104 protein-coding genes, 1 tRNA gene and 2 pseudogenes (2 of these 107 only partly in view) are annotated in these 115,343 nt (G+C 65.8%); 52 read left to right on the top strand and 55 right to left on the bottom strand.

Translation table 11 applies throughout. The features are described 5' to 3' along the window. A protein-coding gene (locus ACQP0C_RS22055) for a serine/threonine-protein kinase (RefSeq protein ID WP_433722619.1) crosses the window boundary here: on the bottom strand, positions 1-401 show its 5' portion. The gene continues 1,858 nt to the left of window position 1, outside the view; 401 of the gene's 2,259 nt are visible here — the first part of the coding sequence; the start codon lies at positions 399-401; the stop codon falls past the left edge of the window. Positions 402-561: 160 nt separating this feature from the next. Between ACQP0C_RS22055 and ACQP0C_RS22050 the strand changes: the two genes are divergently transcribed. After that, positions 562-1,116, top strand: a complete 555-nt coding sequence (locus ACQP0C_RS22050; RefSeq protein WP_433722617.1) for a cysteine hydrolase family protein — start codon at positions 562-564, stop codon at positions 1,114-1,116. A gap of 53 nt (positions 1,117-1,169) precedes the next feature. Here the strand turns inward: ACQP0C_RS22050 and katG are convergent, their stop codons facing one another. After that, on the bottom strand, positions 1,170-3,404 hold the full coding sequence (gene katG, locus ACQP0C_RS22045; protein WP_433722615.1) for a catalase/peroxidase HPI: 2,235 nt from the start codon (positions 3,402-3,404) through the stop codon (positions 1,170-1,172). A 39-nt stretch (positions 3,405-3,443) separates the two neighbouring features. Continuing rightward, the gene (locus tag ACQP0C_RS22040) at positions 3,444-3,866 is read right to left on the bottom strand and encodes a Fur family transcriptional regulator (RefSeq protein ID WP_433734618.1); all 423 of its coding nucleotides are present in this window, start codon (positions 3,864-3,866) and stop codon (positions 3,444-3,446) included. A gap of 1,021 nt (positions 3,867-4,887) precedes the next feature. Here ACQP0C_RS22040 and ACQP0C_RS22035 point away from each other — a divergent pair. From ACQP0C_RS22035 to ACQP0C_RS22015, 5 genes are all read left to right on the top strand, one after another. Next, positions 4,888-7,239 (top strand): arylsulfatase, encoded by a 2,352-nt coding sequence (locus tag ACQP0C_RS22035; RefSeq protein WP_433734617.1) that lies wholly within the window; start codon positions 4,888-4,890, stop codon positions 7,237-7,239. 12 nt (positions 7,240-7,251) lie between these two features. Continuing rightward, entirely contained in the window at positions 7,252-8,193 is a 942-nt protein-coding gene (locus tag ACQP0C_RS22030; RefSeq protein WP_433722613.1) for a formylglycine-generating enzyme family protein, read from the top strand. Between the two features lie 245 nt (positions 8,194-8,438). Continuing rightward, positions 8,439-9,071, top strand: coding sequence for a YczE/YyaS/YitT family protein (locus ACQP0C_RS22025; RefSeq protein WP_433722612.1), 633 nt, complete (start codon positions 8,439-8,441; stop codon positions 9,069-9,071). A 188-nt stretch (positions 9,072-9,259) separates the two neighbouring features. Then, positions 9,260-10,735, top strand: coding sequence for a flavin-containing monooxygenase (locus ACQP0C_RS22020; RefSeq protein WP_433722610.1), 1,476 nt, complete (start codon positions 9,260-9,262; stop codon positions 10,733-10,735). Positions 10,736-10,740: 5 nt separating this feature from the next. Continuing rightward, positions 10,741-12,435: an FAD-dependent oxidoreductase gene (locus ACQP0C_RS22015; protein ID WP_433722608.1), complete on the top strand. Its 1,695-nt coding sequence runs from the start codon at positions 10,741-10,743 to the stop codon at positions 12,433-12,435. A gap of 283 nt (positions 12,436-12,718) precedes the next feature. Here the strand turns inward: ACQP0C_RS22015 and ACQP0C_RS22010 are convergent, their stop codons facing one another. From ACQP0C_RS22010 to ACQP0C_RS22000, 3 genes are all read right to left on the bottom strand, one after another. Beyond that, positions 12,719-14,014 (bottom strand): acyl-CoA dehydrogenase family protein, encoded by a 1,296-nt coding sequence (locus ACQP0C_RS22010; protein ID WP_433722606.1) that lies wholly within the window; start codon positions 14,012-14,014, stop codon positions 12,719-12,721. 71 nt (positions 14,015-14,085) lie between these two features. Continuing rightward, positions 14,086-15,084: a phosphotransferase family protein gene (locus tag ACQP0C_RS22005; protein WP_433722604.1), complete on the bottom strand. Its 999-nt coding sequence runs from the start codon at positions 15,082-15,084 to the stop codon at positions 14,086-14,088. Beyond that, on the bottom strand, positions 15,081-15,377 hold the full coding sequence (locus ACQP0C_RS22000) for a DUF6285 domain-containing protein (RefSeq protein WP_433722602.1): 297 nt from the start codon (positions 15,375-15,377) through the stop codon (positions 15,081-15,083). Before ACQP0C_RS22000 ends, ACQP0C_RS22005 begins: the two co-directional genes overlap by 4 nt. Before the next feature lie 518 nt (positions 15,378-15,895). Here ACQP0C_RS22000 and ACQP0C_RS21995 point away from each other — a divergent pair. Together ACQP0C_RS21995 and ACQP0C_RS21990 are read left to right on the top strand one after the other, a co-directional pair. Continuing rightward, on the top strand, positions 15,896-19,141 hold the full coding sequence (locus ACQP0C_RS21995) for a protein kinase domain-containing protein (RefSeq protein WP_433722600.1): 3,246 nt from the start codon (positions 15,896-15,898) through the stop codon (positions 19,139-19,141). 500 nt (positions 19,142-19,641) lie between these two features. Then, entirely contained in the window at positions 19,642-21,828 is a 2,187-nt protein-coding gene (locus tag ACQP0C_RS21990; protein WP_433722598.1) for a molybdopterin-dependent oxidoreductase, read from the top strand. A 456-nt stretch (positions 21,829-22,284) separates the two neighbouring features. Here the strand turns inward: ACQP0C_RS21990 and ACQP0C_RS21985 are convergent, their stop codons facing one another. The 10 genes from ACQP0C_RS21985 to ACQP0C_RS21940 all read right to left on the bottom strand — a co-directional run bounded on the left by ACQP0C_RS21985 (position 22,285) and on the right by ACQP0C_RS21940 (position 36,340). After that, positions 22,285-23,583 carry a cytochrome P450 gene (locus ACQP0C_RS21985; protein WP_433722596.1) on the bottom strand — a complete coding sequence of 433 codons (1,299 nt, stop codon included), beginning with the start codon at positions 23,581-23,583 and terminating at the stop codon, positions 22,285-22,287. 760 nt (positions 23,584-24,343) lie between these two features. After that, complete coding sequence (locus ACQP0C_RS21980) at positions 24,344-25,759, bottom strand: cation:proton antiporter (protein WP_433722594.1); 1,416 nt, start codon at positions 25,757-25,759, stop codon at positions 24,344-24,346. A gap of 102 nt (positions 25,760-25,861) precedes the next feature. Beyond that, positions 25,862-26,458: a hypothetical protein gene (locus ACQP0C_RS21975; protein ID WP_433722592.1), complete on the bottom strand. Its 597-nt coding sequence runs from the start codon at positions 26,456-26,458 to the stop codon at positions 25,862-25,864. 48 nt (positions 26,459-26,506) lie between these two features. After that, positions 26,507-28,003, bottom strand: a complete 1,497-nt coding sequence (locus ACQP0C_RS21970; RefSeq protein ID WP_433722590.1) for an NAD(P)/FAD-dependent oxidoreductase — start codon at positions 28,001-28,003, stop codon at positions 26,507-26,509. 1,034 nt (positions 28,004-29,037) lie between these two features. After that, a complete protein-coding gene (locus ACQP0C_RS21965) occupies positions 29,038-30,147 on the bottom strand; it encodes a hypothetical protein (protein WP_433722588.1) in 1,110 nt (369 codons plus the stop codon). Positions 30,148-30,462: 315 nt separating this feature from the next. Continuing rightward, a complete protein-coding gene (locus ACQP0C_RS21960) occupies positions 30,463-30,849 on the bottom strand; it encodes a hypothetical protein (RefSeq protein WP_433722586.1) in 387 nt (128 codons plus the stop codon). A 227-nt stretch (positions 30,850-31,076) separates the two neighbouring features. Further along, complete coding sequence (locus ACQP0C_RS21955; protein WP_433722585.1) at positions 31,077-33,395, bottom strand: molybdopterin-dependent oxidoreductase; 2,319 nt, start codon at positions 33,393-33,395, stop codon at positions 31,077-31,079. 42 nt (positions 33,396-33,437) lie between these two features. After that, positions 33,438-34,409: an enoyl-CoA hydratase/isomerase family protein gene (locus ACQP0C_RS21950; protein WP_433722583.1), complete on the bottom strand. Its 972-nt coding sequence runs from the start codon at positions 34,407-34,409 to the stop codon at positions 33,438-33,440. A 146-nt stretch (positions 34,410-34,555) separates the two neighbouring features. Next, on the bottom strand, positions 34,556-35,182 hold the full coding sequence (locus ACQP0C_RS21945) for a TetR/AcrR family transcriptional regulator (RefSeq protein WP_433722581.1): 627 nt from the start codon (positions 35,180-35,182) through the stop codon (positions 34,556-34,558). Between the two features lie 267 nt (positions 35,183-35,449). Continuing rightward, on the bottom strand, positions 35,450-36,340 hold the full coding sequence (locus ACQP0C_RS21940) for an alpha/beta fold hydrolase (protein WP_433722579.1): 891 nt from the start codon (positions 36,338-36,340) through the stop codon (positions 35,450-35,452). Between the two features lie 136 nt (positions 36,341-36,476). Between ACQP0C_RS21940 and ACQP0C_RS21935 the strand changes: the two genes are divergently transcribed. Then, positions 36,477-38,336: a Na+/H+ antiporter gene (locus ACQP0C_RS21935; protein ID WP_433722577.1), complete on the top strand. Its 1,860-nt coding sequence runs from the start codon at positions 36,477-36,479 to the stop codon at positions 38,334-38,336. Positions 38,337-38,351: 15 nt separating this feature from the next. Here ACQP0C_RS21935 and ACQP0C_RS21930 read toward each other — a convergent pair whose 3' ends face one another. Further along, complete coding sequence (locus tag ACQP0C_RS21930; RefSeq protein WP_433722576.1) at positions 38,352-38,900, bottom strand: TetR/AcrR family transcriptional regulator; 549 nt, start codon at positions 38,898-38,900, stop codon at positions 38,352-38,354. A gap of 228 nt (positions 38,901-39,128) precedes the next feature. On the opposite strand from ACQP0C_RS21930, the gene ACQP0C_RS21925 reads away from it, so the two are divergent. From ACQP0C_RS21925 to ACQP0C_RS21915, 3 genes are read left to right on the top strand one after another with little or no spacing between them, the layout of a single operon-like run. Continuing rightward, complete coding sequence (locus tag ACQP0C_RS21925; RefSeq protein ID WP_433722574.1) at positions 39,129-39,818, top strand: TetR/AcrR family transcriptional regulator; 690 nt, start codon at positions 39,129-39,131, stop codon at positions 39,816-39,818. Further along, positions 39,815-40,492, top strand: a complete 678-nt coding sequence (locus ACQP0C_RS21920; RefSeq protein WP_433722572.1) for an enoyl-CoA hydratase-related protein — start codon at positions 39,815-39,817, stop codon at positions 40,490-40,492. Before ACQP0C_RS21925 ends, ACQP0C_RS21920 begins: the two co-directional genes overlap by 4 nt. Before the next feature lie 30 nt (positions 40,493-40,522). Beyond that, positions 40,523-41,305 carry a crotonase/enoyl-CoA hydratase family protein gene (locus ACQP0C_RS21915; RefSeq protein WP_433722570.1) on the top strand — a complete coding sequence of 261 codons (783 nt, stop codon included), beginning with the start codon at positions 40,523-40,525 and terminating at the stop codon, positions 41,303-41,305. 12 nt (positions 41,306-41,317) lie between these two features. Here the strand turns inward: ACQP0C_RS21915 and ACQP0C_RS21910 are convergent, their stop codons facing one another. Continuing rightward, a complete protein-coding gene (locus ACQP0C_RS21910; protein ID WP_433722568.1) occupies positions 41,318-42,031 on the bottom strand; it encodes a dienelactone hydrolase family protein in 714 nt (237 codons plus the stop codon). A 166-nt stretch (positions 42,032-42,197) separates the two neighbouring features. On the opposite strand from ACQP0C_RS21910, the gene ACQP0C_RS21905 reads away from it, so the two are divergent. Continuing rightward, on the top strand, positions 42,198-43,370 hold the full coding sequence (locus tag ACQP0C_RS21905) for a lipase family protein (protein WP_433722566.1): 1,173 nt from the start codon (positions 42,198-42,200) through the stop codon (positions 43,368-43,370). A 15-nt stretch (positions 43,371-43,385) separates the two neighbouring features. Here ACQP0C_RS21905 and ACQP0C_RS21900 read toward each other — a convergent pair whose 3' ends face one another. Further along, positions 43,386-44,015, bottom strand: coding sequence for a TetR/AcrR family transcriptional regulator (locus ACQP0C_RS21900; protein ID WP_433722564.1), 630 nt, complete (start codon positions 44,013-44,015; stop codon positions 43,386-43,388). A 551-nt stretch (positions 44,016-44,566) separates the two neighbouring features. Here ACQP0C_RS21900 and ACQP0C_RS21895 point away from each other — a divergent pair. Both ACQP0C_RS21895 and fadD11 read left to right on the top strand, forming a co-directional pair. Next, positions 44,567-45,679, top strand: a complete 1,113-nt coding sequence (locus ACQP0C_RS21895; protein WP_433722562.1) for a methyltransferase — start codon at positions 44,567-44,569, stop codon at positions 45,677-45,679. A gap of 121 nt (positions 45,680-45,800) precedes the next feature. Then, positions 45,801-47,624, top strand: a complete 1,824-nt coding sequence (gene fadD11, locus ACQP0C_RS21890) for a fatty acid--CoA ligase FadD11 (RefSeq protein WP_433722560.1) — start codon at positions 45,801-45,803, stop codon at positions 47,622-47,624. Positions 47,625-47,702: 78 nt separating this feature from the next. Here the strand turns inward: fadD11 and ACQP0C_RS21885 are convergent, their stop codons facing one another. Then, complete coding sequence (locus tag ACQP0C_RS21885) at positions 47,703-47,897, bottom strand: ferredoxin (RefSeq protein WP_433722558.1); 195 nt, start codon at positions 47,895-47,897, stop codon at positions 47,703-47,705. Continuing rightward, entirely contained in the window at positions 47,894-49,324 is a 1,431-nt protein-coding gene (locus tag ACQP0C_RS21880; RefSeq protein WP_433722556.1) for a cytochrome P450, read from the bottom strand. Before ACQP0C_RS21880 ends, ACQP0C_RS21885 begins: the two co-directional genes overlap by 4 nt. A 109-nt stretch (positions 49,325-49,433) precedes the next feature. On the opposite strand from ACQP0C_RS21880, the gene ACQP0C_RS21875 reads away from it, so the two are divergent. Continuing rightward, the gene (locus ACQP0C_RS21875) at positions 49,434-50,096 is read left to right on the top strand and encodes a TetR/AcrR family transcriptional regulator (protein WP_433722554.1); all 663 of its coding nucleotides are present in this window, start codon (positions 49,434-49,436) and stop codon (positions 50,094-50,096) included. 6 nt (positions 50,097-50,102) lie between these two features. Here the strand turns inward: ACQP0C_RS21875 and ACQP0C_RS21870 are convergent, their stop codons facing one another. Then, entirely contained in the window at positions 50,103-51,149 is a 1,047-nt protein-coding gene (locus ACQP0C_RS21870; RefSeq protein ID WP_433722552.1) for an MBL fold metallo-hydrolase, read from the bottom strand. 196 nt (positions 51,150-51,345) lie between these two features. Here ACQP0C_RS21870 and ACQP0C_RS21865 point away from each other — a divergent pair, with 196 nt between their 5' ends. After that, complete coding sequence (locus ACQP0C_RS21865) at positions 51,346-51,636, top strand: hypothetical protein (RefSeq protein WP_433722550.1); 291 nt, start codon at positions 51,346-51,348, stop codon at positions 51,634-51,636. 230 nt (positions 51,637-51,866) lie between these two features. On the opposite strand, the gene mshC is transcribed toward ACQP0C_RS21865, so the two are convergent. After that, positions 51,867-53,105: a cysteine--1-D-myo-inosityl 2-amino-2-deoxy-alpha-D-glucopyranoside ligase gene (gene mshC / locus ACQP0C_RS21860; RefSeq protein ID WP_433722548.1), complete on the bottom strand. Its 1,239-nt coding sequence runs from the start codon at positions 53,103-53,105 to the stop codon at positions 51,867-51,869. Between the two features lie 330 nt (positions 53,106-53,435). On the opposite strand from mshC, the gene ACQP0C_RS21855 reads away from it, so the two are divergent. Further along, positions 53,436-53,627 (top strand): hypothetical protein, encoded by a 192-nt coding sequence (locus ACQP0C_RS21855; protein ID WP_433722546.1) that lies wholly within the window; start codon positions 53,436-53,438, stop codon positions 53,625-53,627. A 148-nt stretch (positions 53,628-53,775) separates the two neighbouring features. Then, the gene (locus ACQP0C_RS21850) at positions 53,776-54,648 is read left to right on the top strand and encodes an LLM class flavin-dependent oxidoreductase (protein WP_433722544.1); all 873 of its coding nucleotides are present in this window, start codon (positions 53,776-53,778) and stop codon (positions 54,646-54,648) included. 56 nt (positions 54,649-54,704) lie between these two features. Here ACQP0C_RS21850 and ACQP0C_RS21845 read toward each other — a convergent pair whose 3' ends face one another. The 4 genes from ACQP0C_RS21845 to ACQP0C_RS21830 form a co-directional block, all read right to left on the bottom strand. After that, positions 54,705-55,502 carry an SCO1664 family protein gene (locus tag ACQP0C_RS21845; RefSeq protein ID WP_433722542.1) on the bottom strand — a complete coding sequence of 266 codons (798 nt, stop codon included), beginning with the start codon at positions 55,500-55,502 and terminating at the stop codon, positions 54,705-54,707. Positions 55,503-55,505: 3 nt separating this feature from the next. Continuing rightward, the gene (locus ACQP0C_RS21840) at positions 55,506-56,090 is read right to left on the bottom strand and encodes a DUF3090 domain-containing protein (RefSeq protein WP_062993133.1); all 585 of its coding nucleotides are present in this window, start codon (positions 56,088-56,090) and stop codon (positions 55,506-55,508) included. Between the two features lie 83 nt (positions 56,091-56,173). Beyond that, positions 56,174-56,932: a histidine phosphatase family protein gene (locus ACQP0C_RS21835; protein WP_433722540.1), complete on the bottom strand. Its 759-nt coding sequence runs from the start codon at positions 56,930-56,932 to the stop codon at positions 56,174-56,176. 16 nt (positions 56,933-56,948) lie between these two features. Beyond that, complete coding sequence (locus ACQP0C_RS21830; RefSeq protein WP_433734616.1) at positions 56,949-57,878, bottom strand: undecaprenyl-diphosphate phosphatase; 930 nt, start codon at positions 57,876-57,878, stop codon at positions 56,949-56,951. Positions 57,879-58,216: 338 nt separating this feature from the next. Here ACQP0C_RS21830 and ACQP0C_RS21825 point away from each other — a divergent pair, with 338 nt between their 5' ends. The 5 genes from ACQP0C_RS21825 (at position 58,217) to ACQP0C_RS21805 (ending at position 62,594) form a co-directional block, all read left to right on the top strand. After that, positions 58,217-59,191 (top strand): aldo/keto reductase, encoded by a 975-nt coding sequence (locus tag ACQP0C_RS21825; protein ID WP_433722538.1) that lies wholly within the window; start codon positions 58,217-58,219, stop codon positions 59,189-59,191. A gap of 20 nt (positions 59,192-59,211) precedes the next feature. After that, the gene (locus ACQP0C_RS21820; protein ID WP_433722536.1) at positions 59,212-60,252 is read left to right on the top strand and encodes a heme/hemin ABC transporter substrate-binding protein; all 1,041 of its coding nucleotides are present in this window, start codon (positions 59,212-59,214) and stop codon (positions 60,250-60,252) included. Next, positions 60,249-60,530 carry a hypothetical protein gene (locus tag ACQP0C_RS21815; RefSeq protein ID WP_433722534.1) on the top strand — a complete coding sequence of 94 codons (282 nt, stop codon included), beginning with the start codon at positions 60,249-60,251 and terminating at the stop codon, positions 60,528-60,530. The genes ACQP0C_RS21820 and ACQP0C_RS21815 overlap by 4 nt, the downstream gene beginning before the upstream one ends. 38 nt (positions 60,531-60,568) lie before the next feature. Next, a complete protein-coding gene (locus tag ACQP0C_RS21810) occupies positions 60,569-61,642 on the top strand; it encodes a FecCD family ABC transporter permease (protein ID WP_433734615.1) in 1,074 nt (357 codons plus the stop codon). Between the two features lie 88 nt (positions 61,643-61,730). Then, a complete protein-coding gene (locus tag ACQP0C_RS21805; RefSeq protein ID WP_433722532.1) occupies positions 61,731-62,594 on the top strand; it encodes a heme ABC transporter ATP-binding protein in 864 nt (287 codons plus the stop codon). Between the two features lie 61 nt (positions 62,595-62,655). Here ACQP0C_RS21805 and ACQP0C_RS21800 read toward each other — a convergent pair whose 3' ends face one another. Genes ACQP0C_RS21800 through ACQP0C_RS21790 form a run of 3 tightly spaced genes read right to left on the bottom strand, consistent with a single transcriptional unit; the run spans position 62,656 to position 65,640 of the window. Next, entirely contained in the window at positions 62,656-64,749 is a 2,094-nt protein-coding gene (locus ACQP0C_RS21800) for an MMPL family transporter (protein WP_433722530.1), read from the bottom strand. Next, positions 64,750-65,277 carry a hypothetical protein gene (locus ACQP0C_RS21795; protein ID WP_433722528.1) on the bottom strand — a complete coding sequence of 176 codons (528 nt, stop codon included), beginning with the start codon at positions 65,275-65,277 and terminating at the stop codon, positions 64,750-64,752. It lies immediately after the preceding gene. 6 nt (positions 65,278-65,283) lie between these two features. Then, entirely contained in the window at positions 65,284-65,640 is a 357-nt protein-coding gene (locus tag ACQP0C_RS21790) for a hypothetical protein (protein ID WP_433722526.1), read from the bottom strand. Between the two features lie 155 nt (positions 65,641-65,795). Here ACQP0C_RS21790 and ACQP0C_RS21785 point away from each other — a divergent pair, with 155 nt between their 5' ends. The 4 genes from ACQP0C_RS21785 (at position 65,796) to ACQP0C_RS21770 (ending at position 69,385) form a co-directional block, all read left to right on the top strand. Continuing rightward, entirely contained in the window at positions 65,796-66,854 is a 1,059-nt protein-coding gene (locus tag ACQP0C_RS21785) for a YncE family protein (RefSeq protein ID WP_433722524.1), read from the top strand. Further along, positions 66,854-67,174: a DUF5703 family protein gene (locus ACQP0C_RS21780; RefSeq protein ID WP_433722522.1), complete on the top strand. Its 321-nt coding sequence runs from the start codon at positions 66,854-66,856 to the stop codon at positions 67,172-67,174. The genes ACQP0C_RS21785 and ACQP0C_RS21780 overlap by 1 nt, the downstream gene beginning before the upstream one ends. Before the next feature lie 4 nt (positions 67,175-67,178). Continuing rightward, a complete protein-coding gene (locus ACQP0C_RS21775) occupies positions 67,179-68,255 on the top strand; it encodes a quinone-dependent dihydroorotate dehydrogenase (RefSeq protein WP_433722520.1) in 1,077 nt (358 codons plus the stop codon). A 110-nt stretch (positions 68,256-68,365) separates the two neighbouring features. Then, positions 68,366-69,385 carry a PfkB family carbohydrate kinase gene (locus ACQP0C_RS21770; RefSeq protein ID WP_433722518.1) on the top strand — a complete coding sequence of 340 codons (1,020 nt, stop codon included), beginning with the start codon at positions 68,366-68,368 and terminating at the stop codon, positions 69,383-69,385. An 82-nt stretch (positions 69,386-69,467) separates the two neighbouring features. On the opposite strand, the gene ACQP0C_RS21765 is transcribed toward ACQP0C_RS21770, so the two are convergent. Genes ACQP0C_RS21765 through ACQP0C_RS21755 form a run of 3 tightly spaced genes read right to left on the bottom strand, consistent with a single transcriptional unit; the run spans position 69,468 to position 70,422 of the window. Next, entirely contained in the window at positions 69,468-69,881 is a 414-nt protein-coding gene (locus tag ACQP0C_RS21765) for a hypothetical protein (RefSeq protein WP_433722516.1), read from the bottom strand. Beyond that, positions 69,878-70,162: a hypothetical protein gene (locus ACQP0C_RS21760; RefSeq protein WP_433677720.1), complete on the bottom strand. Its 285-nt coding sequence runs from the start codon at positions 70,160-70,162 to the stop codon at positions 69,878-69,880. Before ACQP0C_RS21760 ends, ACQP0C_RS21765 begins: the two co-directional genes overlap by 4 nt. Further along, positions 70,159-70,422, bottom strand: coding sequence for a hypothetical protein (locus ACQP0C_RS21755; RefSeq protein ID WP_433722515.1), 264 nt, complete (start codon positions 70,420-70,422; stop codon positions 70,159-70,161). The genes ACQP0C_RS21760 and ACQP0C_RS21755 overlap by 4 nt, the downstream gene beginning before the upstream one ends. Positions 70,423-70,908: 486 nt before the next feature. On the opposite strand from ACQP0C_RS21755, the gene ACQP0C_RS21750 reads away from it, so the two are divergent. From ACQP0C_RS21750 to ACQP0C_RS21740, 3 genes and pseudogenes are all read left to right on the top strand, one after another. After that, positions 70,909-72,411, top strand: a complete 1,503-nt coding sequence (locus ACQP0C_RS21750) for a PfkB family carbohydrate kinase (protein WP_433722513.1) — start codon at positions 70,909-70,911, stop codon at positions 72,409-72,411. 144 nt (positions 72,412-72,555) lie between these two features. Further along, positions 72,556-73,281: a GTP cyclohydrolase II gene (locus ACQP0C_RS21745; RefSeq protein WP_433722511.1), complete on the top strand. Its 726-nt coding sequence runs from the start codon at positions 72,556-72,558 to the stop codon at positions 73,279-73,281. A 153-nt stretch (positions 73,282-73,434) separates the two neighbouring features. Further along, positions 73,435-73,659: pseudogene (locus ACQP0C_RS21740) on the top strand (long-chain fatty acid--CoA ligase); the annotation flags it as partial. Between the two features lie 89 nt (positions 73,660-73,748). Here the strand turns inward: ACQP0C_RS21740 and ACQP0C_RS21735 are convergent. The 3 genes from ACQP0C_RS21735 to ACQP0C_RS21725 form a co-directional block, all read right to left on the bottom strand. Further along, the gene (locus ACQP0C_RS21735) at positions 73,749-74,285 is read right to left on the bottom strand and encodes a YbhB/YbcL family Raf kinase inhibitor-like protein (RefSeq protein WP_433722510.1); all 537 of its coding nucleotides are present in this window, start codon (positions 74,283-74,285) and stop codon (positions 73,749-73,751) included. Positions 74,286-74,302: 17 nt separating this feature from the next. After that, positions 74,303-75,664, bottom strand: a complete 1,362-nt coding sequence (locus tag ACQP0C_RS21730; RefSeq protein WP_433722508.1) for a M20/M25/M40 family metallo-hydrolase — start codon at positions 75,662-75,664, stop codon at positions 74,303-74,305. Positions 75,665-75,896: 232 nt separating this feature from the next. Continuing rightward, a complete protein-coding gene (locus ACQP0C_RS21725; protein ID WP_433722506.1) occupies positions 75,897-76,253 on the bottom strand; it encodes a winged helix-turn-helix transcriptional regulator in 357 nt (118 codons plus the stop codon). Positions 76,254-76,398: 145 nt separating this feature from the next. On the opposite strand from ACQP0C_RS21725, the gene ACQP0C_RS21720 reads away from it, so the two are divergent. Further along, complete coding sequence (locus ACQP0C_RS21720; protein ID WP_433722504.1) at positions 76,399-77,268, top strand: NAD(P)-dependent oxidoreductase; 870 nt, start codon at positions 76,399-76,401, stop codon at positions 77,266-77,268. 108 nt (positions 77,269-77,376) lie between these two features. Beyond that, positions 77,377-77,464 (top strand) — tRNA-Leu (locus tag ACQP0C_RS21715). On the opposite strand, the gene ACQP0C_RS21710 is transcribed toward ACQP0C_RS21715, so the two are convergent. Beyond that, positions 77,443-78,012 (bottom strand): hypothetical protein, encoded by a 570-nt coding sequence (locus tag ACQP0C_RS21710; protein ID WP_433722502.1) that lies wholly within the window; start codon positions 78,010-78,012, stop codon positions 77,443-77,445. The two genes, ACQP0C_RS21715 and ACQP0C_RS21710, sit on opposite strands and share 22 nt — an antisense overlap. Between ACQP0C_RS21710 and ACQP0C_RS21705 the strand changes: the two genes are divergently transcribed. Beyond that, entirely contained in the window at positions 78,002-78,673 is a 672-nt protein-coding gene (locus ACQP0C_RS21705; protein WP_433722500.1) for a hypothetical protein, read from the top strand. The two genes, ACQP0C_RS21710 and ACQP0C_RS21705, sit on opposite strands and share 11 nt — an antisense overlap. 1,540 nt (positions 78,674-80,213) lie before the next feature. Here ACQP0C_RS21705 and ACQP0C_RS21700 read toward each other — a convergent pair. After that, positions 80,214-80,786 carry a dihydrofolate reductase family protein gene (locus ACQP0C_RS21700; protein ID WP_433722498.1) on the bottom strand — a complete coding sequence of 191 codons (573 nt, stop codon included), beginning with the start codon at positions 80,784-80,786 and terminating at the stop codon, positions 80,214-80,216. A 134-nt stretch (positions 80,787-80,920) separates the two neighbouring features. On the opposite strand from ACQP0C_RS21700, the gene ACQP0C_RS21695 reads away from it, so the two are divergent. Further along, on the top strand, positions 80,921-81,568 hold the full coding sequence (locus tag ACQP0C_RS21695; RefSeq protein WP_433722496.1) for a TetR/AcrR family transcriptional regulator: 648 nt from the start codon (positions 80,921-80,923) through the stop codon (positions 81,566-81,568). 788 nt (positions 81,569-82,356) lie between these two features. On the opposite strand, the gene ACQP0C_RS21690 is transcribed toward ACQP0C_RS21695, so the two are convergent. Together ACQP0C_RS21690 and ACQP0C_RS21685 are read right to left on the bottom strand one after the other, a co-directional pair. After that, positions 82,357-84,444: a caspase, EACC1-associated type gene (locus ACQP0C_RS21690; RefSeq protein WP_433722494.1), complete on the bottom strand. Its 2,088-nt coding sequence runs from the start codon at positions 84,442-84,444 to the stop codon at positions 82,357-82,359. Continuing rightward, on the bottom strand, positions 84,441-84,842 hold the full coding sequence (locus tag ACQP0C_RS21685; protein ID WP_433722492.1) for an effector-associated constant component EACC1: 402 nt from the start codon (positions 84,840-84,842) through the stop codon (positions 84,441-84,443). Before ACQP0C_RS21685 ends, ACQP0C_RS21690 begins: the two co-directional genes overlap by 4 nt. A gap of 638 nt (positions 84,843-85,480) precedes the next feature. Here ACQP0C_RS21685 and ACQP0C_RS21680 point away from each other — a divergent pair. Together ACQP0C_RS21680 and ACQP0C_RS21675 are read left to right on the top strand one after the other, a co-directional pair. Continuing rightward, positions 85,481-86,530: a polyprenyl synthetase family protein gene (locus ACQP0C_RS21680; RefSeq protein ID WP_433722490.1), complete on the top strand. Its 1,050-nt coding sequence runs from the start codon at positions 85,481-85,483 to the stop codon at positions 86,528-86,530. A 54-nt stretch (positions 86,531-86,584) separates the two neighbouring features. Further along, complete coding sequence (locus ACQP0C_RS21675) at positions 86,585-87,652, top strand: patatin-like phospholipase family protein (RefSeq protein ID WP_433722488.1); 1,068 nt, start codon at positions 86,585-86,587, stop codon at positions 87,650-87,652. Here ACQP0C_RS21675 and ACQP0C_RS21670 read toward each other — a convergent pair. The 4 genes from ACQP0C_RS21670 to ACQP0C_RS21655 are packed head-to-tail and all read right to left on the bottom strand — an operon-like array spanning position 87,549 to position 90,882. Further along, entirely contained in the window at positions 87,549-88,700 is a 1,152-nt protein-coding gene (locus tag ACQP0C_RS21670; RefSeq protein ID WP_433722486.1) for a UbiA family prenyltransferase, read from the bottom strand. The genes ACQP0C_RS21675 and ACQP0C_RS21670 overlap by 104 nt on opposite strands. Then, positions 88,693-89,307, bottom strand: coding sequence for a CDP-alcohol phosphatidyltransferase family protein (locus ACQP0C_RS21665; protein ID WP_433722485.1), 615 nt, complete (start codon positions 89,305-89,307; stop codon positions 88,693-88,695). Before ACQP0C_RS21665 ends, ACQP0C_RS21670 begins: the two co-directional genes overlap by 8 nt. Continuing rightward, the gene (locus ACQP0C_RS21660) at positions 89,288-90,070 is read right to left on the bottom strand and encodes a DedA family protein (protein ID WP_433722483.1); all 783 of its coding nucleotides are present in this window, start codon (positions 90,068-90,070) and stop codon (positions 89,288-89,290) included. Before ACQP0C_RS21660 ends, ACQP0C_RS21665 begins: the two co-directional genes overlap by 20 nt. Positions 90,071-90,081: 11 nt before the next feature. Then, positions 90,082-90,882 (bottom strand): hypothetical protein, encoded by an 801-nt coding sequence (locus ACQP0C_RS21655; RefSeq protein WP_433722481.1) that lies wholly within the window; start codon positions 90,880-90,882, stop codon positions 90,082-90,084. Positions 90,883-91,105: 223 nt separating this feature from the next. Between ACQP0C_RS21655 and ACQP0C_RS21650 the strand changes: the two genes are divergently transcribed. From ACQP0C_RS21650 to ACQP0C_RS21600, 11 genes and pseudogenes are all read left to right on the top strand, one after another. Continuing rightward, positions 91,106-92,065: a geranylgeranylglycerol-phosphate geranylgeranyltransferase gene (locus ACQP0C_RS21650; protein WP_433722479.1), complete on the top strand. Its 960-nt coding sequence runs from the start codon at positions 91,106-91,108 to the stop codon at positions 92,063-92,065. A 3-nt stretch (positions 92,066-92,068) separates the two neighbouring features. Continuing rightward, positions 92,069-92,947 (top strand): oxygenase MpaB family protein, encoded by an 879-nt coding sequence (locus ACQP0C_RS21645; protein WP_433722477.1) that lies wholly within the window; start codon positions 92,069-92,071, stop codon positions 92,945-92,947. Continuing rightward, complete coding sequence (locus tag ACQP0C_RS21640; RefSeq protein WP_433722475.1) at positions 92,934-93,860, top strand: phosphatidate cytidylyltransferase; 927 nt, start codon at positions 92,934-92,936, stop codon at positions 93,858-93,860. Before ACQP0C_RS21645 ends, ACQP0C_RS21640 begins: the two co-directional genes overlap by 14 nt. A gap of 3 nt (positions 93,861-93,863) precedes the next feature. Beyond that, positions 93,864-94,877, top strand: a complete 1,014-nt coding sequence (locus ACQP0C_RS21635; protein ID WP_433722473.1) for a diacylglycerol/lipid kinase family protein — start codon at positions 93,864-93,866, stop codon at positions 94,875-94,877. A 162-nt stretch (positions 94,878-95,039) separates the two neighbouring features. After that, complete coding sequence (locus ACQP0C_RS21630; RefSeq protein WP_433722471.1) at positions 95,040-97,133, top strand: hypothetical protein; 2,094 nt, start codon at positions 95,040-95,042, stop codon at positions 97,131-97,133. 380 nt (positions 97,134-97,513) lie between these two features. Next, positions 97,514-97,624: pseudogene (locus ACQP0C_RS21625) on the top strand (class I tRNA ligase family protein); the annotation flags it as partial. Positions 97,625-98,049: 425 nt separating this feature from the next. Next, positions 98,050-98,361 carry a hypothetical protein gene (locus ACQP0C_RS21620; RefSeq protein ID WP_433722469.1) on the top strand — a complete coding sequence of 104 codons (312 nt, stop codon included), beginning with the start codon at positions 98,050-98,052 and terminating at the stop codon, positions 98,359-98,361. After that, positions 98,354-98,527: a hypothetical protein gene (locus ACQP0C_RS21615; protein WP_433722467.1), complete on the top strand. Its 174-nt coding sequence runs from the start codon at positions 98,354-98,356 to the stop codon at positions 98,525-98,527. Before ACQP0C_RS21620 ends, ACQP0C_RS21615 begins: the two co-directional genes overlap by 8 nt. Further along, positions 98,517-98,894 (top strand): hypothetical protein, encoded by a 378-nt coding sequence (locus ACQP0C_RS21610; RefSeq protein ID WP_433722465.1) that lies wholly within the window; start codon positions 98,517-98,519, stop codon positions 98,892-98,894. The genes ACQP0C_RS21615 and ACQP0C_RS21610 overlap by 11 nt, the downstream gene beginning before the upstream one ends. 730 nt (positions 98,895-99,624) lie before the next feature. Then, a complete protein-coding gene (locus ACQP0C_RS21605) occupies positions 99,625-100,230 on the top strand; it encodes a phospholipid scramblase-related protein (RefSeq protein ID WP_433722464.1) in 606 nt (201 codons plus the stop codon). A gap of 233 nt (positions 100,231-100,463) precedes the next feature. Then, a complete protein-coding gene (locus ACQP0C_RS21600; protein WP_433722462.1) occupies positions 100,464-100,802 on the top strand; it encodes a transposase in 339 nt (112 codons plus the stop codon). Positions 100,803-100,836: 34 nt separating this feature from the next. Here the strand turns inward: ACQP0C_RS21600 and ACQP0C_RS21595 are convergent, their stop codons facing one another. Next, complete coding sequence (locus ACQP0C_RS21595) at positions 100,837-101,154, bottom strand: hypothetical protein (RefSeq protein WP_433722460.1); 318 nt, start codon at positions 101,152-101,154, stop codon at positions 100,837-100,839. 203 nt (positions 101,155-101,357) lie between these two features. Next, positions 101,358-102,335, bottom strand: coding sequence for an SDR family NAD(P)-dependent oxidoreductase (locus ACQP0C_RS21590; protein WP_433722458.1), 978 nt, complete (start codon positions 102,333-102,335; stop codon positions 101,358-101,360). A gap of 88 nt (positions 102,336-102,423) precedes the next feature. Between ACQP0C_RS21590 and ACQP0C_RS21585 the strand changes: the two genes are divergently transcribed. After that, positions 102,424-103,773 (top strand): TIGR01777 family oxidoreductase, encoded by a 1,350-nt coding sequence (locus tag ACQP0C_RS21585; protein WP_433722456.1) that lies wholly within the window; start codon positions 102,424-102,426, stop codon positions 103,771-103,773. Positions 103,774-103,782: 9 nt separating this feature from the next. On the opposite strand, the gene ACQP0C_RS21580 is transcribed toward ACQP0C_RS21585, so the two are convergent. The 5 genes from ACQP0C_RS21580 to ACQP0C_RS21560 form a co-directional block, all read right to left on the bottom strand. Further along, positions 103,783-105,066 carry a class I SAM-dependent methyltransferase gene (locus ACQP0C_RS21580; RefSeq protein WP_433722455.1) on the bottom strand — a complete coding sequence of 428 codons (1,284 nt, stop codon included), beginning with the start codon at positions 105,064-105,066 and terminating at the stop codon, positions 103,783-103,785. Next, on the bottom strand, positions 105,063-105,785 hold the full coding sequence (locus ACQP0C_RS21575; RefSeq protein WP_433722454.1) for a DUF1365 domain-containing protein: 723 nt from the start codon (positions 105,783-105,785) through the stop codon (positions 105,063-105,065). The genes ACQP0C_RS21580 and ACQP0C_RS21575 overlap by 4 nt, the downstream gene beginning before the upstream one ends. Next, positions 105,782-107,107 (bottom strand): NAD(P)/FAD-dependent oxidoreductase, encoded by a 1,326-nt coding sequence (locus ACQP0C_RS21570; RefSeq protein WP_433722452.1) that lies wholly within the window; start codon positions 107,105-107,107, stop codon positions 105,782-105,784. The genes ACQP0C_RS21575 and ACQP0C_RS21570 overlap by 4 nt, the downstream gene beginning before the upstream one ends. Positions 107,108-107,301: 194 nt before the next feature. Beyond that, positions 107,302-108,147 carry a MerR family transcriptional regulator gene (locus tag ACQP0C_RS21565; protein ID WP_433722450.1) on the bottom strand — a complete coding sequence of 282 codons (846 nt, stop codon included), beginning with the start codon at positions 108,145-108,147 and terminating at the stop codon, positions 107,302-107,304. A 90-nt stretch (positions 108,148-108,237) separates the two neighbouring features. Then, the gene (locus ACQP0C_RS21560) at positions 108,238-108,594 is read right to left on the bottom strand and encodes a hypothetical protein (protein WP_433722448.1); all 357 of its coding nucleotides are present in this window, start codon (positions 108,592-108,594) and stop codon (positions 108,238-108,240) included. A 54-nt stretch (positions 108,595-108,648) separates the two neighbouring features. Between ACQP0C_RS21560 and ACQP0C_RS21555 the strand changes: the two genes are divergently transcribed. Together ACQP0C_RS21555 and ACQP0C_RS21550 are read left to right on the top strand one after the other, a co-directional pair. Next, entirely contained in the window at positions 108,649-109,278 is a 630-nt protein-coding gene (locus ACQP0C_RS21555; protein ID WP_433722447.1) for a hypothetical protein, read from the top strand. Between the two features lie 45 nt (positions 109,279-109,323). After that, positions 109,324-109,713: an MOSC domain-containing protein gene (locus ACQP0C_RS21550; RefSeq protein WP_433722445.1), complete on the top strand. Its 390-nt coding sequence runs from the start codon at positions 109,324-109,326 to the stop codon at positions 109,711-109,713. 49 nt (positions 109,714-109,762) lie between these two features. Here the strand turns inward: ACQP0C_RS21550 and ppgK are convergent, their stop codons facing one another. Then, complete coding sequence (gene ppgK, locus ACQP0C_RS21545) at positions 109,763-110,611, bottom strand: polyphosphate--glucose phosphotransferase (protein ID WP_433722443.1); 849 nt, start codon at positions 110,609-110,611, stop codon at positions 109,763-109,765. A gap of 1,133 nt (positions 110,612-111,744) precedes the next feature. On the opposite strand from ppgK, the gene ACQP0C_RS21540 reads away from it, so the two are divergent. After that, positions 111,745-112,614: a reverse transcriptase domain-containing protein gene (locus tag ACQP0C_RS21540; protein WP_433722441.1), complete on the top strand. Its 870-nt coding sequence runs from the start codon at positions 111,745-111,747 to the stop codon at positions 112,612-112,614. 63 nt (positions 112,615-112,677) lie between these two features. On the opposite strand, the gene ACQP0C_RS21535 is transcribed toward ACQP0C_RS21540, so the two are convergent. The 3 genes in view from ACQP0C_RS21535 to ACQP0C_RS21525 are tightly spaced (each overlapping or abutting the next) and all read right to left on the bottom strand, a layout consistent with a single transcriptional unit that may run on beyond the window. Continuing rightward, complete coding sequence (locus tag ACQP0C_RS21535) at positions 112,678-113,667, bottom strand: tyrosine-type recombinase/integrase (RefSeq protein ID WP_433722439.1); 990 nt, start codon at positions 113,665-113,667, stop codon at positions 112,678-112,680. Next, positions 113,667-114,596: a tyrosine-type recombinase/integrase gene (locus ACQP0C_RS21530; RefSeq protein WP_433722437.1), complete on the bottom strand. Its 930-nt coding sequence runs from the start codon at positions 114,594-114,596 to the stop codon at positions 113,667-113,669. Before ACQP0C_RS21530 ends, ACQP0C_RS21535 begins: the two co-directional genes overlap by 1 nt. Continuing rightward, positions 114,593-115,343, bottom strand: the 3' portion of a protein-coding gene (locus tag ACQP0C_RS21525; protein ID WP_433722436.1) for a site-specific integrase. The gene runs 155 nt beyond the window's last position; only the last 751 of its 906 coding nucleotides appear in the window; its start codon lies off the right edge, out of view; it ends in the stop codon at positions 114,593-114,595. The genes ACQP0C_RS21530 and ACQP0C_RS21525 overlap by 4 nt, the downstream gene beginning before the upstream one ends.

Genomic DNA, 115,343 nt, shown 5'->3' with positions numbered 1-115,343 from the left:
AGCCGATCGGCGATCTGCGCCATCTGTTGGGTATATCGCTGCTCGTACTCGGCGAGGTCGAGATCTTGGTCGAGTTGGCGGCGCGCGGTGATCTCCTCGTAGATCAGATCCGGCGGCAGTGGCGCAATGTCGAGTTCGGGGAATTCGGCTCGGTACTCGTCGAGGCGTTTGCCCGCCTGCCTGCGTATCGAGCGGTGGTGCAGATCCACCTTGATCAATTCGATCAATGTCGAGCGCCGCAACGCGTCCTCGGCCGGTAGGTGAGCAGCCAGTTCAGGCGGTTCTGGCGCGGACTCCCACGCGCCCGCGAACTCGGCCACCGCTTGTGCCAGCACGGTCTGTGTCGCCTTCGCGCGGTCCCCGCCGCTTTCCGGCGGTACCGCGCCGAGCTGCGTATCCATCGTCGGCTCACTCGATCAGCTGGGTGTCCTCGGAAGAACCGAAAATATGCGGTTCTCGACGCCCGTCACTGATCCTAGTCGCTGGGCTGGCTCCGCCGGTCGATTCGTAGTTGAGTTATCGCGGCGGTGAGCGCCGCTCGACCAGCAGGAGGAGATCTTCATGAGCACACTGGCGGATCGACCGAACACCGCGTTGCTGGTGATCGACGTGCAGAACGGTGTCGTGGGCGAGGCGTATCAGCGGGATGCGGTCGTCGCGAATATCGGCGAGCTCGTAGAGCGGGCACGCGAACAGGGTGTTCCGGTCGTCTGGATTCAGCACTCGAGTGCGGAGTTGGTGCCGGGCAGTGCAGGGTGGGAGTACGTCCCGGAGCTGGTGCGTGCGGAGTCGGAGCCGTTGGTGCACAAGAAGTTCGGCGACTCGTTCGAGGATACCGAGCTGGCGCAGGTACTGGCCGAGGCCGGTGTCGGACGTCTGGTGGTGACCGGCGCGGAGACCGATGCGTGCATCCGGTCCACGATTCATGGCGCCTTCGCACGGGGATATGACGTGACGCTCGTCAGTGATGGACATACGAGCTTCGACAAGAGCCAATGGGGTGCGCCGGCTCCGGAGCAGGTCATCGCGCACACGAACCTGTACTGGCGCTACCAGACTGCGCCCGGGCGTACGGCTGCGGTCGCGGAGACCAAGGAAGTCACCTTCCTGGGGTGAAACGCACCGCGCCCCGCGAACCGTGGCAGTTCGCGGGGCGCGGCACTTCCGGATCAGACCAGGTCGAACCGGTCCAGGTTGGATACCTTGACCCATGCGGCGATGAAGTCCTTGACGAACTTCTCCTTCGCGTCGTCGGTCGCATAGACCTCCGCGAGCGCGCGCAGCTGCGAATTCGACCCGAAGACCAGGTCGACGCGGCTGCCGGTCCACTTGACCGCACCGGTGGCGCGATCCTTGCCTTCGTAGGTCTCGTCGTCGGACGAGGTCGGCTCCCACTTCGTGCTCATGTCGAGCAGGTTCACGAAGAAGTCGTTGGTCAGCGACCCGGGAGTCGAGGTGAACACGCCCAGCGGCGACTGGTTGTGGTTCGCGCCGAGCACGCGCAGGCCGCCGATGAGGACCGTCAGCTCCGGAGCGCTGAGGGTCAGCAGGTTCGCGCGGTCGATGAGCAGGTATTCGGCGGGGATGCGGGTGCCCTTGCCGAGGTAGTTGCGGAAACCATCGGCCGTCGGCTCGAGTGCGGAGAAGGACTCCACATCGGTCTGCTCCTGGATGGCATCGGTACGTCCCGGTGTGAACGGCACCTCGACGTCGTATCCGGCGTCCTTGGCGGCCTGTTCGACGGCTGCGGCACCGCCGAGCACCACGAGATCGGCGAACGATACCCGGGTGTTGCCGGTCTGCGCGGAGTTGAAGGACTCCTGGATGCCCTCCAGGGTGCGCACCACCTGTGCGAGCTCGTCGGGGCTGTTGGCCTGCCACCCGCTCTGCGGCTGCAGGCGGATGCGTCCGCCGTTGGCGCCGCCGCGCTTATCGCTGCCGCGGAACGACGCGGCCGCCGCCCATGTGGTGGAAACGAGCTGGGCGACAGTCAGACCCGAGGCCAGGATCTGGCTCTTCAGTGCGGCGATATCGGCTGCCCCGATGAGGTCGTAGTCAGCGGCGGGGACGGGGTCCTGCCACAGCAGGGTCTCCTCCGGAACCTCCGGTCCGAGGTAGCGGACCTTGGGCCCCATGTCCCGGTGGGTCAGCTTATACCACGCCTTGGCGAATGCTTCGGTGAGCTCTTCGGGGTGGTCGAGCCAGCGACGGGTGATCTGCTCGTAGACGGGATCGACGCGCAGTGAGAGGTCCGTCGTCAGCATCACCGGGGTGTGCGACTTGGACGGGTCGTGGGCGTCGGCGACGGTGCCCGCTCCCGCGCCATCCTTCGGGATGTACTGCCACGCACCGGCGGGGGACTTGGTCTTCTCCCACTCGTATCCGTAGAGGGTCTCGAGGAAGCTGTTGTCCCACTTGGTCGGGGTGGGCGTCCAGGTGCCCTCGAGGCCACTGGTGATCGCGTCCTTGCCGACGCCGGTGCCGAAGGCGCTCCTCCAGCCGAGGCCCTGCTCCTCGAGCGGGGCGGCCTCGGGCTCGGGGCCGACAAGGTCGGCGTCGCCCGCGCCGTGGGTCTTGCCGAAGGTGTGGCCGCCGACGATGAGCGCCGCGGTCTCGACATCGTTCATGGCCATACGGCGGAACGTCTCACGGACGTCGATGGCCGCCAGTTGGGGATCCGGATTGCCGTTGGGGCCTTCCGGGTTCACGTAGATCAGACCCATCTGGACCGCGGCCAGCGGGTTCTCGAGATCCCTTGTGCCGGTGTAGCGTTCGTCGCCGAGCCAGGTGTGCTCAGGACCCCAGTAGACGTCTTCCTCGGGCTCCCACTGGTCGACGCGGCCGCCGCCGAAGCCGAAGGTTTCGAAGCCCATGTCCTCGAGCGCCACATTGCCGGCGTAGACGATCAGGTCGGCCCAGGAGAGCTTCTTGCCGTACTTCTGCTTGACCGGCCACAGCAGGCGACGAGCCTTGTCCAGGCTGGCGTTATCGGGCCAGCTGTTCAGCGGCGCGAACCGCTGCATACCGGCGCCGGCTCCGCCGCGGCCGTCGTTGATGCGGTAGGTGCCCGCGGCATGCCAGGCCATCCGGATGAACAACGGTCCGTAGTGGCCGTAGTCGGCGGGCCACCAGTCCTGCGAGGTGGTCATCACCTCCACGATGTCGGCCTTGACAGCAGCCAGATCGAGGGTTTTGAATTCCGCGGCGTAGTCGTAGTCCGCGCCCATGGGGTTGGCTACGGCGGGGTTCTTCTGCAGGATTTTGAGGTTGACCTGGTTCGGCCACCATTCACGGTTGCTGCTTCCGCCCTCGGCCGGGGACTTGAGCCGACCGGATATCACGGGGCAACCACCGGCGGTGGGTTCCGTACTAGCTTCTCCGATGGGCGGATGTTCCTCAGGCACGGCAATTCCTTTCGGGGGAGTGAGTGAAACGGGCTGTGATCACGGCTGTGATCCGGACAGTGGTGATGTCTTGGTCCTGCAGTCGGGGCACAGACCCCAGTAGATGACCTCGGCCTCATCGAGGACGAAACCGTTGTCGTGCGAGGCGGTCAGGCATGGCGCCTCGCCGACAGCGCAGTCGACATCGGCGATGACGCCGCACGACCGGCAAACGACATGGTGGTGGTTATCGCCGACCCGGGTCTCGTAACGCGCAACCGAACCCATCGGCTGGATGCGCCGGATCAGACCCGCGGCGGTCAGTGCGCGCAGCACGTCGTAAACGGCCTGATGGGACACCGCGCCGAGCGTGTCGCGCACGCGACCGAGGATCGAGTCCGTATCGGAGTGCGGATGTTCGTGCACAGCGGTGAGCACGGCAACCCGCGGCGCCGTCACGCGTAGCGCGGCTCCACGTAGCATCCGCTCGAATTCCGAAGTCGTGGACACGTTCAGAAGTATGACTCATTCAAGTCTCCGTCGGGAGGGTTTCGCGAAACCTCGAGACGATCCCACAACCGTCCACCCCCGTCAGCCACCCCGACTCTGCAGAACGAACAAATCCACCGATCACCCACCAACCAACCACCTCATTAACACCAGCCAACCACTCCCACCAGCCTCCCGATCGGTCGAGAATGCGCCTGACGCAGGGGAGCTCTCGGCGCTTGCCTGCATCAGCGCACGGTGATCGGTTGTCCAGGAGTTGGTCACGCACCGGCGGAAGGCTACTTGACATAATGTTGATTATCGGCGTTACAACGGAGGTGCTGGAAGTGGGGGGCTTTGGTTGTATGTCGTTGGTATGTGCCAGGTTTCGGGCTTCGGCGGCCAGGCGCCGGGCTGGCTACCGACGTTCTGTCTGCGAAAATGTATGTTTCGTTGGCCGCAGTCATCCTCTTTGGGCATGTTTACCCCGATGAAAATATTCCGGTGAACCTTGAATTTTGACGGAGAAATATTGGAGCGGCTCGATGTGTGGCCTCCGGGCGACTCGGCTGCGACTCCCCCTGTTTCGGTCGACACCCTTTAAAACGTCACTGTGACGTTTTAAAGGGTGTCCGAGGGTTGGGTGGATTGCGTCGGATTCGGTTGGTTTCTGGTTATCGGGCGAATGTTCGACACCCCGGCGATCCGAGGTCGATCGACGTGCCCGTGAGGCGGGGCCCTCTCGTGCGACTCCTTCTGGGAATCCCTTCCGGTCGGTACTCTTTATGGGTACAAAAGTGCTGATCAGCGGTTTCTGGACAAGGTCAAGTAGTGGTGTGGCCATCGCGCGTCGGCTCGAACACCTGAACCCCCGTTCCGCGGTATCGCCGCAGGCGGGAGTGTCCATTTCGGCCGGACAGTCGCAATTGTCGGCGTGCGCAGGGCATGAGGTCCGCGATCCCGGACGACAGGATGACAACGGTGAACGAACAGCTCTCGTAGCTGGAGGTGGATGATGGCCAAGAAATTCGACGGACATATCGCGCTCGATATTCGTGATTCGGTGCCCGACTGGGGGCCTTATGCGGAGCCGACGGCACCGCAGGGCGCGCCGAATGTGCTGTATCTGGTATGGGACGACATCGGCATCGGTACCTGGGACTGCTACGGCGGTCTGGTCGATATGCCGAATATGAAGCGCATCGCCGATCGTGGTGTCCGATTCACCCAGTTCCACACCACCGCGCTGTGTTCACCGAGCCGTGCCTCCTTGCTGACCGGTCGGAATGCGACCTCGGTCGGTATGGCGACCATCGAGGAATTCACCGATGGATTTCCGGGCATGTGCGGGCGCATACCGGCCGAAACCGCGCTGTGCTCAGAGGTTCTCGCCGAGCGCGGATGGAATACGTACGCGGTCGGCAAATGGCATATGACGCCGCTGGAGGAGGAGAATCTGGCGGCCTCGAAACGGCATTGGCCGCTGGGACGTGGGTTCGACCGGTTCTACGGTTTCCTCGGCGGCGAGGCCGACCAGTGGTATCCGAATCTGGTGTACGACAACCACCCGATCTCCCAGCCGTACGCGCCGGAAGACGGATATCACCTGTCGAAGGATCTGGCCGACAAGTCGATCGAGTTCATTCGCGACGCGAAGGTGATCGCGCCCAATAAGCCGTGGTTCATGTACCTGTGCCCGGGGTGCGGGCATGCCCCGCATCACGTCGCTCAGGAATGGGCCGACAAGTATCGCGGCCGGTTCGATATGGGCTACGAGAAGTATCGCGAGATCGTGCTGGAGAACCAGAAGCGCATGGGGCTGGTGCCGGAGAACACCGAATTGTCGCCGATGAACCCGTATTCGACGGCCACCAGTGCGGACGGCAAGCCGTGGCCGGCCCAGGACACGGTGCGCGCGTGGGATTCGCTGTCGGAGGACGAGAAGCGGCTGTTTCGGCGGCAGGCGGAGGTGTTCGCCGGATTCCTGTCCTACACCGACGCGCAGATCGGCCGAGTGCTGGATTACCTCGAGGACAGCGGCCAGCTGGACAACACCATCATCGTCACCTTCTCCGACAATGGTGCCAGCGGCGAGGGCGGTCCGAATGGTTCGGTGAACGAGATGAAGTTCTTCAACGGCTACATCGACACCATCGAGGACAGTCTGGTGAAGCTGGACGCGCTGGGTTCACCGACCACCTACAACCACTACAGCATCGGCTGGGCGATGGCGTTCAACACTCCGTACAAGCTGTACAAGCGGTATGCCTCGCACGAGGGCGGGATCGCCGATCCGTGCATCATGTCGTGGCCGACCGGGATGGCGGCGCGCGGGGAGGTGCGCCATCAGTACCTCAATGTCTGCGATATCACCCCGACTGTCTATGAACTGCTCGGCATTACTCCCCCGGACACCGTCAAGCATGTGGCACAGCGTCCCTTGGAGGGCGTGAGTTTCCGGGCGCTGCTCGATGATGCGAATGCCGATACCGGCAAGCACACGCAGTTCTATTCGATGCTGGGCACGCGCGGCATCTGGCATCGCGGTTGGTTCGCCGATACCGTGCACGCGGCCTGCCCGTCCGGTTGGGGGCATTTCGACAAGGACCGCTGGGAGCTGTTCCATATCGAACAGGACCGTAGCCAGATGCACGATGTGGCCGCCGCGCATCCCGAGAAGTTGGCGGAGATGAAGGCGCTGTGGTTCGCCGAGGCTGCGAAGTACAACGGGATGCCACTCAATGACCTCGACATCATCTCCGCCTTGACCCGCTACCGTCCGACATACGCCACTGACAGGGATAACTTCGTCTACTACCCCGGCAGTGCTGAAGTGGGACCGGGTGCGGCGCTGGAGATTCATGGGCGTTCGTTCGCGCTGCTCGCCGAAACGACGATCACCAGCCCGGATGCGCAGGGAGTGCTCTTCGCCCACGGCGGACGTCTCGGTGGGCACACGCTGTTCGTGCAGGACGGGCGCTTGTACTACATCTATAACTTCCTCGGCGACGAAGAACAGATCATCGCCTCCGACCGCCCGGTTCCGCTCGGCGATCACATTCTCGGTGTCCGGTACGAGCGGCACGGCACCCGGTCCGATAATTTCACGCCCACCGGTGAGGCCATTTTGTATATCGACGACAAGGCGGTGGGCTCACTCGATGACATGCGGACCCAGCCCATCACTTTCTCCGGTGTGGGGGAAGGTGTCTGTGTGGGTCGCGATAGTGGTCAGTCCGTTTCCACGCGCTACCGCTCGCCGTTCCCGTTCACCGGGGGGACCATGCACCAGGTCGTCGCCGATGTGTCCGGAAAGCCCTACGAGGATCTGGAAATGGCGGCGGCCGCGGCCTTTTCGCGCGATTGAGGTGAGGTGTCGATGGCTGTGGTGAGCCGCGCCGATGTGCGGCGTGGCATGGTCCGGATATCCGGTGGCGACTTTGCGATGGGGTCGGCGGAGTTCTTCCCCGAGGAGCGGCCGGTGCGTCGGGTGGGGGTCGATTCGTTCTGGATCGATCCGCACCCGGTGACCAATGCCGCGTTCCGGCTTTTCGTGAAGCAGACCGGGTACGTCACGGTCGCCGAACGTCCGCTGGCGGCCGAGGACTATCCGGATGCCGACCCGCAGAGCCTGGTACCCGGTGGGTTGGTGTTCCGGCCCACCGGGCACCCGGTGCCGTTGGACGATTGGCGGCGCTGGTGGTGGTATGCGCCGGGGGCGAATTGGTGTCACCCGCGCGGGCCCGCGGGGACGCTCGATGGACTCGACCGCCATCCGGTCACCCAGATCGCCTACGAGGATGCCGCGGCCTACGCGTCGTGGGCGGGCAAACAGCTACCGACCGAGGCCGAATGGGAGTATGCCGCCCGCGGCGGGCTGGACGGGGCCACCTATGCCTGGGGTGACGAGTTCGAACCCACGGGCAGGCGCATGGCCAATATCTGGGTCGGCGCCTTCCCCTGGCAGTTCTTTCCCGGCCGAGGACAGGCGCCGAGACCGGGCACCACGGTGGTCGGTACCTACTCGCCCAACGGTCACGGTCTCTATGACATGACCGGCAACGTGTGGGAGTGGACCGTCGACTACTTCTGCCAACAGCATCCGGGACCGTCGTGCTGCGCCCCGCGCAACCCGCGCGTGGATACCCCGGAATCCGAAGCGGCGGAACGCTTTGCGCGTCGCGTCATCAAGGGTGGTTCCTTTCTGTGCGCGGCCAACTACTGCCTGCGCTACCGACCCGCCGCCCGGCAAGGTCAGGCCGAGGACACCTCCACCTGCCATCTCGGGTTCCGCTGCGTGGTGCGCGACGGGGATTCGTGAGAGGGCCGATACTCCCGCGCTGGCGGGAGCTGCCCGCACCACGATGACACCGAACAGGTGCACGAGCCGATTAATTGCTTCGAGTTCCGTTGTGCGACGGCTCATATCGCTGTGCAACAGGTGCTGCGACTGCGGGCCGCCGTGCCGCTGGATTCAGAATTGGCTCTCGAGCGTGAGCCGGTGACGAGGCCAGTAATCGGCAATTGGCTCTGTTTCGAGGGGCCAGTTCTCGGCATGCTGGGCTGATGTTGGTTCGGCGGTTGGTGGCGCTCTATGTCGGGTTGTGGCTGTACGGGTTTTCGATGGCGGTGATGATTCGGGCTGGGCTCGGGCTGGATCCGTGGGATGTGTTCCACCAAGGGGTGGCCGGGCACGTGCCGATCAGCTTCGGTGCGGTGACCGCGATCACTGGAGTCGCGGTGCTGGTGGCGTGGATTCCGTTGCGGCAGCGGCCCGGTTTGGGGACGGTCAGCAATGTCGTGGTCATCGGGGTGTCGGTCGATATCGGGCTGTGGCTGCTGCCGGTGTGGGATGCGCTGCCGGTGCGGGTCGGCGCCATGGCGGCCGCGGTGGTTTTGAATGCGGTGGCCACGGTGCTCTATATCGGTGCGGGCATGGGGCCGGGGCCGCGTGATGGACTGATGACTGGACTGGTTCGGCGGACCGGGTGGTCGGTCCGGTTGGTGCGGACCGGGATCGAGGTTTCGGTATTGGCGACCGGTTGGCTATTGGGCGGCAGTGTCGGTGTGGGCACCGTGGTGTACGCGTTCGGGATCGGGCCGTTGATCCAGGTGCTGATTCCGTTCGCCGATCGATACCTTCCGGGATTCCGTACCGATCGAGAGGCCGAGCCCGATGTTGTTCCGGTCGCGCCGTAGCCGCGGCTGGTCTGGTCATTCCTGATCGCCGCGCGGCCATCCGAGGTCGATGGGCCGCTCCCGCATGATTGCGATCGAGCCGCGCTCTGTCTGGTGCGGTCGACGCGGGACGTCAATGGCCGAAAATGTCGATTTTGTGGCCGCGGTGCTCTCTCGCCAACTGTGTCGGCGTTCATACAGTTATCGACATGACTAGCACTCCGTCTGTGCTCATCGTCGGCGCTGGCTTCGGCGGACTCGCGGCCGCGCTGGAGCTCAGGCGCCACGGTTACGACACGTTCACCATTATCGATAAGGCCGACGGACTCGGCGGAGTCTGGCGGGACAATACCTATCCGGGCGCGGCGTGTGACGCGCCGTCGGATCTGTATTCGTTCTCCTTCGCACCGAATGCGCACTGGCCCAAGCGGTTCGCCGAACAGCCCGACATTCTCGCGTATATGCGCGATGTCGCGCGGCGCTACGACCTGGACAGGCATATGCGCTTCGGTGTGGAGATCGCCTCGGCCGACTTCGACGCCGATCGTGGCGTGTGGCAGGTGCGCACCAGCACCGGTGAGGTGCTCGAGGCGGATGTGTTCGTGCCCGCGGTCGGTCAGTTGTCGCGTCCGGTGTGGCCGAGCATCGCGGGCATGGATTCCTTCGGTGGGGATGGGTTCCACTCCGCGCGGTGGGATCACGATGTCGAGCTGACCGGCAAGCGGGTCGCGATCATCGGCACCGGCGCCAGCGCGATTCAGATCATTCCGGCCATTCAGCCCGAGGTCGCGCAGTTGACGGTGTTCCAGCGGTCGGCGCCGTGGATCATCCCGAAAATCGAAAGCTACTACGCGCCACCGAAGCTCAACGCACTGGACAAGCTGTCGATCGCCAAGAAGTTCCCGGTGATCCAGCGCGCCGAGCGGTTGGGCTGGTATGCGTTCTACGAGTTGGTGACCTCCGGGTTGGAAGGCAACGGGCGCATCGCGCAGGTGATCTCCGGATGGGCGAACCGGCATCGCGCGGCGCAGATCTCCGATCCCGAACTGCTGGCCAAGATGACACCCGATTATGAGGCCGGGTGCAAGCGCGGCCTGATGGCGAGCAACTACTACCCGGCGGTGGCGCAGCCGAATGTGCATGTGGAGACCTCACGCATCGCCGAGATCACCCCGACCGGTGTGCGCACCGAGGACGGCGTGCTCCACGAGGTCGATGTCATCGTCTACTGCACCGGCTTCAATGCCACACAGTTCTTGGCGCCCATGGCGATTCGCGGAATCGGCGGCAAGGAGCTGAGCGAGGTGTGGTCGGGTGGTGCGCGCGCCTACAAGGGACTGACCGTGCCGCACTTCCCGAATATGTTCATCATGTACGGGCCCAATACCAATCTCGGTGCGGGCTCGATCATCTATATGCACGAGCGCCAAGCGCGTTATGTGCGCCAGGCGGTCGAGCATCTGCGCGCCGCGCGCGGTTATCTGTCGGTGCGGCCGGAGGTGGCGGCCCGCTTCGACGAGGAGATCCAGGGGCGGCTCGAACACACGGTGTGGACCAAGTGCACCAGCTGGTATCGCGAGGCGAGCGGACGGGTGACGACGAACTGGCCCGGCCGGATGAGCGAGTACGACAAGCGGACCCATTTCGACGTCGGTGACTACGAGCTGGTTCGCACCGGAAGGTAAGGCATATGACGCACTATGACGTGCTGGTGATCGGCTCGGGCTTCGGCGGCAGCGTCACCGCGCTGCGGTTGACCGAGAAAGGGTATCGCGTCGGTGTCCTGGAGACCGGTCGCCGCTTCGCCGATGATGAATTCGCCGAGAACTCCTGGCACCTGCGCGAATACCTGTGGGCGCCGAAGTTGGGGTGCTTCGGCATTCAGCGGATGACACTGCTCAACGACACCTTCATCATGAGCGGCTCCGGTGTCGGCGGTGGTTCGCTGGTGTACGCGAACACCCTCTACGAGGCGCCCGACACCTTCTACGGCGATAAGCAGTGGGCCCACATCACCGATTGGAAGGCCGAGCTCGCACCGCATTACGACCAGGCCAAGCGCATGCTGGGGGTGACGACCAATCCGGCGACCACGCCATCGGATCGGGTGCTGCAAGAGGTGGCCGAGGATATGGGCATCGGCGAGACCTACCGTCACACACCCGTCGGAGTGCTGTTCGCGGATAAGGAGACGCGGCCGGGGTCCGCGGTCGCCGATCCGTACTTCGGCGGTGTCGGGCCGCAGCGACGCTCTTGCACGCACTGTGGTGAGTGCATGACCGGATGTCGGCACGGAGCGAAGAACACCCTGGTCAAGAACTACCTGTATCTGGCCGAGCAAGCGGGTGCGACCGTCCATCCGCTGACCACCGCGGTGTCGGTACGGCCGCGGTCCGACGGTGGGTACGCCGTCGATACGGTGCGCACCGGGCGTTGGGTTCGCAAGGCGAAGCAGACCTTCACCGCCGACCAAGTGGTGTTCTCCGCAGCCGCGCTCGGCACCCAGCAGTTGCTGCATAATCTGCGAGATCGCGGCATGCTGCCGAATATTTCGCCGCGACTCGGGCATCTGGCGCGCACGAATTCCGAGGCGGTGCTGGCGGCCCGAAGCCGTGATAAGAATTCTGATTTCACCAAGGGGGTCGCGATCACCTCCTCGATCCATCCCAACGTGCACACCCATGTGGAGCCCGTGCGCTACGGCAAGGGCAGTAACTTTATGGGTCTGCTGACGACCGTGCTCGTCGATGGGCAGGAGGGTAAGCGCCGCTGGGTGCTCGGCCTGCGCGAAATGGTGCGGTACCGGCGCGATCTGGTGCGGATGCACAATCCGGCGCACTGGTCCGAGCGGATGATCGGGCTGCTGGTCATGCAGAACGTCGACAATTCGATCATCACCTACAACAAGCGCGGTCTGTTCGGTAAGCGGATGACCACCAAACCCGGTGCGGGCCAAGCGCCTCCGGTGTGGATTCCGGAAGGCAACGAGGTCGCCCGCCGGGTCGCGGAGAAGATCAACGGCATACCGCAGGGCAGCTGGACCGAAATGGCCAACGTTCCGATCACCGGCCACTTCATCGGCGGCTGCGCGATCGGAGACTCCCCCGACACCGGCGTGGTCGACCCGTATCAGCGGCTCTATGGCTACGAGGGTCTGCACATCGTGGACGGTTCGACCATCTCGGCGAACCTCGGGGTGAACCCGTCGCTGACCATTACCGCCCAGGCCGAGCGCGCGATGTCGTTGTGGCCCAATAAGGGACAACAGGATCAACGCCCACCGCTCGGTGCGCCCTATCAGCGACTCGACGTCATCGCCCCGAAGAACCCGGTCGTCCCCGCGGCCGCCCCCGCCGCACTCCGATTGCCGATCACACCGGTGTAGCCCGGGCTGATCGTTGCCGCATAACCAGTAGCCACCTCGCAGGGGATATAGAGCCTGTTGCCGAATACGCCGAACATGCGATTGTGCCGTCACAGCGACAGACCAAATCACCTAGCGGCAGGCATGATTGCGCCTCAGCCGTCCACATAGGCACGTGATCTGCGTCACGGCCAAAACCCGCGCCAATTCGGCAACAGGCTCTATATCTCATGCGAGATGGCCACTGGTTATGCGGCACCTCCCCGCGAGCGCGACGGGCTCGCGGTGGGTCGGACACGCCGGTCTAGCGGGTAGTGGCGGGGCGATCTCCTTCGCGGGCAACGCCTTTGGGTTCGCGTTGGCTCATGAATCCCAACAGGTAGCCCGCTATGCGGCGCATCTGGATTTCTTCGGTGCCCTCGGTGATGCGGTAGCGGCGGTGGTGGCGGTAGATGTGTTCGAACGGGGTGTGGCGGGAGTAGCCGAGGCCGCCGTGGATCTGCATGGCGCGGTCGGCGGCCTCGCAGCACAGGCGGTTGGCCCAGTAGTTGCACATGGAGACCTGTTCGGAGGCTGCGAAGGTGCCGTAATGATCCATGGACCACGCGGTTCGGTGAATGAGGGCGCGCAGCATCGCGCATTGGGTGTGCAATTCGACCAGCGGGAACTGAATGCCCTGATGGGTGGCCAACGGTGTGCCGAAGGGGCTGCGCTGCTTGGCGTATTCGACGGATCGGTCGATGCAGTATTGGGCGGCGCCGAGGCTGGAGGCGGCTTGGCGGATGCGGTTCTCGTTGAAGAAGTGCTGCACTACGCCGAGCCCGCGGCCCACACCGCCGAAGACCGCGCTATCGGGTACACGGACATTCGTCAGCGTGACGTGCGCGTGGTCGGTGGGCATATTGAAGGTCCACAGGTATTCCTCGACGCGGAACCCCGGGGTGTCGGTTGGCACCAGGAAGGCGGTAATGCCCGCCGCCTCGCCCGGATCGCCCGCGGTGCGGGCGAAGATGAGGTCGGCGTCGGCGATGTGTACGCCGGTGTTCCAGGTCTTTTCGCCATTGATCACCCAGTCGGTGCCGTCGCGGACGGCGGTGGTCGCCATATGGGTGGCGTCGGAGCCGTGCTCGGGTTCGGTGATGCCGAAGGCGAACAAGCGGGTGCCCGCGGCGAGGCCGTCCACCCAGTCGGACTGTTGTGCGGGCGAGCCGTATTCGAGCATCAGCAGCAGGCCGACATTATTGGCGACGATGGCATGCTCGTTCTGCAGATCGCAATGCAGGCCCAGGCCGCGGCGGGCCAGGTGTTCGCGGATGACCGCCATGGCGAGGTTGGTGCCGTCGCGGCCGCCGTACGCGGCGGGGAAGGCGTAGCGCAGATGTCCGGCGGCGTCGGCGCGGCGACGGACCTCGGCCAGCAGTGCCTCCCATTCGGTGCGCGGCAGTCCGCCGCGCTCCCAGTCGGTGCGTGCGTGTTCGCGACGGTGATCGAAGAAGCGGATATTGTCGTCGGCTTGTTCCAGGGGAACGATCTCGCGCTCGATGAAGGCGTCGAGTTCTACGAGATAGTCGGCGAGTTCGGTCGGTAGCTCGAAATCCATTGCGGCTCCTGTCCTGTCGCGCGAATGCGGGATGTGGCCGTCGTCTGTTCGGGTGCTCTTGTCACAGGTGCCTACGTCGCCGGGCGGATCTGCATCAACAGGTCCCATTCGATCTCGGAGATGCGGCGGCCGCTGGCGGCCATCACGATATTGCGCACGGTCCCGTCGAGGTGGGCGGCGGCTTGGCTGGCCAGGCCGATGCCCCACCAGAGCGTGCTGGCCACTTTCCACCAGCGGAACCGGTCGGTGTCGAAGACACCGCCCGCGCGTTCATAGCCCGCGATGAAGGCGGGGCGGGCGGCGAATCCGCCGATTTCCCGGGTGTCTTCGTGGAAGCGCCACATGCGCAGGGCGGGCCAGGCGGCATCGCGCATGGGATCGCCGAAGCGCTGGGCGCCTTCCCAGTCGAGGACCGCGCGCAGGCCGTCGGGGCCGATGATGAGATTGCCGTTGCGCAGGTCGGTGTGCAGCAGGGTGCGGTGCTCGGGGGTGTGCGGGAGGTGGTTGACCAGCCAGCGCAGGGCGAGGGTGAAGACCGGGCGGTCGCGCAGCAGGGCGCGCACGCCGGTGATGAGTTCGGTGAGCATGATTTCGGCCGGATCGCCGGTCGGTGTGCCGGGTAGTTGCGACGGCGCCAGGTGCGGGTCGATGGTGTGCAGGGCGGCCATGGCCGCACCGACCTGTTCGGCGACCTGGTCGCCGATGCCTTGCGCGTGCACCAGGCGTAATACCTTGCGTGGCACGGTCTCTCCGTCGATGCGCTCCGAGACCAGAAACGGCGCACCGGTGTAGGCGGCGTCGGTGCAGACCGCGACGACCGGTGGGACCGGCACACCGTGGGCGCGGGCCAACTCACGCACCCCGGCTTCGACGCCGACCGCGGCGAGTTCGATCGAGCTCGGCACAAAGGTGGCTACCAGACGCAGCGTCGCGGTGGTCGTTTCCGCGTCGAAGGCGACATTGGTTCGGCGCGCACCGCTGGATAACCCGCTGAAATTCGAAATCTGGACCGGTTGGCCGAATTCCGTGCGCAGAAAGCGTGCGAGTCCCGCCGCCGCATCCGCTGTCACTCGCCCTCCCACGCGTCGTAGCCGGGTTTGGCGATCCGCAGATCCGCGCGCACCACCTCGACCATGGCCTGCCAGAGCGCCCGGTCGTCGCCCTCGGGCACCGCGGCCAGCAGGTCACGCTCCTGGTGCGCGGCTTCATCACCGAGTTCGAGTTCGCGTTGCACGATGCGAGCGATATTCGCGCCGACTCGCGCTTGGTGCCGCAATGCGGGATCCAGCGCGGGCAGCAGGGTGTCCTCGAGGAGTTCGGCGAGTGCCGCGAGCAGTTCGGCGGCCGTGGGACGGTATTGCATCGCTCACGAAATCCGTTCGCACATAACGTGATACGTGGTCGATACGGGCGCGGTCGCCGTTCGTCGCATATATCGTCGAATCCGCCGGTTCACAGGGCTCGACGGTACTTGAACAACTACCGCCCCGAATGCCGAATGCGCGCGATCGCGCTGGGCGTCGGCGTGAACCCGCGTACCGACCGACGGTGTCGCGCTGCGCTGAGACGGTAACTGTCTCCATGTCCCTTTGGCGTAACCGGTCGGCGATTCCTACAGATGTGGATGAGGCGCTGCGGCCGCGACGGACCGATTGCGTCGCGGTGCGCGGGTTGAAGTGTCATGTGAAGGATTCGCTGGTGCAGGCGTGGCGGGCAATCCCACCGCGCCTGCGGCCAGAGGCGCACTCAACCAGAGACCGAGAACTTGCGTCACGGGACTGGCGGCCGTGCACAGTCGCTGGCTATACGCTGGGCATTGTCGAAAGGTGAGTGCCTGTTGCCTGGTGTCTGCGCATAGGCCGAGGGGATTGCACACCGCTGATGGTCGATGATGATCCGCTTCGGACCCGCCGTGACGTGAGCATGCCGATCACGGCTGACTTGAGCGCGTCCGGGTTCGAGGACGCCGAAGAGATCGGACGCGGTGGTTTCGGTGTGGTGTATCGCTGCACCCAAGTCGCGCTGGACCAGGCGGTGGCGGTGAAGGTGCTGACCGCTGAATTGGACCAGGACAACCAGGCATGGTTTTTTCGCGAGCAGCGGGCGATCGGCCAGCTGACCGGGCATCCGAACATCGTCACAGTGCTGCGGTCGGGTGTCACCGCAAGCGGGCGGCCCTATCTGGTGATGCCGTACCACCCATCGGGTTCGCTGGATGCATGGATCCGCCGGCAGGGTCGGTTGCCGGTGGAGGCCGTGTTAGGGGTCGGGGTGAAGATCGCTGGTGCGCTCGACAGCGCGCACCGCCTCGATATCGTGCACGGGGGCGTGACGCCTGGGAATATTCTGCTGACCGATTCTGGCGAACCGGCGTTGACTGATGTCGGAATCGCGCGCATTACCAACGGGTTCCAGATGGCGGGTACCTCGACCGGGTCACCGGCGTTCACCGCGCCCGAAGTGCTCAATGGCGACACCCCGACACCGGCCGCCGACGTCTACGGGCTTGGTGCCACCCTTTTTTGCGCGCTCACCGGGCATGCCGCATTCGAACCCCACAGCGGCGAGCAGGTGGTAGCACAGTTGTTGCGGATCACTGCCCAGCCGGTGGCGGATCTGCGGGAGAGTGGCATTCTCGATGACTTGTCGGCGGTGGTGGAATCGGCGATGAGCCGGGATCCGCGGGGGCGGCCCTCGGCGGTCGAGGTAGGCCAGGCCCTCCAGCAGCTACAGCGGCGCCACGGATACCCGCTCGTAGAGATGGCGCTGCCCGGGACAGAGCCCAACGAGGGGTGGGATGATCACACGACGGGAGACCTGGGCAGTGATGGCAATCTGCCGCTCGAGTTGACCAGTTTCGTCGATCGCCGCGCCGAGACGTCGGAGATCAAGAACCTCCTGTCCATGTCTCGGCTGGTGACATTGACCGGTATCGGCGGCGTTGGGAAGACGCGGCTTGCGCTACGGGTCGCGTCGAATGCCCGATCAGGTTTCGTAGACGGGGTGTGGCTGGTCGAGTTGAGCGAAGTACGCGACTCGTCGCTGCTGACCGAGGTAGTGGCGGCCGCCGTTGGCTTGCGCGACGATTCGTCCCATTCGATGCGCGATGTGCTGGTCGAGTTCCTGCGCTCACGGGAAATACTGCTCGTCCTCGACAATTGCGAGCAAGTGGTGGACGCTGCGGCAAGGCTGGTCGAGACGTTGCTTCGGGTGTGCCCGAATCTGCGCATTCTGCTTACCAGCCGCGAGCCGCTGGACATCGCCGGGGAAACGGTGCTGCGGGTGTCACCGCTGACGGTCCCGGATCCGAACCAAGAGCCGACCCTGCGCGGTCTACCCCGATATGACGCTGTCACGCTGTTCTGCGAACGCGCCGCGGCGGTGATGGCGGGCTTCGAACTTTCCGAGGACAACAAGACTGCTGTGGCCGGGATCTGCGCCCGGCTGGACGGGTTGCCGCTGGCGATCGAGCTCGCGGCAGCACGGATCCGCGTGATGTCGCCTGCGCAGGTTCTGCAGCGGCTGAGCCGTAGATTCCAGCTACTCACGCGAAGCACTCGGAACGCACCGACACGGCAGCAAACGCTGCGGTGGTGCATCGATTGGAGTTACGAGTTGTGCGCCCCGACCGAAAAACTGCTCTGGGCGCGGCTATCGGTATTCGCCGGCGGCTTCGAACTCGATGCCGCCGAGCAGGTGTGTGGCACTGATGGGATATCGGAGAATCTGCTGGACGCACTGTCGGCCCTGGTGGACAAATCGATCCTGATCCGGGAGGAATTGGGTGGCATCGTGCGCTTCAGGATGCTGGAGACGGTGCGGGCCTACGGTCGAGAAAAGTTGGGTGAGTCCGGTGAATACCGGGATCTTCGTCGACGGCACCGCGACTGGTGCCAGCGATTGGCTGTGGACGCTGACGCCGGGTGGATCAGCGACCAGCAACTCGACTGGCTCGCTCGGCTCGAGCGTGAGCAACCGAATTTCCGAGATGCGTTCGAGTTCTGCCTGTCCGAGGACAGCGCGGGGGCGGCCGAAGCCGGGCTGCGCATCGTCGGCGCAATATTTCCGTTCTGGATTTTCCAGGGTTTCTACAGCGAAGGACGACGTTGGGCCGATCGCATTCTCGCCCACCCCGGCGCGCAGTCCATACCCGATCGTTTCAGAGCGCTTTATGCCAGCGCGCTCATGGCGACGGTGCAGGCAGACTTTCAGTCCGCGACCGCACTCCTAGAGCAAGCGCGCTTACTGGCCGAACAGGATCCCGAGCCCGGAATCCGGGCAATGCTCGCCTACGCCGAAGGCTGGGTGGCGATGCACCGGGGTGAACTCGATCGTGCAGTGTCGTCCCTCGAAGCCAGCCAGGTGGCGTTCGAATCGTCGAACAGGCGCGGGTATGTGTATGTCGCGGCATTGAACACCCTTGGTTGGGTGCACGCACTGCGCGGCGATACAAGCCAGGCGATCGAGTATCAGAAGCAGGTACTTTCCATCACCGAAGCAAGCGGCGAATCGGTCTTTCGGTCGACCGCGCTGTGGGGAATGGGCCTTGCCGCATGGCAGCAAGGCCAGCGACAGCGGGCACAAGAGCTTCTCGAAGAAGCACTGCGGGTCATCCGGCGGGTCAGCGCCCCTCTCATCGCCGCCTCCTGTCTCGAGGCACTGGCCTGGACCATTGTCGACACCTTCGCAGAACGTGCATCCGTTCTGATGGGAGCTGCGGACAAGCAGTGGCAGTCCGTCGGTGCACGGATGCTCGTGAACCTATCGCACAGTCACGACGACTGCGTGCGGATTGCGCGTCGCGCACTCGGGGAACGAGGATTCGACACAGCGTTCCGGCGCGGCCAAGCGTGGGGGATGGCCGCTGCCATCGCCTTCGCACTGGGCGAGCAGCCGCCCGACACGACCCCGACCTCGGGTCCGGCAGCCGAGCTGACCAAACGCGAGCGGCAGGTCGCCGACCTCGTCGCCCAAGGACTCACCAACAAGCAAATCGCCGCAAAACTGGTGATCTCACAACGCACCGCTGAAGGCCACATCGAACATATCCTGAGCAAACTCGGCTTCACCTCACGCGCACAGATCGCTGCCTGGACAGTAGGCGAGGCCAAACACGAGAATCCTTGACCCGCAGGCCCGGCTGGCACAGGCAACGGAGCTGGCCGAGTTGGAAGCCACCGCCGAGACCGCACAGATCCAGCTGGTGGCCACCGACGAGAAAGCTACAGCGCTTGCCGATCTCGAAGCAGCTCGCCGTGCACGCGAGGAACTGACACCCGCGCGTTTGCTGGAGCGCTACATCGCAGAAATGGCCGCCAGCGCGGAGTACACCGAGCACCTCGGCGTCGTCGGCATGGCTCACCAGCACGCTCGCACCCCCGGGTGCCGCCAGCGCACATCGGTGCGGCGCGCAATTCCAAACCGGTGGAAGGGAATTCGGCGGAGAGGTTTCGGGGGCGTCAGCCGTGAAACCGCAACGGGAACCAGACCACGGCCTGCCCCTGCACACTGGATCCTGCAGCGCCCGAGTCGGACACCCGGGTGTGTTATTGGCGTTCGGCCGATAAGCTCGACACGAGGCTGGAGCCGGACTCCGGCAGTGTTGGACCAATGTGGAGTGAAGACTCATGAGCGCGACCACGATTGCCCGCCAGTGCACTCTGTGTGAAGCCCATTGCGGAATCTTGGTAACCGTCGAGGACGAACGGGTAACCCGGATCGAAGGCAATCCCGACGATGTACTCTCCGCCGGGTACATCTGCCCGAAGGCGACGGCGATGGGTGGCCTGCATCACGACCCGGACCGGCTGCGTACTCCGTTGCGCCGGGTGGGTGACCGGTTCGAACCGGTCGGCTGGGATGAGGCGTTCCAGGAGATCGGGCAGCGGCTGCGCCGGATCCGCCGCGAGCACGGCGCCAGCGCTATCGGGATGTATCTGGGTAATCCGGCCGCGCACAGCTCCTCGGTGATCTATGGCGCGCTGCTTCGAGTGGCGCTGATGACTCGCAACTTCTACTCCGCGTCCTCGATCGACCAATTCCCGCAGGAATTCGTGGCGTGGCGGATGTTCGGCGCGAACCTGCTGATGCCGGTGGTCGACATCGACCGCACACACCGGTTGGTGATCATGGGCGCCAATCCGGCGGTGTCGAACGGGTCGGTGAGCACCATGCCGGGCGCGAAGCTGCGCATCCAGAAGGTGCGTCGCCGCGGCGGCAAGGTGGTGGTGATCGACCCGCGGCGCACCGAGACCGCGCGGCTGGCCGATGAGCATGTCGCGGTGGCGCCCGGCGGCGACCCATATCTGCTACTGGGAATGCTGCATGTGCTGGTGACCGAAAAACTGTGTGACGAAGACCGGATTCGTGCGCAGTGCACCGGATGGGGCGAATTGTGCGCGCTGGTCGCCGATTTCACGCCCGAGCGGGCGGCAGTACCTGCCGGGGTGGACGCGCAGACGATTCGGCAGCTGGCGCGCGAGCATGTGGCCGCACCCTCGGCGGTGCTCTATGCCCGGATCGGGGTGTGCCAGCAGGTAACGGGGACGTTGACGCACTGGCTGGTGAACACCATCAATGCGGTCACCGGGAACCTGGACCGGCCGGGCGGGCAGATGTTCGCCGAACCAGCAGTGGATGGGGCTTCGTTCGGTCGCTTCGTGCCGATGGCGCACGGTGCGTGGACCGATAGCTCGGGCCGGTTCAAGTCTTTCCGGTCGGAGCTGCCGGTGGCGGTGCTCGCCGATGAAATGGAGCAGGGCCACATCAAGGCGATGATCACCTATGCGGGCAACCCGGTCCTGTCCACGCCACAGCGCGGCCGGCTCGGTGCTGCGCTGGACGGGCTGGAGTGCATGGTGGCGGTGGATCTCTATCTGACCGAGACCGCGAGACACGCCGATTTCGTGCTGCCACCGGTCTCGCCGCTCGAGCACGCCGATCTGGATTTGGTGCTGGCGGCCTTCAGCGTGCGCAACAACGTCCGCTTCAGCGAGCGGGTCTTCGAGCCACCCAAGGGTGCGCTGGAGGACTGGGAGATCCTGGCCCGCCTGATCACCGAGGTGCTGCCGCTGCCAGCGCGGTCGATCACCAGCCGGGTGCTCAACGGTGTGTTCGATCAACTGAGCCCGCTGCGGATGGCGATGGCCGGGATCGCCGCCGGCCCGTACGGAGTGCTGCGGCGCGGCTGGAACGGTTTGACCTTCGGCAAGGTGAAGGCGGCGCCGGGCGGTATCGACCTGGGCCCGCTGCGACCGCGGTTGCGTTCGCTGATCGCAACCAAGGATCGCAAGGTGCAGCTGGCGCCGCAGGATTTCCTCATCGGCGCACGGACTTTGATCGACGACACCTCCAATGGGGTGGTACCGACAAAGGCACCCGAGGGCTTCGATCTTCGGCTGATCGGCCGACGGCACCTGCGCAGCAACAACTCCTGGCTGCACAACCTCCCGCCCATGGTGAAAGGCCGCGACCGATGCACCGCGCTGATGCATCCAGCCGATGCCGCCGAACGCGGACTGTCCGACGGTGAACCGGTGACCGTGACTTCACCGATGGGTTCGATCGTGGTGACCCTCGAGGTGAGCGACGACATCCGCACCGGTGCGATCGCGATCCCACACGGCTGGGGACATCAGGACCCCGGTGTCGGCTGGCAGGTGGCGGCGCAGCTGCCAGGCGCCAATGTGAACCTGCTGCACGATCCCTCGCTCACCGACACCTTCACCGGCTGTTCCGCGGTCAACAACACGTGGGTGTCGGTAACCCCAGCGCCCACCGATCCCGCGCTAGTGGGCGCAGATTCGACCGGGTGATGGGACAAGTGCGCGGAACTGTTCGGCGTGCGCGAATCGCGGGAAAGATGTGCGCGCGATCGGTAGAGCCGGACCGGCACCGTCATGTGACCGTGGTGATCGCAACCATATGGATGCACACGATGTAAGGAGAGGCGCTCTTCCGAGCGGGGCAGCGGCAACGGCGTCCCGGCCTGTTCCGCGAGGGACGCTGAGCGATCCTCGGACATCTCCCCCGGCTTTGGCGTCGACGAGCCCGGGGTGAGGGCATGGACTGACCCAGCACCGATCAAAGATGTATGCAGACAACGAGATTCACGAGATCGTCGCGAGGAAGGCTCAGGCCGCGCCGGTGATGGCGGATCCGATGTGAACCTCCGGGCCACTGCCGTGCTGCGGCCGTCGACGAATACGCCGCGATGGCACCTGGCAGAACGGCCCGGCTGTTCCTGATGCTGGGCACCAACCAGAGGAGATCTACACGATATTCATCGGCGGAGACGGTGAGAAAGTGACCGGAAGTGCTGTCATAGCCCGGTGGAACGGGCCCGGCCGCCAGATCAGCTCGTCCACACGGCCGTTCAGTTCGATGTCGGGCAGGGCATCGAACAGCAGATCGATGGCGAACTGGACCGTAAGGTAGGCCACGTCTTTGGCGGGGCATGCGTGTGGCCCTGCGCTCCATGCCAGATGTGAGCGATTGCCGAGACTGCTCTCCTCCGAGTCGTTGGTTCTGCGGATCTTGGGGTCGTTATTGCAGGCGGTAAGGCTGATGACGACCGGCTGATCGGCGGGCAACCAGATATCGTCGACCATTACCGGCTGCCGCGGGTAGGTTGTGCAGAAGTTCGCCATGGGCGGGTCGTTGAACAGAATCTCGTCAAGAGCGTTGATCGTCGACAGGTTCCTGCCGAGCACATTGCCGAATGCGAATCGGTCGTCGGTGATCATCAGCAGCAGTGCATTCGTGATCAGATTGCGCTGTGCTTCGAAACCGGCGCCATAGAACGACATCAGCTGGGCGAATATCTCTTCGTCGTTGAGCCCGGCGGCATGGTTCGCCATCCGCGAGGTGACGTCGTCGCCGGGCTGTTCGCGCTTGAGCCGAATCAGCTCCATCAGTGCCTGTTTGAGCATGATCATGCCTTCGCGGCTCTTGACCGTGTCGAATCTCGCGGCCATTCCGGCCGCGACCCGCTGCCCGATTTCGGCCGGGCAGCCGACCATCTGGTTCAGCACTTCCAGGACAAGCGGAAAGGCGTACTGTCGCACCAGGTCGGCGTTGCCTGCCCGGCAGAAGGTGTTGATCACCGGGACGGCGGCCTTCTCGACGAGGGAAGGCAAAGTGTCCGTGGCGATCCCGTCGATGCCCGCGACGGAGGCATCCCGGAAGCGTTTGTGTTCCAAGCCGTCGTTGTTCCGCGCGGCCGGCAGCCACGCCATCATCGGCCGGACCGGGCAGTCCTCAGGAATGCTCTTCTGCCATGTTCGTGGATCGGCCGGAAAGTGGTTGGGGTCGTTCAGGATTCTGACCGCGGTGGAGTGGCCGATCACGAGGGTCGCTTTTACACCGGGTGCCAACAGGACCGGAACAATCGTTCCGTATTTGCGTCGCATCTCGCTGTAGGTGTGATGTGGGTCAGCCACGAAATCCGGGGTGTACAACGGTACTCGGATGTCGGTGTCGCCCAACGATTCGTGCTGGACGGGGCAGACTCCGGGCGCAGTGACGGTGCCGGGCGCGGACGTTGGGGACTGTGGTGTGGTCAAAGACATGACTCCAGACGAGGGCAGGAATTGGACAAGCAAGACTTCATCGGTGAGCGCGTGCACATCCCTCGTTCAGGTGCCTCGAGCGAGGGCAGCGGTGTGTCGGGTCGTTGAGCGTTCGCAACGACAGCCTTCCAGACCTGTTCTGAACCCGGCGACTCGCCCACGCTAGCAACATAGCAACGAGTGGCCGGTAGTGCTTGCGAACGTTGTAGCGTCAACCTCGTTCCGCTCGCCCTTCGCGATCGTCTATTCGACGGCCAGCGTCCGGGTCGGCGGTGGGCAGGTGGAGTGCTGAATCCGGTGCGGTGCTGTCGGATTCGGCGATCGGGCACCCGGCCGCAGCACGGTCGGCACTGACCAGTTCGATATGTCGGCACATGGATGTGACTGCGCACCAACATGATCTGCAGAAGTCGGGTGAGGTGTTCCGGTGGCGTAGAGAAGCTGGATTCGCCGGTTGGCCGAGTTGGCGCAGCGCCCTGCGGGCGTGATCGGTCAGATCACTGTGGGGCCTGCGAAGACAACGAGATCGCGTTGTCGGCACCGCTTTTCGAATGCCGCGACAATGCAGAGGCGGCCGATGCACTCCGCCGCCACGGTGGCCCACCTGAGTCCTTGTCGACCGCAAGGGGGCTCAACGAGTCCGGCGCGTCGCTGAACCGGATCGCGTCGCTGTGATCGATCCCAATCGGTCCAGAGGCACAGGAACGGACTTGTCGCAGTAGGGCATAAGGTATGCCGACAAATTTCGGTGCCTCGCGGGCTAGGTGGCCTCACCGCTGCGCTCGTGTTCGTCGCTGCGCTCGGTCGTTGTCCCAGTCCCACGATCCCGCAGCAGAGTCGATGCGACGGTTTCCTTGCGCTGCTCGCCATTCGGCCCGAAGACCATTCCGTTCTTCCATGCGCTGCGCTCGAACATCCGCTGCAGCGGGGTCGCGACGAAGGTGGTCACCAATGTCATGAGGGCAAGGATCGTGTAGAGCTCGGCGGTGATGAGCCCGGACGACAGTCCGATGTTCAACAGCACCAGTTCCATCAACCCGCGAGCGTTGGCCAGCGCACCCATCGCACCCGCCTCCCGCCATCCCATCCCCTGCGTCCGGGCGACCAAGCCGATAGCACCGAACTTGCTGACGAACGACACCACCAACACCAGCGCGGTCACCGCGAGCACCGCCGGATCGAAGACCAGACTCAGCGTGGTGTTGAGTCCGGTATAGATGAAATACGCCGGCAACAACAGATAGCTGACCAGCGGTTCCAGCCGTTCACGGATACGGTCCAGCAACTGCCCGCGCGGCATACACAGACCGGCAACGAATGCGCCCAGCACCGAATGGATGCCGACATAGTCGGTGAAACTCGCCGCCAGCAACACCACAACCAGCACCACCACCAACGGCCCGACCGGCAGACCACCCGTGCGTTCGCGATCACCCGGGCGCGGGGTCCACGTGCTGAGACGGGCCAGCATTCGCCGTCCGATCACCGCCATGAACAGCACATACGCCAAACCCCCACCGGCCGCGAGGAACGCGCCACCCAGGCTGTCCTTCGCGGTGGCGACCACAACGGCCAGCAGGATCCACGCACACGCGTCATCGACAGCCGCACACGCCAGCGACATCGTGCCCAACCGCGTCTTCAGCAGTCCAGAATCGTAGATGATCCAGGCCAGAATCGGGAACGCGGTCACCGCGACCGCGGCCGCAAGAAACAGCGCCCCTTGCCAATTCGCCATCCTGTCGGTGAAATACCGCCCCTGCCCCACCAGCCACCAACCGACCACCGCCCCCAGCACCATCGGCACCGCGACACCCACCGCCGATGTCGCCCCGGCCTGCCGCACATGCGAGCCCAGGATATCGAGATCGAACGACGACCCCACCAGGAACATGTAGAGAATCAGCCCCAACTGCCCGACCACATAGATCGCGGTCAGATTCGGGTGGACGATGCTGGTGTCGCCGATGTGGAGTCTGATCGGAAACAGCCACTGCTGAGCGGCGGGCCACACCGACCCGAGAACCGAGGGACCGAGTAGGAATCCGGCGACCATGACGACCACCACCTGCACCTGCCCCAACCGCCGCAGCAGGGGCCACAGCAGCCGATAGGTCACCAGGATGACCGCGAGTTGCAGGAACAGGCGGGTGGTGATCTCCAGTAGCGATGGCATCGCAGCTCCCTACCTCGACGTGACCGGAATGAATGAAATGGCTCGCGGCCCACTACAAGCGTGGCGATCGGTGGAAGATTCGTCGATCTGCCGCCCGCTGCTCTAGCGCGGTCGGAGATCATCGCCGGATAGTTGGCTGTGGTCCGGTGGGATGACATCGGGGTTGAAGGCCTCGCGGATGTAGCAGACGGGCCGGTCTTCGAGCTCCATGACATAGGCCCTCATCGCGCATGGTCGACCATCCGGCCAACTCATGAGTCCCGCTCGCAGCATGCGGCGGCGTTGGGATACACCACGAGAGATCAGCCCCGTCCCGATCGGAATGTGCAGAGCGTCGATTCCGGACGCGGCCGCCAGTTCGCGCACCGCGACGACATCGTTGACCGATGCGGTCACCATGTCGGCAGTGATCAAACAGGACCGGCGCACGAGGACACGATCGATGCCGGACACCTCCAACGGCACGGTGGCAGTGGCCGGTACCGCGCTGGCCGCGACATCGCCTTGGCACACCACTTGGACGTGGAGCTCCGCGCCGACGATCGCCTCGAGTGCGGGCATGGTGAAACCTGTACTGCCCAACAGCATCCGGGTGACCGGGTGTCCGAATCGCCCGATCGCGTCCGAGATCATCCGGACATCCGAGCTATCGGGCGAGGAATCGCCCGGTAGCTCGGGGCCGGAATGCATGACCGTCACAGCCGGCTCCGCACAGCGGTTCTCACGAGAATCTGTCAGCGCCGCTGCTCAATGCACAGGCTCGCCGACAGGCTTCGGCGGACGGACCGGCCGCGTCCATCGCTGAATTTCTTCAGTGGTGAGTGGCTGTTTGGTCAGTCCCAGAGGCGCGTCGGTGACGCGCAATTCACCGTCGGCCATTCCGGAGAACGGGCGACGCCAGACATCCCAGACAGGCGACATATCCAGACCGGTGTTGTGCTTGCTGTCGCCGCCCATGTAGTTGAGGTTGGCTGATTCATCGTAGAGGTGACCGACCTCGGACATGAGGGTGTCGGATCCGGTGAGCTGCTGTTCACCCGATGACTCGCGCATGTCGGTCAGCCCGGACATGATCTTGGTGAACGACGTCTCCGGAGTGTCGCCTTCTTGCGCCTCGGTAAGTCTGCTGGCGTGTCCGAAGTACTCATCGGCACCGATGTATTGCTCATACATTCGCGAGACCAACACAAAGAATCGCGTGTATGCGCGCCGGAGGGTGTGCTGGTAGAAGCCGAGGGCCTCGGCCTCATCCAGATCGCATCGCAGGATGCTCGCGATCGACGCCGCAGCGACCAGCCCACCGTAGGTACCTAGGTGTACTCCGGTGGATAGCAACGGATCCAGGAATGCCGCCGCGTCACCGACGACGGCCCACCCTGGTCCGCAGAACTTGTCGGAGGTGTAGGAGTAGTCGGTCTCGGCCTTAACCTCCGCGACCCGGGTTGCGCCGGTGAGCATTTCACCCATGGGTGCGCTCTCGCCGATTGTGTCGAGGTAGTACTGCTCGAGTCCGCGCTCCCGAATCTTGTCCATGGCCTTTCTGGTGGCGACGACATAGCCGACACTGTTGCGGCCGCCCGCCAGCGGAATGTGCCAGAACCAACCGCCTTCGGGGGTGGAGACCACGTTGATCGCGCCTTCTGGACTATCCGGATGAAGGTGTGAGCCCTCCCAGTACGACCAGACCGCGACATTGCGGAATCCCGGAAGTTGTTCGCGCTGAAGGAGTCCCTTTTTGGCCAGCACACCTGCCCGGCCGGAGGCGTCGACAAGGAAGTCGAACTCGGTTGTGTGAATCGTGTCGTCACCGCGGACGGTCCACTCGACGGCCGTGGGACGCTCACCGTCGGTGATCACATTCGTGACGGTGGCTCGCTCGATCACCTCCGCGCCCTGTTCGCGGGCGTTTTTCAGCAGGATGTGGTCGAAGTCGGCACGATCGACCTGCCACGACCACGCGTCCTCGTCGACCAACCGAGACCAGTCCAACAGCCAGTGGTCGGTCTGCCACTGGAAATAGCCGCCCCGCTTGACCTGGAAGCCGTGTGCGGCAACCGCGTCGTAGGCGCCGGACACGCGCAACGTCGACAAACACGACGCCAGCAGCGACTCTCCGATGTGATACCGCGGATGTTCGTCGTGTTCCAGGACTGTTACTCGGAAACCTCCTGCCCGAGCCAGCGTGGCTGCGGTGGTCGAACCGGCTGGGCCGCCACCGATGACCAGAACGTGCGGAATGTTCATGCGAACTCCCTGGATCTGCCGACAAGGATCGTGCGTCGGCACCGGTGACCGAACCAACTCCGGGCCGTCCACGGTCGTAGACACACCCGAGCTAAGCATTGCCATTGGTTAGCCACGGTAACGACGCACGTCATTGATTGTAGCAATCGATGACGAGTTCTCAACTAGGAGAATGCAATTCAGCGGGATGCTGGTGTCGAACTCGCGGTGACTGAGGGGTCGCTGAAATCCCCGAACGAGACTTTCACGCTTAACCGTCGTCACTCGAGGTGACGGGCGACGCTCCGAACAAGATAGTGGGGTCGACGCAGAAACCGTTGCGGGGGAAGGCTATTTAGCCAGCTAGGCGGTATCGCAGCTGGGAATGTAATGGCTCGGCCAGGCGGTGATCATCGAAGTCGTAGGTCATCACCTCACTCTCCCTATGGCATTTAGACTACGGCCGCCCCACCCGGCACACGACTGGTTCCATCCAGAATCATTGCGGCGGTGAACTTCACCTCAGCACTCGGCCGGCTCTGGGTGAGGGTCCTTCGCGCGCGGATAGCCATGCGGCGGAGCCCATTACCGGGCGGTAGTCCAGCTACGTGAGGGTGACCGCTTGCGCGTGCGTCGGATCACCCAGCGCGACAACTGGATTGGCCCGCGCGCTGCCCGTGGCTCGGCTGGATCGGATGTCAATCCTGTTGTCCGAGAGCGCAGCATCGGGTGCATGGGTGCGACGAGAGATCGACACATCGCCGAGCCCCGATCCGTGTGCATTGCCAGTGCGCGTTGTGGCGGCTGTGGTCACCGCTGTCTGTTCTGCGGCCTCGACTTGCACCCGTCGATCCCATACGCGGACGCGACGCTGTAAGCGGTTCGGTCCGACTCCTCTGCGAAGCTTCCGAGGGTCCCGGCATTGCCACCGGCGTCCGGTGACACGACACCGACGGTCACCCGCCGTCCCTACGAAGGGTGTGCTCGATCGCGCCGCCCGGGCTCGCGCACAGCGCCTGCTCCCGGACCGCGCGATCCGTGCTCAGCCGACGGCCCTAGCCGTGCGTTTCGTCGGCGAGCGCTACGGCGATCATGTTCGCGGCCGCGAGCGCCGCGTCCTCGGCACTGCATCGGCCGAGCCCGCATGCGGTGCCGACCCCGTAAGCGGTTCGGCCGGAGGCCTGTTCGAAATGCGTCAGCGCGCGGGCGCTGTCTTCGGCGGAGTCCGGAGAAACGACACCCGCGATCAGCCGCCAGCCCGGATCGAGTCTGCGCAACGGAGCATAGAAGGCGCGATCCTGCGGTGCCGGCTCGGCACCGTACGCACAGGGAATGTGCACTGGCGGCAGCGCGACGTCGCGCCTGTTCAGCTGTCGCGCAGTCGAGTTGAGAAGGTTCACCGCAGGGGCGAGATCGCGCGGTGACAGCAAGCTTTTGTGCTTGTAGTCGCCGTAACACAGGTGCACCACAATGTCGGCGGCGATCTCGTGCATCCGCTCGATCACGCCCGCGAGCTGCCGCGCGACCAGCGGGGCGATCGCCCACTGCGCGTGCAACTGCTGCGCTTTCACCATGCTCAGCAGCGCCAGAGGGGATTCGAGTTGGAACACGACACGGTCACCGTGCTGTGCGATGACCGTCCTCATCTCCTCGAGCACCGCGTCAGCGAACACGGGCAGATGCCGAAGCGCCGCGATGAACAGACCCGAGCGGCGTAGCGCTCGTCCGAGAGGAAACCCGTTCGAGACCGCCGCGCCTGCGAATACGAACATGGCCAGATCCAGCGGATTGGGTTGGCTGATCTGTACTTTCGTGGCACCCAGCTCCGCACGGTCGCCCTGCAACGTGTTGAATGCGGCGACGACCTCACCGATCCGGTCGATCCGATCCATACTCACGTGCTGGCGCTCCAGCCTATGGCCCGAGCGCAGACCATAGGACGGGAAGTCGCTGTAATCGGCGTACTCCCCCTGCCGCCTGACCTCGAACACATCCTGGTCCTTGCGTGCCAGCAGGTACTCCATGATCCAGTCCGGATCCAGATCTCGGGGGACCGCCGTCACCGCGTGACCCTCGCTATGGTCGATGACCCACTGCATGACAACGCGATCACTGGTCACCAACTCCGCGGGCAGCGTTCCGACGTAGTGCAATTTTCTAGTCATACCGAGCTCCCCTACTGTCCACACACGTACAAAAGGTTGATCGATCCCATTGTGTCCCACTGGTATCGACCCCCTGTCCCCATGAGCGATTGCCTCAGCAGCGCATCCAGCATCAGCACGGCTCCCGGGAGCGGTTTTCGCTAGGTCGGCTCGCGAGCCTGCGGTTTCGGGCTCGCTCGCGAGTGCTGGCCGGATCGACAGGCGAGATCGGCGGCGCGGTCCGGCCTCGAGAACCGATACGGCCTCAGGTGATGTCGTTCTGCACTTGGGTGGACGACTGACCGGGCCGATGCGAATGGGCACCGATATGGCGGGCTACGGCAATTGGACGGTGATGCGGTAGCCGAGGCGGACCTCGCGGGCCGGGTGGGCGGCGGCGGTCAGATGCAGCCAGCGGTGCAGGGCGTGGCGGGGGTCGGGGACGTAGGCCGCGTGTGCGTGGGCGACGCCGAAGGGAAAGTTTCCGGACGCGGAGGGGGCGGTGGCGGTCATCAGATGCATCTCGGCCCAGAGTCGTGGTTCGGGTGCGTCCTCGGGCAGGGGGTGGGTGTTGGGAAGGAAGAAGCCGAACCGCTCGGCGGGTGCGCCGGAGGTGTGGATGAGCGTCCCGGTCTCGAATAGTCGCACGGTTCCGGTGTGCACCACGCATTGCGGCGTCAGGTGCAGGGGTGGGGCAGGTTGCAGCTCGAGCTGAAAAACCATGCGCCGACTCTACGGTGTCGCCATAGGCACGAAAGCACTGGAGCATGACGAGCGCCCAACCCGGCGCCGCTCGGCGTGAGCCACACACGGGCCGCGCCCGGTGGACCCGCAGGGATGGCCCCGCACGCCGAGCGTGATCCGGTGCAGAACCGGCACCGCGGGGTTGCTTTTCGCGCCGTTTCCACCGGGACCCCGACGCGTGCGGACCGACGCGCACGGACTGGCGGCTACGTGGCTTGCAGCGGTTCGATGCGCGCGGGAACGTGTTTGTGCCACGGCGTTGCGGCAATCGCGTCGCGCCAGGCGGCATCGGTGAGTTCGTTGGCGGCCACTCCGGTGCGGGTGCCGTCGGGCAGGTCGAGGCCGAGGCCGTTGGGCAGTGACGCGTGACCGGGCTGCATGCGGTCGTTGATCTCGACGGCGGCGACGGCGCTGCCGCGGCGGGTGGTGATGCGGGCGTGGTCGCCGGTGGCGAGGCCGAGGGCGTCGGCGTCGGCGGGGTTGAGACGCAGTGCGCCTTCGGGATCGCGGCGGCGCCAGCTGTTGTCGCGGAAGATGGTGTTGGCGGTGAAGGAACGACGTTCACCCGCGGCCAGGACGAACGGGAATTCGGCGGTGGTGTGCGTGGCCGGGGTGCTGGGAAGTTCGCGCAGGGCGTGCAGCAATTCCGGAATTGCCAAGGGGATTCGGGGCTGCGGCAGGTAATCCCAGGCGTCCGGATAGTCGTCGACGGTGAAGGTGACCCCGGAGCGGCCAGCGAGGATGGCGTCGAAGAGGGCGTCGGCATCGGCGTGGCCAGCGCGCCGCATGGCGGCCGGATGCACCCGGGCGACCCGCTGCGCGAGCGCCCACAGCACCGCGGCCGAGCGTGCCCCATCGGGCAGGGTCGGGCCGAGCGTTTCGTAGAGCAGATACGGGGCGAGCCCGCCGATCTTCTTGTCCAGGGCGAGTAATGCGGCAAAGGCCAGGGCATAGGGGCGGCGGCCGAGTTTGGCGGCGGTGCGCAGCACGGCCAGCTGGGTGCGCCCGACGGTGCCCAGTTCCCGGATCAGGCGGGCATAGATCTCGGGTTCGGGCAGGGTGCCGGGCAGCGGGTCGAGCACCGGCGCGCGCAGATGAAAAGTGTTGTGCGGGAACTCCAGATTGAAGAAGGTGGCCTCCCACTTCTCGAACTGGCTGGCCGCGGGTAGCACATAATCGGCGTGACGTGCGGTTTCGGTGAGCGCGACATCGATGACCACGACCAGATCCAGTGCATCGAGCGCGGCGCGGAAGCTGGCCGAATCAGCCAGCGAATGTGCGGGATTGGCGGATTCGATGATCATCGCCCGGAACCGGTCGGGGTGGTCGGTGAGGATCTCCTCGGCGATCGAGTTGCACGCGACCATGCCCCCGAGGATGGGCGCGGCGCTGACCGGGCTGTGTTTGATGTCGCGGCTGTAGCCCGCCAATGGGGCCATCCATGAATGTGGTTGCATGGCACCGGGTTTGGCGAAATTTCCGGTGAGCAGCCAAGATAGCTTGTTCAGATAGGAGATCAGGGTGCTGTTGGGGCTCTGCTGGACGCCGAGGTCCTCATAGGTGGCCACGCTGCCCGCGGTACCGATCCGGTGTGCGGCGGTGCGCAGGAGTTCGACCGGGACACCGCAGGTTTCGGCGTAGGCGGCGATGTCGATATCGCGCAGCACGGCGGTGACCGCGTCGACCTGGTCGAGGTGTTCGGCGATGAAGGTGTGGTCGAGCAGATCGTCCTGGACCAGGATCGCCAGCAGCGCGGCCAGACACCACGCGTCGGTACCGGGGCGGACCTGCAGGTGGATATCGGCCAGATCGGCGGTTTCGGTGCGTACCGGATCGAGCACGATCATGGTGCGGGCCGGATCCTTGGCGATCTGCTGCAATATCGTGCGCGCGCGTGGCACACCGTGGGACTGCCAGGGGTTCTTGCCCAGGAATACCGACACCTCGGCATGTTCGAAGTCGCCGGTGGTGTGGCCGCCGGTCAGATGGGCGTCGACCCAGCCCTCACCGGTCTTCTCCTGAGCGAGCGCGGTGGAGCGGTAGCGGCTGCCCAGTGCCCGACGCAGGGCGCCGCTGTAGGCGCCGCCGAGGTGGTTACCCTGTCCCCCGCCGCCGTAGAAGAAGATCTTCTCGCCGCCGTGTGTCTCCTTGACCGCCGACAGCCGCGCGGCGACCTCGGAAATCGCGGTATCCCAATCGATTTCGGTGAAACTGCCGTCGGCCTCGCGGCGCAGCGGAGCGGTCAGGCGGGTGCCGCCGTTCTGATAGTGATCCAAGCGCAGCGCCTTGTTGCAGGTGTATCCGGCGGAGGCGACGTGGTCCTTGTCGCCACGGATCTTGGCGAAGCTGCGACCGTCGAGTTGGATCAACAGCCCACAGTTGTTCTCGCACAGGATGCAGGCGCTCTTGTGCCACTTGCCTTGTGTGGCAGCGGCATTGGCGTGCTGCTCGCGCTGCGACTGCTCGACATCGCCGACGGGATCGGCTGGTTGGACTCGGCTGCCTTGTGGCGCGGCGGTGCTCATACTGCTCCTGTGGGTCGGTGTGGGTCGGCGCCGTAGGGCTGGTCAACTGGTCTGGTCGACGCGCGTGCCGTCGATCCATGCCTTGGGATCGGCGAGGAACGGGGTATCGCCGAGGCGGGCGAAATCGTCGAAGAAGGCGTCCTGGGTGCGGGTGGCGGCTTTGCTGCTGCCGGTGGACAGGAAGGCGGCGAGTTCGTGGTCGAGGCTGCGTGACAGCGACTTTTCGGTGCCGAAGTAGATCGCGCGTTTGAGTTCCTTGATGACGACCGGGTTGCGGCCGGCCAGGCGGGCGGCGGTGGCCCTGGTTTCGGCGAGCAGATCGTCCTCGGTGGTCAGGCGGTGCACCAGCCCCAGGCGCAGGCCCTCCTGCGCGCTGAGCGGTGCGCCTTCCAGGGTCAGTTCGATCGCTTTGGCCGCACCGATCAGCCGCGGCAGGCGCTGGGTGCCACCGCCGCCGGGAATCAGATCGGCGATGGACTCGATCTGGCCGAGTTTGACGTGGTCGGCGTCGGCGGCATAGCGGATATCGCAGGCCAGGGCGATCTCATGGCCACCGCCGAGGGCCGGACCGTTGATGGCGGCGAGGTAGACCACGCGAGACCGGTTCATGCGCATGGTCGTTCGCTTCCAGCGATGGCCCCACACCATGCCGGTGCCGAGGCCGCCGCCGAAGCGCTCCAGCATCCGCGCCGCGCCCGGCACCCGCAGACCGGTATTGAGCACCGGAATCAGCGGCGCGAGCGCGCGGGCCGGCAGGAACGGATGCGGCATCGCGAGCATGCCGGTCAGCGCGGTCGGATCCGCATGGGTGAGGAAGCGTCCCGGCAGCCCGCCGGTGAGCACGATCGCGCCGACCGTGTCATCGGTGTCGGCGGCCGTGGTGAGCAGATCCAGATCACGCACGACGGTGGGGGTGACGAAGTTCAGCGGCGGCGCGACGATGGTCGCGGTGAGCACTCTCCCGTTGCGGGCCAGGTCGATCGTCTCCAGGTCGAGCTCGGTTGCTCGCGACATCGGCGTCTCCTCGGGTCGGCGCATCGGCGACGGGCGCGGTGAACCCTTCTCGCTACCTACCCGGCACCGACTATGGTCTCCACCATAATCGGGATGTCAAGACACGCTGCCGATCGATCGGCGCGCTGGGGCGCCGCGACCTGCGGCTATTCGCCGGGAGTGCCGATGGCGGCGGCGAGGTGTGCCTGGAGTTCGCCGACGGTGTCCTCGAGCGGGGCCGTATCGCGTTCGACTCGACACAGGGCGATCGCACCCTCGACGGCGGCGACCGTCAGGGTGGCCAGGCGGCGCGAGCGCGCCGGGTCCAAGCCGTGGCGGACCAACAGGTCGGTCAGGGCGGTATTCCAGCGGGCGAAGATCGCCGCGGCGGCCGTGGCGAATCCCGGTGCGTCGTCATTGGTTTCGACGGCGACGGCGAAGATCGGGCAACCCGCGCGGTAATCGCTGTCGATGAGGGTTCGCCGCCACAGCGCGACGAACATGTCCAGGGCGAGCATCGGGTCGTTATCGCGGGTGATCGCCTCGATGAATTCCGACATCGAGGCGCCGGCCGCGGTCAGGGCATCGGAGATCAGCTGGGTGCGACCGCCGGGAAAGTGGTGATAGACCGAACCGCGCGGCGCGCCGGTACTGGCCAACACCCGGTCCACACTGGTAGCGCTCGCGCCGTGGATACGCAGGGATTCGATCGTGCCCTCGATCATCCGCCGCCGCGCGTCCCGTACCCGTGGGCGCGCCGGAGCATCCTTATTCGATCGGCGTGTCGCTGCCATGTAGTCATGGTATGGGACACGCCATAATCGCGTGGTCATGCCTGGTCGAGCGCGCAGACGACGCACCGGCGCACGCCGACGATGGCGTGCGGCTGGATGCGATCGGCCCGCGGACAAAACGGCATGCTCCGGCCATCGTTGGATACGCAAGCGGGCGGGAGCGACCGCGCCGCAGGTCACCTGGCCGGTGCTGTCATTCGTCGCCTGGCTGGGGCTGTTCTGCCTCACCCGGCTGGTGGTGTCCTCGGTTACGTGGCTGGTGACGTCCTATTGCACGTGGCTGGCGTGGAACTCCAGCACCGCCGCCAGGGTTTCCTCGGGGGCCTCGAGCTGCGGATAATGACCGACCTTCGGCAACTCCACGACATCCGGATTCGGAATCAGCTCGCGATAGCGGCGAACCATATGCGCACCGGAGACCGGGTCGATCAGCCCGTCGATCAGCCGGACCGGAACCGGAGTATCGCGCAGCGCGCCCACCCAGCGTTCCCGGTTCGCCTTGCGCTCACCCATATACCTGATCAGCTTGTGCCCATTGCTCTTCCCGTGCTTGCTGCACCACAGGATCCAGAACTGGTCCAGTTCGGTGGTGCTGGGGCGGGTGTCGGGTCCGAAGACCGCGGCGAGGTTGCTGCGAAAGACCCGTTCGGTGCCGAAAACCCCGATCAGCGGTCCGAGCGGACTGGCCAGCAGCTTCTGCACCACCCGAGCCCGGTGGGTCTCGGGGAACAGCCCGCCGTTGAGCAGGCATACCGATTCGATCACCAGCGAGTCGTCGTGGTCGGCGCGGCGTTGTGCATCGCGGGCCAGCAACTCCTGGGCGACGGTATCGCCATAGTCGTGGGCCAGGATGTGCACGCGCGAGATCCCCTGCTCGCGCAGCAGGTTCTCGTGGAGATCGGCCTGATCGGCGATCCGGTAGTCGTAGTTGCGGGGTTTGGCCGACCAGCCGAAGCCGATCATGTCCGGTGCGATCACCCGGGCGAAGCGCTCGCGCAGACCCGGCCACAGCGCATGCCAATCCCAGGACGCGGTGGGAAATCCGTGGATGCAGAGCAGATTTCCGTCGCCGCTCCCGCTGCTGTCCTGCCAGAAGATCTGGTGGCCGCGGTGGGTGTGGCGTCGCCCGCTCGCCCGCCAGGACGCAAACTCTTCCATGTCTACCTCCTTCGTGCCGACAACTATTGCGCGCGAACGCTACCGCCACAGCCGTTCCGGGGAACCGACCTGACTGTCCGTGTCACGTACCATGCGGTCTTTTTGAGCCGGGTATTTGCTCTGCGAGAATGCCAACGTGCATGTCGCGATCGGCCTGGTTGTTCTAGTCGCCTCGGCGGCGTCGCTTGCGGCGCTCGCGCGACGGTTCGGGATATCCGAACCGCTGGTATTGACGCTGGCCGGGGTGGTCGCGTCGTATCTGCCGCACGTGCCCGAGGTGCATCCGGATCCGGAGGTGATTCTGCTCGGATTCCTGCCGCCGCTGCTCTACACCTCCGCGATCCGCACCTCGCTGGTCGATTTCCGGGCCAATGCGCGCACCATCGCGCTGTTATCGGTGGGACTGGTGCTGTTCAGCACGTTCGCGGTCGCGGCGGTGGTGTGGTGGCTGCTGCCGGTGCCATTGGCGGTCGCGGTCGCATTGGGCGCGGTGGTCGCCCCGACGGACGCGGTGGCCGCGACCGGGATCGCGCGCCGCATCGGCATGCCGCGCCGGATCGTCACCATTCTCGAGGACGAGTCGATGTTCAACGACGCGACCGCGCTGGTGACGGTGCGCACCGCGATCGCGGCGGCCGCCGGGACGGTGTCGGTGTGGAAGGCCGGTGGTGACTTCCTGCTCGCCGCCGGCGGCGGTGCCGCGGTCGGCATCGTGGTCGCCTATCTGCTCGCGATGCTGCGGCGGCGCATCACCGATCCGGTGCTGGATACCACGCTGTCGTTTCTGGCGCCCTTCGTCGCCTACCTGCCCGCCGAAGGCATCCAGGCCTCCGGTGTGATCGCGGTGGTGACCTGCGGCATGGTCCTCGGCCACGGTGCGCCGGTATGGCAGAGCGCCGCCTCCCGGATCGCCGAGCGCACCAACTGGCGCACCATCCAGTTCATTCTGGAGAGCGTCGTCTTCCTGATCATCGGATTGCAGATGCGCGCGATCATCGAGGGCGCCTGGGGCAGCGGACTCGATCACCGCAGCCTGATCGTTGCGGCAGTGGCGGTCATGCTGGCGGCAATGCTGTCGCGGCCACTGTGGGTGTTTCCGGTGACGGTGCTCTCGCGCAAACTCGGCTTGTCGAATGCCGATGTGCCGCTGAGCCATCCGCTGGTGGTGTCGTGGGCGGGGATGCGCGGGGTGGTCACCCTGGCAGCGGTGTTGCTGCTGCCTGCCGATACCCCGCAGCTGCCGGTACTGAAGCTGCTCGCGCTCGTCGTGGTCGCGGGAACGCTACTGCTGCAAGGGACTTCGCTGTCGTGGGTGGTGCGACGGCTGCACGTGCGCGGACCCAGTCGCGCGGAAAATGCTCTGCAGAAGGCGAATCTGTTGCAACAGGCCACCGCGGCCGGACTCGCCGAACTGGAAAAACACATCACCCCGGATACGCCGCCGGCGGTCGTCGAGAGCCTGCGTGATCGAGTCACCGGGCGGACCAATGCGGCCTGGGAGCGGCTCGGCCGCTCGGAATCGGAATTGGCGACACCGACCGCGGAATATCGGCGGCTGCGACTCGAGATGTTGCGCGCGGAACGGGAAACCGTACTGCGCGTGCGGGATTCCGGCGGTGCGGACTACGAGATCCTGCAATATGTGCTGTCTCGGCTCGACCTCGAGGAATCGATGATCGACCGCTTCGACGAAACCGAGGAGGAGCGTGTCGAACCACTGGCCGCGCCCGCGGCGGCCGACTCGTGCGAACATCTGCAGGCCGCGCCGCTGCTGCTCGAGCCGAACGAACCCGATGAATGCAAGGAATGCCTGGCCGAGGGACTGACCTGGGTGCATTTGCGAATGTGCGTGTCCTGCGGGCACATTGCCTGCTGCGACTCCTCGGTGGGCAATCACGCGACCAAGCACTACGGCAGCACCGGGCATCCGGTCATGCGCAGCGTCGAGCCGGGTGAGGCGTGGCGGTGGTGCTACGTGGACGAACTGCTCGGTTAGCGTCGAAGCGCTGGCTCACCGCCGGGCGTGCGAATAGATCAACCGCGCGTACTCGGCCAGCAACTGGTCCAGCGAAATGTCCTCACCGCCCGCGGCGATCTGCTGGTAGCCGATCAGCATCGACATCCCGAGCGCGGTGACCACCGCAGTGGTACTGTCGTCGCCCACAACGCCTTTGATCGCCTTGTGCACAGTGCGGCGGCGCGATTCGTCGACCCGCTTGAGTGCGAGGTTCACCGATTCGTCATTGGCGGCCCAGGCGCGGATCGCGGCTTCGGCGGCGTGATGCAGACCCGAGGCCAGGTCGGACATGGCGCGGATATCGTCATCGGGGTTGCCCTGGTTGAAGTTCAGCGTGCGCAGGATGAGGACCTGGCGGTTTTCCCAGTGCTCGAGCAGTGCGTCCACGAAGCCCTGCCAGCTGCCGAAGTGATGGTAGAACGAGCCGCTGGTGACCCCGAGACGGCGGCACAGCACGCCGATATTGAGGCCTTTGAAGCCGAGTTCGGCGAGGACCTCCAGAGCGGTGTCGAAATACTGCTCCTTGGTGACCACTCGTGACATTCGCAGGCGCCGTTTCTGTTCGTGCGGGCAGGGCGGGAGGACCAGACAGTACCTCATCGTATTGCCGTCGCGCTGGAACGTAGCGAAGTCCACGAAATGGCGTCGCCACGCCACCAAGATACCCGTGACCGGGCGAAACATGCAGTGGCGGAGTCGAACAGAGTTCGCCAGCACGATGCGGATCCCCGCGATTTCATTACAGAGCAAACGCTCTGTTATAGTCGTGACATGCCCCGCCCCCGGATCCACGATCCCGACACCGTGCTCGATGCCGCGGAGTCGCTGGCCGTGCGCTCGGGTCCGGCGGCGGTCACCATCCGCGCCGTCGCCGCCATGACCGGAGTGTCCAACGGCGCGATCTATCACACCTTCGGCTCACGCGCGGAACTGTTGGGCCGCAGCTGGTTACGGGCCGCGCGGCGCTATCTGACCATGCAGATGGACCTGGTCGAGGCCCACCTCGGGGCATCCGCGGTGATTGCGCCGAGTTCATCGAACGGCCGGGGCGCCACGGATTCGCCAGACGTCGTCGCCGCGGTACTCGCCGCGGCCGAGACCCCGGTCGAATTCGCGCGACAGTTTCCGGATTCGTCGAAATTGCTGCTGACCGTCTCGCGCGACGAACTGCTCGGCGACGAACTGCCCGACCAGGTCGCGGCCGAACTCGCCGGAACCGATGACGCGCTGGTGAGACTGATCATTCGCCTGTCGCGCGCGCTGTGGGGCCGGGGCGACGGCGCCGCGGTCGATGTGATCACCACCTGCATCGTCGATCTGCCGACCGCCATCCTGCTGCGCCGGAACCGGATCGCCGAACCCATTGCCCGCGAACATCTGCGAGCCGCCGTTCGCGCGGTGCTCGACGTGGGCCCACCAGGCCGAACCTCGAAACCCGACCCCGACGAAGGAACATCATGACCACGCTGAGCTACCACGAGAAGATCGCCGTCCTGGACCTGGGTGTGGACGAAAACCGTTTCACCCCAGCCTTTCTCGAATCGGTCAACGCCGACCTCGACGCCGTGCTCGCCGAGGGCGCCGACGCGCTGGTGACCACCGCGAGCGGCAAGTTCTACTCCAACGGCCTCGACCTGGACTGGCTGGTCGCCAACGGTGAGCGCACCCAGTGGTACATCGGCCAGGTGCAGGCACTGTTCGCCCGGGTACTCACCCTGCCCATCCCCACCGCGGCCGCACTGCCCGGCCACGCCTTCGGTGCGGGCGCCATGCTCGCCCTGGCCCACGACTACCGCGTGATGCGCGGCGACCGGGGCTACTTCTGCCTGCCCGAGGTCGATATCCGCATTCCGTTCACCCCGGGCATGGCCGCGCTGATCCAGTCCAAGCTGACGCCCAAGGCCGCGGTGGCCTCGATGACCACCGGTCGCCGCTTCGGCGGCGTCGACGCCAGGGCGCTCGATATCGTCGACGCCACCGCGGGCGAAGGCGCGGTCACCACCGAGGCCCTCGCGCTGCTCGCCCCACTGGGCGCCAAGGATCCCGGGACGCTCGGCGCGATCAAGAACACCATGTTCGGCCCGGTCGTCACCAAGCTGACCGAGACCGCCCCGTCTACCGTTGCGCCCCGATAGGTTGGCCAGCAGCCGAGCGAGGAGCCCGCTATGACCGACGCCGCCACCCTGCACCGCGAGGGCCACATCGCGATCATCACCCTGAACCGGCCCGAGGCGATGAACGCGGTGAACGCCGCGCTCTCGATCGCCGTCGGCGCGGCACTCGAGGAGTTGGCGGCCGATCGGGAGCTGCGGGCCGGGGTGATCACCGGGGCCGGTCGCGCGTTCTGCGCGGGCGCCGACCTCGAGGAATTGGCGCGCGGCAACGGCATTCACGATCCGCAGCATCCGGAGTACGGATTCGCCGGTCTGGTCCAGCATTTCGTCGACAAACCGCTCATCGCCGCCGTCAACGGATTCGCCCTCGGTGGCGGCACCGAGATCGTGCTGGCCTGCGATCTCGCGGTAATGAGCGCCGAGGCCCACCTCGGACTGCCCGAGGTGACCCGCGGCCTGTTCGCCGCCGCGGGCGGGGTACTGCGGCTGCCGCGCCAGATCCCGCCCAAGATCGCCCATGAGATGGTGCTCACCGGAACCCCGATCGATGCCGCCGCGGCCGCGCACTGGGGGCTGGTCAACCGGGTCGTCCCGGCCGACCGGGTACTGCCCGCCGCAGTGGAACTCGCCGAGACGATCGCCGCCAACGCGCCGCTGTCGGTGCGAGCCTCCAAGCGAATCATGCACCGCGTCAACGAGTTCGGCTCCGAATGGGACACCCCGATCTGGCAGATGAGTTTCCGGGAGGCGGCCCCGATCTTCACCAGCGAGGACGCGCTCGAAGGTCCGCGCGCCTTCGCCGAGAAGCGTGCGCCGCAATGGCGTGGGGAATGACCGATCGCCCGCTCACTGCGAGCCGCCCGCGGCGCCGTCGGTGAGGTGCCTGTCGAAGAAGGCGAAGATGCGATGCCAGGCATCACGGGTGGCGTCCTCGTCGTAGCCGAGGCCGGTGACCCGCAGGACCGGATCGATGGCGAAGACATTCGCGAAACCGTGCATGGTGCCCGGATAGGTCTTGATGTCGTGTTCGACACCGAGTTCGGTGAGCGCGCGGTCGAGTTTGCGGCCCGCGCCGATGAGTGAGGGATCGAGCTGGGCGTAGCTGGCCACCACCGGACACGCGCCCTCGAGCTGGGTGCGGTAGTCGCCGTAGAGACCCGGATAGAACGGCGCGGCCGCGTCGAAACCCATGGGCGCGGTGAGCAATGCGAAACCGCCGCCCATGCAGAAGCCGATGACCGCGGTCTTACCCGTGCAGTCGGGATCGGCGACGAGCCGGTTGCGGGCGGCCAGGACCTCCCGGATCGCCGGACTCGCACCGGTACGGATCAGCGAGCGCATCACCGCGCGGATGCAGCGCACCCGGCCGTTGGCGAACAGGTTCGGGGCGATGGTGAGATAGCCGTAGTCGGCAAGCATTTCGACATTGGCGCGGATATCGGGGCCGAAGCCGACGCCGTCGTGGATCACCACGACACCGGGCCACGGCCCGTTCCCGGTCGGGCGGGCCAGGATCGCCTCGACAGCGCCGTCCGGTGCGTCCAGCTCGATGGTGTTCATGACCAGAATGTATGCCACTGTCTCAGACGTGTACACCTACGCGGTTGCTGTCGCGTGGCGCGCTCGAACGTGCGGCGTGAATTCTCGGAGTTGATGGTGAAATACCGGTCCCTGGGGCGTCGGGTTGGTTTACCCTCAGCGCGTCGTTCGATCGAAAGGTGACCTGTTGTTGTCTCGGCCACCGTGGCGCGCGCTATCGGTCGCGATCGCCTTCGTACTCACCGTATTCGCGGCCTCCACCTTCGTCGCGGCCGATGCCGGCGACTATTCCAGTTTCGATCCCGACCCCACCGGCGATGCCTATCTCGATCAGCATTTCCCGACCGACGGGCTGGCCAACGGCGCCATCCTGTCGTCGCGATCGGTGCGGATTCTGCCGCCGCTGGCCGCGACCTCGGACTTCGATGCCTGGCAGGTGTGGTTCAAAACCACTGCCGCCGACGGCACTTCGATCGCCGCGATCACCACCGTCATGAAACCGAAGGCGTTCAACGGGCGGGTCGTCAGCAACAACTACGCCATCGACAGCGTCGGGCTGAAGTGTAATCCGTCCTACCAACTGACCCATGAGGTCTCCATCGAGGCGCCCGATATCACCCGCCAATTGCTGGCGCACGGTTACGCGGTCGTCATGACCGACTATCAGGGACCGAAGATGGCCTACGCGCACGGGCCGACCCAGGCACGTGAGGTACTCGACGGAATCCGTGCGGCACTGCAGTTTCCGGCGGCGGCGCTGGCGGGCAGCCCCACCACGATGATCGGCTACAGCGGCGGCGCGATCGCCACCGTATGGGCGGCGCAACTGCAGCCGAGCTATGCCCCCGAGTTGCGGATTCTCGGTGCCGCCGCCGGTGGCACACCCGCCGATCTGAGTCTGTTGCGCGCGACCATGGACGGGAAACCGCCCGCCTCGGCGCTGTATCTGATGGCGGCGCTCGGTGTTGCCCGGGTGACGCCCGGCGCATTGGATCTGCTCAACGCGACCGGGGTGCAAACCGCGCGCGAGAGCAAGAACCTGTGCTCCAGTGCCGCGCTGCTCGGTGCCGCACCGATACCGCTGCGCTCATTGACCAGGGTCGACCCGTATCAGGCCGAGGTCACCCAGCGGATCTACCGCGAGACCAAGGCCGGTGGGCTGACGCCGACGATGCCGATCTATCTGTGGCAGGGCGTATTCGACGAATGGATTCCGGTCGCGGGCGCGCAGGCGCTCCAGCAGCGGTGGCAGAGCGCGGGAGTGAACGTGTCCCTCACGCTGCTGCCCTGCGACCATCTCAGCTGTGCGTTCACACCCGGGGCGATCGATCGGATCGACCAGTGGATGGGCGTTGCCTGAGCCTATCGAGCCGGGTCAGCGTGGTTGTGACGCGAACAGGCCGAGTACCGTGCGCGCGAACCGCTGATAGCGCTCGGTCGTGAACTGTTCAGGGCGGGTGAGGATCAAGTGGGCGGCGCGTTCGCCGATGGCGAGCAATGAGATCGCGGTCAGCTCGATATCGAGGTCGCTGAGACCGGGTCGGCGGTCGCGGCCCCACTCGATCAGCGCCTGTACTCGGGTGAGCGCGAATGCTCTTGCGGCGGTGGCGCGTTCGCGGACCTGTCCGGGTGCGTCACCGGCCGGAAGCAGCAGCAGCCGCCAGGATTCCGGGCTGGCCGCGACCGCCTGGAGCAGGTTCGTCATCGCGGTGAGCAGAATGTCGTCGAAGTCGGCGTCGGCGGTCAATTCCGGCATCGCGTCGGCCAAGGTCGCCAGCGCGCGCTTGCCCGCCCGCTCGAACAGTGCGAGCAGTAGCGGCTCGACACCCGGATAGGCCACATACACACGAGGTTTGGCGAGGTCGGCGGCGCGCGAGACCGCCTCCATGGTGACCGCGCCGTACCCGTCCTGGTGCACCAGCCGTAGCGCTGCGTCCAGGACCTGCTCACGCCGGACCTCGAGCAGCATCCGCGGCTGGCGGGGACGTCTGGTGGGCGGATTCATCGAAATCACCTTATGGGAAAAGATTTCGACCATCGACCCGTGCCATTGGTCGGTAAAACGCGCGCGGATGCGACACGCGCGCTGGGCGTGGACCGCTGGCCAGCCACGCATCCGCGCGCCTCGAGCGTCGCACCGGACTCGAAGTCGATCGTGACCCCATCCGGCGCCGCTGTCGAGCCGGAACCCTTGTGTTCCATCGTAATTCGACACCACTGGCGACGCGGGCCGTGAACCGCATCCGCTCGGTCTCCCGCTGCGGCAAACTGCTCGCCCGCCGCGTCAGCAGCGGGATCCGCGCATGATGCCGCCAGCCGATGCGGACCCCGGGGCGATACCGGCCGCGCCGAGTGTGCGAGGCTCGAACGGACATTCTGGTGAAAGGGCTGCTCATGTCGCTCGGCATGGTCCTCGGCGACGGCTGCGTTCGCGCTTCGACGCGGGACCGCTAGCCCGTCCTCTTCCGGCCCACCCGAGGGCCTCAGGTCGATCTCTGGCTCCTCGTCGAAGTGCTCTCCGTGCCAACGCACGTCCGATCACGAGGAGCACCCCCTTTGTCGACCATTCAGTGGACCGAAGCAGATACCGGCCACAGCGCCCAATGGCATTCCGAGAGCGCCGCGCCGACCCCCAACAAGGTCGCGGTTATCGATGACCGCATGCGCGCCCCTATCGCCTACCGGCTGGCCTGCGAAGGGACGGCGCTGCTGTGGCGCGGCGACTTTCACAACGCACGCCAACTATTGCGTGCATTGCGCCGCCGCATCGATCGCAAACCCGTGCCCGCAGGTGCGGGTTCGGCCGAAACCTTCCACCTGTACCGCCGCGCCCGCGGTCATCGTGCCCGGGTGCTCGGCAGACTGCTCGTGCAGCTAGAGCGGGATCATTCGCTGGCATTGCGGCGGGCACCCGATGTGCGGCAGGCGTGTACCGAGGCATATGGGTCGTCTCGCGAGCCGATGGTGGTCGCGTTCACCGAACTGCTCGGCGCGATCGGAGCACACCGATGGCGCGAAAACGGTGTTCCGATACCGGCTCTCGGCGCACGGATCCACCCGCACTACGGAGTGTTCTCCCCCGTGCGCGGTGAGTACGTCGATCTGGTCGCCCGTGCCCCGCTGTCGGTCGGGTATCGCACCGCCTTCGATCTCGGCACCGGAACCGGGGTGCTCGCGGCGGTGCTGGCGCGCCGGGGCGTCGACCACATCGTCGCCACCGATATCAATCCGCGCGCGCTCGACTGTGCCCGCGACAATCTCGACCGGCTCGCGCTCACCGGTCGCGTCGATGTGCAAGGCCCCGGCCTATTTCCCGACGGCCGCGCGCATCTGGTCGTCTGCAATCCGCCATGGCTTCCGGCCCGTCCGACCTCCGCCGTGGAACAGGGCGTCTACGACCCGGACGCCACCATGCTGCGCGCCTTCCTCGCCGGTCTCCCCGACCACCTCGAACCGGGCGGCGAGGGCTGGCTGATCCTGTCGGATCTCGCCGAACGCCTGCAACTGCGCACCCGTACGGAACTGCTGGCCGCCATCGAGGCGGCGGGTCTGCGCGTAGTGGATCGGATCGACACCACACCAAGGCATTCCCGCCCGAAAGACACCAGCGATCCGTTACATGCCGCCCGAGCCATGGAGGTCACCTCGCTGTGGCGGCTGGTCCACTAGATCTGCGCCGTTGGACATATCGCCAACATGGTCGGCGCCGCAGCGAAATCGAGCGAAAACGGCACGCACGCACCAAGTCGCGACCTACGGTCGGGAAGAAAATCCGGCCGTAGTGATTGTGATGGGTGCGATGACCGAACCGAATACCTCCTGTGCCGCGTTCCAGCGCGTTGCGGCAATCGATCCCGATGCGATCGCGGTGCGCTCCATTGGTGGCGGGCAAACGCTGAGCTGGCGCGAGTACGCCGAACAGGTCCGGGCCATCGCGGCGGGTTTGCACGGGTTGGGGATCGGGCGCGGCGATACGGTCGCGCTGATGATGGCCAATCGGGTCGAGTTCTATCCGATCGAGGTGGGCGCGCAGCACACCGGCGCGACCTCGTTCTCGGTGTACAACACCCTCGCGCCCGAGCAACTGAACTACGTCTTCGGCAATGCGGGCAACCGGGTGGTGATCTGCGAGGAACAATACGTCGAGCGGGTTCGCACCTGCGGTGCGCAGATCGAAACCATTGTCTGCATAGATGCCGAGCATGCCGGAACGATCAGCCTCGCCGAACTGAAGGCCAAGGGCCGCAATGATTTCCACTTCGAGGCGACCTGGCGGGCGGTGCGTCCCGACGATATCGCGACGCTGGTCTATACCTCCGGCACCACCGGCAATCCGAAGGGCGTCGAGATCACCCACGCCAATCTGAGCGCCGAGGCGCGTGCGTTCACCGCCGTGCTTCCCGTCGAATTCGGCGACCGGCAAACCTCCTACCTGCCGACCGCGCATATGGCCGACCGGTTCACCGCGCTCTATCTGCAGGAGTATTACGGCACCCAGATCACCGTGGTGCCCGACCGAGCCCAGCTGCCCGCGGCATTAGTGGATGCGCGGCCCACGATCTGGGGTGCGGTGCCGCGAGTGTGGGAGAAGTTCAAGGCGGCGATCGAATTCTCGGTCGCCAATGAACCCGACGAATCCACCAGGGCCGCACTGCAGTGGGCGCTGGGCGTGGCCGCGCGCAAGGCCGCCGTGCTGCTGGACGGGCGCAGCGTCGATGCGGAACTGGCCGCCGAATGGGCCAGGGCCGACGTGCTGGTGCTGTCCAAGCTGCGCGCCAAACTCGGCTTGGACCAAGTGAAGTGGGCGATGTCGGGTGCGGCCCCGATCCCGCCGGAAACCCTCGGCTTCTTCTGCGGCCTCGGCATCCCGATCAGCGAGATCTGGGGTATGTCCGAACTGACCTGCGTGGCCAGTGCCAGCCCGCCCGCCGAGGCGCGCCTGGGCACCGTCGGACGGATGTTGCCCGGCTCGGAAGCCAAAATCGCCGAGGACGGCGAATTCCTGGTCCGCGGACCACTGGTGATGAACAGCTACCGCAAGGAACCGGGTAAGACCGCCGAAGCCGTCGACGCCGACGGCTGGCTGCACACCGGCGATATCCTCACCCGCGACGCCGACGGCTACCTGCGGGTGGTCGACCGCAAGAAGGAACTCATCATCAACGCGGCCGGAAAGAATATGTCCCCCGCCAATATCGAGAACACCATCAAGGCCGCCACCTCGCTGGTGGGTTCGATCGTCACCATCGGCGACGCTCGCCCCTACAACACCGCCCTGATCGTGCTCGACGCCGAATCCGCGACCCCCTATGCGGCCCAACAGGATCTCCCCGACGCCTCCGCCGCCGCACTCGCCACCACCCCGAGCGTCATCGCCGAAATCGCCAAAGGTGTCGCCGCGGGCAACACGAAACTATCCCGAGTAGAACAAATCAAACGCTTCATCATCCTCCCCACATTCTGGGAACCCGGCGGCGACGAAGTCACCCTCACCATGAAACTGCGCCGCAAACCGATCGCGACCAAATACGCCGCCGAAATCGAAACCCTCTACACCTCGACCCCACCCGCCACAGTCCACCAACCCGCTGTCGAACTCGCCGCAGAGGTCTAGCCCGAGCTGGACATTCGTTCACCATGCGCTGATGCGGGCAAATGTCGAGAGCGCCCTGCACCAGCGCATTCTCGCGGGTCAGTCGGGTAGGTGGTGGAGGGCTTGGACGGGGCAGGTTTCGATTGCCAGTTCGACGTCGGGTTGGTCGGGGGCGGGGACCTCGGTGACCAGGATGTGGACCTTGCCGGAGTCGTCGACCTGGAAGATGTTCGGTAGGAGGGCTTCGCACATGCCGTGGCCTTCGCAGCGGGATCGGTCGGCGGTGATTTTCATGCGGGCCGCCGGGATCGGATGCGGGTGTTGTGCAGGTGGATGGGGAGGCCGTCGAGGGGGATGGGGCCGGTTGCCCATCCCATTGGCGGGACGTAGCCGGTGGGTACCGACCAGCGGTAGTGCAGGAGCATGCGGTGCATGATCGCCTTGACGGTCATGCCGCCGAAGTACAGGCCGATGCATTTGTGTGCGCCGCCGCCGAAGGGGGCCCAGGCGTAGCGGTGTGATTTGTCCTCGTGGCGCTCGGCGGTGAAACGTTGCGGATCGAAGACATCCGGGTCGTGCCACCAGCGGTCTATGCGCATCGCGGGATGCGAGCCGATGATGACGATGGTGCCCGCGGGGACGAAATAGCCCTGAAGTGCGGTGTCGCGCACCGTCTCCCGGATCTGCTGGCCGACCGGGGAGTACATCCGCAGAATCTCCTTGAACACCAGATCAAGGGCGGGTAGCCGGTCCAGATCGTCGTAGTCGAGCGAATCCTTGCCCAGCGCTTGCGATTCCGCGCGCAGCCGGTCCTGCCATTCGGGGTGCAGGCCGAGCTGATAGCCCATCATCGACAGCGCGATGGTGCTGGTGTCGTGCGCGGCCATCAATACGAAGATCAGATGGTCGACGATGTCCTGATCGGTGAAGGTGTGGCCCTCATCGCTCGCGGTATGGCACAGCACGCTGAACAGGTCATCGCCGCTGCACGCACGTCTCGCGGGCATTTCCGCGCGACAGTAGTCCTCGAGCACCTTGCGCCCGCGCAATCCCTTCGCCCACAGACCGCCGGGCAGATTCGTGCGCACCAACGCCTGTCCACCGCGCACCGCATCGATGAACGCTCGCTCGAGCCGCGCGGCCTCGGGGCCCAGGCGTGCGCCCATGAACACCTCCGATGCCATCCGCAGCAGCAGGTCCTTGGTCGCGGGGAACAGCTGAAAGTCATTGCCGGGCAACCAGTCACGCATGCCGCGGGCGATCGCGGGAGTGGTGATGTCGAGATAGCCGACCAGCCGCTGCCGGGTGAACGCCTGCTGCAGGATGCGCCGGTGGTAGCGGTGCTCGTCGAAGTCGCGCAACAGGATGCCGCCGTGGAAGAACGGTCCGATGAAGAAGTCGTAGCCGCGTCGAGCGGAATACACCTTGTCGCGGTCTGCGAGGACTTCCTCGATCGCCTCCGGGCTCACCACCATGACGACGCGGCGCCCGAGCATGCCCGACCATTGGACCGGACCGTACTTCTCGAAGCGACGCCGGGCGAAGTCGAGATTGTCGGTCATGGCCGGCAGCGCGTGTCCGATCACCGGCAATCCGTAATCGCCGAGCACCGGCCGCAATTCGCTGCCCGCGGGCGGATCGGCGAGGGTTCGGGTCCGCGCGGGATACCACTCGGCCAGTGCGGCCGCCGCGTACTTTGCCCGAAGGCCAATGGTCGCCATGGTCGTGATCCTCTCGCGCCTTTGCGAAGCAGCTGTGACCCAGACCATACCGGAATCGATCTTTTCCGTAAACGCTTGTTTCCTGATTGTGCTGCGGCATACTGACCCTGTGACACGGGCAGCGACCGGGATCTACCGCGGCACCTCCGCCGAACAGCGGCGCGAGGAACGCCGACGTCGCCTCATGGACGCCGCACTCGACATCATCGGCACCCAGGGCTGGGCGACCACCACGGTGCGCGGAGTCTGCGAACAGGCCAAGGTCGGTCCCCGCTTCTTCTACGAGAGCTTCCCCGACCTCGACGCCCTGGCCGCGGCGGTGCACGACGAGATCATCGACACCGCCATCCGCAGTTCCCTCGACGCCCTCGCCGCGGCACCCAACAGCATTGCGGCCAAGACCCGAGCCGCGGTCACCGCCATCCTCACCTCCGTCATCGATGACCCGCGCCGAGCCCGTGTCGCCTTCGCCGAGGCGCACGGCAGTGAAACCCTGATGCGCCGGCGCGCCGCCGCGATGCGCACCATCGCCGATGTCGTCGCCGATCAGGAACGCGCCCTGCTGCACCCGCCGCCGGGCAGCGACATCCTCGTGCGCGCGGTCTCGCTGATGATCACCGGCGGCGCCGCCGAATTGGTGCTGGTCTGGCTCGACGGCGGCATCGAGGTCAGCCGTGACGAACTCATCGACCTCTGCGCCGAATTCGTCCTCACCTTCGCCGACAACCTCGCCGCCATGGCCGCGCGCCTGCCACCCGGACCAGCTCGCTGACGCGAGTTACAAGGGGAAGGTCAGGCGGTGGGGGCTGAGGTAGTCGAATGGGTCGTGCATGGGCCGGAACTGCGGGCGCTGCTCGGCGGTGATGCGGGCCAACTCACCGCGCAGGGGTGCGTCGTAGCTGGCGGCTGAGGCGGTCAGACCGGGCAGCCAATTGTCGTGGTGGCTGGGCACGAACAGTTCCGGGCGGATCGCCTCGATGTAGCGGCGGGGGTCGCGCAGACCGTTCATGATCTGGTTGAAGCCCTGGACCGCGCCGATCTGCACGGTGGTGGCCGGTAGATCGGCGAAGACGTCGAAGACCTGCGGGGCTTTCTCGGTGAGCGGACCCGAGGAGTCGTGCCAGAGCACGGAGAATCCGGGTACGCGGAATTGATAGAGCAGGCTGCCGCCCTCGGGGTCTTTGAGGCGCGGCGCGCTCTGCAGCACGCCCGCCAACGTGGGGGGATGCTGCACGAGCGCGCGCAACTCCGGCCGCGGGAAGAACGGTGCGGATCCACCCGGCCGCTCAGGGGCGGTCGGTGCGGAATGCACGTGGCGGACCGCGGTCACCTCGACCGGGCCGACAGTGAAGTCGTGCCGCTCCCCCGGCCGCGAACTGCTGTCCCCCAGCACGACCGTTTCGAACATCGGATCCGCCACCTGCGCACGAATATTCGCACCATGCTCGGCGGTTCCGTACACGACAGCTCCGCAAGCCTGTGCGATCCGCCCCGCATCACCGGCGTGATCGAAATGCCCGTGCCCGATGAAGATCGCCTCCGGCGCCAGATCCGCCAGATCCTGCGCGGTCGCGGGCACATAGCCGGTACTCGTCAACCGCGGCACCCACGCATCCAGCAGGAACACCGAACCAGCCATCGCGAACGCATAGGTCGTGCACCCCACCCAGGACAACACCACCCGATCCGCACGTACCGCACCGGTATCGGGATCCACCACATCCGCCCCGAAGAACCGCGTACGCGCCGCAACGGTCCGCGCATCCCCCTGCGCGCCCGAGCTTTCCAACCGCCCTGCCGCGAGCACACCCCCCGCCTCGATCACCCCACCGAGCCTGTTCCGCCAGTCCATCAATCCGCGAGGATGAATACCGCACACCCGTGTACAACACCACGGATCGTCCTGCCGAACAACCCATCCGCCTCCCCTGGCCCGACCCCGCCCCGATCATCCCGCCACGGCACACGTTTGCACGCCACACTGCCCCGCCAGGCTGGCGTGGACCTCGGCGGGCGAGTGCATGTCCGGCAGCTCGGCTCATCGACACACACGGTGGCTTCAGATCACCGGCCTGGATATCACCCTGCCGCATCGTTATCCGGCGGATATGGTGCGGCACAAGGGCCGCCAGCACGCTGCACTGAGCATTGCCGACCGGCCGTCCGGTCGGCCAGCCTTGACGCGACACGCAATGAGCACAGTCAGCGCAGCGGAATATGCGGTCGGCACGCCGCGCATACGGACATTCGATCGCATGGCGGTACCGAAGCGCTTGTTGGCTATCAATGCTCGCAGGCGCATTCTCGACTGATTCGGTCGTGGTGTGGATGGTGGCTCGGGGCGATGGGTTTTCGGCTGTACCTATGAGTGGAGACTTGTGCTGCGAGCGCACAAAGCCAGTAGGTGCGGCCACTCCCCTTGGTGTCGCGCCATGCCGATCAAGGCGGTGACCTGGGTCCCACAGTCGGTGCGATGCGTCTGGCAACGCATCGACTGCGGTCGAGACCTTGTGGTGCAGTGCCCTGGCGGGCCAGCTCTGAGCTAGAGCCGCACGCCGAGTAGACCGTCCACGGCGGTGGCGACGAGGGCTGGGGCCGCGCTGTCCTGGCCACCGTAGTTCAGGGCCTGGGTGGCCCAGTTGTCGAGGGCAGCAAGGGCTTTCGGGGTGTCGAGGTCGTCGGCGAGGTGTTGGCGCAGGCGGGCGACGGTGTCCTCGGCGGCGGGGCCGGAGGTGAGCACGGTGGCACGGCGCCACAGGTCCAGGCGGCCCGTGGCCTCGGCGAGGACGGCGTCGGTCCACATGCGGTCCTGGCGGTAGTGACCGGCCAGCAGGCCCAGGCGGATGGCGGCCGGGTCGACTCCGCCGCGGCGCAGCTTGGACACCAGCACCAGATTGCCCCTGGACTTCGACATCTTCTCACCGTCCAAGCCGATGAGACCGGCGTGCACGTAGTGGCGGGCGAAGCGGCGGCCCGCGATGAGCGCCTCGGCGTGCGCGGCCGAATACTCGTGGTGCGGGTAGATCAGGTCGCTGCCGCCGCCCTGGATATCGAATTCCGGGCCGACGCGGTTGAGCGCGATCGCCGCACACTCGATATGCCAGCCGGGGCGGCCCGCACCGAACGGGGCGGGCCAGGACGGCTCGCCGGGACGGGCTGCGCGCCAGAGCAGCGCATCGATGGTGTCGCGTTTGCCGGGACGGTCCGGGTCCCCGCCGCGCTCGGCGAACAGGCGATCCATGGTCGCGCGGTCGTAGCCGGATTCGTAGCCGAATTGTTCGGTGGCATCGGCGCGAAAGTAGATATCGGGGAACTCGGCATCGTCGACCGTGTACGCCGCACCCGAGGCCAGCAACTTGTGCACGAATTCGACAACCTCGTCGACGGATTCGATCGCGCCGATGTAGTCGCGCGGCGGCACGATCCGCAGCGCGGACATATCCTCGCGGAACAGATCGATCTCGCGGCTGCCCAGATCACGCCAGTCCACCCCGTCGCGGGCCGCGCGCTCGAACAGCGGGTCGTCGACATCGGTCACGTTCTGCACATAGTGCACATCGTGGCCCGCGTCGCGCCAGAGCCGGTTGACCAGATCGAAGGTCAGATAGGTGGCGGCATGCCCGAGATGGGTGGCGTCGTAGGGGGTGATCCCACAGACGTACATGGTGGCCGTGGCGCCCGGGGTCACCGGGCGAACCTGCCGGTCGGCGGTGTCGTACAACCGCAACGGTGGCCCTGCTCCGGGAATGGTCGGTAGGGCGGTATCGGACCAGGACTGCATGGTTCGAGGGTAAAGGTGTGGTGGCGGCCATTGCGCCGCACCCTGCCCCGAGCGGTACCGCCAGTGCCGAACACCCCGGATCTGACCTGCTCCGATGTAGCGAAAATCGGAAGTCAATGTTTGCGCGCTCGCGGATCGAATTGCTGACAGTGGCGCAGCTCACTTCAATTCCCGCCATCGCGGCAGGCCCAGCTTTCCTGCGGTTACACCGTAGACGAACGGTCGGACGTCGCATTCGCCCGCTTGCTGCACAGCCCGTCCGCCAGCGCGGACAACACGGGCTCCCCGGGCAGCCGCAAGGCGCATTGTGATGGAGTCGCCCAGGAACCCATGCTCGAACCGGACGGCGGATTCGAGGTGTTGCTCGGCGTCATCGGGCAGTGCCACATCGACGTCTGCCAGGAGCTGCGCCGAGTGGTCGACGGTGCGCGGGCTATCGATGGGCGGCACGGCTGCGGATCGGCGTCGAGTTCACGTCAGCGACACGTTCGTACCGACTCCAGTCGGCGTCTGCTCAGTTAACCGGGCAGACCGGAGCGGATCGGTAGTGTGGGACCGATCGCACCAGCGGCCTCGAAGCCATCTGACATGGTGTCCCAGCGCTGCGGCGATTGCCGCAGACGGAGCCGAATCCCGCCGGGGCCGAAGGGGATCGCGCTAGGTTGGACGGATGACTGTTCTCGGTGCGGTGTCGTTGCCCCAGATCTCTCCCGAACGTTTGGTGGCGGTGGCGGCCGCAGCCGAAGACAGTGGGCTCGACGAATTGTGGCTGTGGGAGGACTGTTTCTGGGGCGGTGGGATCGCCAGTGCCGCAACGGTATTGGCGCGAACCGAACGGGTGCGGGTCGGCATCGGGGTAATGCCGGTGCCGCTGCGGAATGTGGCACTTGCCGCGATGGAAGTGGCGGCGCTGCTGCGGCTGCATCCGGGGCGGGTGGTTCCGGGATTCGGGCACGGCGTGCAGGACTGGATGGGGCAGGTCGGTGCTCGCGTCGAGTCGCCCATGACACTGTTGCGCGAACAGTTGGTCGCACTGCGCGGCCTGCTGAACGGCGAGAAGGTCAGCACCGCAGGCCGATACGTGCGGCTCGACAATGTCGCCCTGGATTGGCCGCCGACCACGCCCCCGCCGATCGCCGCCGCTGCGACCGGCCCGCAGACACTGCGGCTGTCCGGCGAGCTCGCCGACGCCACCATCCTCACCGCACGGACCACCTCCGACGGCGTCCGCGCCGCCGGCACGCTCATCGAGGAGGGCCGTTCGAAAGCCGGACGCGCCGGAACGCACCGCGTGATCGTCAACCTGCTCACCGCCACCGGCCCGGACGCATCCGAGCGCCTCACCGCCGCCCAGCAACGCAACAGCGGTGACCACCCGGCCGAGGCAGGCGTCGCGGGCGATGCGCAAACCATCGCCGACACCATCCGCCGCTACGCCGATGCGGGCGCCGACACCGTCGTCCTCGAACCCACCGACGACGACCCGAACCTGATCGATTTCGTCCACTTCGTCGGCACCGAGGTCCGCCCACTACTGAGCTGACACCGCAAGTGCCTCGCCCATGCCCAGGTCGCTGGCGGTAATCGCAGGACGTGATCTCAGAACGCGGGCCACGGAATCGGTCGTGACGTTCGCGGCACCGGCATAACCGGGTTGTCCAGCAGTTCGCGCGTGCGGTCGGCGAGGGCTTCGATCTCGGTATCGGTGAGATGCGGTGCGAGATCATCGGCGACCGCGCCGGGAAGGGCCTCGGCGAAGGCGGCGATATCGGCCATCAGTCCGTCGCAGATGGGTTTGCCCGCCCAACCCCATAGCACGGTGCGCAGTTTGTGCTCGCTGTGCAAGCAGATGCCGTGGTCCACGCCGTAGACCTGACCATCGACGCCTTCCAGGGCATGCCCGCCCTTGCGGTCGGCATTGTTGAGCAGCACGTCGAGAACCGCCATGCGCTGCAGACGCGGGTCATCGGCATGGATCAGCGAGACCTCGTTGCCCGCCGGGTCCTGGGCGCGCAGCACCTCGCAGAATCCGTCCGGCACCGCGCCCAACGGCACCAGATCGACCAGATCGAGCCGGTTGCCCTGGTCGGTGTGGTTGTCCACCGACTCCACCCACCGCTGCACCATGCCGGGCCCATACGGACCGTCGCGCAGGATCGTCTCCGGGATGACGCCCCAGCCGAGTGCATCCGACACCCGATACGAGGCGACCTCACGCCCGGCGAGGGTGCCGTCCGGGAAGTCCCACAGCGGCCGCTCACCGCGTATCGGCTTGTAAACCACGCGAACGGGCACGCCATCGGAACCGTCCGCATCGCAGACCAGCGTGACGTTGCTCGCGGTCGTCACCCGCCCGATCACCGTCAATTCCGCGGTGTGCCACCGAGGCTCGGCCACGGACTACTCCTCTAGCTCGGCCGCGCCGAAAATATCCCCGCGCTTGTATCCATTGGTTCGCACACACATATGCCCACGCGCCGACAGCGGCTCCCCGCACAGCGGACACGGTGGCCGCCCCGCCGCGATCACCCGCGTCGAGCGCAACGCGAACTCCCGGGCCTGGATCGGGGTCAGGAATACGCGCACCGCGTCCGGCCCCTCCTCGGTGTCGTCGAGCACCACCGATTCGTCGACCTCGGTCTCGGTGATCGCCAGCAGTTCCACGACCACCGCACCCGCGTCGGCGTCCCAGCCCAGGCCCATGGTGCCGACCCGGAATTCGGCGTCGATCGGGGTCACCAGCGGGTCACTGTCGGAGATGTCCTCGGCCTGCGGCGGCACCTCGGCGCCGAAGCGGCGCGCGACCTCGTCCAGCAGCAGCCCCATGCGGTCGGCGAGCACCTTTACCTGCTGCTTCTCCAACAGCACGCTGACCACCCGTGGTTCCTGCACAGCCTGCAGATAGAACGCGCGATCGCCCGGCTCACCGACGGTCCCGGCGACAAAACGATCGGGGGTGCGAAATACATGGATTGCGCGAGACATCTGCACCTCCTGATACGTGACCCTGATCGACTACCCGCGGCGCTGGACTCCGCAACACGCCACCTACTCGTTTACAAGGAATCTCAACGCTCCGCATTCCCATTATCCGCACTCGGGGTACCACCTAGCTCGCCACCGGGAACCGGGCCCGAGGTATCGACCGGTTCGGCGTCCGACGACGGCCGGGAATCCGATGCGGGCCGTTGCGGTTTGGTTGCCGCCAAACCCGACAGATCCGCCCCCGTGTCGTTGAGCCGCACCACATACGGCGCGGTCGGGGTGTAGCGCACGACACTGATCGAGGCGGGCTCGACCACGATGCGCTGAAAACCGTCGAGATGGATGCCGAGCGCATCGGCGAGTACGGATTTGATCACGTCACCGTGGGTGCACGCCACCCACAGCACATCGTGACCGGCCTTCTCGGCGAATCTGCGATCGTGCTCGCGGACCGCGGCGACCGCGCGCACCTGCACCTGCGCCAGGCCCTCCCCGCTGGGGAAGATCGCGCCGGAGGCGTGTCGCTGTACCACCTTCCACAGCGGTTCGGCGAGCAGATCCGCGATCGCCTTGCCGGTCCAGTCGCCGTAGTCGACCTCGATCAACCGATCGTCGTACTCCGGTTCCAGACCGAGCTTTTCCGCCAGCGGCGCGACCGTTCGCTGACACCGCAGCAGCGGCGAGTGCACGATGTGCTCGATCGGCAGTACCGCGAGTCGATCGGCGACGGCGCTGGCCTGGGTGTTGCCGAGTTCGGTCAGATCGACGCCTGCACTGCGCCCGGCCAGGGTGCGGGCGGTGTTCGAGGTCGAGACACCGTGCCGCAGCAGGATCACCGTCATGGCACCAGCCTAACGATCATGTCGCCGACACCACGCCGGTCGCGAGCAGACCCATGACGGTCAGGCCCAGCACGATGCGGTAGCCGACGAACCAGTCCAACGAATGTTTGCCGACGAACTTCAACAGCCACGCGACCGAGGCATAGCCGACGGCGAAGGCGAGAATCGTCGCGACCAGCAGCTGCGGGCCGCTGGCATTGAGACCCTCACCCGCCGGTTGGAACGCGTCGGGCAGGCTGAACAATCCCGATGCGGTCACCGCGGGAATGGCCAGCAGGAACGAGAACCGCACCGCCGCTTCGCGCTCCAGTCCGAGGAACAGACCCGCCGTCGCGGTCGCACCGGATCGGGATACGCCCGGGATCAGCGCGAGACATTGGGCAAAGCCCATGATCAGCCCGTCACGGGTGGTCAGCTGCTCGATCGGGCGGATCTTGCGTCCGTAGTACTCACCGGCGGCGATGACCAGCGCGAATGCGACCAGCATGAACGAAATCAGCCACAGATTGCGCGCGCCGGTGCGGATCTGGTCCTTGAGCAGGAAGCCGAGTACACCGATCGGAATGGTCGCGATGATCACATACCAGCCGATGCGGTAATCGAGTTCGCGCTGGGCCTGTTCGTCGAGGACGCGCTTGTAGTCGGCGGTGATGACCGGCAGTTTCGTGGTCGGCTGGTCGTAGAGCGGCAGGTCCTGCTGACCGCGGCTGGTCAGCCGGTCGCGCAGGCCGGCGAACCACGCGAGGATGATCCGCCAGATGTCCTTGGCGAAATACACCAGCACCGCGGCCTCGGTGCCCAGCTGGGTCACCGCGGTGAACGAGGCGCCCGCGTCATCGCCGAAGAACACCCCCGACACGATGCGCAGATGCGCCGAGGAGGAGATCGGCAGAAACTCGGTGAGCCCCTGCACCAGTCCCAGTACCAGGGCCTGTACCCAGGTCATCGACTCGCCGACCACGAATCCGCCTCCACTTCCGCCCGAAAAACCTTTTCCTACTGGGCAATTGGTCCGGCGGCCGATCACCTCACTGTGACCATCGCCGCAATCACGCAGCGACAGTACAGTGTCGATGTTGCGACGGCGTGCCCGGCCGTTCGCTGCGTGCGGGCCCGCGCCGATGGGGTGCGGACTTCCCGCTCGAACTGGGGTCCGCCACGACCGAATTCGCTGTCGAGGCCGCCGACTCGACAGCGCGCCGGTGCGACCCACTGTGCTGGTGGGCGTCGAGTTGCGTATCTACACTCTAGGCTTGGCGCCGTGACGAATGCGCGGACACGGTGATGGAACAGCGGACGGTCGGCCGCAGCGGCCTACGGGTGTCCCGGATAGGACTGGCGACCCACACCTGGGGCACGCATACCGACACCGACGACGCGGCGGTGCAGTTGGTGGCGTTCGCCGAGGCGGGCGGCACCCTGGTCGACACCTCTCCCGCCTACGCGGGCGGTGCGGCACAACGGATCCTGGCCGAACTGCTCGGCGATCTGGTCTCGCGCGACGATCTGGTGCTCAGCGGCTGCGCGGGTGTCGCGCCGCGGATCGCGCCCGCGCCGGTGGGACCGACCGTGCCCACACCGGAACCCGTGCGCGCGGTGGTGGACACCTCGCGGCGTGCGCTGCTGCGTCAACTCGATCGGACGCTGCTCGAATTGGGCACCGACTATCTCGATATCTGGCATGTCGCGGCCTGGGATCCGGCGACCCCGCTCGACGAGGTCGCGGCCACCCTCGAATTCGCGGTCCGCTCCGGAAAGGTCCGCTACGCCGGGGTGCGTGGTTTCAATGCCTGGCAGGTCGCCAGCCTCGCCGCCGTCGCGCCCGTCACCGTCGCGCAGACCCCGTACTCGCTGCTGGCCCGTGATACCGAAACCGATTTCATGCCAGCCACCCGCCATCACGGTGTCGGGCTGATCGCCACCGCGCCGCTGGCCGGGGGCATTCTCACCGGCAAATATCGCGATGGGGTGCCCGCCGATTCGCGCGGTGCGGACGAGGCGACCGCCGCCGAGATCCGGCATCGGCTCGACGACCGCGCCACCCGGGTCGTCGACGCCTTGGTGACCGCCGCGGACGGACTGGCCACCTCACCGCTGGCCGTCGCGCTGGCCTGGATCCGGGATCGTCCCGGCATTGCGAGCATGATCGTCGGCGCCCGCGATATCGGGCAGCTCACCGGGGTCCTGGCCGCCGAGACACTGGAACTCCCGCGCGCCATCGCGGCGGCGCTCGACGACGTGAGTGCACGGACAGAATGATGGAGGCTAGCCTTACCTGCATGAGGTATCTCGACCGAGTCCGATCCAGCGGGGCTCGTTGCCTCTTGGCCGCGCTGGCGTTGGCCCTGCTGCTCGGTTCGGCCGCCTGCGGTACCGGCGGCGACGCCACGACCTCGGATGGGCGTGGGCCGGTCACCGCGAAACTGGAGAATCTGGACCCGGTGCCGATCGGGCCCGAACCCTCCCCCACGCTGCCGGTGACCGTCCGCTCCTTCGACGGGGCCGAGGTGACGGTGACCGATGCCAGCCGCATCATCGCCGCCGACCGCTATGGCACGCTCGCGCAGACGGTGTGGGCGTTGGGTATGGGCGCCAAACTCGTCGGGCGCAGTACCGCGGCCGCGTTCCCCGCGGTCGCGAATGTGCCGAACGTGACCGGCGGCAGCGGGTCGCTGAACGTGGAATCGATTCTGGCACTGCGTCCTTCGGTATTCCTCACCGATAGCACCAGCGCCGCGGGGCAAGTGCGTGAGCAGTTGCGCGCGGCCGGTGTCACCGTCGTCTACTTCGATCCGCAGCGCACCATGGACGGCGTGGTGCCACAGATCGAGGCGGTCGCCGCCGCACTCGGCATTCCCGATCGCGGCCAAGCCCTGGCGCAGCGCACCCGCGACGAAATCGCCGCCGCCAGCGCCGCGGTACCCAAACTCGACAAGCCCCTCACCATCGCCTTCCTCTACCTGCGCAGCACCGCCATCACCATGCTCGCCGGACCCGGGTCCGGCGCGGACGCGCTCATCACCGCTCTCGGCGCGCGCGACGCGGGTACCGCGGCCGGGTTGACCGAGCCGTTCGTCGCGATCACCAGCGAGGGCATGATCGCGGCCGCACCGGATGTGCTGCTGGTGATGTCGGATGGACTGAAGTCGGTCGGTGGCGTCGACGGCCTCGAGAAGGTACCCGGCATCGCGCAGACCCCGGGCGGGCGCAACAAGCGCATAGTCGACATGTCCGACGCGGTGGTCCTGAGCTTCGGCCCGAATACCGGCCGGGTGATCGCCGCCCTCAGCGCGGCCGTGTACGGCACCAAGCCCGCATGAGCGCGACACGACATCGCGTGCGGGACCGCGACGATCGGCTCGCGCCCGCAATGGCGCGGCCAGTCGTGCGCGAGGTCGGGCCGATGACCGCGGTGCCCATCGCCGCGTTCGCACGCTCGCAGCGGCGCGGGCCGAAACGCTTGCCGGACTCAGGGGGTTCGACAGCGCGCTTCTCCTACGTGTCGGAGTCGAGCGTCGCAGCGGCGGGCGTGAGTGAACCGACCGTGCAGCGCGGTTCGCGCATGCCGGATGCCAGCGTCGGCGAGGTATTGGCGTGAACGAAAAGGCAACGGGGACAACGGCGGCCGATTCGGCGATGCCGCACAGTCCGCGGCCGGTCGCGCCGAAGTCGCGCGGACGGTCGCGCACGACGGTGGTCTTCGCGGTGGCGATCGCCGCGCTGGTGGTGCTGGCCTTGGCGTCGGCGGCGATCGGGCAGGTGCCGACGACACCGGCCGAGGTGGCGGGCAGTGTGCTGCATCGGATCGGGCTGGATTGGGGGCCGATGCCCGCGCATCCGTCGGGTGAGGTGACGTTGTGGCAGGTGCGGTTCCCGCGGGTGGTGCTGGCGATGCTGGTCGGGGCGGCGCTGGCGACAGCGGGGGCATTGCTGCAGGGGGTGTTCGCCAATCCGCTCGCCGAACCAGGCGTCATCGGGGTTTCGGCGGGGGCCGCGGTCGGTGCTGGCACGGTGATCGTAGTGGGTGGCGCGTTCGTCGCCGCATGGTCGGTGGCGACGGCCGCGTTCGTGGCGGGACTGCTGACGACCCTGCTGGTGTATCTGCTGTCGCGATCGAACGGGCGCACCGAGGTGGTCACGCTGGTGCTCACCGGGGTCGCTATCAATGCCTTCGCGGGCGGGTTGATCGCGTTTCTACTGTTCATCGCCTCCCCTGCCGCCCGGGACCAGATCGTGTTCTGGCAGTTGGGCAGTCTCAATGGAGCCACTTGGGAGGCGGTGCGCGTCGTCGCCCCGCTCGCCGCGCTCGGAATTCTCGCCGCGATCCTCATCGCGCCCCGTCTGGACCTGCTCGCCCTCGGTGAATCCGCCGCCCGCCACCTGGGTGTCGATGTGGAACGGCTGCGGCGCAATGTCATCGTGGTGGTCGCCGTGCTCGCCACCGCGGGCGTGGCCTTCACCGGCATCGTGCTGTTCGTCGGCCTGATCGTGCCGCATCTGGTCCGTATGCTCGTCGGCCCCGCCCACCGCATCCTGATCCCATTGAGCGCCATCGTCGGCGCCGTCGTCCTGCTCGCCGCCGATGTCGCCGCCCGCTCCCTGGTCCATAACGCCGACCTCCCCCTCGGCATGCTCACCTCCCTGATCGGCGGCCCGTTCTTCTTCTGGCTGCTCCGCCGCACCCGCGCCCGCGCCGGAGGTTGGGCATGAGCCGACCAGTTGGTCGAGGGCACACGACGTGTCCAGGACGCACCGAAGGTGATGGTCGGTGCCAGCGCGAGAGTGGGGAGGTGAAAGCGTGAGTGGTGTGTTGGAGGGGTTGAGTTCGGTGTTCGCGCGCACGCATGAGCTGCCGGTGGCGCCGGAGCGAGGGGCGGTGACGTTGCGCGCGCGGGGGGTGAGTGTGGATCGGCGGGGGGCTTCGGGGGCGCATACGCGGCGGGTGCTCGAGGCGGTCGACTTCGAGGTCGTCGCGGGGGAGATCGTGGCGCTGGTCGGTCCGAACGGTGCCGGTAAGTCGACGCTGTTGGCGGCACTCGCGGGTGAGCTGGAACCGAGCGAGGGCTCGATCGAACTCGATGGGCGGGCGCTGGGGCACTGGTCCCCGCTGGATATGGCGCGCCGTCGGGCGGTGCTGCCGCAGAGCCATACCGTCGGGTTTCCGTTCACCGTCCGTGAGGTGGTGGCGATGGGCCGAGCGCCCTGGGTGCGCACCGAGCGGCGCGAGTTCGACGATGCGCGGATCGCCGCCGCCATGACCGCCGCCGATGTGGAACACCTTGCCGCGCGGGCGTTTCCGACGCTTTCCGGTGGCGAACGCGCCCGCGTCGCACTGGCTCGCGTGCTCGCCCAGGACACCGCAACCCTGCTGCTGGACGAACCCACCGCCGCCCTCGACCTGGGCCACCAGGAAGCGGTGCTGAGCCTGGCCACCGCCCGTGCGGCCGCGGGCGCGGCCGTCGTCGTGGTCCTGCACGACCTCGGCATCGCGGCCGCCTACGCCGACCGCATCGCTGTGCTGGAATCCGGCCGCGTCGCCGCCGACGGCCCACCCCGCAAGGTCCTCACCACCGAACTGCTCACCCGCGTCTACCAACACCCGGTCGAAGTCCTCGATCACCCGATAACGGGTGCTCAGCTGGTCCTCCCGGTTCGCCGCTGACCCGTCGGCAGCGAGATCTCAGGCCTGCCGCCACAGCAATCGCAGCGCGCCGTTGACCGCCTCAACGCCAGATCAGCTTCAACACCGCCGGTGTCAGCAGCATGCGGACCACCGACGCGTCCAAGATCAGCGCCGCGATCATCCCGTAGGCGATGTACTTCATCAACACCAGATCGGAGAAGCCGAACGCACCGGTCACCACGATGAGAATCGCTGCCGCGGAGGTGATCACGGCACCGGTGTGGGCGATGCCGTAGCGGATGGCCTCCGGCGGCGACGCACCGTCGGCGCGCGCCTCGGCCATCCGGGACAGCAGGAATACCTCGTAGTCGGTGGACAGCCCGAATACCACCGTCACGATCAGCGCCAGCACCGCGAACATCAGCGGCCCCGGCGTGAAGTCGAAGATCCCGGCCCCGTGTCCCTCGACGAACACCCAGGTGAGCACGCCGAGTGTGGAGGCGAGGCTCAACGCGCTCATCACAACGGCCTTGAGCGCCAGCACAATCGAACGAAACGCCAGATACAGCATGCCCAATGCCGCCACCGCCAGGATCACGACCAGCAGTGGCAGCCGCACCAGCAGCCCATTGATGCTGTCGCGCTCGAGCGCGGGCACTCCGGCCACCATGACATCGACCCCGGCCGGTTCCGGAATCGCCCGCAGCGCGTCGATCACCGCGTCCGCGTCGCGTTTGTCGGCGAGACCGGCATTGAGCACATTGATCCCGTCCTTGGTCGGCGCACCCGGTTCGAAACGTCCCGTCAGACCGGGAACTCGACTCGCCTCGTAGCGAATATCGCTGAGCTGCTGCGGATTCGCGCCCACCACCACGAGTTTGATCGGTTCGGTGCGGAAGCTCGGGAACAGCTGGTCGAACCGTTCCTGCGCGACCCGCGCCGGATTGTCCTGGGACAGATACCGTTCGCTGATCCCGCCGAATTCGATATTGCGGATCGGAATGATCAACGCGAGCAGTCCGAGCACGATCGGCACCACCACCGCCCACGGCCGCCGCATCGCCCGCTGCGCCAGTCGCGAGAAGAATCCGGCGTCGATCTGCGCCTCGGTCCTGGTGCGCGAGAAGCGATGCCAGCCCCACAGATCGATCCGGCGCCCGACGATGCTCAATACCGCCGGCAGTGCCGTCACCGACAGCAGCGCGGCCAGCAGCACCGAGCTGATGCCGCCATAGGGCACCGACCGCAATACCCCGTTCGGGAAGATGAACAATGCGGCCAGGCTGATCGCGATGATCGCGGCCGAGAACAACACGGTGCGCCCGGCGGTGGCGACGGTGCGCGCGGTCGCGTCCTGCACACTGTGCCCGGCCGACAGCTCCTCCCGGAACCGGGTCACGGTGAACAGCCCGTAGTCGATCGCCAACCCCAGACTCACCAAAGTGACCACCGCACTGGCGAAGACGTTCACATCGATGTGATCGGTGAGCACTCGGATGGTGCCCTGGGTGCCCAGCACCGTCATCCCGCCGATCAGCACCGGCAGCAGCGCCCCGATCACCCCGCCGAAGACGAAATACAGCAGGACCGCCACGATCGGCAGCGCGATGATCTCGGCCCGGCGGATATCGTCCTGCATGCCCTGATTGATGCCCTCGACGATCGGCTGCAGCCCGGCCAACTGCACCGTGGTGCCGCCCGGCCCGCCGCCCGCGCGCCCGGCTCCGAGCTCACCCTTGATCGCGGTGTAGTTCTCGACCGTCGCGGTGCCCTCCCCACGCAGTCCGACGCTGGCGAAGGCATGGGTGTGCGAGGCGTCGGTGGCCTGTGCGGCAAAGGGGCTGTCCCAATAGCTGTCGACCTTCAGGACCCGGTCGGGGTGGCGGGCCAGCAGTTGCTTCAACGCCGTCGTCACCGCGTCGCGTACGGTCGGGTCGTCGACGGTCATCCCCTCGGGCGCGGTGTAGAGCGCGATGATGTCGCTGTCGGTATCGCGGCCGAAGGTGGCATCGGCGAGCTTGGACGCGGCGACCGATTCACTGCTCTCGTCGAACCAGCCCTCCTGGGTGAGCCTGCCCGAGAGATCGCGGCCGTACCAGCCCGACAGCAGCACGGCGACAATGGCGATGCCCAGCACGAGGTAGCGATGGCGGTGGATGAACCGTCCCCACCGCAGCGACCCGGATTCGATCATCTAGCCGCAGGCCGGGGTGCGGTAATCGGCGGAGCGCAGGATGCCGCACAGGTCGGTGCGTGAGATCTTCCACTTGCCGTCGAGCAGTACGAAATGCACGACGGTGGTGCGCACCGCGGTGCCGGTGCCGTCCTTGTCCAGCCGCATGGTCGCGGTCAGCGTGCCGTCACGGTTGTCGAACACCGGATCGGTGACGCCGTAGATCGCGCGCGGATTGTCCTGCAGTGCCCGGTACATATCCGGGATGGCGTTGCGGAATGCCTCGCCGTCCTCGATGAGGTCGGTGCGTTCGGAGTCGGGCAGTGCCGGATCGAGGGCGCGTTTGATCTGCGCGTCCAGTTCGGCTGCCGTGGGCAGCGGCCGGTGCGCGGCGCTCGACGAGGTGGCGATCGAGGACGACAGCGAGGCGATGGCCGAGGAGCGCGCGGCGTCGACCGAGGCCTCGTCGGGTCCCGTGCTGCACGCAGTGGCCACCGCGACCAGGGCGGTCGCGGTCAGCACGGAACGGGCGAATCGTGAGGTAGGCATCAGCATCTACATACCATCGATAACGGCACTGATCCGCCCCAGCAGAGCGCGCACGGTTGTCACATCCCGGTCCGCGGCCGCTTCGACCGGTTCGGCATCCGGGATCATGTCCCGCACCAGCGCGACCACACTGCGTTCGTCGTCGAGATCGATATCGGTGGCTCGCGCCTGCGCGATCGCGACGACATCCTCCGGCCCTGGTACATCGCTGTCCAGGTCCGCTCGGTAGATCTCCAGCACGACGGTGGACCGGACCGTGCGGAAGGCGTAGGGCCTGCCATCGGCCGTGGTGCCGAATCCGTGAGCAAACGGACCAACGGTTATGTCATCGATGGCAAATCCCGATGGGTGGTCGGCTTTCAACCGGATCTCCCTGAATTGGACACTGTTTCAAGTCAACGGTAACCCCGATCACCGACATTCACCGGTAGCGACGACCCCAGTAGGCCGGGAAGGTGCGCGATCATGGTCAGATGGTGATGTAGCGGGATGATCGTCGTAGGTAAGGAGTTCGCTGGATGCGCCCTCGTGGTTGGCTCCCCTCAGCACTGGCGTGCATAGCGGTGTCGGTGCTGATCGCCGGATGTTCCTCCGACTCCGACGGCGACAAACTGCAGACCCGCCCCGCGGCCACCGCGGCGGTCGCCCCCGAGCGGACCGCGCAACCCACCGGCGACGTCCTGCGGCTCGCGAACCCGATCGGCGGGCTGCTCGCGGAGACGGGCACCGGCGCGCTGGTGGCGCTCGATACGAGCCGCGACTCCGGTACCACGCTGTTCGTCATCGACCCCGCCACGATCGCGCGCAAGGATGCCGCGGGCGCTTCCGACATCGGCATACGCACCCTCATGCTGCCCGCTCGCGGCGTCGGCTTGGCGCAGGGCAAACCGGGTGAACTACTGATCCCCGCCGACCACCGCATCCTGCGCGTCGACATCACCTCCGGCGTCAGCACCGAGGTCCCCGTCGACGGGGACGCCAGATCGGTGCGCTACCGCGACGACGGCACATTGTTCGTCGGCACCGCGGACGGCAAGGTGCGCCGACTCGCCCCGGACGGCACCGTCGCCGAGACCATCTCAGGCCTCGCCTCCGCCGACGCACTGGCCCTGACCGGTGATCACGTCTCGGTCCTGGACCGCCGCCAGACCTCGCTGACCCAACTCGACCTCGGCAAAGACCGTCTCGGTCTGGCGCTGCGCGCGGGCGATGGCGCGACCAACCTGATCACCGACCCGTTCGGTCGCATCACCGTCACCGACACCGCCGGTAACGAACTGCTGGTCTACACCGCGGGACCGCTCGTACTGCGTCAACGATTCCCGGTAGGATCGTCGCCTTACGCGCTCGCCTACGATCAGCGGTCCGACACCGTGTGGGTGACGTGCACGCAGAGCAATGAAGTCGTCGGATTCGACCTGTCGACAGGTATACCGAAAGAGGTGGGCCGATACCCGACGGTGCGGCAGCCGAATTCGGTGACCATCGACGAGCGCACGGGTGACCTGTTCGTCGGTTCCGCGACCGGAGACGGTCTGCAGCGGATCCGCGCGGACCAGCGGAAGAAAGGGCAGTGATGGCGCCACAATCAACGACGGGCCCGGAGGAGGCAGCGCAGCGCGACCACGCGGGGCGCCGCGGCCGCCGCCAGTCGAATCGGGGCTCGCGCGCAGCGCTTCCGGCGAGCTGGGAAACCAGCAGCGACGACTACGAATACGTGCCGCTGCGGCTGCCACCGGAGGTGACCCGGGTGACGGCGTCGATGCGGCTGGCCATCCAAGCCGAATTCGGCGGTTGGGAACTGTCCCGCGTGCGGGCCTATACCGACGGCAGCCGGCGGGTGCTGCTGCGGAGGCGAAAAACCGCACTACTACCCCAGCCCGAGCCGGGAATGTGAGGCCATGTATTCACTGCTGCTGCGCCTGATGTTCCTGCTACCGCCGGAACGCATCCACCACCTGGCGTTCACGGCGATGCGGCTGGCCGCCCGGTTCGCGCCGTCGCGCTGGGCGATGACCAAGGTGCTCACCACCGATGATCCGATCCTGCGCAACCACGCATTCGGCATCGACTTTCCCGCGCCGCTGGGCCTGGCCGCCGGATTCGACAAGAACGCCGACGGTGTCGACGCCTGGGCGCCACTGGGATTCGGCTTCGCCGAGATCGGCACCGTTACCGCACAGGCCCAACCCGGCAATCCCGCACCGCGCCTGTTCCGGCTGACCGCCGACCGCGGCCTGATCAACCGGATGGGCTTCAACAATCACGGCGCCGCCGGGGCGGCCGAACATCTGCGCGCGCGCCGCGGCGGAGTCCCGATCGGCGCGAATATCGGCAAGACGAAGATCATCGAACCCGCGGGCGCCGCAGCCGATTACGCGGTCAGTGCCGCCCTGCTCGGCCCGCTCGCCGACTTCGTCGTCGTCAATGTCAGCTCCCCCAACACTCCCGGACTGCGTGACCTGCAGGCCGTCGAATCCCTGCGCCCGGTGCTGCAGGCCGTTCTCGACAGCGTCGAGGTTCCGGTACTGGTGAAGATCGCCCCCGATCTGTCCGATGAGGACGTCGACGCGGTCGCCGATCTCGCCGTCGAACTCGGCCTCGCGGGCATCGTCGCCACCAACACCACCATCCGCCGCGACGGCCTGCGCACCGATCCCGCCGAGGTGGCGGCCATGGGCGCGGGCGGGCTGTCGGGTCCGCCCGTCGCCGAGCGCTCCCTGGAAGTCCTGCGCCGCCTCTACCACCGCGTCGGCGACCGCGTGGTGTTGATCTCGGTCGGCGGCATCGAAACCGCCGACCAGGCATGGGAGCGCATCCTCGCCGGAGCCACCCTGCTGCAGGGCTACACCGGGTTCATCTACGGCGGACCGTTCTGGATGCGCCGCATCCACCGCGGGCTGGCGCAGCGACTGCGCGCGAGCGGATACCACTCGATCGCCGAGGCGGTCGGGGCGGACCACGTCGCGCACACCTGATCCCGACTGGTCGTTTCGTGCGACGATGCATCGTTGCGGGACATGCCATTTCGTGAATACCGGGCCTAAGCTGGTGTGCGGCGAGACGAAAGCACCAGAGGGGGCGGCGAATGGTCGCGCAGGATCCGGGAACGCATGCCCAACAGCGGCATTCGCGCGGCGCGGTCACGGTCATCGGTGACGCGGTCATGGATCACATCTATCGCACGGACACCATGCCGTCCGCAGGTTCCGAGGCCAGAGGCACATTCGATGTCCAGGTCGGCGGCAAGGGGCTCAATCGAGCCGTCGCGGCGGCCCGCCTCGGTCTATCGGTCCGCCTGGTCGCCGTGGTCGGAGACGACGACAATGGCCGCCGCATCATTGCGCATCTGCGCCGCGAGAACGTGGACACCGGACTGGTCGAGGTCGTTGCCGGCGCGACACCGGTGGCCGTCGTGATGGTGGATCGCAATGGCGCGTGGGCATTTATCGGCCGTGTTGTCGAAGGTGCTCAGCTGCATGCTCAGTTGCATGTGGAGGATCTGCGCACCGAGCGGGTTGCCGCGGCGATCGCATCCTCGGACGCGCTGTTGCTGACCTTCGAATTGCCGACCAAGGTCATCAATGAGGCGCTGTCGATGGTCCGGGCAATGTCGAAGCGTCCGCGCCTGCTGGTTCATCCAGCGCCCCCGGTTCCTCCCGCACCCGCGGCCGAAACCGATCGGGACCTCGATGCGCGCTTCGACCCGATCGACTACGTGAACGGAAGTTCGTGGGAACTGGGCGAACTGGCACGCGGCGGCGATGCGGTCGGCGAGCAATCCGGCACCTCTGTCGCGTCCCGCGTGCTGGCACGTGGCGCGCACTGCGTCTGCGAGGTCGAGCACCTTGCCTGTCGCGTCCGATCCGACACGCTCAACCTCGATATCCCGCCGGGTCCGCAGGAGGTTCCCGAAGAATCGCCCGCGGCCAGTGCGGCATTCGACGCGGCGCTGGCCTACCGGCTGGTGACGACCGGACAGGCTGCAAGCCGTGAGGATTTCGAGTGGGCGAGCGCCGCGATGGCGGCAACCCGAATGACAAGCCCCTTGGCCGACGGGATGCCGACCATCCGCGAGATCGACCAGATCGTCGCTCCGACTCGATAAGGACGATCGCGGCGATGGACAACCGCCGCGATGACATCGGCCGCCTGCCCTCCGAGCGACCGATGCATCGTGGCGCCGCACGCTATCCGAACACCCGCGGTGGCCGGTCCGCCCGCAGCGACATCCGATGGGGACCGAAGGTGCACCCGGCGGTGCCAGGGCCCGCCTGGTCACCGTCATCATCCTGAATCTCGGTGGGCCGCTGGTGGAGTCGGGCCAGGATCCGCTTGGACAGCCGGATCACCGCCTCCTCCCAGATGATGCCGACCGTTGCGGCCAGGATGGCCGCGTCGGCGTGGGCATGGCGATCGTGGACGCTGTCGAGATCGCTCAGGATCTCGTCGAGTTCCATACCGGCCATTGCCTGTTCGCGGGTGAGCAGCCGGTCGGGTAGCCAGCTCAGCCGCCATCCCGCGGTCGCGGAAACCGATTCGCGGTACGCGGACTCGGGCGAAAGATCGCTGATCATGGTCCATTCGGTGGCCATGACGGTCATGGATGCCTCCGGTGTTGCAGTTCGAGCCCGATGAGCTCGAGGGGTATTCCGAGTTGCCCGGCGCATACGAAGGCCCGTGCCTGAACCGTCGAGTCGTGCCGGAAATCCTGGGTGCTGAAGATCTCTGCGAGATCCATTCCCGCCATTGCCTGGTCCCGTGTCAGCAGCCGGTCGGGCAGCCAGCTCAGCCGCCACGATTTCGCCCATTCCCCCGCCAGCCGGTGGGCCGACTCCGCGGTGATATCGCTGGTCATGGACCATTGAGTTACGTAGATGGTCACGAATGCCTCCTGTCGAGCATCCGTTGGTGCAGCAGGTGCAGGGTCTGCTGCACGGTGAGTCCGAGTTGGTCGGACAGTGCCCGCGCGTGCGCGTCGTGATCCGATGCCGGGGCCGGGTGGCTCAGGATCTCCTGCAATTGCATTCCGGCCCAGGCCTGTTCGCGGGTCAGCTGGTTGGGCAACCAGCTCAGTCGCCATGCCGGTTCGTCATCGCCCACCACCCGCCACGCCCATTCGTCGGGCGTGACGCTGCTGGTCATGGACCGGCTGCATTCGTATATCGTCACGGCTGTCTCCAGGGGCGGAGGATGTCGCCGACCGCATTGTGACTGCACTGAGCCCCGGTCGACCGCTGCGGCGCGGTCAGCCGGGGCTCGCTGCCCTCGGATGGAGCAGGCGACGAAGATAGCTGGTTTATGCGAATGTCCTCAGCGAACGTGCATCGTTCACCTGGACCGTGGCGCGGTTCGGCTCGAGTTCGGTATCGGTCCCGCCGGCTCTTGCCTCCCCGCGCCGACGTGCGTTCCGTATCAGCAGAATCACTTTCATCACCAGGCCCTCCCGAGTTATCTGGTGGGCGACCCGCAGTCGCCGTAACTCAGTGTGGCATTTGCCATTCACTACGGTCAATTGCCGTTGTAAGTTGGTAATTGCCGGTTCATTCGGCGGCTAAACCCGAAGACTGGGTAACTCCCATGGATACCACGACCAAACACCGACGAACCACACGGAGATGGATCTCGCCCATGGTCCAGCAGGACTCACGCACGGTTGCCATCCGCAATATCCTCACCCGCCTCAGCAAGCGCTCGGGCCTGAGTGTGGATCGCTTGCGTACCACCGAGATCGACGTGGCTCCGCTGCTGGATCTGCCCATTGTTCAGCAGCGTGCGCAGCAGGAGGGGGTATCGCCGGAGGAGGCCGTGCTACCGGTGGTCAGCGACTTGGCGCGGCAGCTGGATCCCACCAATCGGTTGATCGCCGATGTCGAGCTGTCGCTCGGGCTGCTGCGCGAAAAGCATCCGGCCGGAATCGATCACGACCGTCTGTACGCCGCGGACCTGGGTGAGCGGCGGGAGTATCTGACCGCGCAGTGGCGGCTACTGCACGAGGCGCTCGGGGCCGAGTCCATCCCCGCCGCGCCGTCGGTGCGGTCGTTGCGGGCAACGCCCGAACGTCGGGCATTTACCGCCTTGGCCGGACAACTCGCGGCCGCTTCGGCGTATTCGGTGTCGCACTACCGATTCACCCCCGAACCGAAAGTCCTTATCGCACTGCCGGACTCGCAACCGCGCCACGGGGCGGTGACGGTCGTCGGATCCGCGGTGATCGACCACATCTACCGGATCAGCAACATTCCGTCGGCGGGCAAGTCCACGCCCGGCAGTTTCGAGGTGCATGCTGGCGGCAAGGGCCTCAACCGTGCGGTCGCCGCCGCGCGCCTCGGACTCCGGGTACGGCTGGTCTCGGCCGTCGGCGACGATGACGCGGGCAGGCACATCCTCAACTATCTGGCCGCCGAGAATGTCGATACCGAGTTGGTCAGGGTGGTGCCCGGCGCGCAGACGAACGTGTCGGCGGTAATGATCACCAGCACCGGTGTGTCCAGCAAGATCGGCTGCGAGGATGACCGCATCTGGCAAGGCGCACATGACATGCGCGATCCCAAGCTGCGTGCGGCACTCGAATCCTCGGACGCGGTCCTGTTGACCTTCGAGCAGCCCGCCGACGCGATCCGGCGGGTGCTGGCCGTGGTCCGCGGCCTGGCGAATCCGCCATCGCTGGTAGTGCATCCGTCGCCACCGGTCGATTCGCCGCAGTACTTCTACGAGTATCTGAATGCCGTGGACTACCTCGTGGGTGCGCCGTGGGAACTGCGCCGCATGCTGCCCGGAGAATCCGCCGCGGGCGGACCCGGCGATGCGCAGCGACTGCTCAGCCTCGGCGTGCGAGCGGTATGTACGACCGAGGGTTTCCGGTGCACCGTCCGATCCGCCGAGGTCAATGCCGATATCGCGAATTTCCCAGTCGCACTGGAGGATTCGCCGGGCGCCGCGGCGGCGTTCTCGGCAGCTCTGGCATATCAGCTCGTCACCACCGGTCGACCGGCCGATGAACCGGCATTTCGGTGGGCGACAGCGGCCATGGTCGCAACCCAGTCGTTCGGCGATATTCCCGACGCCATGCCCTCGGTCCGTGACATCGACCGAATTGTGCAGCTCGCCGGGGAAGCGTCGGCAGGGGCCTGACCCTGGGGTTCGGCGCGGCTCGAGAGATTTACAGCGCCGAAATCGGTGATCGCGTTACAGTGCCGTCGTTCGCCTGGCAGCCTGAGGAAGCTCGTGCCGCAAACGACAGCAAACCCAACTATCCACATCGTCTTCGGAGGAGCATTGACCACAGCTGTGCCCGATCGTGGTGAGACCGCCCATCGGCTCACCCGCAAGGGGCATGATCTGCAGGTTCGTGTGATGGAAGTGGCCGGTGGCGCCGAGTACGGGCATGTGCTCGTCTTCGGCGATGCCGACGATGGGTGTCTGGTCCGGGTGCATTCGCGGTGTCTGTACGGCGAAGGACTCGGCTCGGATGATTGCGATTGTGGGCCCGAACTCGACAAGTCCCTGGATCTGATCTGGGCCGAGGGCAGCGGTGTCCTGGTCTATCTGGAGCAAGAGGGCCGTGGCGTCGGCCTGATCGCCAAGGCGCTCGGCTACCGGGAAAGTCAGCGTTCCGGCGCGGACACCTTCACCAGCTACGAGCGGCTCGGATTCCCCGCGGACGGTCGCAGCTATCTGCACGCAGCAAAGAGCCTGCAGGAGCTCGGACTGACCCAGGTACGCCTGCTCACCAACAATCCGGACAAGGTCGCGGAGCTGCGCGCGGCCGGTCTGACGGTCATCATGGAGCCGCTGCTGACTCCGGTACTGAGCGCGCGGGCCGCCGCCTACCTCGATGCGAAACGTCGGCGCCGTGGCCATTTGATCCCCACCAGTGATGTGCCATGGGCGCCCGATGTGCAACCGGTGTTGAAGCGTAAGAGCCGCATCTGGCGCATATTCACGATGCGCGGCCCGGTCCGGCGGGCCCGCCGCCGGACCGCACTCCCCGCGTCCAAGTAACGGACACGGTTACCCCGGTCTGACCACCCCGATCTGGCTAATATCAGTGAGCCGCGCTACATGTGCCATCCCACCGCCTGACACGATGAGATAGAGTCCCCTGCAATTTATCAGTGGCAGCGGCCTCGGGTCGTGTGGGCCGGTGCCCGAGGCATTCCAGACGAGGTGCTGGCCGCGGTCGTCGCTGGCACTCGCAAGCTGTCGCGGGTCGAGCAGATCAAGCGGTTCACCGTGGTCGGCAAGCCGTGGGAGCCCGGTGGTGACGAGCTGACCCCCACGATGAAGCTCGAGCGCAATCCGGTCGCGGCCAAGTACGCCGAGGAGATCGGCACGCTGTACGCCACACCGCTGGCCGAATCGGTCGTGAACGTTTCCTAGGTCTACCCTCCACGACTGTGGCCCTGGGCAAATGCTCAGGGCCACAGTCGTTTTGGTTCGCACGGTCGCTGGCAGACCGGTGCCGCTTCCTAGGCGATCTCGTACTTGGCGACGATGGTCGCGCGCGCGAGGGTGTGGGAGAAGAGGTTGAAACCGAGGAAGGCGGGAGTGCCGTTCTCATCGATCGCGAGGCTGTCCACGTCGAGCGCGTGCACCACGATGAAGTAGCGGTGGTACCCGTGTCCCGCGGGCGGTGCCGCCCCGACGTATCCGGGGAACCCGCCATCGTTGCGCAGCGTGACCGCACCGCTGGGCAGCGACCCGCCCTCGCTCCCCGCGCCGCGCGGCAGCGAGGTGGTGCCCGCCGGAATATCGGCCACCGCCCAATGCCAGAAGCCGGACGCGGTCGGCGCATCCGGATCATAGACCGTGACCGCGAAACTCTTTGTCTCCGTAGGGAATCCGGACCAGGACAGCTGCGGCGAGACATCCTTGCCGCCCGCGCCGAACACCCCGCTGACCTGATCGTTGTCGAACGTCCGGCCCTCGGCGACATCCTCGGATGTCAGCGTGAAGCCGGGCACCTGCGGGAGCGCGTCGTAGGGGTTGTAGGAGTAGTCGGGCACGATGGTCCTTTCGATCGTCAGCTGTTCAACAGGAAGTGTTCCAGCACCCGGGTGCCGAATTCGAGTGCCTGCACCGGAACTCGCTCGTCGACGCCGTGGAACAGCGCGGTGAAGTCCAGTTCCGGCGGCAGTTGCAGCGGTGCGAAGCCGAAGCAGCGAATACCCAAGCGGGCGAAGGCCTTTGCGTCGGTACCGCCGGAGAGCATATAGGGCACCGTGCGGCCCTGCGGGTCGTTGGCGAGGATGGCGTTGTTCATCGCGTCGACGAGGTGACCGTCGAATGTCGTTTCGTAGGAGTCGAGTTTGGTGATCCACTCACGTTCGACGTCCGGGCCGATCAACTCGTCCACCTCACGTTCGAATGCGGCCTGCCGTCCCGGCACCACCCGGCAGTCGACGACGGCCTCGGCGGTCTGCGGGATCACATTCGCCTTGTAACCGGCCTGCAGCATGGTCGGATTCGCGGTGTCGCGCAGCGTGGCACCGATGATGCGGGCAATGGTGCCCAGCTTCGCGAGCTGACCCTCGATATCGGGACTGGACGGATCGAACTCCAACCCGGTCTCCTCCGCGACCGCGGCAAGGAACTCGGCCACCGAATCCGAAAGCACCAGGGGGAAGGTGTGTTTGCCAAGCCTCGCCACCGCCGCGGCCAGAATCGTGACCGCATTGTCCTCGTGCAGGAACGAGCCGTGACCGGCACGGGCCTTGGCACGCAACCGCATCCAGCCCAGCCCCTTCTCGGCCGTCTCCACCAGATACAGCCGACGTTCGGTGCCGTCCGGGCGCGGCACCGTCAGCGAGAAGCCGCCGACCTCCCCCACTGCTTCGGTGATCCCCGCGAACAGGTCGGGCCGGTTGTCGACCAGCCACTGCGACCCCCACTTGCCGCCGTTCTCCTCATCGGCGAGGAAGGCGAAGACGATATCGCGCGGCGGCACCGTGCCCTCGATCTTGAACTGGCGCGCGATGGCCAGCATCATGCCGACCATATCCTTCATATCGATCGCGCCGCGGCCCCACACATAGCCGTCGCGCACCGCACCGGAGAACGGGTGCACACTCCAGTCGGCGGCCTCGGCGGGCACCACATCCAGATGCCCGTGGATCAGCAGCGCACCGCGACTCGAATCGGCCCCCTTCAACCGCGCGAACACATTGCCGCGACCCGGCGCCCCCGACTCCACATACTCGGTCGTATAGCCCGCCTGATGCAGCTGATCGGCCACCCATTGCGCACACTCGCGCTCCCCCTTGGTGGTGGCCAGATCCCCGGTATTGGAAGTGTCGAATCGGATCAGCGTACTGACCAACTCGACCACCTCGGATACGGCACGAGATGCGGTGTTCGGACCGGATACTTCGCCAGTTGCAGACACGTACCCTTTCCTACCACCTGGTACCGGCCCTGCCACGCCGAACCTCCGGCGCACGAACGGGTTCGCACCGCCTGTGGTGCGGATTCGCGCGCCGATCGCATCAGCATCACGATGATCGCAACCACTGCGCGGTCGGGCTGTGCGAGTAGGATCGCTGGCCGAAGCGCTGATCGCCGTCGATTCGAAAGAGCTCAGCCGCCAGCACTTTCCACGATCGTGACCTGCCGTCGCGTTACGCCGACTGGTGGATGCGCTCTGCGCCGATCCGTTCGATGCGTTCGCGACCCCATGCGCCCAGCGGCTCCAGCGCCGCATTGAGCGCGCTGCCCAACTCGGTGAGCCGGTACTCGACCTTCGGCGGCACCTCGCGGTAGATCTCGCGATCGACGATGCCGTCCTCCTCCAACTCGCGCAGCTGCTGGATCAGCATCTTCTCCGAGACTCCTGGCAGACCTCTGCGCAGTTCGCCGAAGCGGCGCACGCCGTGGTTCTCCAGCTCCCACAGGATCAGCGCCTTCCACTTGCCGCCGACCACGTCCATCGCGGCGTCGATGCCGCAGAAGTATGGTCCGGATCTCTTTCCACCCATCGCCTGACCTCGCTACCTGTTCACAAACGTGTCGGTAAGTACCCGACCAAATAGTAGGTACTTGTCGACCCCTCGGGTACGGAGCAACCTTGGTGCCAGCGCGCTGACCACCATGTTCTGCAAACTCGAGGAGTTGACACCCGCAATGTCGGACACTCAGCACACCCCGGTCACGGTGCTCGGACTCGGTGCGATGGGCCTGGCCCTGGCCGTAACCCTGGTGAAGGGCGGCATACCGACCACGGTATGGAACCGAACGCCCGGCAAGGACGCCGCACTCGTCGCTGCCGGAGCCACCAGCGCGGCCACGGTGGCCGACGCCATCGGCCAGAACGGTCCGATCATCGCCGTGCTGCTCGACCACGCCTCCGTACACGCCACCCTCGACCCGGTCGCCGACCAACTCTCCGACCGCCAGTTGATCAATCTGACCAGTACCGCCCCTGAGGAGGCCCGTGAACTCGCCGCTTGGGCCACCGCCCACAACATCGGCTATCTCGACGGCGGCATCATGGCGATACCCGCCATGATCGGCCAGCCCGGTGCCTCCATCCTCTACAGCGGGTCGGCCGCATTGTTCGACGAACACCGCGAAACACTCGAATTACTAGCCGCCGCAGACTATTTCGGCACCGATGCCGGACTCGCATCAATGTACGATTTCGCGCTGCTGTCGAACATGTACGCCATGTTCACCGGCTTCCTGCACGGCGCGGCGATGCTGCGCTCGACCGGCGCCCCGGCCAGCGCGTTCGCCGAACGGGCGGTCCCGTGGGTCACCGCCATGGCCCAGCTCATCCCCGAATACGCCCGCGTCATCGACTCCGGCGACTACACCGACCCCTTCCAACCCCTCGACTTCCACAAACCCGCGGTCGACGCCATCGTCCGCGCCAGCCGCGACGCCGGAGTCGCCCTGGACGTCGTCACCCCCATCAAGAACCTCATCGACCGCCAGATCGCCGACGGCCACGGCCCCCTCGCATTCGAACGCACCGTCGAGGAACTGGCCTGACCACTCCGCGCGCCGTGCGCTCCGCGAGCGCACGGCCGCAGATAACTCCAGCTAAACCCGCGATTTGGTCAACGCGGCCACATCCGATAACCTTGCTGAGCACCACCGGTCCGGGTGGCGGAATGGCAGACGCGCTAGCTTGAGGTGCTAGTGCCCTTTATCGGGCGTGGGGGTTCAAGTCCCCCTCCGGACACCAGTGCTAACCACACACGGGTTAGCTGACACTCTGGCGATTTGCCGTTGATGGTCGTAACTGATCTGGACGTTCATCGCGGTATAGAGCGCGATCTTTTCGTCGAGATTTCCAGCGTTGAGGATGGCCGCCATGTCGCCGAACGAGTCGACCAGCTTCTCGACCTGGGCGGCAGTGAGCGCAACGGTTTGCGGGATCTGCTCCAATTCGCTTGCGGCAATGGCCTTTTCGGCTTGCGCGGTGTTCATGGCCTCGACCAACGCCATCGGGTCGACTCCCGCCTCGATGGCTGTGCGGTGGCGTTCCAGCTTGGTCTCGGCGGCATTGATCTTCGCCCGCAGCATCTCGCGCCGCAGGTTGCCGTCATCGTGGTTTTGCGCCTCGACCAGCATCGCGACCGTCCGCGCACGATTGCGTCGGTTGAACAGTCCGCCCAGCCAGTCGTTGACTGGCTCCCGGGTCACCGGGAACGGCAGCGGGTACTGGCTACCAGTCTCGCCGTGGTGGGTTCGGCTTGCCGTCAAAGCCAAGCTGGCTGCGTTGGAAGCCACCACCTATCCGGACCGCGCCGAAATCGTCGCTAACGAGTTCCGCGAGCCGGAGCAAAAAGCCACGATCTTTGCTCACGCCGCCATGGCGGTTGCCGACACCGACCCCGACCACGCCGATCGACTGGCCAGCCAAGCCGAATCCATCGCCACCACCCTCACCAGCTCGTCACAGCGAGCCAACATGCTCACCCGAGTAGCCGCGGTATTCGCCAACACCGACCCCGACCGCGCCGATCGACTGGCCAGCCAAGCCGAATCCATCGCCACCACCCTCACCGACCCGTCGCAGCAGGCCAACATGCTCACCCGAGTAGCCGCGGTGTTCGCCAACATTTACCCCGACCACGCCGATCGACTGGCCAGCCAAGCCGAATCCATCGCCACCACCCTCACCAGCTCGTCACAGCAGGCCAATATCCTCACCCGAGTAGCCGCGGTGTTCGCCAACATCAACCCCGACCACGAAGAGGCACCGGGTACCAGCATGGGGTCAAAGCTGTTGCCGACATCAACGATCCCTAGAGAAACATTCAGCAGACGCAGCAAATGCCTTCTGGCGCTCGCCTGGTCGATTTCCGGTTGGGAGATCCCAATATCAGCCCTTTCTACGGTCGACGTAGCTGTCCTTCGCGACCTGGTAACCGAGGTCGTCGGCGAATAGCGACAGCTCGCTCAGTTACAGCGCCGTCGGTTTATCCTCTACTGCGCGGCGAAGTCCGAACACACTCACCGACTGTCGCGCGCGAGCTGGGTTGCAGCCCGACTATTGCGGCGGCATCAACATCAATACGGCGCGAGACGGGCACACGCCAGGCAAGACAACGGCATCCCTCCTACAGTGGGTATTCGGCTTCGATCACCAATCGCCCACCGGAAAATCGCAGGTCATCCCCGTTCCCATGTTCGACACGCCCCGCCGAGGGCTCGAACCTGCGAACGACCCGTTCTGAACTGACGGCGAGCCCGTCGGAGACATGGCCACTGCGGAGGCAGGGCGTCTCGATATCGGAACAGGTGACCATTCGAATACCTGCCAGCCGCAGAGGATTTGTTGAATATGCGGTCGGTTTACGGAGTGAACAGTTGTCCGCATCCATGCAACTCAACGCTTCCGGCCAGCGTGAGGCCGATCCTTGGCGGTGACATGACGACCGCGACTGACGGGCCGCGCATCAAGCTTGTCGTTGACACGAGCTATTGGTCATGCGCAGGACTTGCCGCCGTCGAGGTTGGTTACCCGCGCCATTCGTAGTCGGATGCTCCTAACACACACCCAACGACCTTCGGTGAAAGCTGCTCCGGCATATCGCCACTCGCCGCCTACCTTGCGAGCAGCCAAGAGCACAAAGCATGCTCCGATCGATTTGCACGCCAATGAGGTCGAACCTGAATTCGCCAAACAATAACCGAACAGAGCGACACCAGACACAGCGGACTACAGACGCACCTCAGTCGAGCCGAATCACAGGTGCCACCAACTAATTACAGAAAGCAAGCCACTCAAGCCGAGCTATTTGACCTCTGTTTGCTGCTGCCCTATCGTAATCAGGGTCAATAATTCTTAAACACGCCGATGTGTCATGCGCGACCCGACGTAGGGGTTCAATCCCTCTCGCGCATTACTTGAACATGGATTTGTGTCATGCGTGACACAAATCCGTGTTCGAACACCCTCTGACACGTCGTTCCGGCTCACTCGGCCCCGAGATGTGGCGCAGATACGACAGAAACGCCGCTCGTAGCACGCGTTTTGTGTCACCGATGACACCGTCACGTGTTCGAGTGAAGTTCCCTCGCTCCTCAAACACGCGTGATCGGCGTAACTGAGCATCCGCGTGCTCGAGGTTGAGCACACCCGCGGCCAGCCCGAGAACTATCGGGACTGAACCCAGGCCCACCGTGCACCCCGACGACGCCATCCGACTCGCGCGGCCCGACAGGTCTGCGAGTCGCGCGGCGCCAGGTGGGTTGGTCGCGCACGGTCTCTCTGAAAACCCATCTGGCCAACATCGCTAGGGGCTCGGCGTTCCTCGTTCTCGACCGCAAGCCGACGACGCGCCTTTCTGACCGAGGAACACAGATTGCTCAGCACCGCCTTCCCGTAGCGAAAGTGGTTGCGAGGCCGCGGTCCTCCCCGGTTCGCCGGTGGAGACGACCACCGGCGGCGGAATTCATCGGAGCCGCCGGTGGAAGCCCTGTGATCAGCGAACGACGTCGAAGACGTTCTTCTGCAAGCCGTTGGCGTAAGCCTGGGATTCGACGAGCTTCAGCTTCTGGGTGTCCTTGTCGGTAGCGGAGAACAGGCGCTTGCCCGCGCCGAGCAGCAGCGGGAAGACGAGCAGGTGGTAGCGGTCGATCAGTCCCGCGTCCGACAGGCTCTGGTTCAAGGAGGCACTGCCGTGCACGATGATCGGGCCGCCTTCGGTTTCCTTGAGCGCGGCGACCTGGTCGAGGGAGCGCAGGATCGTGGTCTCGCCCCAGTTGGAGACCAGGTCGTCGTCGGTGAGGGTGGTGGAGACGACGTATTTGGGCATCGCCTTGTAGCCGGCGAACTCCGCCATGTCCGGCCATACCGGGCTGAATGCCTGGTAGCTGTTGCGGCCCAGCAGAATCGCGGTCGATTCCTGCTGTTCACGCTCCTTGATCTCGAACGCCTCGGGCAGGAAGTCGAGGTGTTTGAAGGTCCATCCGGTGTTGCGATACCCGGGCTCGCCGCCCGGGCCCTCCACGACGCCGTCGAGGGAAATGAACGCGGTGCTGATCAGGCTACGCATAGGTGGCTCCTGGTGTGATGTTCCGTCCGCAAATCTGGACGCTGTCCAGAAGAGAAGATACACGACTTCTGGACGTTGTCCAGATAGAATCTGAACGACGTCCAGAACGTTCACCCACCAGAGCCAGGAGCAGCATGAGCGACAGCGCGGCGAGACCGGCGCAGCGAACCACCTACCGGCACGGCGCATTACGAGAAGCCCTGCTCGACGCGGGAGTGGCGATGGCCCGCGAAGGCGGCGGACCCCAAGCGATTGTGCTGCGTGAGGCGGCGCGGCGCGCCGGCGTCGCACCGAACGCGGCCTACACCCACTTCAAGGACCGAGAAGCCTTGGTGCAGGCCGTCGCCCGCGTCGCCCTGGCACGGCTGGCCGCGACCATGACCGCCGAACAGGACGCGCTACCGCGGGTCGACGATCCGACCATGCTCGCGCGGGCGCGTTTCCGCGCTGTCGGCGCGGGCTACTTGCGATTCGCCCGGGAGGAACCCGGCTTGTTCCGCACCGCATTCGCGACTCAGAGCGACGTGTCCGCGGTCGCCGAACCCGCAGCGGCCGGACCGACCGGGCGCTCGGCGATCGAGCTTGTCACCGACGCACTCGACGGCTTGGTCGAAGCCGGCCTGCTCCAGCCCGAAAGGCGAGCCGGCGCAGAGTTTCTCGCTTGGCCAACCGTGCACGGGCTGGCCTACCTCGCCATCGACGGGCCACTGCGCTTCCTCGAACCCGACCAACTCGACCAACTCACCACCCAACTGTTGGACATGATCGACCGTGGAATCTGAACGAACCGGCCCGATCCGCAGCCGATGGGGCCCGACCCCGCCGAATCCCGGCGTCCTGCACAGAGAGTTGCACGGTACACACCCCCTGTGCAGTCGGCGAGTTGGGCGCGTAGCGCTCGGCTGAACCAGGTGAACACCGGCTTCAGATCCGGAATCGGCGGCCAACCGTTGATGGTCGCCACCAGCTGCCAATACCGCGCCACCCGAGCGTCGTTGGCGACATCCAGCCGCTCGAGCACCCGGTACCGCAACTCGTCGTCGGCTCGGCCGAAGGTCTCGATCGAGGGCGATACGCAGGCATGATCCGAACGCCTGACCGCTTTCGGTGAGGCTCATGCCGATCGCGGCGCGAGGGGCGCTGGTGCGCACCATGGCGTAGTCCTCGTCGAATTCGATCAAATTAGCAATCCGCGAGACTCTGTCCGACGCAGAGCGCGGCGAAATGCTGTCCGCCGCAGTCGAAGACGAGTGTCTGACAATGGCCCGGCGGCCGAATTGGGCGCCGGGCGGCAGAACGAGCTCGGTGGGCCCCGGATTGCTGGCGCGGGTCGGCGGTGCGGTTTCCGGTCGCCGGGTGCGATGCACCGCCACGACGAGCACCAGCGCGGCGACCAGGATGCCGTTCGAAAGCACCCGAGAGACCGGCACGACTCCGGAGTCAGATCGCCGATGACGAATACGCCGGGGAAACAGACGTCGTCGATAGCACGACCTTGCCGTCGTATATCGAGGGTCTCCGCCCACGGGCTGCAACCCTGCTCGTCCCTGATGATCGCCGATGTGCGGTGCTACCGGTCTTCGTCGGTCGTCGATTCTGTTTCTTCTCGGCCACAGCGATCTTGCCCAAGCGGGCGCAACCGCCAGACCCGCCCGTGAGGGCCGCCGAACGTGGCCGCGAGGTTATGCTCCACGCTGAGCGCCGCCTGCCAATTGAACGTCCACGTCGGATCCCCGAGCCGATCGATCGCCACGACCTCACCGGTGTCCAGTTTTAGCCATTGGACCGTCTTGCGGCTGGCCCCGAGCAGATGTCGTCCATCGGAACTGAATGCCACGGCCAGCCCTCGTCCTTCCGCTCGCATGGAGCGGAAGGTCCGGCCCGTGGTCACATCGAACAGCCGTATTGTTTCGTCGGCACTGCCGCTGGCGAGGGTCGTGCCTGCAGGATTGAAGGCGAGGGAGTAGACCCAGCCGGTGTGACCGGTGAACGGGACCCCTATCTGGTTGCCCGTGGCGAGATCCCAGACGCGCACGGTCCTGTCTCCACCTCCGCTGGCAAGTGTGGTGCCGTCCGGACTGAAAGCGAGGCAATGCACCCAGCCGGTGTGACCCACCAACGGGACCCCGGTTTGGCTACCCGTGGCGAGATCCCAGACGCGCACGGTCCTGTCTCCACCTCCGCTGGCGAGAGTGGTGCCGCCGGGACCGAAGGCGAGGCAATGGATCCGTCCGGTGTGACCGGTGAGCGGAGCTCCGATCTGCTTGCCGGTGGCAACATCCCAAATGCGCACCGTCTTGTCTCGCCCGGCGCTGGCAAGCGTTGTGCCGTCAGGGCTGAAGGCGACCGTGTAGATGTTGTCGGTATGCCCGCTCATCGGTGCGAGCACTGGCTCGCCGGTCGGCAGAGACCACAGCCGCACGGTGGGATCCTTCGCACCGCAGGCCAGCAAGCCGCCGGTCGGGCTGAGCGCGACGTAACCGCTCGTGATGACGTACAGCGCAGACAAGCCACGGCGAACGGGTAGATCCACCTCGATGTCCGGGGGACGCGCTTTTCCGCCTGTCGAGGTACGATCGCCGACCGGCATCACCGAGGCGCTCCGATCGGCCGACTGTTTCGGCTTTTCGTCGGCATCGACATCGACCTGCGCCGTCGCGGCGTGGGTGGGATCCTGGGACGCTACACGGTCGGCGCGTTCGGCACGCTCCGGGACAAGGTCATCGCCGACATCGAGCAGATCGCGCGCGGCGGCAGCGACCGAACGGCTGTCGTCATCGACCAGCAGCCGTACCTCGGTGCGAATTGTGCTGCGAACGAACTGATTTCCACCGCGATAGAGCCGGTCCAGCTCCCTGAGCGCGGACAAGCGAGTGCCGACTATAGGGCTGTCGAGCGAATTTCGGAGATAGCCGGGTACCGCCCAATTGACGTTGTGGGCCACGACAATCCGGCCGCGGACGTCGTCCTTCTTGGTCGGTTCCTGCTCCGGCCGCTCTCGGGTCACCTTGTCGTGGACGTAGCTGTAGAGCTCGTCGACGGTGACATCCCCGTCCTGGTCGAGATCGGCGCTGCCATCGCGTAACCCCGCGACCAGATGGCGTGTGAACACCGATTGTGGCGGGTGGCCGGTTAGCCTGCCGCCCTCGAATGCATATTGCGTGGCATCCGATGCGGTGAATACGAAACGGCCGCGGCCGCCGAGCTTCTCGGTGGCGTGAACCTCCCCTTTCGCGCGCAGACCAGCGGGGAACGAACCGCTGAAGCAACAGTCCAGAATCAGGATCTTCTGCCGCGACGAACCCGCTTCCATGGCCAGATTGACGTTGTCGGCTGAGATCGCGGTGAAGATGAGATTGTTGCGTCGGGTATCGGTGGTGGCGAGATACAGATTGCCGCGGACATCCTTCAGACCGTGTCCGCTGAAGTACAACAGGGTCAGCTCGTCGTGTCGTGCTCGTGAATAGAAGTCACCGATCACCGCACCGACCCGGTCATGCGGCTCGTTGATCAAGGTCGTGACCTCGAATCCGCCGATCGCGGGCTCGCCCAGCACGGCGGCCAGCGCTTCCGCGTCGCCGACCGGAGTCGTCAGCGGCGGCAGAGTTTCGTCCTGATAGTCGCCCGTTGCGATCACCAGGGCAACTGCTCGTCTCATCGGCGGCGCGGTTCCCTCGCATGCCGTCGCACGTACAGTTCGACCAGCTCGCGCTGCTGCGAGGAGGTGGCGTGATCGAGTTCGATAGTTTCGCCGTCGATGGTGATTGATACCCGGTGTACGGCGGAATGGCTCGCGAGCCACGCCCGCACCGTGTTCACGACCGTGGTCAGGACACCACCCGGGGCGGCCAGCACCACCATGAGGGCACCGACAGAGACCGGATCGCCGGCCTTGCTGCCGGTAGCAACGGATGAGTCTGCGGCCAGGGCAGCCGATTCGACATCATCGAGTTGCGCCAGCTCCCCCCGTAGCTGGCGAGTCCATTGGTCCAGGTTGTTCGGGTCCGTGTCCGGTTCTGCATCCAGCACGACATCGATCACGAGCGCTTCGGGCACGCTTCCTTGTTTCGCTTCGCTCACTGTCCGGCTCTTTCACCATCACGTGTACCTACGCTGGACATCGTCTCGTAGGAGTCGGCCGTACCGCAGTCGAATCGGTATAACGGATATGGCTCGCGAAAAGAGTGCAGACGCTTCTCGTTAGCAAACGCACCGAGATGGGTCCGGCATATCCGACGGCGTGAACACAACTGTGAAACATCGTGCGAGGCGACCGATATTCGGCCGAGCGAAGCCGGTCGTATGCCGAAAGAACTTCATCCTGGATCGAATTCGAGAGAATAATGTCCGGTTGCGAGAGCATCGTCGCGCTCCACGTAGGATCAGTCGAACCGAACCGCTCACCGCTGCCGAATCGACATACCTGACGGTTTCATCCATTGCGGGCACCGGGGACTTTGACAGACTTCCGGTCAGTTTCAGCGACTGATTAAGGATCGGATCGGATTCCATTGCCTTTCAGTCTCATTCGCAACCGTCGGCCGGAGAACGGCAGTAGAGTCTCGTCACGCGATTTTCCTTTCGTCGCACTTCTCCGGGACGATGCGACGGCCGCGCCCGGTCGATACACAGTGGGAGGGTCAACTCCATATGCTTGCGGTTAAGGTTGCAACAAGTTTCCGGCACCGGTCGCGATGATCTTCCCCGAACAGCGCCCCTGGGATGCTCCCAACGCCACAACGAATCGCGCCCTCGGCGTACTTCGCAAGACCCGCGGCCTATGCGATCTGGTCATTCGCCAGAATGTCGCCGCCTTACCCGATCCGCTTCGCACAATGGCGGGATATCACTTCGGTTGGTGCGACCCGAATGGACTTCCGGTCAGCTCCGAGTCCGGTAAAGCATTGCGTTCGGCTCTGACACTCGGTGTTGCGACCGCATACGACGCACGGAATCTGTGCACGATTGATGCGGCTGCGGCTGTCGAGTTGGTGCACAATTTCACTCTTGTTCACGACGATGTGATGGACGGTGACCCGATCAGGCGTGGCCGCCCGACAGTGTGGAAAGTGTGGGGCGTGTCCGATGCGATCCTGCTGGGCGATGTCTTCCACAGCCTGGCTGGCACGGTACTCGCCAACAGGGCGACCGACTCCATGGCCTGCCGAGCCTCGGCCCGTCTGCGCGCGGTCGAGTTGGAGCTGTGCAAGGGCCAGCAGCTCGATTGCGCCTTCGAGCACCGCATCGATGTCGACGTCGACGACTATGTCGCGATGGCGATGGGCAAGACGGGCGCTCTGATCGGATGCGCGTGCGCGCTGGGCGCGCTCTACGCGGGTGCAGCATCCGACGACGTCGACGAGGTGGATCTGTTCGGCCGCGAATTGGGTCTGGCCTTTCAGTTCGTGGACGATCTCATCGGCATCTGGGGCGATTCGTCGGTGACGGGCAAGCCGACCGACGGCGATCTGACCCGCCGTAAGCGGACATTGCCGGTTGTCGCAGCGCTGCAGGCCAGTGGTGACGCTGCCGCCGAACTCGCTGATTTGTTCGCATCACCGGATCCGATGTCCGCGGCCGATGTGGCGCGAGCGACCACGCTGATCGAGAAGGCCGGTGGACGAGATATCGCGGTCGCCATGGCTCAGAACCAGATTCGGCGATCTCTGACGCTGTTGCCTGCGCAGGTGGCCTCGGCTGACATGCTGGCCTTGATCCAGCTCGTACTGGAACGCGACCGGTGATCATGTCACACGACGACGGACTCCCCCATACAGCTATATCGAGGTCGGGTCGGCATGCAGGGTGAAACCTACTGGGACCACGACCATCCGGTCCTTCGTGCACTGCGGCTGAGGTCCGCGCAGGGCTACGACTCCACCATCGACGACGACGGGAATCGTATCGGACTGGTCGTCGAGGGAGGCGGGATGCGGGGGATCGTATCGGCTGCGATGCTGTGCGCGATCGAAGATGCCGGCTACTCGCGGTGTTTCGACGCGATCTACGCTTCGTCGGCCGGAGCGATGAATGCGACATACTTCGTGTGCGGCGAGAGCTGGTATCCGATGTCCATCTACTACGACGACCTCGCCAGTACAACGTTCATCGATTTCAGGCGACTGCTCCGGGGCGATTCCTTCTTCGATGTCGACTTCGCCTTCGCCTGTGCGGAGAACAAACGAATCTGGGACTTCGAGGCGGTCGCCGCAAAGAAGCCGAGTCTGCACATCGCGATAACGGACGTCGACAACATCGCAACCGTGTTCGCCGAGGAGTTCGACTCCGCAGGCGATTTCCGCGCTGCCCTCTACGCGAGCTGCTGGATGCCCCGGTCACGGATCACGACCACCCACTGGAGAGGCATGAGAGCGTTGGACGGCAGCATTCTCACGACACACCCGCTGCGGCTGGCCGTGAAACAGGACTTCACTCATCTGCTGTCGTTGAGTACTCGGCCGCTGTCACGTACGACCGGAGCCAACCGTCGGACCGTGCCACAGCTCGCGGTGGCCTGGCATTTGGAACGATTCGAGCGTGGCCTGGGGACGGGGTATCTGGGCGCTGTGCACGACTACTGGATCGAACGGGCGGATGTGGCGCGTCAGCGATGGATCCCCGACACGGCGCTCCCGGTCCTGGAAGTCGCACCGTTGCCGTGGATGCCGGCGGTCAAGCGGCACGAGACCGACGTCGCCAAACTCATCGCCTCGGCGCGAGAGTCGTACGGGCTGATGCATTGTGCATTGCACGGGTATCCGCTCAGCCATCTCCGGGACGGGGCCGTACAGGTCGTACCGCGGCTGACGGTGGTGAACCGTGATCCGGCATCTGCCGTGGCACCTCTGCCGCCCGCCGAGAGCTGACAGCTCCCGCAGTGTGTGGACGGCGCGACCGCCGCGCACTGGTGGTGCGCCGTCGGTGTAGTTTCCGCGCGGCGCTCGCCGCCGCGGCGAATCCCGACCAGGCGGTGACGGCACAGGCCACGGCGAGTACCGATCGAGGCGCGGCGAAGGCGGTCGCGGCAGCGAGAACGACGACGAGGTCTGCAAATATCCACCAGGGCCGGCCGAGCGCCGCCAAGGGATGCGCCGGGTCGGACGCGGGCTCTGCGCCCCAGTTCGGATCACGTAGCTGGCGCACGAGGCCTGCAGTCGAGCCGAGAGCGAGAATGCTTGCCGCACAGGTGAATACACCGGGACGCAGTATGGTAACGATGAGCGCGCCGGTGACCACACCAGCTTGAGCGACCGTCAAGAACGCCACGTAAGTTGCGGTGAACACCAGCCGCCCCCCGCAGGTGACCACACCGGAGACGATTGCCGTCGTTCTGAGCCCGGCGCCGCGATCGTGTTCCAGATCCTTCAGGTTGCCTCCGTAACTGTTCACCATCACGAGCACGAACCCGTTGATGACAACCACGACGACCAGCACTGGCCGGATAACCGCACCCAGGGCTCCCGCAGTGAACATCAGGTGCACCGCCGATCCGAAACCGAAGATGTAGTCCATGACCAGAGGCGAGATCCACGACGATCGCTTCTGGAAGATGTTGCCGTAACCCGCGACGAACAACATCGAGAACAATCCGACTCTGACCCACAATGGGATCGGCGACGTCCAGATCGTCGCACTCAGCACTATGGCCTCGGTCAGGATCCACAGCAGCACCCGTGACGGGGCCACGGTTCCGGTGACCAGCGGACTCTCGCGACGCACAGGGTTGGCGCGGTCGTACTCCAGATCGGCGAAATCGTTGACATGACAGGCGAACAAGTGGAGTACAACACCGTAGAGCACCAGCCGACCGGCGATCACGAGATCGGCACTCGGCACGGCCAGGACGCCGAGTAGGAACGGTATTGCGGCAAAAGCGACCAGCCGCAGACGACCGAGCCGGAAGAAGTCAAGCACGGCGCCACGCGATGATGTACTCGCACAACGAAACGTAGTAGAGGCATACCCCGGCACCGCACATGACGATCGCGATCCACCAACCGGCGGACTGGGCCGCCAACAGCAACCCCGGCACTCCGAACAGCAGCAGCGCGGTCGCCATCTTCGCAACCCTGGTGACAGGTATCGGCAGCCGCCTCCCGAACACCGTCGCCAGCAGGGTGGTCAGGACGGCGTCGCGCACCACGATCGCGGCACCCAGCCACCACGGCACGATGCCGGCCACGATGAACACACCCGCCATCGTGACGAGGGTCAAACGGTCGGTCACCGGATCCATGGCCTCGCCGAGTCTGCTGACCTGATGGAATCGCCTGGCGACGTAGCCGTCCAGACAATCCCCCACGGCCGACACCACCAGCAATACGAGCGCGACCGTGCGCAGATCCCACGCCAGAACCAGGTAGGCGATCACCGGCAAAAACAGCAGCCGCACCAGTGTGATCGCGTTCGCCCACGTGGCGATTCGATCGTGAACCTCTATCTGCTCGCCGGGGCGTAAGCCGCTGCGGAACACACGATCCCGGCGTCGCGCGCGGTTGTTCTCACTGTGGGTGGCCGGCATCGGATTCCCCTCGATCGTCAGGACTGTCGTGCGCGGATTCGTCGAGTTGCGGGGGGTCGTCCGCCGTATGACCGTTCGACTCTCGCCGCACCGATGCCCATAGGCCCGTTGCGAGGAACCACACGATCAGCACGACGACCAAGGCCGTCGTCAGGCGGCCCGCATTCGCATCGATGGCATCGACCAACCAGCTCGAGCGCGCTCGGGTCTTGTGCGCCAACACGGCGATCGCCGTGATCTGCGCGATCGTCCCTGCGATGCTGACGGGCAGGAATACGCGCAGTCGCATACCGCAAGCACCTGCGAGCAGGGAAGCGGTGTTCCCTGACGATACGAAGACCGCGGGTACGCCGATCCGGGCGTAATAGCGCTCGACGGTCTCGACGGCTCGTGCTGACCTGCGGGATCGACGCTTGATCCAGACGACCGCGGCCGGGCCGTTGCGGCGCGCGAAGGAGAAGTACAGGTAGTGACCTGCGAGCCGCCGGGCGAAGCCGATCGCCGCAAGCGACAGCAGTCCCAGCCTTGGTCGTGCGAGAAACAGATACCGGCTCTTGGCATCCAGGGTGATCAGCAGGTGAGGATCGTCGCGTAGCAGCACCGGAAAGAACGCGGTGGCTGCGAGTCCGGCCGCCGCTAGGGATGCGATGGCCGAGAGTTGCATCAGCAAGATCGTCCTCGATCGCGGCGGACCGGCAGCAGGCATATCGGCCTCGAAGCCGACCAGGTTCATGATCCGGTGCCACAGAGGGGGTTCCATCATGCACGCCCCATCTAGCGCCACGACTGCCCGGGAGGCATCGTCACATGCGAGCACTCCCGTGATCGCGGCACGGCTCGGATCCCTTGCGCCGCCCGGAACATGCTGGCATCGCACACAATTCGAAGCTGTGGCGTGGACAGTGCCGCGTAGTGGTGATCGAACAACGTCATGTAGGCAGTGAAGGTGTCGGGGATGTTCTCGCGAAGCCAGTCGGTCGTCAGTGCCCGTGGCGAGCGCAGCCGTCGCCGGACTGCGTCGTCGTCGGACGGGCGGGCGTGCAGGTGGGCCGCGAACAGGTTGTACCTTCCTTCGGCCAGATCGGAACCGAGGTCGACGATTTCGTCCGCCAGCTTCGCCGCCATCCCGAGAGCACGGAATTCCTCCGACACGGCCGCCGCCACCGGGATGCGGTTGACGCGCCCGATCAATTCGGCGAGATAGACGAGATAGATTCCCGAGTCCAGAGCGATGCTGGCGAGTTGGGCCTCGACACTCGTCGCGAGATCGGCATCGGTCACCAGTCCGATGTAGTCGCGGTAGCGCTCGGCCACGTCCGGCCGGAACATGAACCTCACGACGGCGGGGTCGTCGGAGCACTCGGCCGTGCACGCCTCCCATTCGAGCACGAAGGCTCGCACGAACTCCGAATCCAAGATCTCCTGAATTTCCAGAGAATTATCGGTTGCCAAACGGTATTCGAATTCGCGATTGAACGCGGAAAGCATCCGCATGTAGGCGACGGCGATCCGCCCGGTTCCGAAACCCAGGGAGCATCCGTTCGCTGCAGCGAACCCGTCCAGGATCAATTGCACGCTGGTATCGAAGACTGCTGCCGCATGACGATCACGGAGACTGCGGAGACCGCAGCCGTATTGGCGATATTTCGAACCAAGCAGTCGGTAAGGGTGCATAAATAGGTGACGGACATACCGCGGTGCGAAGTAGCGAAGTAAGGGTCCTCTAACAGTGCGCAAGTGTTGCCAGTAGGGCACTGACTCGGTCATAGTGTCACCACGGATCAGGCGGAGGGTAGTTGTGGCGTCCGAAACAATTGCATCGTCGGCTCGTCGGCGCATCAGCATACAGCGGGCTTCGATGACAATGGGGCGATCGGCCGACATTGTTAGACAGTTCGGCGTGACGCAATGTCATGGGATCAGAATTCTCTGGACATTGACTCGCGGACCGTCTTGCATGGGTGGCGCGGGCTGCGCGATACTCGGAATGCATCTGTCGAACGGAATCGGGGCGGTTGGTATTCTTCGTGCCATTACAATCGTCTCGATCGTGAGCGCGATAATTGCCGGGGCAAACGTTGTCAACGATATCGTCGACGCCGACCTCGATCGCATGGACAAGCCCGAAAGGGCAATCCCGTCGGGCGAGTGCAGCCTACGGACCGCGTGGTTGCTGGCCTGGCTGTTCACCGTCGGCGGGTGTGTGCTCGCATTCTCGATCGTTCCAATGGCCGGCATCGTCGCTACCGCGGCCTCGATACTGGCGTGGCTGTACTCGTTCCAACTCAAAGCCACAGTGCTGCTGGGCAACATCGTCGTCGCCACTCTCGACGCCTACTGCGTGGCCTACGGCGCGATCTGGACGGGGGGACTCAGACCACCCATCGTGATGGTCGCCGTCATGGTGTTCTTCTTCTGTCTGGTGTACCTGGTACTGCTCACTATTCGAGATCGGGCCTCCGACGGTGCGGCCGACGTGCGCACGGTCGCCACCATTCTCAGCGAGCGCGCATCGATCCTGGTGTTCCGGGGCCTGGCCGTCATCTGTATCGCATTGTCGTTGTCGCCGTGGGTTTTCGGGTGGTTCAGCAACGTCTATCTCGGCGCCATCCTCGTCACCTCCACGCTGCCGTTGATCACAGCGATGTGCATACTCGACAGCGGCGATATGTACCGGCGAATGCCGACGGCGATTGGGATTCTCCGCTTGGCCTGGTTCCCCGGCATGGCCGCACTCGCACTCGCACCGAGCGTCTAGCCGATGAACGGCACAGACGGTAAACACGGTCGCCTGGGGCCCGACAGCGCGTCGTGGCGACTGATGCGTGAGCGTATCGTCATCCTTGGAGGAATGCGCGCGTTGTTGATGCAGAGCGCGCATCCATCGATCGCCGCAGCAGCCGAGCGCACCGGCAAATACGAGCGCGATCCCTGGGGCAGATTGGATCGCACGCTTCGGCTGACCTTCATGCTGACGTTCGGGACGCGAGAAGAGATCACCTCGGCGGCCCGGCAGATCAACCGGACCCACCGCGCCATCCACGGCACCGACGACCGCACCGGCCTGCGGTATTCGGCGGCCGACCAGGACCTGATCCTGTGGGTGCACGCCAGCCTCGTATCGAGCTTCCTGCTGTTCGAACGCGCCGGCGTCGGCGAGTTCGACGCTGGCGACCGGCAGCTGTTCCATCAGGAGATGACGGCCACCTCGACGCTGCTCGGACTCGATGCCGCCTCGACACCTCCCACCGTCGCAGCTCTGGACGAGTACGTCCGGAGCGTCCTCACCGGCGGCACGCTGCGCGCAACCACCGGTTCACGAACCTTGAAGGCGCTGATGGCGGCCGAGGGAATCGATCTGCGATACCCGATGTCGGCCGTCGCACGGTATCTCGCCTTCCACACGCTGCCGACGGAACTTCGCGAGCTCTACGCGGTCGCCCACACCGACCGCGACTCCGTCACTGTCGCATGCCTTTTCGCGGCGCTGCGCAACGGCCGACGACTGCTGCCGCGGAGCCGTCGCTACACCGACACTGCAAACGCGGCCTACGCGCGGCTGGGCGGGGTGAAGGTCGACCTCGCCGGGGTGCCGGTGCTGCCCGCACGTCGACACGAGGCGCCCCATGGCGACCGATAACCCGCTGGACAATCCCATCTTCTTCGATGTGCTGTGGCGGCTGTCGGCGTTGTTCGCGATCCTCTATGTCGGTGTGGCCGTTCGTGAATGGCGGCGACGAGCGGATCGCCGGAAGGAATCGCTGGTGCCCGGCGCGGTGTCAGCGACGCTGTTGACCTGTGTCGTGGTGGCCGCGGCCTTCGCCGGCGGGGTCGCCTGGTGGATCGTTGTCACGCTGCTCGGGGTTCAACTCACGGTCGAGTACGCATCGCTGACGTCTCTCGATGCCGGTTACAAATGGCTGGTCGTCATCTGGTCGATCGTTGGGCCGAGTGTGTCGGCGATCGCGTTTCCGGACTCGATGTGGACTCCGGCAATACAACTCGTGGTCGTGTATCTGATCGCTACGGCGCTGCCGATCGTCACCGGACGCAACAACGATGCGACCGCCGCTCTGGGACGAGTCACGTTGTGCGGCCTCTACATCATCCTTCCGCTCGAATATCTGCTCCTCGTGCGATCCCAAGGTGACCACGGGTTGCGGATACTGTTCTTGGTCCTGATTTCGGTCGGCCTCTCCGATGCGTTCGGATACATCGCCGGAACCAAAGCGGGCGGACCGAAACTCGCAGTGAACACAAGTCCGGAGAAGACCTGGTCCGGAGTCATCGGAAGTGTGGCGGGTGCAGCGATCGGCGGCGTCCTGTTTCATAGTCCGCTGTCGATCTCCGCGATGGTGTCGGCAACCGTCGCGTACGCGATTCTCATCGCTGTCCTGGCCGTATGGGGAGACCTCGTAGAAAGCGTATTGAAGCGTTCCGCAGGCGTGAAGAACGTCGGCAACACACTGCCCGGCTTCGGGGGCTTCCTCGATCGCTTCGACTCGCTTCTCATTCCCGCATGGTTTGCTGTCCTTCTCGTCGAAGTGGGGTGACGGGTGTCGGATTCGCGACGCACGGTCGCAGTGGTATACAACTCGACTGCCGGTATGAGCAGAGACGGGCGCCCGAACCGGGCACGCGACGATATCGAGCGAATTCTGCACGACACGAACCTCACACCTCTGTGGATGGAGGTTTCCGAGTCCCGCTCGATCGATTCGTGCGTCCGCGAAATGACGGGCAGCGGTGTGGAACTCGTTCTGGTCTGCGGCGGCGACGGTACGGTCTCCCGCTTCGCGGGCGTCCTGGCATCGTGCGACATACCGATGGGCATCGTGCCCATGGGAACCGGAAATATGCTGGCCGCGCTTCTGCGACTACCGTTCGAGGCGTCCGCGGCAGCCTCGGGCGCCATCAGCGGACCGGCGCTGAGCATCGACCTCATCCGGTGCGGAGAACAGGTTGCCACCTTCGTGACGAGCATCGGCATCGGTGCCGCCATCATGAGAAATGTCGACCGGAGGCGGAAAGCTCGCTTCGGTGCGTACGCCTATCTGGTGGCATTCGCCCGACAACTCACCTACCGCCGTGATTGGTTCCGGATCGAGATCGACGGCTCGCCACCTGTCATCCGCCGCGGCAGCGGAGTTCTGGTGGGAAACCTCGGCGCCCTGGCGTCGGGAAACCGACTGGCGCACTCGGCGCTGGACGACGGCCTTCTCGAGGTCGTGGTGTTCGACATCGTTCCCCGCATGGCATGGCTCAAGCGAAGAAGCATCGAGAATTCAAACGTCACCAGAACATGTGAATGGCACCAAGGACGCGCGGTCATCGTGACAGCCTCGCGCCTGCATCCGATCGAAACAGACGGAGACTGGATCGGCGAGGCGCAATCGATACAGGCGCAGGTGCTTCCACGCCACCTCTCGATTCGCGGCGCACTACCACCGGATGCTGCACGACACGGAAGTTGGCCCCTGCGTCTGGCTCGTCGCTGCCTTTCGGCGTGGGTCCCACACCTGGGCATGGTGCGGCAGATTCGGAAGAGCCGGCAGGGCCCTAGCCAATGAACTACGCCAAGTCCGGCGAAAGAGGTAGTCCTGCCTGCAATTCCAACTGCAGGGCCAGCGTCTATGCCGTGGATCAAGGCGGCGCACAACGAGAGCGGTGCATGAACAGGACGGGATCGTGATGCGATATCGCGGCACGCGGACAGGACAAGGTGATCGGCAATGACCGCCGGGGGCCTCGAGGCAGGTGCGGCGAAAGCGGCCGGCGGGCTTGCCGTCTCGGCAGGCAAATGGCTGTTGCGGAAGCTGCGGCCCGATACGTCACGATTGTCGTTGTCGCACTATGCAATCGAGTTGGCCGACGCGGTGCAACGCCGCGAGGACCGGATGCGCGACGAAGCGCGCAGTGGACCCGATGCGTTCATGAATGTCGGCTACAGCCTGCGTCGGGCGGGTGTCGACGGCGGAGAGGCGGTGCCCGGAACCGTAGCGAACGCCGATCGCGCCCTGCGCAAGCTACCCGACCCCGTCCGGCTCGTCGTTACCGGCGCTCCGGGCGCGGGTAAGACCGTCTTCACGATCCACCTGCTCCTGGCACGTCTTCGCCATCGCGCGACGCTGAACCACGAGGCCGCGGTCAGTGTGCCGGTGCCCGTGCGCGTGAACGCAGCCGGCTGGTCCGGAGGATCGGAGTTCACCACCTGGCTGGCTAAGCAGATAAGCCTCGGTTACGGGCTCCCCGCACGGATCGCCCGCGCGCTCATCGACCACGGCTACGTGCTGCCGATACTCGACGGCCTGGACGAAATGGGAACTGAAGATGCGGCGATCGCTCGAGCCGATGCCGTCCTCGAAAGCTTGAACGCACCGCCTTGGCGGAACCGTCCCGTCGTGGTGACCTGCCGGGCCGAAGTCTTCGCTCGTCTGAAGCAGATCCGCGGCGACGCCGGAGTCCATGGTGCGATGGAGATCGCGTTGCAGCCGCTCACCCCGAACCAGGCACAGCGCTATCTCACAGAGGCACGCAAGGCCATCGGTATCCCCGCCCACAATTGGGCGCCAGTGACCGATCTGCTGACCCGGCAACCTGACGGGCCGTTGGGGATTGCCCTTCGCTCGCCCTGGCTGCTCGGGCTGACCCTCGCCTATCTTCGCGCCGGCGTCGAGCCGACATCGACGCTGGCGGGCTGCCACGACACCACGCAGGTTCGTGAAGTTCTCTTCGCCGCACTGGTGCCCGCCGCAGTCCTCGGCACGGACCGGACAGGACCCGCGAAGGCATACGGGAAAGACAACGTGGCGACGTGGATGTTCACTCTCGCAAGGCATCTCGAGAAGCAGCGCACCGCCGGAGGCGACGGAGTCGACATCGTGCCCAACAGGATCTGGAGAATCGCGGGCCCGATCCGCTGCAGGCTCGTTCATACGCTCTTGGGCGCGATCGCCGTCGGGCTGGTTCTGACCGCGGCCATGGTAGTGGACCGTGGAGGGTCCGCCGCAATGCCGGCGGTGCTCGGATTCATCGCGGCAACCGGCCTGGGCTTCGGATCGGCGTTCGTGACCATTCCCGCGCACATGCGCAATCGTCGACGTGCCCGCCGCCGAGGCCGCCGAGGCTTCGTCTACATAGTGGGCTGTGCTGTCGGCTACGTTCTTGCCGTATCCGTCGACTCAGCACTGGGTTTGGGCGTCGCCGTGGGGTTCGGCCTCGGGCACGGCCTCGGGTTCGCGCCGGTCGAACATCTCAGCCCGGAGAGGTTTGCTCGCAGAGTTCCTGGTCGACCACGACATTGGCGTGGTCTCGTGGCGGGTGTGCTCGTAGGGGGCCTGACCGGCGCTTTCGGTGTGCTGCGAGCGGGCCCGACGGTGGGGATTGCGGTAGGGGCGGCGACTGCCCTGATGGCCGGGCTGATCGCCGGATTCAAGACCGTCCCACGAGACAGCTCGGTTCTCGATCACGACGAGCGGCAGGTAGTTCGCAACGATCTCGTCTTCGGACTTATCTTCGGCACCTCGACCGGCATCATCGCCGGCATGGTCGGCGTCCTGTTGTTCGGCACCACATTGTGGCTCGCTGCCGGCCTCGGCATCGGACTGGGATCCCTCATGGGTTTCAGTGTCGTCAGCGAGCGGTACGTCATCGCAGTCTCGATCTTCCATCTCACCAATGCATTCGCACCCCGCCCCAACCACTTCCTGGCGTGGGCTTGCGAAGTCGGACTGCTGCGAAAAACCAATGCGGCCTTCCAGTTCCGTCACAGCACATACCAGCGCTGGGTACTGAACCACGGACCCGATCATCCCCCGCAACCGTAGCCAGCTGGTCGGCATCCGATTGATCATCACCGGTCGACCGCTGACCGCCGTCCCATCGGGCCGTCGGCCCGTGACGGCTGTCGTCGAGGATCTGCTGCGCGCCACCCCCGCCGATTCGATCGCCCAACTCCACCGTGAGGACCTGGTTTTGGGACTGCTCACCAGCGGCAGCTCCGGTGACCCCAAGATCGTCGGGCAATCCCCTACTCACCGGCAAACCCAACACCACGCCATTCAACACATGCCACTGAGCCAAGTACCAACCACCACAGAGCAACCAACATCCCGCCAACATCTCCGACTCACCCGAAACACACCGCAGATCAACGAAACTGAATCCCCCCGGCATGTCCGGAGACTCCGGACTCACCGGGGGATTCAGCCTTCTCCGCCTGCTGCATCCCATCGTTCCGTTCGTCACCGACAAGCTCTGGACCACCCTCACCGGGCAGGAATCCGTCGTCATCGCTTCCTGTCCAACAGATCCCGGCTACCGCGATCGCCACAGATAATCCGAGTATTCCTCATTGAGCTCAATCTCCCCGCCCTCATACTTGGCGTAGAAGTGCGGCAGGATCATGCTATGGCCGTGGGCCCGACGGCGCGGGTCCTGGAACTCCGCTGCCAGCCAGCGTCCTGGGCTGCTTGCGCTGCGGCGATGCCCGCTACTGCGGCCTGCTGGCTCGACGCGCCTCCAGCGGCCGGGTCCGAGTTCGATTCAGGGCGCTGCGAGACATAGCCACCGCCACTGATTATTGTTTCCGCAGGTCCAGGCGTGTGGTTAGCGCATGTGTCCCCCTCCGGACACAAATCTGTGGCATTTATGCCCCAAAAATCGGGTCCGGGCATCGCCTGGACACTCTGCTCTGGTCGTTCACCGCCACCTGCGGGTTTGCTTCATTTGGCGGTGGTCGATGTGACCGATGACACATTACCTCCGCTGATCCCTCTTTTCTCCTCCATCGGGCTCGCCGACGGCGATGCCTGCGGAATCGGTGCCGGTCTGCCGATGGCGACCATCGAGCAACCACCAGCACACACCGCGGTGTACAGCGTGCGGCCGGTCGACACCAACGGACGCGTGGTCGACAAAGCCGTTCTGCGAGTATTGGATTGGCACCCCGGTGACCTGCTGTCCTGGCGGATCGCTGCGGGGCTGATCGTGATCACCCGGCCCGGCTGCGGCCGCCGCGGGGTCACCAAGCACCGTCCGAGACAGCATGCCTGAGAGCCGGACCCGCGACCACTACCAGACATACTGGACGAAGATCCTTGCCCAGCCGGGGTGGGCCGAGCGGGCATTGAACGAGCCGACTCCCGTGGAACTGCAGCGGCTGTGCGAGGTGATCAAGACCCAGCGACTGATCCGCCGCAACGGGCGAGATGGAACGTGAAGTCGTGCGCCACGTCATCGACGCGTTGCGCCGGGTCTACAAGCACGCCGAAGACAACCGGATCATCGACCCGCGCGACAACCCGGCCGCGCGGCTGACCAAACCCCGGCGCACTCGATCCAATCGGCGTGCACTGCCCGAAGACCTCCTCACCGAGATCAACCGCGTCGCCGCCACCACCGGCAACGACCCGCAGCTCGACACCCTGCTGCTGCGCCTGCACACCGAAACCGCCTGCCGCCGTGGCGGTGCCCTGGCCTTGCGTCCCCAAGATCTCGATCCCGTGCAGTCGGTAATTCTCTTACGGGAAAAGGCCCACCTCACCGGGGAACCCCACCCCCTCGCCACAACGGTCACGCGGGTATAGAAGAACCCTATGACGACATAAGACGGAGTCAGGCAGATAGCCCCCGAGGCCGGCGATAGCCACTGGGACGAACCCTTCGACCTTGGTCCACAGCGAATGCCGGTCCTCGGGACGGCTACAGAGTCGCTAGGCAAGCCGTTGCCATACGGTGCCTGTACCAGCAGGCCGTCGACGACAATCTGATTGCGGCCCAGCCCAACCCAGCCGCGAAGCTCAGCCGCCCGACCCGCCTACCCACGCGTCGCGGCGCCGTGCCGAACGACATGCTTGCGCCGATACATCGCGTCGCGACGACAACACGGGGTCCGGCGCTGCATGTTCTGATCGTCTGGCTGCATACCGAGACTGCGTGCCGACGCGGCGGAGTCCTGGCACAGACCGTTGAGGATCTCGATCCCGCTCGGTGCCTCGTTCGGCAACTGGAGAAGGGCGGCAAAGAGCGCTGGCAACCTGTGCCCCCGTCGCTCATGGACGCACTGCTGCAGCATCATGCTCAGCGGCATTCGCAATCCGGGCACATGGCTCGGATCGGAAAGCCGATCACGGACCACGCCCCCAGTCGGCTACTGCGACACCGCAACGGCGACCCCATCACCACGGCTTGCTACGACACGTTGTGGCGACACGTCTAATACGCACGCGACCGGATTATCGACAGGGAATAATGTCGACGGGGAATAGCTCTGTCAGCGGTTCAGGAAACCGAAGGCCGCCCGGCGAGGATGGAGAGGTGTTCGAAATGCAACAGCAAGGGCCGCTCTACACAGCACCTGCCCTCATCGTCCATCAGACACTGACAATCTTCGAGCTGGCTGCCACGCATGACATATTCGACCAGAATGGCGCGCGGGTCGGCGCGGTTGCCGAGATCGGCGAGGATCGTAGGAAAATGTTTGCTCGTTTTCTTCTCTTGCGGACCGACAGCGCCTTCACCCGCGAACTCGAGATCCGGGACGAATTCGGGGCTCGCGTCCTCGCCGTGACCCGGCCCCGCAAGATGTTCAAGAACACGCTGATCGTGCACGGACCCAATGGTGAGTTCATCGGAAAGGCTGTCCAGGAAAAGGTTTGGGGCAAGAAGCGGTTTTCGTTCGTTACCGACGAAGGGCAGCGTGTCGGCGGCATGGACGCCGACGGCATGATCCGGATCAACGCGTGGTCGATACGGGACGAGACCGGCAACGAGGTCGCGACGTTCCGTAGTCAGTTCACCATGGGGAGAACCCGGCCATTGCCCGAACCCCTCGCCAGTATGACGCTGGCATCGGCACTGACCGTCGATATGGTTCTCGGCGGGAAGTGGCTCCCCGCTGTGACCGACCTTATTCCGTGGTAGGTGCACAGAGGATTTCCTCGAGCAGCACGAGTCCATTTCTGGCCTCGGGTCTCGTTGCCGCGCGGAGGTGTCAATGACTCACTTCGAGTTCCGTCTTCGGTCCCGCCGCATGTTAACGGCCGAATATTCTTGCGCGGTCGTCGTATTCCGCGGATGGCGGAATTATTGTCAACCGAGAACTTCCCTACGCTCGACTCCATAGCCTGAGTTCTCACTGCGACAGAGCCCGCAACGTGGGATTTCCCCCGCGAGAACTCCTCGACCTGCAAGTCCAGGCCCGAGCCGAACAGCAGAGCCCCTCCTGGCAGCAAAGGTATGCCGTGCGTTCGGGAATCGAGGGCACCATCTGCGAATTCGCGGACGGGCACGGCATGCGGCAATGCCGCTACCACGGACAGCACAAGGCCCACGTCCAGCACGTACTCACCGCCATCGCCGTGAACCTCGAACGACTCAGCGCAGGACCGCTACCAGACGAGCTATCCCCAGCCCGGCCACCAACGGCCTTCCAAAACCACCTGCACCAGAAGGGAATTCCCCGGCTGCGGTCCTGGCACGCAGTCAGCAGCTGATCCAGTAATTACAAGATCACCGACAGAGTCAAGCTTAATCGGCGACCCCGACAGTTCCGGTCGACGTGACCGGTGACTGCCGTCTCAGCACCTGGGCGGCCAGCACCACAACGGCGACAACGGCCGCGGCAATGATGATCGGAACAAGCATTGTGCCGCCGCGGTCCGCGGCACGGGCGATCGGGTTGGCGAAACCGAGTCGATCGAACGCCCAGCCGAGGGCGGCGACGATCACCAGGAGTGAGCCGCCGACGCGAAGGGCTGGCTGAGCTGGGGTGGTGGCCAGTACCAGCAGGGGTGGCAGGGCGAGCGCGACCAGCAGCAACTGAATGGCCTCGATGCCGAGATTCACGATTCGCCTGCCGTTGACAGTCGAAATGTCTTAGCGAGTTGACTTCGTGGGCCTGGTTCGCGACATGGTCGCTGGTCGGCGTGGTGACTTTCCTGATCACTGCAGTGCAACTAGGTCTCGCGCACATTCGCGATGCACAAGCGGGATACCGGGGAAAGTCCCGGCTATCCGGTCGGCTGGAAAGTGCTCATTCTGTTCGTCGTCTAACTCACCTGTAAGCCCGCGGCGCGGCAACAGTACTGATACAGCCGCCGCACGTTCTCGTCGGTGTAGTGGGTTCGGCGCAGGTAGTGCTCGGGCCGGGTGCGGCGATCGTGCCAGAATCGGCCCGAGGGCGGCGTCTGCGCGGTGGCCGCGAGCCAGACGGCGGTGTCCGCGCCCTGGGCCGGGGTGCGCAGTAAGGGCCGGGTGAGCCTGCGGAATCGCGGGAGCGCCGCGGCGATGCCCGGGGTGTCCGCCCACCCGGGGTGCATGCTGTGTACCGAAATTCCCTGCGGGGCATAGTGTTCAGCAAGCGGGCCGGTGAGGGCCACCTGCATGCGCTTGGTCCGGGCGTAGGCGGTCGCACCCCGGTATTGCCCGTCGCGGAATTCCGGGTCGTCGACGGCGAGCGGCTGGGTGTACATACCGCCCGAGGCCACGAAGATCACGCGCGGGTCCGCGGCCGCGCCCATCAGGGGCGCCACCAGTTCGGTGAGCAACAGCGGTCCGAGTACGTGGGTCGCCAGCGTCAGTTCGTGTCCGTCGGCGGTCTCCACACGTTCGTCGGGCAGCACACCCGCGTTGTGGACGAGGACGTCGAGCCGTGGCAAAGTCTCGGCGAGTGTCGCCGCGCACTCCGTGACCGAGCCCAGGTCCGCCACGTCGCACCGCGCCACCGACACTTCGGTGTTCGGATCGGCGGCCTGGATCTCCCGGCGAGCCCGCTCGCCGCGCTCAGGGTCGCGGACACCGAGCAGCACGGTAGCGCCGAGTCCGACCAGCGCCGCGGCGATCGCCTCGCCGATACCGGAGTTCGCGCCGGTCACCAGGGCGGTGCTGCCGTGCATCGCGCCGGGACGTGGGTCGTCATCGGGCCAGCAGCGGTGGCGCGCGACGAAACCGACCCGGCTGTAGCCGGGTGCGATAGTACGATCTAGAACGAAATCGAGCCACCGTGCCGCATCGAATGACCTAGCCATAACACCAATTCTTGCGTTTTCGACAATAGTGCGCCAATAAACGATGCAGAAACGCTGCATCGAGTCGATTTCGGACTAGAGTCGGGTCATGGGCATTGAGTACGCGAGTGTCATCGATCTTCCTCGGTCCGAGGTGTTCGCCTGGCACGCCCGCCGCGGCGCGCTGACCCGCCTCGCACCGTCCTGGCAACCCGTGTCGCCGCGCGCCGAATCGGACTCGCTCTCCGACGGACAGGCGGTGCTCGGATTGCCCGGTGGCCTGCGCTGGGTGGCGCGGCACGATCCCCGGGAGTACGACCCGCCGCATCGATTCGTCGACACGGTCACCGTCGACGGAGTCGGCTCGCTGCCGGCCGGACTGCTGCCCTGGCGGCACACACACGATTTCGAAGTCGTCGACGAGACGCACACCCGTGTGGTCGACCGGGTGGACGCTCCCGTGCCCGCCGGGGTGCTGCGACCCGTCTTCGCCTACCGGCACCGGCAGCTCACCGACGATCTCGCGGCGCACGCGCGGGCGACACGGGCGGGTTTCGCCTTGAAGACCGTCGCGATGACCGGCGCGTCCGGCATGGTCGGTTCGGCACTTTCCGCGTTCTTGACCACCGGAGGGCACCGGGTGGTGCGGCTGGTCCGGCATGCGTCTCGGGACGCGGACGAAAGGCAGTGGGACACCGCCGATCCCGCGCCGGACCTGCTCGACGGTGTGGACGCGGTGGTGCATCTGGCGGGGGCCTCCATCGCGGGCCGGTTCACCGAGGGCCACAAGCGCGGGGTCGCCAACAGCCGGATCGGGCCGACCCGCCGGCTCGCGGAGGTCGCGGCGCGGGCGGCGGTGCCGGTCTTCGTGAGCGCTTCGGCGATCGGCTATTACGGTGCCGATCGTGGCGACGAGACGCTGACCGAGCAGTCGACGCGCGGTGATGGGTTCCTCGCCGACGTGGTGGACGGCTGGGAGGTCGCTACGGTTCCCGCCGCCGAATCCGGTGTCCGCGTGGTGCGCGTGCGTACCGGGATCGTGCAGTCCCCGCGCGGCGGCACTCTGCGTCTGTTGCGCCCGTTGTTCATTGCGGGGCTGGGCGGGTGCGTCGGCGACGGGCGTCAGTGGCTGTCGTGGATCGGGATAGACGACCTGGTCGATGTCTACCATCGGGCGCTCTGGGATACGGGCCTGTCCGGTGCGGTCAATGCCGTTGCGCCGCAACCGGTTCGCAATGCCGAGTACACGAAGGTCCTCGCGGGGGTGTTGCACCGCCCCGCACTGCTTCCGGTCCCCGGATTCGCTCCCGCGCTGCTGCTCGGCCGCGAAGGCAACCGGGAACTGGCGTCTGCCAGCCAGCGCGTCGTTCCCGCGCGGCTGGGCCGGGCCGGTCACCGGTTCCGCGCGCCGGACCTGGAACCGGCACTGCGGCACCTGCTCGGCAGGTCCGTCGGGTGAATTACGCTGTCAGTCCGCGCTTTTGGTGAGCAGGATCTGCTGCACGTCGAGGTAGCCGCTGCGAAATCCGGCCTCGGCGTGGGCGAGATACAGCCGCCACATCCGGCGGAAGACCGGATCGAAGCCGAGTTCGGTCACCTGGTCGGCGTGGTCGAGGAATCGCTGCTGCCACAAGCGCAGCGTGTGCGCGTAGTGCTCGCCCATCGCCGTTTGCTCGCGCACGATCAGTCCGGTGCTGCGCGTGACGACCTCGGCGAGCAACCTGGTCGAGGGCAGAAAACCGCCGGGGAAGATATATTTCTGCACCCAGGTGTAGGTGTGGCGGGTCGCCAGCATGCGATGGTGGGGCATGGTGATCGCCTGGATCGCCGCACGTCCGCCGGGCGCCAGCACGCGGTCGATGGTCCGGAAGAAGGTGTCCAGGTACTCAAAGCCGACCGCCTCGATCATCTCGACCGAGACCACGGCGTCGAATTCTCCCTCGACGCGGCGGTAGTCGAGGAGGTCGATCGTCACCCGGTCGGACAGTCCCGCCGCCGCGATGCGGTCCAGCGCCGTCGCGCGCTGCTCGGTGGACAGCGTCACCGACCGGACCACCGCGCCGCGCGCCGCCGCCCGCAACGCCAATTCGCCCCAGCCGGTACCTATTTCGAGCAACCGGGTGCCGGGACCGACGCCTGCGAGCTCCAGCATCCGGTCGATCTTCGCGCGCTGCGCCCCAGCCAGATCGGTCCACCGCGGCGGCGGTGTGGTCGCGGGAAAAAGCGCGCAGGAGTAGGTGAGCGTCTCGTCGAGGAACAGTTCGAACAGGTCGTTGGACAGATCGTAGTGACGGGCGATATTGCGGCGGGAGTTCGACGCGCTGTTGCGCTCGGCCGCCGGATGCCGGGCGACGTACACCCGGCGCAGCGCGCGCAGCGGCGCGGGAAGCAGGGTCTCGATCGATGCGGCAAAAACGGTCAGCGCCGCAGCCGGATCCGGCGCCGACCAGTCGCCCGCCATATAGGCCTCGCCGAATCCGATCAGGCCGCCTGCGCCGAGCCGCGCCGCGAAGTCCGCGGGCCGGTACAGGATCATCCTCGGCAGATCCTCGTGCACGGGGTCGCGGCCGAGGATGGTGCCGTTCGGATACTCCACGCGGATCGGCAACGCGCGGACGGCCCTGCGGAACAGTCGGTGCGCGAGCGCCGCCGCGATGCGCGCACGGGCGCCGGTGGGCACCCGTTCGACATCGGGCCACGCCGCGGGCGCCAGGGTGGCAGAGTCGGAGGTGACCGGGACTTCGATGCTCACCGCGAAGGCTCCTCGATCGGCGGGGCGGGACGTTGGATGACGGGCAGGCGGCGTGCCCACAAACGAATGCCTTGCCAGCGAATGAGCGCTGAGACAGCGAGAGGAGCCAGTGGCATTGCCAGGATCGCGCGCAGGATTGTCGAACGGGTGGCCGGGTGGCAACGGCCGGTCATCGCGGCAGCGAAGATCGGACGGCCGTCGGTGAACACGATCGAGACGTTCAACCGGTCGTCCGGTTCGGGCACGCGCATCTGGTACTCGCCACGCACCGGATTGAACGGAGAGACGTAGAACCGCTTGCCGGTTCGCGCGTTGCCCCGCTCGTCCGGGCGCACCAGATAACAGTGCCGTTGACCGTAGGTGTTGTGCACCTCGGCGATGACGCAGACCGGTGCGCCCGTGCGGTCGCGGCACCAGAACAGTGTGAGCGGATTGAACACGTAACCCAGCACCCGCGCGTTGGCCAGCATACGAACGGTGCCGCCGCGCAAGTCGATATCGTGCGCGGCGAGATAGACTTCGACGTTCTCGCGTAGTGTGCGCCGCGGGTCGCCGAGGTGGTCCGCGGCGCGGAACCCGGCGAACGGCCGTAGCCAATGCGGCAGCCGCGGCAGGTCGTCGAGGTCCACCAGCCAGCCGTAGCTGCGATAGCGGAATTCATGGCGAACCGGTGTCAGGCGGACGTGACGGATCCTGGTGCGCACGATCTGCGCGGTCACGACGCCGACACCGCGGCAACCCGCGCGGCCCAGCGCGCACCGAGTCGCTCGGCGGCGCGCAGGCCCGACAACGCCCCGTCCTCGTGGAAGCCCCACCCGTGATATGCCCCGGCGAATGCCACACGTGGGCCACCGATTTCGCCGAGGCGGCGTTGCGCAGCCACGGACTCCGGCGTGTACATGGGGTGCTCGTAGACCATCTGGTCCAGTACGACTCCTGGGTCCACGCGTTCGTGATCGCCGAGCGTGACGAGGAACCGGCGCTCGCCGGTGTGCTCGAGCCGCTGCAGCCGGGTCAGGTCATAGCTGACCAGCACGCGGTCCACCGAGGCGGTGCACGAGGGCAGCCGGTAGTTCCACGAAGCGCGGGCGCGCGGCGCCTGCGGCAGCACTGAACTGTCCGTGTGCAGGATCATATGGTTCACCGAATACGGTATGGCGCTGAGGATTTCACGTTCGGCACGGCTCGGCTCAGCCAACATGCCCAGCGCCTGAGCAGGATGGGTGGCGATCACGGCGGCGTCGAACACCTGTACCTCGCCGGCGTCGTCGCGGACCACGACCGCGTCCGGCAGCCGGTGCACGCCGCGCACCGGGGTCGAGACCAGCACGTGGTCCAGCCGCTCGGCCACCGCGCGGACGTAGCTCGCCGAGCCACCGGTGACGGTGCGCCAGGTCGGCGAGCCGAACACCGCCAGCATGCCGTGATGATCAAGGAAGGCGAACAGATACCGGACCGGATAGCGCAGCGCGGTGGCCGGGTCGCAGGACCAGACCGCCGCCACCAGTGGCGTGAGGAAATGCGTCACGAAGTAGGCGGAGAATCCGGCCGATCGAACGAATTCGCTCAGTGTGCAGGGGTTTTCGACGTCCGAGTCGAGTTCGGCGCGCGCGAGCCGGTGAAAGCGCGGCACCTCGGCGAGCAGCCGCAGGTAGCGGCCGCGGACCAGAGAGCGCGGTGCGACGAACAGTCCGCCAGGGCCGCGTGCGCCCGCGTACTCGAGGCCACAACCGTCGCAGCGAATCGACATGCTCATGTCGGAGTCCTGGGTGGCGATGCCCAGCTCGCCGAACAGACGCAGCAGAGTCGGGTATGTGCGGTCGTTGTGCACGATGAATCCGGTGTCCACGCCAAGGTCTTCGCCGTTGTCCGCGATCACACTGTGGGTGTCGGCGTGGCCGCCGAGCCGGGCGTCGGCCTCGTACAGCGTCACCTCGGCGGATCCGGACAGCACCCAGGCGGCAGTGAGACCGGCGACGCCGCTGCCGATAACCGCCACGCGGCGAGGGTCCGCCGCTCCAGATGAGATGTGCTCGACCATCACGCGCCTTTCTAGTGCGGCTGCTGCCGTCCGGTCATGGAAGCAGCGATGCATCAATTATGCATCGTTTCATGCACAATGAGAACCGAGGCTGTAGGCGCCGGGTAGGGCCGGTCGAGCGTGGCAGGGCAGGATCAGCACCATCCAGGCGCAGATGGGTCCAGCGGCGATACCCCGCCGCGTTGAGGAACGTGTCAGGCGAGCCGATTGGCGGCGTCGAGCAGGCTATCGACCCGCTCCACGCCTTCGGGAAGAAGGATCGCCTCCCATCCCGGGCCGCCGACCAGCACTCGCGCGCCGGCGTCCAGTCCGGCGCGCACGGCGGAGGTCAGCGCGGTGGACTCCTGCTGCGACCACAGCAACATGGCGGCGGGACGGCCCGAGCGCGCCAGCGTGTCGGCGAGCGCGGTCGCGGGCACGTCGGCACCCAGCATCCGCGCTCCGACGCCGCGTTCGGCAAGGGCCGCGCGCAGCACCTCGAGCGGAAGCGAATGCGTCTCGCCGCTGGTGCAAGCGAGCACTATCGGCATCACGGCATCAGGCACCGACGGCGGATTCGTCCGCTGTAACACCGAGATGACGCACCACGACAGCAGATGTTCGACATCGATGCATCCCTCACCGCCGAGCTGCCGATCGACGATGTCGGCAAAGGCGGGGCGGCACAGCAGTTCCCAGGTGTCCACGACACCGAATGCGCGGACGTGCGCCTCGAGCCGACTCGACACAGCACTCGTATCCAGCGCGAAGGCCGCCGCCAGCAGCGACTCGCGTTCACCGAGCATGGGCGCGGGCCCGCGCACCGTCGCCGCCGCCCCCGCCGGGCTCGCGCCCGCCCGGATCAGCGTGAGCATCCGCTCCAGCATGGAAATGTCGGCTTCGGTGTACAGCCGATGCTTGCCCGGACGGTCCTGTGGCGGCCCGATGTCGTAGCGACGGTTCCAACTGCGCAGCGTCGCGGTTGGAATGCCGAGACGCTCGGCGACCGCGCGCACCGTGTATCCGACCGCGTCGGACACGGGGACGAAACCGGCGGGCATCATCCCATTCTGCCGGTCGCCGCCAGCGAGATCCGCCCCACCCGGGCGGTCATGCCGTCCGTTGGGTCCACGCGGCAGTGGCACTCTGCGTCAACCCCGCCGGGCAACGACGGCGGTGGCAGCGCACAGCAGGCCGCAGCAGACCGTGGCCGCTATGGGCCTTGCCGCGCTGAGGTCGTCCGCGCAATGCCCGCCCGAGCGCGAAGCTGTCACCGAGATCCGAGCCGAGACGGTCTGCGATCGCAAGACCCATCGCCTCCCGGGCGGGGCGCACGCCAGCGCCAGAACGGAAGCGACGTACCGCATTCCGACCATGCGGGCCACGGCGCGGCAGGCGTTGTCGTCCGTCTGACCGCACAGCCCGAGCAGGACGGCGGCACGCACCACCGCGAGCCCGTAACCGGCGGTCACGACACACCGCGAGGAGGGCGCTGGCATCCGGGTCATCCGTCCCTCCTTTGAAACGATGAATGCATCAATTATGCATCGTTCTGCGTTAACGTGGCCAACATCCTGGCGATTCACGACAACGACACCGCTGCCATGGTGAACCGTCCCGCCCAGGTCCTGATCAATTTCGTGCCGTGGTCCGGCCCACGCCGGCCGGCATCGTTACGAGACCGAGACTTCTCCGGACTGGTCGGCACCCTCCAGTTCATCGTCCGCATAGCGGACGACGGTGCGTGCGATGTGGAGTGCCAGTTCGATCCGACCCGGTTCGCAGCCGATGGAGTCGAGTCGCTGCTGGACATGCTGACCTCTCGCTTCACGAGCATGACAGCTCCGCAGTTAGCGGTGTGGCGGTCCGGGGCGGGACAGCGCGCAGGTACTGGCGCACCGTCGGGGTGGGGTGCGGCACCGACGGTGACCCAGTGGCTGCATTCCTATATCGACGGGCTCGTCGGGGGCGGAGGAGGCAACGAGGGCGCGGTACCGGGCGTATGGGGCCGTGGGACACGCCGGCCGGAGTGCAGCGGTGAAGCGCTGTTCGAGGGTGCCGAGGCCCTCGATGCGCGCCACCTCACTCGGCGCGGCGGCCTCGGAACTCGGCGACGTACCGCGATAGCAGGCCAGAACGTCGTCCACGGCAGCACGGTGCGGCCCGGCGTGGGAAGCTCATCACATCCGTAGGTTGAGTGCTCGCTTGTGAATGAAACGAACGGAGGGGAACGGAGCATGGCACGGGTTGTCGATCTGCTGTACTACCCCGTGAAGGGATGCGCGGCAGTATCGACACAAGCCGCCACCGTACTGCTGGCTGGGCTCGCACACGACCGCAGTTTCATGGTCGTCAGCGAAAAAGGCGTCTCGAGGACTCAGCGCCGGGACCCACAACTGGCGCTGATCGCACCCGAGGTCAGCGCGGATGGCCGATGTCTCACGCTACAGGCAGCGGGTTACGGGTCGGTGCCTGTCGACGTGGACACCACTGGCCTACGACAGGACGTCGGCCTCTTGGCACCCGGTATCAAGGCATCGACCAGGGGACTGAGGCCGCCGAGTGGCTCTCGGACGTCCTTGGTACAAAAAAGCCAGCTGGTGCGCGCAGGAGCCCAGGGGATGTAACTTTCTCGGGTTCAACATCCGCTGTAACCAACACGGCCGGATCCGCTGATCAAACCCAGCGAAGACGACCGCTGCCGCCGAGCGGGCTGGTTGCGCGCGTTGGATCGGCATGTGCAGCCATTGCTGCCCCGACGATCCCCGCGGTGTTCTGCAACGTGGCGGCCACCACCGGCGTGCGGTTCTTCAGCAACGGAATCCATTTGTCGCCCTTGCGGCTGACCCCGCCACCGGCGATGAACAGGTCGGGCGAGATCGCGTTTTCGATGGCGACCAGCACCTTCGTCACCTCCGCGGCCCACCGTTTGTAGCTCCAGGCGTGCCTTTCCTTGACCGACGCGGCGCCCCGACGCTCGGCCTCCATTCCGCCGACCTCGATGTGACCGAATTCAGTGTTGGGCAACAACACCCCGTTATGGATCACCGCCGAACCGATGCCAGTGCCGAAGGTCAGCAGCACAATGACGCCGTCGTTGTCCTTGCCGGCGCCGAACTCGACTTCGGCCAATCCCGCCGCGTCGGCGTCATTGAGCAGGGTCACCGGCTGTCCGCCGAGTTCGGCGCTGATCACCTCCTGGGCGTTCACTCCGATCCAAGACTTGTCGAGGTGCGCGGCGGTACGAGCTATGCCGCCGCTGACCACACCCGGATAGGTGACGCCAAGCGGCGCGTCCCACTGGAAGTGCTTCACCACCTCGCGGATCGTGTCGGCGAGAGCCTCCGGAGGAGCCAGCCGCGGGGTCGGGAGTTTGAAGCGGTCGCCGATCAGCTGCCCGGTGCCGAGATCGACGACGCCGCCCTTCACGCCGCTACCACCCACGTCGATGCCGAAGCCCCAGCGATGCGGCCTACCCTGGCTCGGCTTTTCTATGACCGAAGCGGTGGTATCGGTCACGGACACTCCAGTACGTGGCGACGGCCCGAGGTCGGCTCGCTCCACAGTTTCCGGGCTGATCGTTACCGTGGGTTTCGTCGAGTCCCCCTGATCACGAATCGGATATCGAGGCAGAGATTTCGGGAGGCTGCCCATATTCCAACAAAAAGGGCGCAAAGGGTTCATTCACAACGGCGCCGCCCCACCTGGGGCACCGCGCTGAACGGACACGGCGCATGTCAGGGACAAACCCCAATACTGATGGTGCACATAACATCAAGCATCTATTCTCTCCCCCGCAATTGTATTCCTGCTACCTACAAAAGCGGCCGGTCCCATTGCAGTTCGGCAGCGTATGTCAACACTGCAATACCCGCGGAACTGCGGGTGAAGCATTCACAGTTACAGGACTCGGGTGCCACGAGCGCCAGCGCCGACATGTGAGCCCACATGTCGCTTCCGCCTGAAGACTGGATCTGGCCCAATTTTCGTTTGCGCCGTGAGGCGCTGTGATTCGAGTGGAGGTGAGAGACCCCCGCCTCCGGCCTGTCGTAGCAGGTCGGTGGAGCTGAGGGCAGCCTGATCCGGGTGGTGCCGGGGAGGGTGGGAGCAGCCCTGACAAAGCCGGGACGGGCCAGTACTGCCAGATGGTGTGTGTCCGGCGAGCGGGATGAAGAGGAGTACGCGAGGAACCAGCGTTGTTACGTCCCTCCATGCGCCACCTGCTCAAATCTGGCGGATATGGGCAGGACGCGGTGTGTCCCCGATGTTTACGCTTGCGGAGGGGACTCCTGGACAGGTTTACGAAAGCCGGTCGGGAGGCCACGGGGAAGGTCTACGGCGTACTCGTGGCGATGCCGCAGGGACACAGTTGGGCTCCTACTTCGTCGAGCGAATCACAGTGAACACGGGAACCACCCGGTCAGACTCCCGGTGGCGCGACGATCCGGTTGCGCCGCTCGGGATAGACGCACCGACCGTCGAACGGGCCGGGTGGGGCGGAGCCGCCGTAGTAGTCCGAGGCCGGGAAAGCCGGTCACATGGCGAAGGGCGGCAGCGGTTTTCAAGAAAGGACGGATGCTGCAATGCCGAGAGACGCGCCACCGAATGGTGACGCCGTGTCGGCGGACCCTGCGGGGCCGCGCCGGCGGGTATCGGAGATGCAGGCCAAGCTTCACCGTTGGGCGGCGGCCGAGCCCGGCCGCCGGTTCGACGACCTGTTCAACTTCGTGCACGACCCGGCCACGCTGATCGTGGCGTTCGACCGGGTCGCGGGCAACCACGGAGCCCGCACTCCCGGCGTCGACGGCATGACCGTCACCGACGTCGACGAGCGCATCGGGGTTCCTGGGTTTCTGGACGATCTGCGGACCTCGTTGAAAGACGGGTCTTTTCGGCCTTTACCGGTGCGGGAACGCAAGATCCCCAAACGAGGCGGGTCTGGGAAGGTGCGCCGTCTCGGGATTCCGACGGTGACCGACCGGGTCGTCCAGGCCGCGCTGAAACTGGTGCTGGAACCGATCCTCGAGGCCGATTTCGAGCCGGTCTCCTACGGGTTCCGGCCCAACCGGAGGGCTCAGGACGCGATCGCCGAGATCCACTATTACGGCACCCGCGGCTACCGGTGGGTGCTGGATGCGGATATCGAGGCGTGTTTCGACCGGATCGACCACACGGCCCTGATGGACCGGGTTCGGTTGCGAGTCAAGGACAAACGCGTCCTGGTGCTGGTCAAGGCGTTCCTGAAAGCCGGGATCTTCACCGAACTCGGTGAGCGTCAGGACACCGTGACCGGCACCCCGCAGGGCGGCATCCTCTCGCCGTTGCTGGCGAACATTGCGCTGAGCGTGCTCGATGAGCAGGTGATGGCGCCATGGAAGCCGGGCGGGACGATGGCCAGCGAGGCCAAGCGGGCATACCGTCGCCGGAAAGGGTTACCGGCGTGGCGGATCGTCCGCTACGCCGACTTATGCCGACGTCGGCATAAGTCGACTTATGGGGACCGGTGGGTTATGCCGACCGTGGCGTGAGGGTGCTGGATAGGCGAGGTGGTGGGGCTGGTTGGTCGGCATAACCCGGCCCTTGTGATCGGGTCAGAGGTTGTCGAGGAATTCGAGCAGGGTGTCGGTGGCGTGGTAGCGGCCGGGGCTGGTGTTGGGTGGTGTGAGGCGGGCGAGGGCTTTCTCCTTGATGGTCATGTCGGCGTGCAGGTAGGTGTGGGTGGATCCGGGGTCTTCGTGGCCGAGCCAAAGCGCGATGACTGAGGTGTCGACCCCGGCGTGCAGCAGCGCCATGGCCGCGGAATGTCGCAGGGTGTGCGGGGTGACGGTCTTGCTGGTCAGGCTTGGGCAGCGGGCTGTGGCGCGGCGGGTGTGTTTGGTGACCAGCTTGGCTACTGCATCTCGCGAAAGCGGTCGGCCCTCGCGGGTGGTGAACAGCGGATCGGTGGGTGCGCCGTGGTGGTCGGCGAGCCAATCGTGCAGGGCGGCGATGGTGTGGCGGGTCAGCGGGGTGGCGCGGTCCTTGCGGCCTTTGCCATGGCAGCGGACATGAGCACCGTGGTTGAGGTGAATGTCGTTGCGTGTCAACCCGATCAGTTCGGAAACGCGTAGCCCGGTCTGGCAGGCCAGCACCAGCAAGGCGTGATCGCGGCGCCCGAGCGAGGTGTTGCGGTCGGGTGCGGCGATCAGGGCGTCGATCTCGTCGGTGGTGAGGTAGCAGAGGATGGGCCGGTCACGACGTTTGGGTGGGATGGCCAGCACTCGGGCGATGTCGGCGGCGTGTTCGGGCGCGTGCAAGGCGGCGTAACGGAATAGCGACCGGATCGCGGCCAGCCGTGTGTTGCGGGTCGCGGTGCTGTTGGACCGCTCCGTTTCGAGATGGGTCAGGAAAGCGGTGACCAGCGTGGCATCGAGCTGGCCCAGGTCCAGGCCGCTGGGTGCGGTTGCTGTTGCGCGGGAAGCGAATTGCAGCAACAGCCGCCATGCGTCGCGGTAGGCGGCGATGGTGTTTGGTCCGGCGCGGCGCTGCCGCAGGAGTTTGTCGGTGAAAAATGCTTGCAGGATCGGAGCCAGCGCGGTCATCACCGTTCATCCCCAACGGTTTCCAGGCGTTGCGCGGCCAGGGTGAGTAGTTCGGGTATCTGCTGCTGATACCAATAGGTCGATTTCGGGTCGACGTGGCCGAGCCAGGTCGACAGGATCGGCAACCGTGCTTGAACGTCGCCGCCGGCGCGGTAGAAACCGATCATCGTGGCGACGGTGAACGTGTGTCTCAGGTCGTGCAGCCGGGGCCGTCGCCCTCCGGGTGGCGCCGTGATGCCGGCTGCGTCGATCAGGCCGGTGAAGGTGCTGGGGATATTGTCGGCATCCAGGCGAGTGCCACGGGTGGACACGAAAAAGCAGGGGCCGGACCGGTTCGGGCACCACCGCTCGCGCTGCTGTCGGTAGTCCCGCAAAGCAATGACGGTGGAGTCGTGCAGGAACAGGCGCCGGGACTTGCCGAACTTGGAATCCAGGATCACCAATGCCGCTCGATCGAGGTCGACGTGTTCGTCGTCGAGGCGGCAGGCTTCGCGTTTGCGCATGCCGGTCACCGCGAGCAGGCCGATCAGTGTCTGCCAGGTCGCCGCGCGCAGCGGTGGCCGCAACTGCCCGGCGGCGTCGATGAGGGCTGCGATCTCAGCGGGTGAATACAGATACGGTGCAATCCGGCATTTGTGGTGCGGCAGAGCATCTTCGGGTGGGACCTCGCTGTCTGGGTCGAGGGTCTGGTAGTGGCGGGCGAAGATCCGCACCGTCATCAACCGGCGTGCCAGGTAGGCGTCGTGGCAGCTGCCGCTGCCGGTCGTGGTCGCCCATTCCAGCGCCAGCTCGCTGGTGATGCGATCACTTCCGGCCGACTCGCAGTAGCCGATGAACGACATCAATTGCACCGCTTGAGTTGTCAGCTTGAACCCCAGCGCCCGTCGCATGGCTAGATAGTCCTCGGCGGCTCGGCGCAACACGCTCATGACCGCACCTGGATCGGCCAGGGCTGCGCCAGCGGGCGCAGCGCATTCTCGTCGACCTTCGCGTAAATCGCCGTGGACAGGTCACTTCGGTGCCGCAGAACCTGCCCGACTTCCGGCAGCGACGCTCCCGCCCGGAGCATGTCGCTGGCCAGCGAATGACGCAGACGGTGCGCACCCACCCGCGCCATGCCCGCGTGCGCGCAGGCACGACCCATGATCGCCCGCACCGCCGCCGCGTTCAACGGCCGATAGGGTCTGCGGATCGTGCAAAACACCGTCGCCACCGCGCAGGCCGGTCGGCCGTCGGTCAGATACGCCACGATCGCCTCACCGACATCGACCGGCAAAGGCAGCCGGTCGATCCGGTTGCCCTTGCCACGGATGGTGACTTCTCCACTGCGCCAGTCGATATCGTCCAACTCCAAACCGGCGGCCTCGACCCCACGCAACCCCAACCGGGCCAGCATCGTCAAGATTGCGCGATCGCGTCGGCCCACCACCGTCGCCCGGTCACATCCGTCCAGCAACCGCGCCACCACCGGCGCGTCCAGACCGCGCGGCAGCGACGCCAACCGCCAGCCCGCCACCCCCGGAACCGCGCCCACCAGCGGCGCCGGGATCCGTCCGGACACGTGCAGGAACCGCAGCAGAGCGCGCAGCGAGGTCACCATCGCCTTCGCCGACCAGGTGTTGCAGTCGCGGCAATAATCGACCATAAATGTGGTGATCCGACCCGAATCCAGCTGC

The organism is Nocardia sp. CA-129566, from assembly GCF_050956075.1.
Taxonomy (GTDB): domain Bacteria; phylum Actinomycetota; class Actinomycetes; order Mycobacteriales; family Mycobacteriaceae; genus Nocardia.
The sequence above is the reverse complement of the archived record's forward strand: the minus strand, read 5'-3'. Positions and strand labels throughout refer to the sequence as shown.

Bases quoted from the DNA above. Each gene is read 5' to 3' on its own strand.
- ACQP0C_RS21720 (WP_433722504.1), top strand. From the start codon at position 76,399: ATGTCGGACACTCAGCACACCCCGGTCACGGTGCTCGGACTCGGTGCG.
- ACQP0C_RS21980 (WP_433722594.1), bottom strand. From the start codon at position 25,759: ATGCCATCGCTACTGGAGATCACCACCCGCCTGTTCCTGCAACTCGCG.
- ACQP0C_RS21775 (WP_433722520.1), top strand. From the start codon at position 67,179: ATGTATTCACTGCTGCTGCGCCTGATGTTCCTGCTACCGCCGGAACGC.
- ACQP0C_RS21820 (WP_433722536.1), top strand. From the start codon at position 59,212: ATGAGGTATCTCGACCGAGTCCGATCCAGCGGGGCTCGTTGCCTCTTG.
- ACQP0C_RS21970 (WP_433722590.1), bottom strand. From the start codon at position 28,003: ATGAACATTCCGCACGTTCTGGTCATCGGTGGCGGCCCAGCCGGTTCG.
- ACQP0C_RS21990 (WP_433722598.1), top strand. From the start codon at position 19,642: ATGAGCGCGACCACGATTGCCCGCCAGTGCACTCTGTGTGAAGCCCAT.
- ACQP0C_RS21840 (WP_062993133.1), bottom strand. From the start codon at position 56,090: ATGTCTCGCGCAATCCATGTATTTCGCACCCCCGATCGTTTTGTCGCC.
- ACQP0C_RS21610 (WP_433722465.1), top strand. From the start codon at position 98,517: ATGGAACGTGAAGTCGTGCGCCACGTCATCGACGCGTTGCGCCGGGTC.
- ACQP0C_RS21765 (WP_433722516.1), bottom strand. From the start codon at position 69,881: ATGACCGTCATGGCCACCGAATGGACCATGATCAGCGATCTTTCGCCC.
- ACQP0C_RS21920 (WP_433722572.1), top strand. From the start codon at position 39,815: ATGACCACGCTGAGCTACCACGAGAAGATCGCCGTCCTGGACCTGGGT.
- ACQP0C_RS21750 (WP_433722513.1), top strand. From the start codon at position 70,909: ATGGTCCAGCAGGACTCACGCACGGTTGCCATCCGCAATATCCTCACC.
- ACQP0C_RS22015 (WP_433722608.1), top strand. From the start codon at position 10,741: ATGACGCACTATGACGTGCTGGTGATCGGCTCGGGCTTCGGCGGCAGC.
- ACQP0C_RS22020 (WP_433722610.1), top strand. From the start codon at position 9,260: ATGACTAGCACTCCGTCTGTGCTCATCGTCGGCGCTGGCTTCGGCGGA.
- ACQP0C_RS21725 (WP_433722506.1), bottom strand. From the start codon at position 76,253: ATGGGTGGAAAGAGATCCGGACCATACTTCTGCGGCATCGACGCCGCG.
- ACQP0C_RS21825 (WP_433722538.1), top strand. From the start codon at position 58,217: ATGGAACAGCGGACGGTCGGCCGCAGCGGCCTACGGGTGTCCCGGATA.
- ACQP0C_RS21690 (WP_433722494.1), bottom strand. From the start codon at position 84,444: ATGAGACGAGCAGTTGCCCTGGTGATCGCAACGGGCGACTATCAGGAC.
- ACQP0C_RS21945 (WP_433722581.1), bottom strand. From the start codon at position 35,182: ATGGCAGCGACACGCCGATCGAATAAGGATGCTCCGGCGCGCCCACGG.
- ACQP0C_RS21680 (WP_433722490.1), top strand. From the start codon at position 85,481: ATGATCTTCCCCGAACAGCGCCCCTGGGATGCTCCCAACGCCACAACG.
- ACQP0C_RS21885 (WP_433722558.1), bottom strand. From the start codon at position 47,897: ATGAAAATCACCGCCGACCGATCCCGCTGCGAAGGCCACGGCATGTGC.
- ACQP0C_RS22000 (WP_433722602.1), bottom strand. From the start codon at position 15,377: ATGCAATACCGTCCCACGGCCGCCGAACTGCTCGCGGCACTCGCCGAA.
- ACQP0C_RS21940 (WP_433722579.1), bottom strand. From the start codon at position 36,340: ATGGAAGAGTTTGCGTCCTGGCGGGCGAGCGGGCGACGCCACACCCAC.
- ACQP0C_RS21585 (WP_433722456.1), top strand. From the start codon at position 102,424: ATGGGCATTGAGTACGCGAGTGTCATCGATCTTCCTCGGTCCGAGGTG.
- ACQP0C_RS21785 (WP_433722524.1), top strand. From the start codon at position 65,796: ATGCGCCCTCGTGGTTGGCTCCCCTCAGCACTGGCGTGCATAGCGGTG.
- ACQP0C_RS21810 (WP_433734615.1), top strand. From the start codon at position 60,569: ATGCCGCACAGTCCGCGGCCGGTCGCGCCGAAGTCGCGCGGACGGTCG.
- ACQP0C_RS21780 (WP_433722522.1), top strand. From the start codon at position 66,854: ATGGCGCCACAATCAACGACGGGCCCGGAGGAGGCAGCGCAGCGCGAC.
- ACQP0C_RS21985 (WP_433722596.1), bottom strand. From the start codon at position 23,583: ATGTCTTTGACCACACCACAGTCCCCAACGTCCGCGCCCGGCACCGTC.
- ACQP0C_RS21640 (WP_433722475.1), top strand. From the start codon at position 92,934: ATGGCGACCGATAACCCGCTGGACAATCCCATCTTCTTCGATGTGCTG.
- ACQP0C_RS21950 (WP_433722583.1), bottom strand. From the start codon at position 34,409: ATGTCGCGAGCAACCGAGCTCGACCTGGAGACGATCGACCTGGCCCGC.
- ACQP0C_RS21560 (WP_433722448.1), bottom strand. From the start codon at position 108,594: ATGACCCGGATGCCAGCGCCCTCCTCGCGGTGTGTCGTGACCGCCGGT.
- ACQP0C_RS21925 (WP_433722574.1), top strand. From the start codon at position 39,129: ATGCCCCGCCCCCGGATCCACGATCCCGACACCGTGCTCGATGCCGCG.
- ACQP0C_RS21540 (WP_433722441.1), top strand. From the start codon at position 111,745: ATGCAGGCCAAGCTTCACCGTTGGGCGGCGGCCGAGCCCGGCCGCCGG.
- ACQP0C_RS21915 (WP_433722570.1), top strand. From the start codon at position 40,523: ATGACCGACGCCGCCACCCTGCACCGCGAGGGCCACATCGCGATCATC.
- ACQP0C_RS21830 (WP_433734616.1), bottom strand. From the start codon at position 57,878: ATGACCTGGGTACAGGCCCTGGTACTGGGACTGGTGCAGGGGCTCACC.
- ACQP0C_RS21800 (WP_433722530.1), bottom strand. From the start codon at position 64,749: ATGATCGAATCCGGGTCGCTGCGGTGGGGACGGTTCATCCACCGCCAT.
- ACQP0C_RS21550 (WP_433722445.1), top strand. From the start codon at position 109,324: ATGGCACGGGTTGTCGATCTGCTGTACTACCCCGTGAAGGGATGCGCG.
- ACQP0C_RS21995 (WP_433722600.1), top strand. From the start codon at position 15,896: ATGGTCGATGATGATCCGCTTCGGACCCGCCGTGACGTGAGCATGCCG.
- ACQP0C_RS21530 (WP_433722437.1), bottom strand. From the start codon at position 114,596: ATGAGCGTGTTGCGCCGAGCCGCCGAGGACTATCTAGCCATGCGACGG.
- ACQP0C_RS21850 (WP_433722544.1), top strand. From the start codon at position 53,776: ATGACTGTTCTCGGTGCGGTGTCGTTGCCCCAGATCTCTCCCGAACGT.
- ACQP0C_RS22050 (WP_433722617.1), top strand. From the start codon at position 562: ATGAGCACACTGGCGGATCGACCGAACACCGCGTTGCTGGTGATCGAC.
- ACQP0C_RS21815 (WP_433722534.1), top strand. From the start codon at position 60,249: ATGAGCGCGACACGACATCGCGTGCGGGACCGCGACGATCGGCTCGCG.
- ACQP0C_RS21565 (WP_433722450.1), bottom strand. From the start codon at position 108,147: ATGCCCGCCGGTTTCGTCCCCGTGTCCGACGCGGTCGGATACACGGTG.
- ACQP0C_RS21865 (WP_433722550.1), top strand. From the start codon at position 51,346: ATGTCCGGCAGCTCGGCTCATCGACACACACGGTGGCTTCAGATCACC.
- ACQP0C_RS21695 (WP_433722496.1), top strand. From the start codon at position 80,921: ATGAGCGACAGCGCGGCGAGACCGGCGCAGCGAACCACCTACCGGCAC.
- ACQP0C_RS21590 (WP_433722458.1), bottom strand. From the start codon at position 102,335: ATGGCTAGGTCATTCGATGCGGCACGGTGGCTCGATTTCGTTCTAGAT.
- ACQP0C_RS21955 (WP_433722585.1), bottom strand. From the start codon at position 33,395: ATGAGCACCGCCGCGCCACAAGGCAGCCGAGTCCAACCAGCCGATCCC.
- ACQP0C_RS21660 (WP_433722483.1), bottom strand. From the start codon at position 90,070: ATGATGGAACCCCCTCTGTGGCACCGGATCATGAACCTGGTCGGCTTC.
- ACQP0C_RS21570 (WP_433722452.1), bottom strand. From the start codon at position 107,107: ATGGTCGAGCACATCTCATCTGGAGCGGCGGACCCTCGCCGCGTGGCG.
- ACQP0C_RS22040 (WP_433734618.1), bottom strand. From the start codon at position 3,866: ATGCTACGTGGAGCCGCGCTACGCGTGACGGCGCCGCGGGTTGCCGTG.
- ACQP0C_RS21960 (WP_433722586.1), bottom strand. From the start codon at position 30,849: ATGGTTTTTCAGCTCGAGCTGCAACCTGCCCCACCCCTGCACCTGACG.
- ACQP0C_RS22010 (WP_433722606.1), bottom strand. From the start codon at position 14,014: ATGGATTTCGAGCTACCGACCGAACTCGCCGACTATCTCGTAGAACTC.
- ACQP0C_RS21795 (WP_433722528.1), bottom strand. From the start codon at position 65,277: ATGCCTACCTCACGATTCGCCCGTTCCGTGCTGACCGCGACCGCCCTG.
- ACQP0C_RS21630 (WP_433722471.1), top strand. From the start codon at position 95,040: ATGACCGCCGGGGGCCTCGAGGCAGGTGCGGCGAAAGCGGCCGGCGGG.
- ACQP0C_RS21535 (WP_433722439.1), bottom strand. From the start codon at position 113,667: ATGACCGCGCTGGCTCCGATCCTGCAAGCATTTTTCACCGACAAACTC.
- fadD11 (WP_433722560.1), top strand. From the start codon at position 45,801: ATGGGTGCGATGACCGAACCGAATACCTCCTGTGCCGCGTTCCAGCGC.
- ACQP0C_RS21855 (WP_433722546.1), top strand. From the start codon at position 53,436: ATGCTCGAACCGGACGGCGGATTCGAGGTGTTGCTCGGCGTCATCGGG.
- ACQP0C_RS21665 (WP_433722485.1), bottom strand. From the start codon at position 89,307: ATGCCGGCCACCCACAGTGAGAACAACCGCGCGCGACGCCGGGATCGT.
- ACQP0C_RS21880 (WP_433722556.1), bottom strand. From the start codon at position 49,324: ATGGCGACCATTGGCCTTCGGGCAAAGTACGCGGCGGCCGCACTGGCC.
- ACQP0C_RS21645 (WP_433722477.1), top strand. From the start codon at position 92,069: ATGAACGGCACAGACGGTAAACACGGTCGCCTGGGGCCCGACAGCGCG.
- ACQP0C_RS21770 (WP_433722518.1), top strand. From the start codon at position 68,366: ATGGTCGCGCAGGATCCGGGAACGCATGCCCAACAGCGGCATTCGCGC.
- ACQP0C_RS21930 (WP_433722576.1), bottom strand. From the start codon at position 38,900: ATGTCACGAGTGGTCACCAAGGAGCAGTATTTCGACACCGCTCTGGAG.
- ACQP0C_RS21700 (WP_433722498.1), bottom strand. From the start codon at position 80,786: ATGCGTAGCCTGATCAGCACCGCGTTCATTTCCCTCGACGGCGTCGTG.
- ACQP0C_RS21835 (WP_433722540.1), bottom strand. From the start codon at position 56,932: ATGACGGTGATCCTGCTGCGGCACGGTGTCTCGACCTCGAACACCGCC.
- ACQP0C_RS22030 (WP_433722613.1), top strand. From the start codon at position 7,252: ATGGCTGTGGTGAGCCGCGCCGATGTGCGGCGTGGCATGGTCCGGATA.
- ACQP0C_RS21675 (WP_433722488.1), top strand. From the start codon at position 86,585: ATGCAGGGTGAAACCTACTGGGACCACGACCATCCGGTCCTTCGTGCA.
- ACQP0C_RS22025 (WP_433722612.1), top strand. From the start codon at position 8,439: ATGTTGGTTCGGCGGTTGGTGGCGCTCTATGTCGGGTTGTGGCTGTAC.
- ACQP0C_RS21615 (WP_433722467.1), top strand. From the start codon at position 98,354: ATGCCTGAGAGCCGGACCCGCGACCACTACCAGACATACTGGACGAAG.
- mshC (WP_433722548.1), bottom strand. From the start codon at position 53,105: ATGCAGTCCTGGTCCGATACCGCCCTACCGACCATTCCCGGAGCAGGG.
- ACQP0C_RS21910 (WP_433722568.1), bottom strand. From the start codon at position 42,031: ATGAACACCATCGAGCTGGACGCACCGGACGGCGCTGTCGAGGCGATC.
- ACQP0C_RS22035 (WP_433734617.1), top strand. From the start codon at position 4,888: ATGGCCAAGAAATTCGACGGACATATCGCGCTCGATATTCGTGATTCG.
- ACQP0C_RS21900 (WP_433722564.1), bottom strand. From the start codon at position 44,015: ATGAATCCGCCCACCAGACGTCCCCGCCAGCCGCGGATGCTGCTCGAG.
- ACQP0C_RS21965 (WP_433722588.1), bottom strand. From the start codon at position 30,147: ATGACTAGAAAATTGCACTACGTCGGAACGCTGCCCGCGGAGTTGGTG.
- ACQP0C_RS21755 (WP_433722515.1), bottom strand. From the start codon at position 70,422: ATGACCAGCAGCGTCACGCCCGACGAATGGGCGTGGCGGGTGGTGGGC.